The 114,833-nt window shown below is 63.6% G+C and carries 114 protein-coding genes (2 of these 114 cut by a window edge); 73 read left to right on the forward strand and 41 right to left on the reverse strand.

The window, feature by feature from the left end; genetic code table 11:
• Together V9L17_RS06200 and V9L17_RS06205 are read left to right on the forward strand one after the other, a co-directional pair.
• A protein-coding gene (locus V9L17_RS06200) for a hypothetical protein (RefSeq protein WP_337350850.1) crosses the window boundary here: on the forward strand, positions 1-668 show its end. Its footprint begins 3,574 nt before the window's first position; the window shows 668 of its 4,242 coding nt (coding positions 3,575-4,242); its start codon lies off the left edge, out of view; it ends in the stop codon at positions 666-668.
• Positions 669-698: 30 nt separating this feature from the next.
• The gene (locus V9L17_RS06205) at positions 699-824 is read left to right on the forward strand and encodes a hypothetical protein (RefSeq protein ID WP_337346870.1); all 126 of its coding nucleotides are present in this window, start codon (positions 699-701) and stop codon (positions 822-824) included.
• A 48-nt stretch (positions 825-872) separates the two neighbouring features.
• Here the strand turns inward: V9L17_RS06205 and V9L17_RS06210 are convergent, their stop codons facing one another.
• A complete protein-coding gene (locus V9L17_RS06210) occupies positions 873-2,309 on the reverse strand; it encodes a GH1 family beta-glucosidase (RefSeq protein WP_337346871.1) in 1,437 nt (478 codons plus the stop codon).
• A 396-nt stretch (positions 2,310-2,705) separates the two neighbouring features.
• Between V9L17_RS06210 and rpsJ the strand changes: the two genes are divergently transcribed.
• The 23 genes from rpsJ (at position 2,706) to map (ending at position 15,730) form a co-directional block, all read left to right on the forward strand.
• Positions 2,706-3,014, forward strand: coding sequence for a 30S ribosomal protein S10 (gene rpsJ, locus V9L17_RS06215; RefSeq protein ID WP_003803825.1), 309 nt, complete (start codon positions 2,706-2,708; stop codon positions 3,012-3,014).
• A gap of 17 nt (positions 3,015-3,031) precedes the next feature.
• Positions 3,032-3,682 carry a 50S ribosomal protein L3 gene (gene rplC / locus V9L17_RS06220; RefSeq protein WP_337346872.1) on the forward strand — a complete coding sequence of 217 codons (651 nt, stop codon included), beginning with the start codon at positions 3,032-3,034 and terminating at the stop codon, positions 3,680-3,682.
• 4 nt (positions 3,683-3,686) lie between these two features.
• Positions 3,687-4,307: a 50S ribosomal protein L4 gene (gene rplD, locus V9L17_RS06225; protein ID WP_066293296.1), complete on the forward strand. Its 621-nt coding sequence runs from the start codon at positions 3,687-3,689 to the stop codon at positions 4,305-4,307.
• Positions 4,304-4,609, forward strand: a complete 306-nt coding sequence (gene rplW, locus V9L17_RS06230) for a 50S ribosomal protein L23 (RefSeq protein WP_066293292.1) — start codon at positions 4,304-4,306, stop codon at positions 4,607-4,609. Before rplD ends, rplW begins: the two co-directional genes overlap by 4 nt.
• Before the next feature lie 29 nt (positions 4,610-4,638).
• A complete protein-coding gene (gene rplB / locus V9L17_RS06235; protein WP_066293289.1) occupies positions 4,639-5,478 on the forward strand; it encodes a 50S ribosomal protein L2 in 840 nt (279 codons plus the stop codon).
• A 12-nt stretch (positions 5,479-5,490) separates the two neighbouring features.
• Positions 5,491-5,772: a 30S ribosomal protein S19 gene (gene rpsS / locus V9L17_RS06240; RefSeq protein WP_011692805.1), complete on the forward strand. Its 282-nt coding sequence runs from the start codon at positions 5,491-5,493 to the stop codon at positions 5,770-5,772.
• Between the two features lie 38 nt (positions 5,773-5,810).
• Positions 5,811-6,176, forward strand: coding sequence for a 50S ribosomal protein L22 (gene rplV, locus V9L17_RS06245; protein ID WP_003803798.1), 366 nt, complete (start codon positions 5,811-5,813; stop codon positions 6,174-6,176).
• Positions 6,177-7,010, forward strand: coding sequence for a 30S ribosomal protein S3 (gene rpsC / locus V9L17_RS06250; RefSeq protein WP_131131302.1), 834 nt, complete (start codon positions 6,177-6,179; stop codon positions 7,008-7,010).
• On the forward strand, positions 7,011-7,427 hold the full coding sequence (rplP, locus tag V9L17_RS06255) for a 50S ribosomal protein L16 (RefSeq protein WP_013601829.1): 417 nt from the start codon (positions 7,011-7,013) through the stop codon (positions 7,425-7,427). It begins immediately after the preceding gene.
• Between the two features lie 2 nt (positions 7,428-7,429).
• Positions 7,430-7,759, forward strand: coding sequence for a 50S ribosomal protein L29 (gene rpmC / locus V9L17_RS06260; protein ID WP_131131303.1), 330 nt, complete (start codon positions 7,430-7,432; stop codon positions 7,757-7,759).
• Positions 7,756-8,061 (forward strand): 30S ribosomal protein S17, encoded by a 306-nt coding sequence (rpsQ, locus tag V9L17_RS06265; protein WP_066293283.1) that lies wholly within the window; start codon positions 7,756-7,758, stop codon positions 8,059-8,061. Before rpmC ends, rpsQ begins: the two co-directional genes overlap by 4 nt.
• A 504-nt stretch (positions 8,062-8,565) precedes the next feature.
• The gene (rplN, locus tag V9L17_RS06270; protein ID WP_024366126.1) at positions 8,566-8,934 is read left to right on the forward strand and encodes a 50S ribosomal protein L14; all 369 of its coding nucleotides are present in this window, start codon (positions 8,566-8,568) and stop codon (positions 8,932-8,934) included.
• Positions 8,935-8,937: 3 nt separating this feature from the next.
• Positions 8,938-9,297 (forward strand): 50S ribosomal protein L24, encoded by a 360-nt coding sequence (gene rplX / locus V9L17_RS06275; protein ID WP_337346873.1) that lies wholly within the window; start codon positions 8,938-8,940, stop codon positions 9,295-9,297.
• The gene (rplE, locus tag V9L17_RS06280) at positions 9,297-9,878 is read left to right on the forward strand and encodes a 50S ribosomal protein L5 (protein WP_066293276.1); all 582 of its coding nucleotides are present in this window, start codon (positions 9,297-9,299) and stop codon (positions 9,876-9,878) included. Before rplX ends, rplE begins: the two co-directional genes overlap by 1 nt.
• A 79-nt stretch (positions 9,879-9,957) precedes the next feature.
• The gene (gene rpsH / locus V9L17_RS06285) at positions 9,958-10,356 is read left to right on the forward strand and encodes a 30S ribosomal protein S8 (protein WP_018773673.1); all 399 of its coding nucleotides are present in this window, start codon (positions 9,958-9,960) and stop codon (positions 10,354-10,356) included.
• An 18-nt stretch (positions 10,357-10,374) separates the two neighbouring features.
• Positions 10,375-10,911: a 50S ribosomal protein L6 gene (gene rplF / locus V9L17_RS06290; protein ID WP_337346874.1), complete on the forward strand. Its 537-nt coding sequence runs from the start codon at positions 10,375-10,377 to the stop codon at positions 10,909-10,911.
• A gap of 2 nt (positions 10,912-10,913) precedes the next feature.
• Complete coding sequence (gene rplR / locus V9L17_RS06295) at positions 10,914-11,297, forward strand: 50S ribosomal protein L18 (protein ID WP_079596676.1); 384 nt, start codon at positions 10,914-10,916, stop codon at positions 11,295-11,297.
• Positions 11,294-12,022, forward strand: a complete 729-nt coding sequence (gene rpsE, locus V9L17_RS06300) for a 30S ribosomal protein S5 (RefSeq protein ID WP_066293261.1) — start codon at positions 11,294-11,296, stop codon at positions 12,020-12,022. The genes rplR and rpsE overlap by 4 nt, the downstream gene beginning before the upstream one ends.
• A 3-nt stretch (positions 12,023-12,025) precedes the next feature.
• Entirely contained in the window at positions 12,026-12,232 is a 207-nt protein-coding gene (gene rpmD / locus V9L17_RS06305) for a 50S ribosomal protein L30 (protein ID WP_066293259.1), read from the forward strand.
• Positions 12,233-12,727: a 50S ribosomal protein L15 gene (gene rplO, locus V9L17_RS06310; protein WP_190987315.1), complete on the forward strand. Its 495-nt coding sequence runs from the start codon at positions 12,233-12,235 to the stop codon at positions 12,725-12,727.
• Between the two features lie 220 nt (positions 12,728-12,947).
• Positions 12,948-14,258 (forward strand): preprotein translocase subunit SecY, encoded by a 1,311-nt coding sequence (gene secY / locus V9L17_RS06315; protein ID WP_337346875.1) that lies wholly within the window; start codon positions 12,948-12,950, stop codon positions 14,256-14,258.
• Positions 14,259-14,263: 5 nt separating this feature from the next.
• Positions 14,264-14,833 (forward strand): adenylate kinase, encoded by a 570-nt coding sequence (locus V9L17_RS06320; RefSeq protein ID WP_337346932.1) that lies wholly within the window; start codon positions 14,264-14,266, stop codon positions 14,831-14,833.
• A 69-nt stretch (positions 14,834-14,902) separates the two neighbouring features.
• On the forward strand, positions 14,903-15,730 hold the full coding sequence (map, locus tag V9L17_RS06325) for a type I methionyl aminopeptidase (protein WP_337346876.1): 828 nt from the start codon (positions 14,903-14,905) through the stop codon (positions 15,728-15,730).
• A 1-nt stretch (position 15,731) separates the two neighbouring features.
• Here the strand turns inward: map and V9L17_RS06330 are convergent, their stop codons facing one another.
• The 3 genes from V9L17_RS06330 to V9L17_RS06340 all read right to left on the reverse strand — a co-directional run bounded on the left by V9L17_RS06330 (position 15,732) and on the right by V9L17_RS06340 (position 19,018).
• The gene (locus V9L17_RS06330; RefSeq protein ID WP_337350851.1) at positions 15,732-17,078 is read right to left on the reverse strand and encodes an ABC transporter substrate-binding protein; all 1,347 of its coding nucleotides are present in this window, start codon (positions 17,076-17,078) and stop codon (positions 15,732-15,734) included.
• A 72-nt stretch (positions 17,079-17,150) separates the two neighbouring features.
• Complete coding sequence (locus V9L17_RS06335; RefSeq protein WP_443198011.1) at positions 17,151-18,056, reverse strand: carbohydrate ABC transporter permease; 906 nt, start codon at positions 18,054-18,056, stop codon at positions 17,151-17,153.
• On the reverse strand, positions 18,053-19,018 hold the full coding sequence (locus V9L17_RS06340) for a carbohydrate ABC transporter permease (protein WP_337350852.1): 966 nt from the start codon (positions 19,016-19,018) through the stop codon (positions 18,053-18,055). The genes V9L17_RS06335 and V9L17_RS06340 overlap by 4 nt, the downstream gene beginning before the upstream one ends.
• 284 nt (positions 19,019-19,302) lie before the next feature.
• Between V9L17_RS06340 and V9L17_RS06345 the strand changes: the two genes are divergently transcribed.
• From V9L17_RS06345 to V9L17_RS06380, 8 genes are all read left to right on the forward strand, one after another.
• The gene (locus V9L17_RS06345) at positions 19,303-20,253 is read left to right on the forward strand and encodes a P1 family peptidase (protein WP_337350853.1); all 951 of its coding nucleotides are present in this window, start codon (positions 19,303-19,305) and stop codon (positions 20,251-20,253) included.
• A 168-nt stretch (positions 20,254-20,421) separates the two neighbouring features.
• The gene (gene infA, locus V9L17_RS06350) at positions 20,422-20,643 is read left to right on the forward strand and encodes a translation initiation factor IF-1 (RefSeq protein ID WP_009358723.1); all 222 of its coding nucleotides are present in this window, start codon (positions 20,422-20,424) and stop codon (positions 20,641-20,643) included.
• A gap of 69 nt (positions 20,644-20,712) precedes the next feature.
• Positions 20,713-20,826 carry a 50S ribosomal protein L36 gene (gene rpmJ, locus V9L17_RS06355; RefSeq protein WP_009358722.1) on the forward strand — a complete coding sequence of 38 codons (114 nt, stop codon included), beginning with the start codon at positions 20,713-20,715 and terminating at the stop codon, positions 20,824-20,826.
• Between the two features lie 176 nt (positions 20,827-21,002).
• Positions 21,003-21,377, forward strand: a complete 375-nt coding sequence (gene rpsM, locus V9L17_RS06360; protein WP_028275004.1) for a 30S ribosomal protein S13 — start codon at positions 21,003-21,005, stop codon at positions 21,375-21,377.
• Positions 21,378-21,428: 51 nt separating this feature from the next.
• Complete coding sequence (gene rpsK, locus V9L17_RS06365; RefSeq protein ID WP_018769149.1) at positions 21,429-21,830, forward strand: 30S ribosomal protein S11; 402 nt, start codon at positions 21,429-21,431, stop codon at positions 21,828-21,830.
• 132 nt (positions 21,831-21,962) lie between these two features.
• Positions 21,963-22,973, forward strand: coding sequence for a DNA-directed RNA polymerase subunit alpha (locus V9L17_RS06370; protein ID WP_131131310.1), 1,011 nt, complete (start codon positions 21,963-21,965; stop codon positions 22,971-22,973).
• Positions 22,974-23,039: 66 nt separating this feature from the next.
• A complete protein-coding gene (gene rplQ, locus V9L17_RS06375) occupies positions 23,040-23,624 on the forward strand; it encodes a 50S ribosomal protein L17 (protein ID WP_337346880.1) in 585 nt (194 codons plus the stop codon).
• Between the two features lie 31 nt (positions 23,625-23,655).
• The gene (locus tag V9L17_RS06380) at positions 23,656-24,555 is read left to right on the forward strand and encodes a tRNA pseudouridine synthase A (RefSeq protein ID WP_337346881.1); all 900 of its coding nucleotides are present in this window, start codon (positions 23,656-23,658) and stop codon (positions 24,553-24,555) included.
• Positions 24,556-24,561: 6 nt separating this feature from the next.
• Here the strand turns inward: V9L17_RS06380 and V9L17_RS06385 are convergent, their stop codons facing one another.
• Positions 24,562-26,229 (reverse strand): sensor histidine kinase, encoded by a 1,668-nt coding sequence (locus tag V9L17_RS06385; protein ID WP_337350854.1) that lies wholly within the window; start codon positions 26,227-26,229, stop codon positions 24,562-24,564.
• A 259-nt stretch (positions 26,230-26,488) separates the two neighbouring features.
• On the opposite strand from V9L17_RS06385, the gene V9L17_RS06390 reads away from it, so the two are divergent.
• Positions 26,489-27,268, forward strand: a complete 780-nt coding sequence (locus tag V9L17_RS06390) for a response regulator transcription factor (protein WP_337350855.1) — start codon at positions 26,489-26,491, stop codon at positions 27,266-27,268.
• Positions 27,269-27,300: 32 nt separating this feature from the next.
• On the opposite strand, the gene V9L17_RS06395 is transcribed toward V9L17_RS06390, so the two are convergent.
• The 19 genes from V9L17_RS06395 to V9L17_RS06485 form a co-directional block, all read right to left on the reverse strand.
• Positions 27,301-27,765 (reverse strand): Hpt domain-containing protein, encoded by a 465-nt coding sequence (locus V9L17_RS06395; RefSeq protein WP_337350856.1) that lies wholly within the window; start codon positions 27,763-27,765, stop codon positions 27,301-27,303.
• A gap of 86 nt (positions 27,766-27,851) precedes the next feature.
• Positions 27,852-28,736, reverse strand: a complete 885-nt coding sequence (locus V9L17_RS06400; RefSeq protein ID WP_337350857.1) for a type II secretion system F family protein — start codon at positions 28,734-28,736, stop codon at positions 27,852-27,854.
• A gap of 7 nt (positions 28,737-28,743) precedes the next feature.
• A complete protein-coding gene (locus tag V9L17_RS06405) occupies positions 28,744-29,676 on the reverse strand; it encodes a type II secretion system F family protein (RefSeq protein ID WP_337350858.1) in 933 nt (310 codons plus the stop codon).
• Positions 29,677-29,682: 6 nt separating this feature from the next.
• Positions 29,683-31,236: an ATPase, T2SS/T4P/T4SS family gene (locus V9L17_RS06410; RefSeq protein WP_337350859.1), complete on the reverse strand. Its 1,554-nt coding sequence runs from the start codon at positions 31,234-31,236 to the stop codon at positions 29,683-29,685.
• Positions 31,237-32,433, reverse strand: a complete 1,197-nt coding sequence (locus V9L17_RS06415; RefSeq protein ID WP_337350860.1) for an AAA family ATPase — start codon at positions 32,431-32,433, stop codon at positions 31,237-31,239.
• Entirely contained in the window at positions 32,430-33,200 is a 771-nt protein-coding gene (gene cpaB / locus V9L17_RS06420) for a Flp pilus assembly protein CpaB (protein ID WP_337350861.1), read from the reverse strand. The genes V9L17_RS06415 and cpaB (V9L17_RS06420) overlap by 4 nt, the downstream gene beginning before the upstream one ends.
• Positions 33,201-33,242: 42 nt before the next feature.
• On the reverse strand, positions 33,243-34,274 hold the full coding sequence (locus tag V9L17_RS06425) for a pilus assembly protein TadG-related protein (RefSeq protein ID WP_337350862.1): 1,032 nt from the start codon (positions 34,272-34,274) through the stop codon (positions 33,243-33,245).
• Positions 34,262-34,654, reverse strand: coding sequence for a TadE family protein (locus tag V9L17_RS06430; protein WP_337350863.1), 393 nt, complete (start codon positions 34,652-34,654; stop codon positions 34,262-34,264). The genes V9L17_RS06425 and V9L17_RS06430 overlap by 13 nt, the downstream gene beginning before the upstream one ends.
• 106 nt (positions 34,655-34,760) lie before the next feature.
• Positions 34,761-35,009 (reverse strand): Flp family type IVb pilin, encoded by a 249-nt coding sequence (locus tag V9L17_RS06435; RefSeq protein WP_337350864.1) that lies wholly within the window; start codon positions 35,007-35,009, stop codon positions 34,761-34,763.
• Between the two features lie 298 nt (positions 35,010-35,307).
• Positions 35,308-35,475 carry a Flp family type IVb pilin gene (locus tag V9L17_RS06440; protein ID WP_337346893.1) on the reverse strand — a complete coding sequence of 56 codons (168 nt, stop codon included), beginning with the start codon at positions 35,473-35,475 and terminating at the stop codon, positions 35,308-35,310.
• A 44-nt stretch (positions 35,476-35,519) separates the two neighbouring features.
• Positions 35,520-36,404, reverse strand: coding sequence for a type II secretion system F family protein (locus V9L17_RS06445; RefSeq protein WP_337346894.1), 885 nt, complete (start codon positions 36,402-36,404; stop codon positions 35,520-35,522).
• A 17-nt stretch (positions 36,405-36,421) separates the two neighbouring features.
• On the reverse strand, positions 36,422-37,372 hold the full coding sequence (locus V9L17_RS06450; protein ID WP_337346895.1) for a type II secretion system F family protein: 951 nt from the start codon (positions 37,370-37,372) through the stop codon (positions 36,422-36,424).
• A 2-nt stretch (positions 37,373-37,374) separates the two neighbouring features.
• A complete protein-coding gene (locus V9L17_RS06455; protein ID WP_443197939.1) occupies positions 37,375-38,877 on the reverse strand; it encodes a CpaF family protein in 1,503 nt (500 codons plus the stop codon).
• Positions 38,874-40,079, reverse strand: coding sequence for an AAA family ATPase (locus tag V9L17_RS06460; RefSeq protein WP_337346896.1), 1,206 nt, complete (start codon positions 40,077-40,079; stop codon positions 38,874-38,876). Before V9L17_RS06460 ends, V9L17_RS06455 begins: the two co-directional genes overlap by 4 nt.
• A complete protein-coding gene (cpaB, locus tag V9L17_RS06465) occupies positions 40,076-40,864 on the reverse strand; it encodes a Flp pilus assembly protein CpaB (RefSeq protein ID WP_337346897.1) in 789 nt (262 codons plus the stop codon). Before cpaB (V9L17_RS06465) ends, V9L17_RS06460 begins: the two co-directional genes overlap by 4 nt.
• A 35-nt stretch (positions 40,865-40,899) precedes the next feature.
• Positions 40,900-41,832, reverse strand: a complete 933-nt coding sequence (locus V9L17_RS06470; RefSeq protein WP_443198012.1) for a Tad domain-containing protein — start codon at positions 41,830-41,832, stop codon at positions 40,900-40,902.
• A gap of 83 nt (positions 41,833-41,915) precedes the next feature.
• On the reverse strand, positions 41,916-42,305 hold the full coding sequence (locus V9L17_RS06475; protein WP_337346899.1) for a TadE/TadG family type IV pilus assembly protein: 390 nt from the start codon (positions 42,303-42,305) through the stop codon (positions 41,916-41,918).
• Between the two features lie 90 nt (positions 42,306-42,395).
• Positions 42,396-42,602: a Flp family type IVb pilin gene (locus V9L17_RS06480; protein WP_337346900.1), complete on the reverse strand. Its 207-nt coding sequence runs from the start codon at positions 42,600-42,602 to the stop codon at positions 42,396-42,398.
• A 277-nt stretch (positions 42,603-42,879) separates the two neighbouring features.
• On the reverse strand, positions 42,880-43,545 hold the full coding sequence (locus V9L17_RS06485) for a prepilin peptidase (RefSeq protein ID WP_337350865.1): 666 nt from the start codon (positions 43,543-43,545) through the stop codon (positions 42,880-42,882).
• 295 nt (positions 43,546-43,840) lie between these two features.
• On the opposite strand from V9L17_RS06485, the gene rplM reads away from it, so the two are divergent.
• Positions 43,841-44,284: a 50S ribosomal protein L13 gene (rplM, locus tag V9L17_RS06490; RefSeq protein WP_015937805.1), complete on the forward strand. Its 444-nt coding sequence runs from the start codon at positions 43,841-43,843 to the stop codon at positions 44,282-44,284.
• A gap of 38 nt (positions 44,285-44,322) precedes the next feature.
• On the forward strand, positions 44,323-44,829 hold the full coding sequence (gene rpsI, locus V9L17_RS06495) for a 30S ribosomal protein S9 (protein WP_050684362.1): 507 nt from the start codon (positions 44,323-44,325) through the stop codon (positions 44,827-44,829).
• A 114-nt stretch (positions 44,830-44,943) separates the two neighbouring features.
• Here rpsI and V9L17_RS06500 read toward each other — a convergent pair whose 3' ends face one another.
• The 3 genes from V9L17_RS06500 to V9L17_RS06510 are packed head-to-tail and all read right to left on the reverse strand — an operon-like array spanning position 44,944 to position 49,929.
• Positions 44,944-46,839: an ArnT family glycosyltransferase gene (locus V9L17_RS06500; RefSeq protein WP_337350866.1), complete on the reverse strand. Its 1,896-nt coding sequence runs from the start codon at positions 46,837-46,839 to the stop codon at positions 44,944-44,946.
• Positions 46,811-48,694: an ArnT family glycosyltransferase gene (locus V9L17_RS06505; RefSeq protein WP_337350867.1), complete on the reverse strand. Its 1,884-nt coding sequence runs from the start codon at positions 48,692-48,694 to the stop codon at positions 46,811-46,813. The genes V9L17_RS06500 and V9L17_RS06505 overlap by 29 nt, the downstream gene beginning before the upstream one ends.
• A complete protein-coding gene (locus V9L17_RS06510; protein WP_337350868.1) occupies positions 48,691-49,929 on the reverse strand; it encodes a bifunctional glycosyltransferase family 2/GtrA family protein in 1,239 nt (412 codons plus the stop codon). The genes V9L17_RS06505 and V9L17_RS06510 overlap by 4 nt, the downstream gene beginning before the upstream one ends.
• Before the next feature lie 158 nt (positions 49,930-50,087).
• Here V9L17_RS06510 and V9L17_RS06515 point away from each other — a divergent pair, with 158 nt between their 5' ends.
• Together V9L17_RS06515 and glmM are read left to right on the forward strand one after the other, a co-directional pair.
• Positions 50,088-51,224, forward strand: coding sequence for an acyltransferase family protein (locus V9L17_RS06515; protein ID WP_337350869.1), 1,137 nt, complete (start codon positions 50,088-50,090; stop codon positions 51,222-51,224).
• A 138-nt stretch (positions 51,225-51,362) separates the two neighbouring features.
• The gene (gene glmM, locus V9L17_RS06520) at positions 51,363-52,724 is read left to right on the forward strand and encodes a phosphoglucosamine mutase (protein WP_337346906.1); all 1,362 of its coding nucleotides are present in this window, start codon (positions 51,363-51,365) and stop codon (positions 52,722-52,724) included.
• A 59-nt stretch (positions 52,725-52,783) separates the two neighbouring features.
• Here the strand turns inward: glmM and mscL are convergent, their stop codons facing one another.
• The 3 genes from mscL to coaA form a co-directional block, all read right to left on the reverse strand.
• The gene (gene mscL / locus V9L17_RS06525) at positions 52,784-53,173 is read right to left on the reverse strand and encodes a large conductance mechanosensitive channel protein MscL (protein WP_337346907.1); all 390 of its coding nucleotides are present in this window, start codon (positions 53,171-53,173) and stop codon (positions 52,784-52,786) included.
• A gap of 85 nt (positions 53,174-53,258) precedes the next feature.
• Complete coding sequence (locus V9L17_RS06530) at positions 53,259-54,137, reverse strand: M15 family metallopeptidase (RefSeq protein ID WP_337346908.1); 879 nt, start codon at positions 54,135-54,137, stop codon at positions 53,259-53,261.
• Between the two features lie 5 nt (positions 54,138-54,142).
• Positions 54,143-55,108, reverse strand: coding sequence for a type I pantothenate kinase (gene coaA, locus V9L17_RS06535; protein ID WP_337346909.1), 966 nt, complete (start codon positions 55,106-55,108; stop codon positions 54,143-54,145).
• A 146-nt stretch (positions 55,109-55,254) separates the two neighbouring features.
• Between coaA and glmS the strand changes: the two genes are divergently transcribed.
• The 8 genes from glmS to V9L17_RS06575 all read left to right on the forward strand — a co-directional run bounded on the left by glmS (position 55,255) and on the right by V9L17_RS06575 (position 68,173).
• Entirely contained in the window at positions 55,255-57,147 is a 1,893-nt protein-coding gene (gene glmS, locus V9L17_RS06540) for a glutamine--fructose-6-phosphate transaminase (isomerizing) (RefSeq protein ID WP_337346910.1), read from the forward strand.
• Positions 57,148-57,412: 265 nt separating this feature from the next.
• Positions 57,413-57,760 (forward strand): holo-ACP synthase, encoded by a 348-nt coding sequence (locus tag V9L17_RS06545; protein WP_011692749.1) that lies wholly within the window; start codon positions 57,413-57,415, stop codon positions 57,758-57,760.
• Between the two features lie 37 nt (positions 57,761-57,797).
• Positions 57,798-59,333: an NAD(P)H-hydrate epimerase gene (locus V9L17_RS06550; RefSeq protein ID WP_337350870.1), complete on the forward strand. Its 1,536-nt coding sequence runs from the start codon at positions 57,798-57,800 to the stop codon at positions 59,331-59,333.
• 115 nt (positions 59,334-59,448) lie between these two features.
• Positions 59,449-61,704, forward strand: a complete 2,256-nt coding sequence (glgX, locus tag V9L17_RS06555) for a glycogen debranching protein GlgX (protein WP_337350871.1) — start codon at positions 59,449-59,451, stop codon at positions 61,702-61,704.
• Positions 61,701-64,013, forward strand: a complete 2,313-nt coding sequence (treY, locus tag V9L17_RS06560; RefSeq protein ID WP_337350872.1) for a malto-oligosyltrehalose synthase — start codon at positions 61,701-61,703, stop codon at positions 64,011-64,013. Before glgX ends, treY begins: the two co-directional genes overlap by 4 nt.
• A complete protein-coding gene (treZ, locus tag V9L17_RS06565) occupies positions 64,010-65,782 on the forward strand; it encodes a malto-oligosyltrehalose trehalohydrolase (protein ID WP_337350873.1) in 1,773 nt (590 codons plus the stop codon). The genes treY and treZ overlap by 4 nt, the downstream gene beginning before the upstream one ends.
• A gap of 94 nt (positions 65,783-65,876) precedes the next feature.
• Positions 65,877-66,914, forward strand: coding sequence for an L-glyceraldehyde 3-phosphate reductase (mgrA, locus tag V9L17_RS06570; protein ID WP_337350874.1), 1,038 nt, complete (start codon positions 65,877-65,879; stop codon positions 66,912-66,914).
• A 173-nt stretch (positions 66,915-67,087) separates the two neighbouring features.
• Positions 67,088-68,173: an inositol-3-phosphate synthase gene (locus tag V9L17_RS06575; protein ID WP_337346916.1), complete on the forward strand. Its 1,086-nt coding sequence runs from the start codon at positions 67,088-67,090 to the stop codon at positions 68,171-68,173.
• Between the two features lie 87 nt (positions 68,174-68,260).
• Here the strand turns inward: V9L17_RS06575 and V9L17_RS06580 are convergent, their stop codons facing one another.
• The 4 genes from V9L17_RS06580 to V9L17_RS06595 all read right to left on the reverse strand — a co-directional run bounded on the left by V9L17_RS06580 (position 68,261) and on the right by V9L17_RS06595 (position 73,837).
• A complete protein-coding gene (locus V9L17_RS06580; protein ID WP_337350875.1) occupies positions 68,261-69,178 on the reverse strand; it encodes a DUF559 domain-containing protein in 918 nt (305 codons plus the stop codon).
• A 135-nt stretch (positions 69,179-69,313) separates the two neighbouring features.
• A complete protein-coding gene (locus tag V9L17_RS06585) occupies positions 69,314-70,996 on the reverse strand; it encodes a formate--tetrahydrofolate ligase (RefSeq protein WP_337350876.1) in 1,683 nt (560 codons plus the stop codon).
• 45 nt (positions 70,997-71,041) lie between these two features.
• Entirely contained in the window at positions 71,042-72,307 is a 1,266-nt protein-coding gene (gene mshA / locus V9L17_RS06590) for a D-inositol-3-phosphate glycosyltransferase (protein ID WP_337346919.1), read from the reverse strand.
• 138 nt (positions 72,308-72,445) lie between these two features.
• Positions 72,446-73,837, reverse strand: coding sequence for a family 4 glycosyl hydrolase (locus V9L17_RS06595; protein WP_337350877.1), 1,392 nt, complete (start codon positions 73,835-73,837; stop codon positions 72,446-72,448).
• 70 nt (positions 73,838-73,907) lie between these two features.
• On the opposite strand from V9L17_RS06595, the gene V9L17_RS06600 reads away from it, so the two are divergent.
• From V9L17_RS06600 to tsaD, 6 genes are all read left to right on the forward strand, one after another.
• Positions 73,908-74,999 carry a PfkB family carbohydrate kinase gene (locus V9L17_RS06600; protein WP_337346921.1) on the forward strand — a complete coding sequence of 364 codons (1,092 nt, stop codon included), beginning with the start codon at positions 73,908-73,910 and terminating at the stop codon, positions 74,997-74,999.
• A 113-nt stretch (positions 75,000-75,112) separates the two neighbouring features.
• The gene (gene alr, locus V9L17_RS06605) at positions 75,113-76,330 is read left to right on the forward strand and encodes an alanine racemase (RefSeq protein WP_337350878.1); all 1,218 of its coding nucleotides are present in this window, start codon (positions 75,113-75,115) and stop codon (positions 76,328-76,330) included.
• The gene (tsaE, locus tag V9L17_RS06610) at positions 76,327-76,968 is read left to right on the forward strand and encodes a tRNA (adenosine(37)-N6)-threonylcarbamoyltransferase complex ATPase subunit type 1 TsaE (protein WP_337350879.1); all 642 of its coding nucleotides are present in this window, start codon (positions 76,327-76,329) and stop codon (positions 76,966-76,968) included. Before alr ends, tsaE begins: the two co-directional genes overlap by 4 nt.
• Positions 76,968-77,639 carry a tRNA (adenosine(37)-N6)-threonylcarbamoyltransferase complex dimerization subunit type 1 TsaB gene (tsaB, locus tag V9L17_RS06615; protein ID WP_337346924.1) on the forward strand — a complete coding sequence of 224 codons (672 nt, stop codon included), beginning with the start codon at positions 76,968-76,970 and terminating at the stop codon, positions 77,637-77,639. The genes tsaE and tsaB overlap by 1 nt, the downstream gene beginning before the upstream one ends.
• A gap of 44 nt (positions 77,640-77,683) precedes the next feature.
• Positions 77,684-78,145 carry a ribosomal protein S18-alanine N-acetyltransferase gene (rimI, locus tag V9L17_RS06620; protein ID WP_337346935.1) on the forward strand — a complete coding sequence of 154 codons (462 nt, stop codon included), beginning with the start codon at positions 77,684-77,686 and terminating at the stop codon, positions 78,143-78,145.
• Complete coding sequence (gene tsaD / locus V9L17_RS06625; protein ID WP_337350880.1) at positions 78,142-79,230, forward strand: tRNA (adenosine(37)-N6)-threonylcarbamoyltransferase complex transferase subunit TsaD; 1,089 nt, start codon at positions 78,142-78,144, stop codon at positions 79,228-79,230. The genes rimI and tsaD overlap by 4 nt, the downstream gene beginning before the upstream one ends.
• A 92-nt stretch (positions 79,231-79,322) precedes the next feature.
• Here tsaD and V9L17_RS06630 read toward each other — a convergent pair whose 3' ends face one another.
• Positions 79,323-80,474, reverse strand: coding sequence for a glutamate--cysteine ligase (locus tag V9L17_RS06630; protein ID WP_337350881.1), 1,152 nt, complete (start codon positions 80,472-80,474; stop codon positions 79,323-79,325).
• Between the two features lie 393 nt (positions 80,475-80,867).
• Between V9L17_RS06630 and V9L17_RS06635 the strand changes: the two genes are divergently transcribed.
• Both V9L17_RS06635 and V9L17_RS06640 read left to right on the forward strand, forming a co-directional pair.
• A complete protein-coding gene (locus V9L17_RS06635; protein ID WP_337351031.1) occupies positions 80,868-82,304 on the forward strand; it encodes a glycoside hydrolase family 3 protein in 1,437 nt (478 codons plus the stop codon).
• A gap of 88 nt (positions 82,305-82,392) precedes the next feature.
• Positions 82,393-83,223, forward strand: a complete 831-nt coding sequence (locus V9L17_RS06640) for a shikimate 5-dehydrogenase (RefSeq protein ID WP_337350882.1) — start codon at positions 82,393-82,395, stop codon at positions 83,221-83,223.
• A gap of 3 nt (positions 83,224-83,226) precedes the next feature.
• Here the strand turns inward: V9L17_RS06640 and V9L17_RS06645 are convergent, their stop codons facing one another.
• Complete coding sequence (locus V9L17_RS06645) at positions 83,227-84,462, reverse strand: class I SAM-dependent methyltransferase (RefSeq protein WP_337350883.1); 1,236 nt, start codon at positions 84,460-84,462, stop codon at positions 83,227-83,229.
• A gap of 54 nt (positions 84,463-84,516) precedes the next feature.
• On the opposite strand from V9L17_RS06645, the gene V9L17_RS06650 reads away from it, so the two are divergent.
• The 3 genes from V9L17_RS06650 (at position 84,517) to groL (ending at position 87,096) form a co-directional block, all read left to right on the forward strand.
• A complete protein-coding gene (locus V9L17_RS06650; protein WP_337350884.1) occupies positions 84,517-84,903 on the forward strand; it encodes a hypothetical protein in 387 nt (128 codons plus the stop codon).
• A gap of 208 nt (positions 84,904-85,111) precedes the next feature.
• Positions 85,112-85,408, forward strand: coding sequence for a co-chaperone GroES (gene groES, locus V9L17_RS06655; RefSeq protein WP_050054380.1), 297 nt, complete (start codon positions 85,112-85,114; stop codon positions 85,406-85,408).
• Between the two features lie 77 nt (positions 85,409-85,485).
• Positions 85,486-87,096 (forward strand): chaperonin GroEL, encoded by a 1,611-nt coding sequence (gene groL / locus V9L17_RS06660; protein ID WP_337350885.1) that lies wholly within the window; start codon positions 85,486-85,488, stop codon positions 87,094-87,096.
• Between the two features lie 172 nt (positions 87,097-87,268).
• Here the strand turns inward: groL and V9L17_RS06665 are convergent, their stop codons facing one another.
• Positions 87,269-87,868: a dihydrofolate reductase family protein gene (locus tag V9L17_RS06665; RefSeq protein ID WP_337350886.1), complete on the reverse strand. Its 600-nt coding sequence runs from the start codon at positions 87,866-87,868 to the stop codon at positions 87,269-87,271.
• Between the two features lie 89 nt (positions 87,869-87,957).
• Between V9L17_RS06665 and V9L17_RS06670 the strand changes: the two genes are divergently transcribed.
• The 4 genes from V9L17_RS06670 to V9L17_RS06685 all read left to right on the forward strand — a co-directional run bounded on the left by V9L17_RS06670 (position 87,958) and on the right by V9L17_RS06685 (position 92,766).
• Positions 87,958-89,481, forward strand: coding sequence for an ATP-dependent DNA ligase (locus V9L17_RS06670; RefSeq protein WP_337350887.1), 1,524 nt, complete (start codon positions 87,958-87,960; stop codon positions 89,479-89,481).
• A gap of 105 nt (positions 89,482-89,586) precedes the next feature.
• Positions 89,587-91,224 carry a LuxR C-terminal-related transcriptional regulator gene (locus V9L17_RS06675; protein ID WP_337350888.1) on the forward strand — a complete coding sequence of 546 codons (1,638 nt, stop codon included), beginning with the start codon at positions 89,587-89,589 and terminating at the stop codon, positions 91,222-91,224.
• 91 nt (positions 91,225-91,315) lie between these two features.
• Positions 91,316-91,660 (forward strand): hypothetical protein, encoded by a 345-nt coding sequence (locus V9L17_RS06680; protein WP_337345628.1) that lies wholly within the window; start codon positions 91,316-91,318, stop codon positions 91,658-91,660.
• Positions 91,660-92,766 carry a flavin-containing monooxygenase gene (locus tag V9L17_RS06685; protein ID WP_337350889.1) on the forward strand — a complete coding sequence of 369 codons (1,107 nt, stop codon included), beginning with the start codon at positions 91,660-91,662 and terminating at the stop codon, positions 92,764-92,766. The genes V9L17_RS06680 and V9L17_RS06685 overlap by 1 nt, the downstream gene beginning before the upstream one ends.
• Here V9L17_RS06685 and V9L17_RS06690 read toward each other — a convergent pair.
• Complete coding sequence (locus V9L17_RS06690) at positions 92,735-93,703, reverse strand: DUF389 domain-containing protein (protein ID WP_337350890.1); 969 nt, start codon at positions 93,701-93,703, stop codon at positions 92,735-92,737. The genes V9L17_RS06685 and V9L17_RS06690 overlap by 32 nt on opposite strands.
• A gap of 102 nt (positions 93,704-93,805) precedes the next feature.
• Here V9L17_RS06690 and V9L17_RS06695 point away from each other — a divergent pair, with 102 nt between their 5' ends.
• From V9L17_RS06695 to V9L17_RS06750, 12 genes are all read left to right on the forward strand, one after another.
• Positions 93,806-95,911: an acyltransferase family protein gene (locus tag V9L17_RS06695; protein ID WP_443198013.1), complete on the forward strand. Its 2,106-nt coding sequence runs from the start codon at positions 93,806-93,808 to the stop codon at positions 95,909-95,911.
• A 258-nt stretch (positions 95,912-96,169) separates the two neighbouring features.
• Positions 96,170-97,681 (forward strand): IMP dehydrogenase, encoded by a 1,512-nt coding sequence (guaB, locus tag V9L17_RS06700; protein WP_337345632.1) that lies wholly within the window; start codon positions 96,170-96,172, stop codon positions 97,679-97,681.
• 284 nt (positions 97,682-97,965) lie between these two features.
• Positions 97,966-99,327: a WXG100 family type VII secretion target gene (locus tag V9L17_RS06705; protein WP_337350892.1), complete on the forward strand. Its 1,362-nt coding sequence runs from the start codon at positions 97,966-97,968 to the stop codon at positions 99,325-99,327.
• Positions 99,324-99,836 (forward strand): hypothetical protein, encoded by a 513-nt coding sequence (locus V9L17_RS06710; RefSeq protein WP_337350893.1) that lies wholly within the window; start codon positions 99,324-99,326, stop codon positions 99,834-99,836. Before V9L17_RS06705 ends, V9L17_RS06710 begins: the two co-directional genes overlap by 4 nt.
• Positions 99,837-99,875: 39 nt before the next feature.
• Positions 99,876-101,735 carry an ABC transporter ATP-binding protein gene (locus V9L17_RS06715; RefSeq protein ID WP_337350894.1) on the forward strand — a complete coding sequence of 620 codons (1,860 nt, stop codon included), beginning with the start codon at positions 99,876-99,878 and terminating at the stop codon, positions 101,733-101,735.
• A 111-nt stretch (positions 101,736-101,846) separates the two neighbouring features.
• On the forward strand, positions 101,847-102,983 hold the full coding sequence (locus tag V9L17_RS06720) for a GuaB3 family IMP dehydrogenase-related protein (RefSeq protein ID WP_337345636.1): 1,137 nt from the start codon (positions 101,847-101,849) through the stop codon (positions 102,981-102,983).
• Between the two features lie 105 nt (positions 102,984-103,088).
• On the forward strand, positions 103,089-104,828 hold the full coding sequence (locus V9L17_RS06725) for a glycerol-3-phosphate dehydrogenase/oxidase (RefSeq protein WP_337345637.1): 1,740 nt from the start codon (positions 103,089-103,091) through the stop codon (positions 104,826-104,828).
• Positions 104,829-104,873: 45 nt separating this feature from the next.
• Positions 104,874-105,362, forward strand: a complete 489-nt coding sequence (locus V9L17_RS06730; protein WP_337345638.1) for a PTS sugar transporter subunit IIA — start codon at positions 104,874-104,876, stop codon at positions 105,360-105,362.
• 281 nt (positions 105,363-105,643) lie between these two features.
• Positions 105,644-106,507 (forward strand): SURF1 family protein, encoded by an 864-nt coding sequence (locus V9L17_RS06735; protein WP_337350895.1) that lies wholly within the window; start codon positions 105,644-105,646, stop codon positions 106,505-106,507.
• Positions 106,504-107,031, forward strand: a complete 528-nt coding sequence (locus tag V9L17_RS06740) for a DUF3817 domain-containing protein (RefSeq protein WP_337350896.1) — start codon at positions 106,504-106,506, stop codon at positions 107,029-107,031. Before V9L17_RS06735 ends, V9L17_RS06740 begins: the two co-directional genes overlap by 4 nt.
• A 99-nt stretch (positions 107,032-107,130) precedes the next feature.
• Positions 107,131-108,720 carry a glutamine-hydrolyzing GMP synthase gene (gene guaA / locus V9L17_RS06745; RefSeq protein ID WP_337350897.1) on the forward strand — a complete coding sequence of 530 codons (1,590 nt, stop codon included), beginning with the start codon at positions 107,131-107,133 and terminating at the stop codon, positions 108,718-108,720.
• Between the two features lie 130 nt (positions 108,721-108,850).
• Entirely contained in the window at positions 108,851-113,047 is a 4,197-nt protein-coding gene (locus V9L17_RS06750) for an AAA family ATPase (protein ID WP_337350898.1), read from the forward strand.
• A 110-nt stretch (positions 113,048-113,157) separates the two neighbouring features.
• Here the strand turns inward: V9L17_RS06750 and V9L17_RS06755 are convergent, their stop codons facing one another.
• From V9L17_RS06755 to V9L17_RS06765, 3 genes are all read right to left on the reverse strand, one after another.
• Positions 113,158-113,784 (reverse strand): RcpC/CpaB family pilus assembly protein, encoded by a 627-nt coding sequence (locus V9L17_RS06755; protein ID WP_337345643.1) that lies wholly within the window; start codon positions 113,782-113,784, stop codon positions 113,158-113,160.
• Positions 113,785-114,095: 311 nt separating this feature from the next.
• Entirely contained in the window at positions 114,096-114,356 is a 261-nt protein-coding gene (locus V9L17_RS06760; RefSeq protein ID WP_337350899.1) for an FmdB family zinc ribbon protein, read from the reverse strand.
• A 173-nt stretch (positions 114,357-114,529) separates the two neighbouring features.
• Positions 114,530-114,833 carry the 3' portion of a 5-formyltetrahydrofolate cyclo-ligase gene (locus tag V9L17_RS06765; RefSeq protein WP_337350900.1) on the reverse strand. 314 nt of this gene lie beyond the right edge of the window, so only the last 304 of its 618 coding nucleotides appear in the window; its start codon lies off the right edge, out of view; it ends in the stop codon at positions 114,530-114,532.

A 114,833-nucleotide genomic window follows, 5' to 3' on the forward strand; every position in this document is an offset into this window, starting at 1 on the left:
TCGCCTTGACCGGGGTGCGTCCCGACGCGACAGCATGGGCAGCAGCCTTTGCCTTGGCTGCGGCGGTGGGAGTAGCCTGCCTCGAAGCTCCGGGAACGGCACGCCGGATCGTTGCCGAGACTGGGTTTGTGGCGGTCGTGGCGGCGGTGCAGCGGGCCGCCATCTTCGACCTGGATGGGCAGTACGGGCAGAACTACAGCCTTTCGCTTGGCCTGCCTGACCCGTTCTGGGTAGCCCAGTGGTACGTGCTCGCCGGGGCCGGCCTGGGGATCCTGCGCTTCACTACAGGACAGCGGAATGCCGGCAGGCTCCTTCTGGGAGCCGCGGCCGGACTGCTCACGCTGAGCGCCCTGGGTGTTGTTTTTGGCGGTAGCGGCAGCCAGCAATTGTGGGTGCTGGTCCTCTTCGCAGGGCTTCTGCTCGCCGGCCTGGGGTTGGGTGAACGGTTGTTTGTCTGGTGGGGCGCCGCCGGAGTGGCCGCATGCATTCTCTGGGCAATGCGTCAGTACACGTTCGCGCTCCTGGCGCTGATCGCCGTCGGGCTTATTGTGTTCGCAGTCTGGCGGCTGAACCGCGGAACGGCCGGGGAGAAACCGGCGCTGCAGCCGTCCCCAGGACAGCCTTCACCTGACCAGCCGGATGGCGGGGAGCCGTTCAGCAAGCACTGATACTGTTGCTTGCATCGAGAGGAGCACATCATGGAATGGCTAATTTTCCTGGCTGTTGTGGTTGCAGTTATTGCCGGTGTTTTTTGGGCGAAGAAGTATTTCCGGAATGAGATCGACCGCGCCAAGCGCATCAACCGGGCAAAAAAGAACCAGTAGGGCAATAGCGCGCAGACGGCGCTTGCAAGCCTTGAGGTTGCCGCGTGCTCAGCCGGGCAGCCTCTTCCGCTCCCGGCTCAAGGCCTGGTACCAGTAGAAGGACGACTTCGGCGTCCGCTCCTGCGTTTCAAAATCCACGTGGATCAGCCCGAAGCGCTGGGAGTAGCCCGCGGCCCATTCAAAGTTATCCATGAGTGTCCAGACATAGTACCCACGGAGGTCGAGCCCCTCGGCGATTCCGCCTGGAGCCGTCGCGTCAACCGCCTGCCGCAAGTGATCGGCGATGTAGTTCACCCGGCGCGCATCCTGGAGGGGGCCGTCCACGCGATCCGGTTCCGGGAAGCTGGCGCCGCTTTCGGTGATGTAGACCGGCGGCAAGGCATCCCCATAGCGGTCCCGAAGTTCCGCGAGGAGAATGCCCAGATGCGCGGGGGCCACCGGCCACCCGAAGCCCGTGGTCTGGTACTCCGGGTACCCCACTTCGTGGAAAGGCAATTGCGCAACGGCCTTGTGAGTGTCGGCGGGAATGGGGGTAATGCCGCGTCCGAGGGCCACCTTCACCGGGAAGTAGTAATTGAGGCCATAGAAGTCCAGCGGTTGGTGGATGGTCTTCAGGTCAGCGTCCGAAAGCTTTCCGATGGAATGGAGCCAGGGCCGTGACACCACGGGGAGCTTGGGGTACCTGCCCAGCAGCACCGGGTCTGCATAGATTCTGTTCATCAGCAGGTCGTACAGCCTCGCCACGAGCCTGTCGCCGACCTTCCGACTGGCGGGTCGCACCGGTGAGTGCAGATTGGTTACTCCCACGCCGCCCTTGACGCCCGCGGCGCGCAGGGCCTGGACACCCAGGCCGTGGGCCAGGAGCTGGTGGTGGATCGACGGCAAGGCGTCGAACATGAGTGCCAGCCCGGGGGCATGGACACCCAGCGCATATCCGTTGAGGGTCACTGAGACGGGCTCATTCAGGGTCACCCACTGGTCGACACGGTCACCGAAGTGCTTCCCGGCTACCCCGCAGTACTCTGCAAACCGTTCGGCCGTGGCGCGGTTCATCCAGCCGCCGCCGTGCTCCAGCGGCAGCGGAGTATCCCAGTGATACAGGGTGGCCATGGGCGAGATACCCGCCTCAAGGAGCTGGTCGATCAGCCGGTCGTAAAAGTCCAGGCCCTGCCTGTTGATGGCACCGCGGCCGTCCGGCTGGATCCGGGGCCACGATAGGGAGAAGCGGTACGAATCGATGCCCAGCTCGCGCATGAGGGCGATGTCCTCGGGGAACCGGTTGTAGTGGTCGCAGGCCACGGCAGGGGAGTGGCCGTCCATGATGCTGCCGGGCTTCTGCACAAAGGCGTCCCAGCCGGAGGGACCACGCCCGTCCTCGGCCAGGGCCCCCTCAATCTGGAAGGCGGCTGCGGCTACGCCCAGCTTAAAGGAAGGCGGCAACCGGTCGGCGAGGTCGCGTACGGAAGCAGCATTTTCGACCGTCATGCCCCCATCATCTATTCGCAGGTTGCCGAAGGCAATGATCCAGGGGCACGAAAGCCAAGCAGATTCGCTTCTGCCGATAATATCCGGCATACTAGATGAGTTGTTCAAGCGCTTCTTCGTGTCCCGATCCGGATAATGCCGGGTGTCAGGGTCCAAGTTGAAGCCCAAACATAACCCACTCCCCATGGAACTGCGGATTTGTATGCGTGAAAATCGCGACACGCCCGACCGCGGGGGTCGGTTGCGCCGGCAAGGTGAGGAACCCGGATTTATCCGGATTCAGTTTGTGCGGCGGGTGGTAGTTACGACTTCAAATGCTTCGGCAGCCACACAACGAGTAAGTGAACAGGGCAGCCCCAACCAGGGGAAGCACAGACTGAAAGAGAGTCAGGCGACATGGCGGGACAAAAAATCCGCATCCGGCTGAAGTCATATGACCACGAGGTCATTGACGTTTCAGCCCGGAAGATCGTTGAGACGGTCACGCGCGCAGGCGCCACGGTAGTTGGCCCCGTGCCGCTTCCGACGGAGAAGAACGTTTACTGCGTAATCCGCTCTCCGCACAAGTACAAGGACAGCCGCGAGCACTTTGAAATGCGCACGCACAAGCGTCTTATCGACATCATCGATCCCACGCCGAAGGCCGTTGACTCGCTTATGCGTCTCGACCTGCCTGCCGACGTGAACATCGAAATCAAGCTGTAGGGAGGTGCTGAGAGACTATGACCGCAACCCGTAACGTAAAGGGCCTGCTGGGCACGAAGCTCGGCATGACCCAGGTCTGGGACGAGAACAACAAGCTCATCCCCGTCACTGTGGTCCAGGCAGATTCGAACGTCATCACGCAGCTGCGCAACGCAGAGACCGATGGCTACGTCGCCGTTCAGATCGGCTACGGCCAGATCGATCCCCGCAAGGTCACCAAGCCGCTGGCTGGTCACTTTGAAAAGGCAGGCGTCACGCCTCGCCGCCACGTCGTCGAACTGCGCACTGCAGATGCTGACACTTACGAGCTGGGCCAGGAGCTTTCTGTTGAGCTCTTCGAAGCCGGCCAGAAGATCGACGTCATTGGCACCACCAAGGGTAAGGGCTTCGCCGGTGTTATGAAGCGTCACGGCTTCCACGGCGTTGGAGCTTCCCACGGTGCCCACAAGAACCACCGTAAGCCCGGTTCAATCGGTGGCGCATCCACCCCGAGCCGCGTCTTCAAGGGCATGAAAATGGCCGGCCGCATGGGCGCCGTTCGTCACACCACGCTGAACCTCACCGTTCACGCTGTTGACGTCGAGAAGTCGCTGCTCCTGATCAAGGGTGCCGTTCCCGGCGCCCGCGGCCAGGTCGTACTCGTACGCACCGCCGTGAAGGGAGCCTAGTTCAATGGCTAACACTGTCAAGGTTGACCTGCCTGCAGAGATCTTCGACGTTCAGACCAACGTGCCGCTGCTGCACCAGGTCGTCGTTGCACAGCTCGCTGCTGCTCGCCAGGGTACCCACAAGACCAAGACCCGCGCCGAAGTTTCCGGTGCAGGCCGCAAGCCGTTCAAGCAGAAGGGCACCGGCCGCGCCCGTCAGGGTTCAATCCGTGCTCCTCACATGACCGGCGGTGGCGTTGTCCACGGTCCCACACCGCGTGACTACAGCCAGCGCACACCCAAGAAGATGATTGCTGCTGCACTGCGCGGCGCACTCTCTGACCGCGCCCGCAACGGACGCATCCACGTTGTCGCTGACCTGGTTGCCGGCTCCAAGCCGTCCTCCAAGGAAGCACTGGCAACGCTGCGCGGCGTCTCTGAGCGCAAGAACCTGCTCGTTGTCATTGAGCGCGCCAACGATGTTGCTGCACTGTCCGTGCGCAACCTCGAGGATGTTCACGTTCTGTACGCAGACCAGCTGAACACCTACGACGTTCTCGTTTCTGACGACGTAGTCTTCACCAAGGCTGCCTACGAAGCATTCGTTGCTGACAAGGCTGCAAAGAACGAGGAGGATGCCAAGTGAGTGCAGCCACCATCAAGGACCCGCGCGACGTCGTGCTTGCACCCGTCGTCTCGGAAAAGAGCTACGGCCTGATCGATGAGGGAAAGTACACCTTCCTGGTGGACCCCCGCTCGAACAAGACCGAGATCAAGCTGGCCGTGGAGAAGATTTTCTCCGTCAAGGTCGACTCGATCAACACCATCAACCGTGCCGGTAAGCGCAAGCGCACCAAATTCGGATGGGGTACCCGCAAGAACACCAAGCGTGCGATTGTCACCCTCAAAGAAGGCACTATCGACATCTTCGGCGGTCCGCTCGCGTAGCGGAGACCACTTTAACGAGGAAATAAATTATGGGAATCCGTAAATACAAGCCGACTACCCCGGGCCGTCGTGGCTCGAGCGTAGCGGACTTCACAGAAATCACGCGGTCGACGCCGGAAAAGTCGTTGGTACGTCCGCTGCCCAAAAAGGGCGGCCGTAACAACACCGGTAAGATCACAACCCGTCACAAGGGTGGTGGCCACAAGCGCCAGTACCGTCTGATCGACTTCCGTCGCCACGACAAGGACGGCGTTGACGCCCGCGTTGCCGAAATCGAGTACGATCCGAACCGTACGGCTCGCATCGCCCTCCTGCACTACGTTGATGGCACCAAGCGTTACATCATCGCCCCGAACAAGCTCTCCCAGGGTGACTTCGTAGAAGCAGGTGCCAACGCTGACATCAAGCCTGGCAACAACCTGCCCCTGCGCAACATCCCGGTGGGTACCGTTATCCACGCAGTTGAACTGCGTCCGGGTGGCGGCGCCAAGATGGGCCGCTCCGCCGGCGCATCGATCCAGCTTGTAGCCAAGGAAGGCCGCTTCGCCCAGCTGCGACTGCCTTCTGGCGAAATCCGCAACGTTGACGTGCGCTGCCGCGCAACCGTCGGCGAGGTCGGCAACGCAGAGCAGTCGAACATCAACTGGGGCAAGGCTGGCCGCATGCGCTGGAAGGGCGTCCGCCCGACAGTCCGTGGTGTAGCCATGAACCCGGTTGACCACCCGCACGGTGGTGGCGAGGGCAAGACGTCCGGTGGACGTAACCCCGTCAACCCGAACGGTAAGCGTGAAGGCCGCACCCGCCGCCCCAACAAAGAGAGCGACAAGCTTATTGTTCGTCGCCGTCGTACTGGCAAGAACAAGCGATAGGAGCCTGGACACATGCCACGCAGCCTGAAAAAAGGTCCCTTCGTTGACCAGCACCTCTTTGTGAAGGTGGATAGGGAAAACGAAAAGGGCACCAAGAACGTCATTAAGACCTGGTCCCGCCGTTCGATGATCATCCCCGACATGCTCGGGCACACGATCGCCGTACATGACGGACGCAAGCACATTCCGGTGTTTGTCACCGAGTCGATGGTCGGGCACAAGCTCGGCGAATTCGCTCCCACGCGGACATTCCGCGGCCATGTCAAGGACGACCGTAAGGGCAAGCGCCGCTAGGCGCCTGCACTTACGTCATAGACGAGAGAAGGAAAGCAATGGAAGCCAAGGCAATTGCGCGTCACATCCGCGTAACGCCTATGAAGGCCCGGCGCGTCGTCAACCTTGTTCGTGGTAAGCAAGCGAACGAGGCTCTGGCAATTCTGAAGTTTGCCCCCCAGGCAGCTTCTGAGCCGGTATTCAAGGTAGTTCAGTCGGCAATCTCCAACGCCCGGGTCCTCGCGGACCGCGACGGCGTGGCGTTTGACGAAGGTGACCTCATCATCAGCGAAGCGTTTGTTGATGAAGGCCCGACCATGAAGCGGTTCCAGCCGCGTGCCCAGGGTCGTGCATTTCAGATCAAGAAGCGCACCAGCCACATCACCGTGGTAGTCGCTACCCCGGAGAAAGAGGAGGCTCGCTAAGTGGGACAGAAAGTAAACCCGCACGGGTTCCGACTCGGCATCACCACCGATCACGTATCGCACTGGTTCGCTGACAGCACCAAGGCCGGACAGCGGTACAAGGACTTCGTTCGCGAAGACATCCGTATCCGCCAGCTCATGTCTGTTGGCATGGAGCGCGCCGGTATCGCCAAGGTCGAAATCGAGCGCACCCGTGACCGTGTCCGCGTGGACATCCACACGGCACGCCCGGGCATCGTCATCGGCCGCCGCGGCGCCGAAGCAGACCGCATCCGCGGCGAGCTCGAAAAGCTCACCGGCAAGCAGGTCCAGCTGAACATCCTCGAGGTCAAGAATCCCGAGATGGAAGCACAGCTTGTTGCCCAGGGCGTTGCTGAGCAGCTGACTTCCCGCGTGGCGTTCCGCCGTGCGATGAAGAAGGCCATGCAGTCCGCGCAGCGTGCAGGTGCCAAGGGCATCCGTATCGCCTGCTCGGGTCGACTGGGCGGCGCTGAAATGTCCCGCTCGGAGTTCTACCGCGAAGGCCGTGTGCCCCTGCACACCCTCCGCGCGAACATCGACTACGGCTTCTACGAGGCCAAGACCACCTTCGGCCGCATCGGCGTGAAGGTCTGGATCTACAAGGGTGACGTCACCGCCAAGGAACTGGCTCAGCAGGCAGCTGCTGCTCCGTCCCGTGGCCGCGGCGCCAGCGACCGTCCGGGCCGCCCGGGCGGTGCTGACCGTGGTGACCGCCGCCGTCGTACCGACCGTCCGGCCGCCGAAGCAGCTCCCGCTGCAGAGGCTCCGGCAGTTGAGGCTGCACCTGCTGCAGTAGAAGGAGGACAGGCTTAAATGCTTATCCCACGTCGAGTCAAGCACCGCAAGCAGCACCACCCGGGTCGTTCCGGCGCTGCTACGGGCGGCACCAAGGTCTCCTTCGGTGAGTACGGCATCCAGGCCCTGAGCCCGGCATACGTAACCAACCGTCAGATCGAGTCTGCACGTATCGCGATGACCCGCCACATCAAGCGTGGCGGTAAGGTCTGGATCAACATCTACCCGGACCGTCCCCTGACGAAGAAGCCTGCTGAAACCCGCATGGGTTCCGGTAAGGGTTCACCGGAATGGTGGGTCGCCAACGTCAAGCCGGGCCGGGTTCTCTTTGAGATCTCCGGTGTCGAAGAATCGGTGGCACGCGAGGCCCTGCGCCTGGCAATCCACAAGCTCCCGTTGAAGGCACGCATTCTGCGTCGCGAAGGTGGTGAATAGAAATGGCAGTAGGATCCAAGGAACTCGCTCCCGCACAGCTGGACGGTTTCGACAACGAGCGTCTCGTTGAAGAACTCCGCAAGGCTAAGGAAGAGCTGTTCAACCTGCGTTTCCAGTCCGCCACCGGCCAGCTGGAGAACCACGGTCGTCTGCGCGCGGTAAAGAAGGACATCGCACGCATCTACACCGTTCTCCGTGAACGCGAGCTGGGCATTCGTGCCGAGGTTGCCGCACCGGTTGTGGAAGCCAAGGAAGAAAAGAAGTCCAAGAAGGCAACAACCAAGAAGGCCGAAAAGGCTGAAACGGTTGAGACCGAGGAGGATGCCAAGTGAGTGAAAAGGACGAGAACGTGACGGAAACTGCTACGGCAGCTACGGCTGAGCAGCGCGGTTACCGTAAGACGCGTCGCGGCTACGTGGTTTCGGACAAGATGGAAAAGACCATCGTTGTCCAGGTTGAAGACCGCGTGAAGCACGCCCTCTACGGCAAGGTCATCCGCCGCACCTCGAAGGTCAAGGCTCACGACGAAGAGAACATCGCCGGCATCGGCGACCTCGTAGTCATCGCTGAGACCCGCCCGCTGTCCGCCACGAAGAACTGGCGGCTCGTGGAGATCCTCGAGAAGGCTAAGTAACACCTGCAGCTGTGCTGCTGGGCTATGCCCGGAAACCCCTGTTCCCTTTGGGAACGGGGGTTTCCTCATTTCCGGGACGGGCGGCTGAAGGCGTCACGCCCAGCACATTTTCACGGAACGTACGACGGCGGCGGCCCGGGTTCGCGGGGGAGCGGCACCGGCGGTGCGCCGAAAGAATGCCGTGCCTGACGCCGTCGTTCTTTGATGCAGCGGCCCGGCCTGTGATATGGGGACTGACCCGATCTGTGCTAGGATATTGAGTTTGTATGGCGCCTTTTGTGCGCCGTCATCAAACCTCGTAAACAATCGTGCCACGGCATAGTGCCCCCTTGCACTTGGACTGCGTCCAATTCGCTTGGGAAGCAAATGTTTTTGGCACGGGCGTTTAGGCCTGGTCTGGCAAAATCCAGGCAGGTCAAGAGACACCCCGATCAACCGTTCCGCAAGGCTCATTCCGTAGGAAGATTTTCGGTCTGAGAACCAGCGCGACGCAAGGAGTAAATAGTGATTCAGCAGGAGTCGCGACTCAAGGTCGCCGACAACACGGGTGCTAAGGAAATCCTTACCATTCGCGTTCTCGGTGGATCTGGCCGTCGCTACGCAGGCATTGGCGACGTCATCGTCGCTACCGTCAAGGACGCAATTCCGGGCGGCAACGTAAAGAAGGGCGATGTTGTCAAGGCAGTCATCGTCCGTACCAAGAAGGAACGCCGCCGTGCGGATGGTTCCTACATCAAGTTTGACGAGAACGCAGCTGTGATCCTGAAGGCTGACGGTGACCCCCGCGGTACCCGTATCTTCGGACCGGTTGGTCGTGAACTCCGTGACAAGAAGTTCATGAAGATCGTTTCTCTGGCTCCGGAGGTGCTCTAGTCCATGGCTAAGATCAAGAAGGGTGACCTCGTTCAGGTCATCACTGGCGCCAAGGCTGAGCGCGGCGGCGACAAAGGCAAGCAGGGCAAGGTTCTGCGCGTATTCCCGGAGAGCAACCGCGTGTTGGTCGAAGGCATTAACCGCGTAACCAAGCACACCAAGGTCGGTCAGTCGCAGCGCGGCACCAAGACCGGTGGCATCGAGGTTGTCGAAGCTTCGATCCACATCTCCAACGTGGCTCTGGTTGACCCGTCCACCAAGAAGCCCACCCGCGTTGGTTTCCGCACCGAGACCGTTGAGCGCAATGGCGTGAAGCGCGAAGTGCGTGTACGCGTGGCCAAGAGCTCCGGGAAGGACATCTAATGACTGAGACTCTCGAGACTCCGGCAACGAAGATCGTTCCTCGTCTGAAGACCAAGTACGCCGATTCCATCAAGAGCACGCTCATTGAGGAATTCAAGTACGAGAACGTCAACCAGGTTCCTCGCCTGGTGAAGGTCGTTGTGAACATGGGTGTTGGAGATGCCGCTAAGGACTCCAAGCTGATCGACGGCGCTGTCCGCGATCTGACCCTGATCACCGGCCAGAAGCCGCAGGTAACCAAGGCCCGCAAGTCGATCGCACAGTTCAAGCTGCGCGAAGGCATGCCCATCGGCGCCCACGCTACCCTGCGTGGAGACCGCATGTGGGAATTCCTGGATCGTCTGGTCACGCTGGCTCTGCCCCGTATCCGCGACTTCCGCGGCCTCAGCGGCAAGCAGTTCGATGGCAACGGCAACTACACCTTCGGTCTGACCGAGCAGGTTATGTTCCACGAAATCGACCAGGATTCCATCGACCGCGTTCGCGGTATGGACATCACGGTTGTTACCACTGCCAAGACCGATGACGAAGGCCGCGCGCTGCTGAAGGCGCTTGGTTTCCCGTTCAAGGCCGAAGACTAATCTAACTACGTAACAGGTCCTTCGCTGAGGCTTTAGGCAGCAGCGAGGAAACCGTTATGAGGAAGGGCAAGAGCCCAAAATGACAATGACAGATCCTGTCGCAGACATGCTTACGCGTCTGCGCAACGCAAACTCGGCATACCACGATTCCGTGACCATGCCGTACAGCAAGCTCAAGGCACGCGTTGCCGACATCCTGAAGGCCGAAGGTTACATCGCCTCCTGGAAAGAAGAAGACGCTGAGGTTGGCAAGAAGCTGACCCTCGAGCTCAAGTTCGGTCCGAACCGCGAGCGTTCAATCGCTGGCGTTCGTCGTATTTCCAAGCCGGGACTGCGTGTTTACGCAAAGTCCACCAACCTGCCGCACGTGCTCGGTGGCCTGGGTGTCGCAATCCTGTCCACCTCTTCCGGCCTCCTGACTGACAAGCAGGCCGGCAAGAAGGGCGTGGGCGGCGAAGTCCTCGCTTACGTCTGGTAACGGGAAAGGAAGAGAATAATGTCACGTATTGGACGTCTCCCCATCACCGTTCCTGCCGGCGTTGAGGTCAAGGTTGACGGCTCTGTCGTCAGCGTCAAGGGTTCCAAAGGCGAGCTGAACCACACTGTGGCCAGCCCGATCGAGGTTTCCCTGGAAGCAGACACCCTGACTGTCGCCCGCCCGAACGACGAGCGCGCCTCCCGTTCACTCCACGGCCTGACCCGCACCCTGATCTCCAACATGATCGAGGGCGTAACCAAGGGCTACGAGAAGAAGCTTGAAATCGTTGGTACTGGTTACCGCGTTCAGGCCAAGGGATCTGACCTTGAGTTCGCTCTCGGCTTCAGCCACCCGGTAAATGTCTCCGCACCGGAGGGCATCACCTTTGCAGTTGAGACCCCGACCAAGCTCTCTGTTTCAGGTATCAACAAGCAGCAGGTCGGCGAGGTTGCTGCCAACATTCGCAAGCTGCGGAAGCCGGACCCCTATAAGGGCAAGGGCATCCGTTACGCCGGCGAAGTCATCCGCCGCAAGGTCGGAAAGGCTGGTAAGTAACCATGGCCATCTCAATTAACAAGAAGCGTACGAACAAGAGCAAGTCTGCTTCGCGCAGCCGTCGCCAGCTTCGTATCCGCAAGCGCATCTCCGGTACGGCTGTACGTCCTCGTCTGGTCGTCAACCGTTCCGCACGCCACGTATTCGTCCAGGTTGTCGATGACACCAAGGGCCTGACCGTAGCGAGCGCGTCCACACTGGAAGCCGACCTTCGTGCATTCGACGGTGACAAGACTGCCAAGGCCAAGCGCGTTGGCGAGCTCGTCGCCGAGCGTGCCAAGGCTGCCGGTATCGAAGCTGTTGTCTTCGACCGCGGTGGTAACAAGTACCACGGCCGGATCGCCGCCGTCGCTGACGGTGCACGTGAAGGTGGGCTGTCACTGTGACGGAAGCAAACAAGGAAAAGGACACTGTGTCTGCAGATCAGAAGGCGACTGAAGCCGTAGCTGCTCCGGCCACTGAGACCACTGCTCCCGCTGCTGCCGATGACCGCCGTGGTGGCGCTCGTCGTGGCGAGCGTGGAGACCGTGGCCAGGGCCGCGGCGACCGTGGTGGCCGTGGCGGCCGCGACGGCGGCCGTGAAGCTGAGAAGAGCCAGTTCGTAGAGCGCGTTGTTACCATCAACCGCGTTTCCAAGGTCGTCAAGGGTGGTCGTCGCTTCAGCTTCACCGCTCTGGTCGTCGTTGGTGACGGCAACGGTATGGTCGGCGTTGGCTACGGCAAGGCTAAGGAAGTTCCTGCCGCAATCGCGAAGGGCGTTGAAGAGGCCAAGAAGTCCTTCTTCCGCGTTCCCCGCATTGGCAACACCATCCCGCACCGCGTTCAGGGTGAGGCTGCTGCCGGCGTCGTAATGCTGCGTCCGGCTTCCGCCGGTACCGGTGTTATCGCCGGTGGCCCGGTCCGTGCAGTACTGGAGTGCGTGGGCATCCACGACATCCTCTCCAAGTCGCTCGGTTCCTCGAACGCCATCAACATCGTTCACGCGACCGTTGATGCCCTGAAGCGCCTCGAAGAGCCGGCAGCAGTGGCAGCACGCCGCGGCCTGCCCCTGGACGAGGTTGCTCCGCCGGCAATGGTGAAGGCTCTCCTGAACCAGAAGGCGGGTGTCTAAGTTATGGCTAAGAACCTGATTCCCTCCGACGTCCAGTTGGAGATCACTCAGATCAAGTCCGTCATTGGCGGCAAGCAGAACCAGCGCGACACCCTTCGGTCCCTCGGCCTGAAGCGGATCGGACACACCGTTGTCCGCACCGCCGACGCCGTGACCGTTGGAATGCTCAACACGGTTCCGCACCTGGTAAAGGTAGAGGAGGCGAAGTAAATGGCAGAGAAAAACACTGCTGAGAAGGCACAGAGCGCGACTGCTGAGAAGCAGAACGCTCTGAAGGTCCACCACCTGCGTCCCGCCCCGGGTGCCAAGACCGCCAAGACCCGCGTTGGTCGTGGTGAAGGTTCCAAGGGTAAGACCGCTGGCCGCGGTACCAAGGGTACGAAGGCCCGCTACCAGATCAAGGCTGGCTTTGCCGGCGGCCAGTTGCCGCTGCACATGCGCCTGCCGAAGCTGCGCGGCTTCAAGAACCCGTTCCGGGTTGAGTTCCAGGTTGTAAACCTGGACAAGCTCAACGAGCTGTTCCCGGAAGGTGGCGCAGTCACCGTGGAGAACCTGGTCGAAAAGGGTGCCGTTCGCAAGAACCAGCCCGTCAAGGTGCTTGGCACCGGCGACATCACCGTCAAGGTTGACGTCACCGCCCACGCATTCTCGGCCAGCGCCGCAGAAAAGATTGCTGCAGCAGGCGGAAGCACCACCGCCCTCTAACGAGGCGGTGGGCGAACGCCCGTTGTGAACTCCCGGTATGCAGGGCCCCAGGCTCTGCGTACCGGGAGTTTTTTCACATCCCGCCGGCCGACTATTTCCGTCCGTTCGCCGCATGGGCGCCCTGACGGATTGTTCGCATAGCTCATACAACCGTTAGACTCGGTTGTTGGGATTTATTGACTCCCATCACCCCACTCTTATTTACACCACAGGAGGACGCTTGCTTAGCGCATTTGGCCGGGCCTTTCGCACGCCTGATCTGCGACGCAAGTTGTTGTTCACGCTGGGAATCATCACCATCTTCCGCTTGGGTGCCTTCATTCCCTCGCCTGGTGTGAACTACCAGAATGTCCAGCAATGCTTGCAGAACGGTCAGACCGCAGGCGGGCTCTACCAGCTCGTTAACCTGTTCAGCGGCGGTGCATTGCTTCAGGTGTCCATCTTCGCGCTGGGCATCATGCCGTACATCACGGCCAGCATCATCGTTCAACTGCTCCGGGTGGTCATTCCCCGGTTCCAGCAGCTGTACGAGGAGGGCGCCTCCGGGCAGTCCAAGCTGACCCAATACACGCGGTACCTCACCATCGCCCTGGGCCTGCTCAACGCCACGACACTGGTGTCGCTGGCGCGTTCAGGCCAGCTCCTGCCAGGCTGTGCGCTGGACATCATCCCGGACACCAGCGTGATCACCACCATCCTGATCATCATCACGCTGACGGCCGGCACCGGCCTGATCATGTGGATGGGCGAGCTCGTCACCGAAAAGGGTGTGGGCAACGGCATGTCGCTGCTTATCTTCACCTCCATCGCCGCAAGCTTCCCCACCTCCCTGGGCGCTATCTGGACCTCGCAGGGTCCGGGCACGTTCTTTATGGTCCTGGCCATTGGCCTGGTCACCGTTGCCCTGGTGGTCTTTGTGGAGCAGTCCCAGCGCCGCGTCCCGGTGCAGTACGCCAAGCGGATGATTGGACGCCGCACTGTGGGCGGCACCAGCACGTACATTCCCATCAAGGTCAACATGGCCGGCGTGGTCCCCGTGATCTTCGCGTCGTCCATGCTCTACCTGCCGGGCCTGATTGCGCAGTTCAACCAGCCCAAGCAGGGCGAGACAATGGCCCCGTGGGTGGAGTGGATCAACAACAACCTCACCCGCGGTGACCACCCGATTTACATGGCGCTCTACTTCGCCATGATTGTGTTTTTCACCTACTTCTATGTCGCGATCACCTTCAACCCTGAAGAGGTCTCGGACAACATGAAGAAGTACGGCGGCTTCATCCCGGGCATCCGGGCTGGCAAGCCGACGGCGGACTACCTGCAGTACGTCCTGTCCAGGATCACCCTGCCCGGCGCCCTGTACCTGGGCTTTGTGGCACTGATCCCGCTCGTCGCCCTGGTCCTGATCAACGCGAACCAGAACTTCCCGTTCGGCGGTACGTCGATCCTGATCATGGTGGGTGTGGGCCTGGAGACGGTCAAGCAGATTGACGCGCAGCTACAACAACGTCACTACGAAGGGCTTTTGCGATGACGAGAATGCTAATTATCGGACCTCCCGGTTCCGGCAAAGGAACGCAGGCAGAGCGGATCTCCGAACGCCTCGGCGTCGTTGCGATCTCCACCGGCGATATCTTCCGCGCCAACGTCAAGGGTGAGACGCCGCTGGGCGTCGAGGCCAAGAAGTACATGGATGCCGGCGACTTTGTGCCGGACAGCGTCACCAACAAGATGGTGCGTGACCGCCTCAGCGAGGCCGACGTCGAAACCGGCTTCCTGCTGGACGGTTACCCCCGTACCACCGCCCAGGTGGACTACCTCGACGAGATCCTCGCCAAGGGCGAGGAGAAGCTCGACGTCGTCCTGCAGCTCACTGCCGACGACGAGGAACTGGTGCACCGGCTGCTTGGCCGGGCGAAGGAAACGGGCCGGAGCGACGACAACGAAGCCGTCATCCGCCACCGCCTGGACCTGTACCACGAGCAGACCGAGGCCGTTGTGGCCAAGTATGCCGAACGCGGCATCCTGACACAGGTGGACGGCATCGGCGGCATCGACGAGGTCACCGACCGCGTCATGCAGGCCATCAAGGCAGCACAGGCCGCCTGATCCCGGCAACAGTTATTCGAGGCTCCTCCCGGATTCCGGGAGGAGCCTCAGCCATTGAAAGGACACACCATGGCTTTCGGCCAGCCCCGTATTGAATATAAGACCAACGCCCAGATGCGCACCATGCACGAGGCGGGCCTGGTCCTCAGCCGTGCGCTGGACGCAGCAGTTGAGGCCGCGGTGCCCGGGGTCACCACCAAACACCTGGACGACGTCTTCGCGGCCGTCCTGAACCAGGCCGGCGCCAAGTCCAATTTCTTCGGGTACCACGGTTTCCCGGCCACCATCTGCACGTCCGTCAACGAGGAAGTGGTGCACGGCATCCCCGGCGGACGGGTCCTCAACGACGGCGACATCATCTCGATCGACGGCGGAGCCATCGTCGACGGCTGGCACTCCGACTCGGCCCGGACGGTCATCGTGGGCACGGCAGACCCCGAGGACCAGCGTCTTTCCGACGTCACACAGGCGGCCATGTGGCGGGGCATCGCCGCCCTGGCGTCCGGCAGCCACGTGGGAGATATCGGTGCTGCCATCGACGACTACGTCTCCTCCGTCCCCGGCAAGCCCCTGGGCATCCTGGAAGACTACGTGGGCCACGGGATCGGGTCGGAGATGCACATGGCTCCGGACGTCCTGAACTACCGCACCAGCCACCGCGGCCCGAAGATCCGGCCCGGCCTGTGCCTTGCCATCGAACCCATGCTGGTCCGCGGCAGCATCGACACCGCCGTGCTCGACGACGACTGGACCGTGGTGACCACGGACGGGAAGCGCTCCTGCCAGTGGGAGCATTCCGTGGCCGTCCACGACAAGGGGATCTGGGTCCTTTCCGCGCCCGACGGCGGGGCAGAGCACCTGGTGCCGCTCGGCGTCGTTCCCGTCCCCATCCCGTAAGTCAGGCCTTGAGCCTGGGCTTGACGTCCTTGGTGTAGATTCCCTCGAGCGTCGACTTCAGCTCCGTCATGGTGGCCTTCACGTCGCCCTGTTGGGTGAGGATCTTGGCGGCAGCCTTGGCCATCTCCTGGTCTGCGCCGGGCAGGAACACGCGGGCGTTGTCCTGGACGCGGGTAACGGCCAGTTGGTCCATGGCGATCTTGATCTGCGGGGTCTTGGCCAGCACGGCGGTCATGTCAGCGGAGGTCCGCGTGGGCATGTAACCGGTCGCGGCTGAAAACGCCGCAGTGTTCTCCGGCTCGGTCATGAACTGAAGGAACATGGCGGCCGCAAGCTGCTCTTCCTTGGTGACACCGCTGGGGATGCCCAGGCCGGCTCCGCCAGTGGGGCACACTCCTGAGGTGGCCTTCGAACCGCCCGGCAGGAACCCAACGCCCACGTTGAACTTGGCGGACTTCAGGATGCCGATCAGCGAACCCGTCGAGGACAGAGTGGCCGAGGCGAGACCCGCTGCAAAGTCGTCGGCGGATTCCTTGGAGGAGACCCCGGCCCAGGCGTCCTTGTAGACGGAATCCTGGGCAGCCTGCAGTGCCCCGACGGACTCGGCTGAGTCGCAGGTGATGTCCCAGCCCTTGGACCAGCCGCCGCCTTCGCCCCAGAGGTTGTTCTGCAGGGTCCAGCCGGCGTACCCGGCGAGGGCGGGGTGCATAAAGGCATACTGGGCGCCGGAAGCTGCCTTGAGCTTGGGTGCCCAGCCGGCGAATTCCTGCCAGGTGGCGGGGGCGCGATCCGGCAGGCCTGCCGCAGCGAAGTGGTCCTTGTTGTAGTAGAACAAGGGAGTGGACCGGCCGTAGGGAAGAGCCCACTGTTTGCCGTCGTACTTGTAATCGTCCACCAGCGAGGTGCGGAAGTCGTCCAGCTTGACGTCCAGTTGCTTGACCAGCGAGTCGAGCGGGATGATGCTTTCGTTCAGGTAGTAGCGGAACCACCAAACGTCGGAGAGCACCACCAGGGACGGCAGGCCTGACTTGGCGGCCTGGGCGGTCTGGAACTTCTGGGCGATTTCCTCGTAGTTGGCGCCTGCTGTCACCAGGTTCACCTTGATGTCCGGGTACTTGGCGTGGAACTTCTCGATGATGCTTTTTTCCACATCCTGTGACTTGCCCGGGTGGTTGGACCAGAAGTCGATGGATGCGGCCGGCTTCACGCCGCTGAAGTCGATGTCGGCAACGGGTGTCACCGCGGCTCCAGGGGTTGTTGACGGGCCGCCGCAGGCGGACAGTGCTGCGGCTCCTGCCCCGGCCCCGGCCAGGGTGAGGAAGAACCGTCGATCAAGGGTTAGGGACATGGTGCTGCCTTTCGTTGTGTGCCTCGGTGGTGCTGGATGCGGTGGATGGATGTTTTGGATGCCCGACGGGGATTAGCCCGTCACGCTGCCCTGGGTCAGGCCCGCGACGATGTAGCGCTGGAGCATGGCGAAGATGACCAGGATGGGGACGATCACAAGGACGGCGCCGGCCATCATGATTCCCCAGCCGGCACCGTTGCCCTCTGAGTTCTGTAGCAGGGTCAGGCCCACAGGGAGGGTCATGCTTTCGGGCTTGTCCGTGATGATCAGCGGCCAGATGTACTCGTTCCATTCGCTCACCACGGTGACCAGGGCAACCGTGGCTATGGAAGGAACGGACACTGGCACCACGATCTGCCAGAGCCGCCGCCAGTGGCCGGCGCCGTCGATCTCTGCTGATTCCAGGATGGAACCGGGCAGGGTCAGGAAATGCTGGCGCAACAAAAAGGTGCCGAACGCGGTTCCCAGGCCCGGCAGGATGATGCCCCACAGGGTGTTCTTCCCGCCCATTCCGGCGATCAGGATGTAGTTCGGCAGGATTGACACCTGCGCGGGAACCATCAGGGCCACGAGGATGAGGACGAAGATCACGTTCTTGAACGGAAACCGCACAAACACCAGGGCGTAGGCGGTGAGCAGGGCCAGGATCACTTTGATGCCGCCGCCGACCACGGTGACAATGGTGCTGTTGAGGAAGAACTGACCGAACGGGACCGTGGTCATGGCCACCCGGTAGTTCTCCGGGTCCAGGGTTGCTGGGAGCGCCTGCAGGTCCAAAGTCACTATTTCGCCAGGTTGTTTGAACGAGCTCAGCACCATCCACAGCAGCGGCAGGAAGACCACCAGGACAGCGATCGCCAGCGGCGCATACCCGGCAGCGACTGTCCTGGCCAGGTTGGCACGGGAGAATGCGCGCTCGCGGGGCGGGACGGCGTCGGACGTTGAAGGTTCCGGGAGGAGGACGGCGGGGGCGCTCACGAGTAGTGCACCTTCTTTTCGATGAACCGCAGCTGCAGCACGGTGATCACCAGCAGTATTGCAAACAGGACCACGGAGATGGCGGCGGAATAGCCGGCGCGGTTATAGGCACCGAAGGCTTGGAGGTATGCCTCGTAGATGAGGGTGCTGGTGCCGCTGCCCAGGGGCGTCATGATTCGGATGAGGTCAAAGGCCTGCAGGGAGCTGAGCATGGTGGTGATCAGCAGGAAGAACGTAGTAGGGGAGAGCAGCGGCAGGGACATGCTGAGAAAGCGCCGGAAATAGCCGGCGCCGTCCAGTGCGGCGGCCTCCATCACATCCTGCGGCAGGGACTGGAGCCCGGCGAGGAACACCACCGCGCAGTAGCCCAGGTTCTTCCAGACATACACGATGATGACCATCACCAGTGAGAGTTCCGGATCGTTGATCCACTGCGGGCTCTGCTGTCCGAAGCCCCGAAGGATCCAGGCCAGCACACCGTAGCCGGGATCAAAGATGAACAGCCAGACCAGGCCAACACCCACCCCGGACAGCACATACGGCGCGAAGACTGCCGACCGGGCAAAGGTAGTGCCGCGGACTTTCGAGTTCAGTGCCAGCGCCACCAGCAAGCCCAGCACCATGGAGCCGCCTACTGTTGCGGCCATAAATACGGCAGTGGTGCCCAGCACCCGGCCGGCGTCCGCGCTGGTGAAGAACGTGATGTAGTTTTCCAGCCCGACGACGGTGGCGGACGCGGAGCCGAGCGTCCAGTTCAGCGTGGAGTAGTAGAGGTTGTTGAACAGTGGAACGTAGGTGAATACCGCGATGAGCAGCAGGTTAGGCAAGGCCAGCGCGAGGAAAACGAAGAAGTCCCGGCGTTTCCGCTGCGACCAGCGGTTGTGGCGGGGCCTGGCGGGCGTGCCGGCAGCTTGGCCGGACGGGGCCAGCGGCGGGTGCCTGTCGGCGAGTTGTGAAGTCATTGGTCTCTAACGGTGAACAGGCCTGGGAAGAGGCAGGGCAGGATCCGCCTTCACTCCACCACACCGCCCGGGGTGTCAACAGGCGGTTTCCGGCATACGCGGATATGTTGTTCAACCCTTCCCTGGCCGTTTACTGACTGTTGTCTATCGGATCGCCCAGCGTTTGCTTTGGAATCCGGCGTTGCCCCCGTCCCCTGCCCAACTAGGTAGCAGCAGATGTCGTTTTGAGCCCTCATAACGACATCTGCTGCTACTTAGTTGGGTGAGGGGGAACAATGGAGCCCATGGGAGCCATTACTGATGTGCCGGGAATCCGGGTGGGCCACCAGCAAAAGTCCGACGGCGGCTGGTTGAGTGGTGTGACGGTGATCCTGCCGCCGCCGGGTACGGTCGGTTCCGTGGACGTCGGCGGGGGAGGCCCCGCGACCCATGAGACCGACGCACTGGACCCCACCACGCTGGTGTCCGCCGTGGACGCGGTGGTCCTGACAGGCGGCAGCGCCTACGGGCTGGCCTCTGCCCACGGCGCCCAGCGCTGGTGCGAGGAACACGGCCGAGGATTTGCGGTTCCCGGCGGGGTGGTCCCCATCGTTCCCGCCGCAGCCATTTTCGACCTGGGCCGCGGCGGTGACTTCAGTGCCCGCCCGGACGCGGGGATGGGTTACGCCGCCACGGAGGCCGCCGCTGGCCAGGAGGAAGGGCACGACGTCGGACGCGGCAATGTGGGCGCCGGCACCGGCGCGGTCATCGCCAGGACCTACAAAGGGGGAGTGGGCACCGCGTCGGTAACTCTGGAGAGCGGTGCAGTTATCGGGGCACTTGCCGTAGTCAACGCGCTGGGTCTTCCGTATGTGGCGAATGCCGCTGGCGGGCGTGATACCCAGCCCGGGGCGCCGGAAGCCCCCGGACCCAACACCACCCTGGTTGTGGTTGCCACCAACGCCGTGCTTGATGTGGCAGAGTGCAAGCGGACTGCTTCTGCTGCCCAGGCCGGAATCGCCCGGGCACTGGACCCTTCCCACACGCTGGCTGATGGCGACACCGTCTTCTGCCTCGCAACAGGCGCCATTGCGCTAGACCGCAGCACCGAAACTGCCCGGCAGATCAGCCTCATCACGCTGCAGAGTGCGGCAGCCGACGTCGTACGTTTAGCCATCCTGGATGGAGTGGACAGGGCGGAGGCGGTCTCAACTCCGGCAGCTGAATATAGTGCGTACCGGCGCGCAGTGCGCTAACATGGCTGGATTTAACATTCGCCGCAAAGTGGCGTAGTGTTGCTTGTTGGTTGTCTGCCCTGCTGTGCCCTGTTTGGGGCCTGAGGTGATAACCGATCCAACAAAAACGTTCGTGGTCTTGTCCGGTGCAATCCGGCAGGGCTGCGGCAACAACAGTTAGCGGAGGGTATGGCCAAGAAGGACGGGGTCATTGAGATCGAGGGCGTTGTGACTGAGGCGCTGCCCAATGCGATGTTTCGCGTTGAGCTCACCAACAAGCACATCGTTCTGGCACACATCTCAGGCAAGATGCGCCAGCACTACATCAGGATTCTCCCTGAGGACCGGGTAGTGGTGGAACTGAGCCCTTATGACCTCACTCGGGGTCGTATCGTCTACCGCTACAAGTAAATTCTGGGCAGCCCCGGCAAAAGCCGTAGGCCGCTCCAGTTGACCAACTGCCACACGCAAAGGAATGCCATGAAGGTCAAGCCGAGCGTCAAGCAGATCTGCGAAAAGTGCAAAGTGATCCGCCGTAATGGCCGGGTCATGGTGATCTGCGAGAACCCGCGCCACAAGCAGCGCCAGGGCTAATTTCCTTCCCTGAAGGAAACCCTGGGTTGCTAACCCACGCAAGTAAATAAAGGCAGCACAAGCTGAATTGGGACGCATGAGCCCGGACAGCTAACCCCCGGTCGGAGGCTGGGGCCGCACAGAACGTGCGGGTGTACTGCCTACGACCTCCGGTTTATTCAAGGAGTACTGCCACTATGGCTCGTCTCGCTGGCGTAGACATTCCCCGCGAAAAGCGGTTGGAAATTGCGCTTACTTACATCTACGGCGTGGGCAAGACCCGTGCACACGAAACCCTGGCTGCCACTGGCATCAGCGCTGACGTCCGTGTTAAGGACCTCACCGATGCCCAGCTGGTTGAGCTGCGTGACTACATTGAAGGCAACTACAAGGTTGAGGGTGACCTTCGCCGCGAAGTAGCAGCTGATATCCGCCGCAAGGTAGAAATCGGCAGCTACGAAGGTATTCGCCATCGCAAGGGCCTGCCAGTGCGCGGACAGCGTACGAAGACGAACGCACGTACCCGCAAGGGTCCGAAGCGCACCGTTGCAGGCAAGAAGAAGGCTCGTTAAATCCCTCGGGATTGACTCGTCTTCCCCCAATAACTTTCTGTAGGAGAAATAATGCCCCCGAAGACTCGTGGCGCGGTTCGCAAGCCGCGTAAGAAGGACAAGAAGAATATCGCGCTTGGCCAGGCGCACATCAAGAGCACTTTTAACAACACCATCGTTTCCATCACGGATCCGAATGGCGCTGTTATCTCTTGGGCTTCCTCAGGTGAGGTTGGCTTCAAGGGCTCGCGTAAGTCCACCCCGTTCGCTGCCCAGATGGCTGCCGAAGCCGCTGCCAAGCGCGCACAGGAGCACGGCATGCGCAAGGTTGACGTTTTCGTCAAGGGACCGGGCTCCGGACGCGAAACCGCAATCCGCTCGCTGCAGGCCGCTGGCCTGGAGGTTGGCTCCATCCAGGACGTCACCCCCGCAGCGCACAACGGCTGCCGTCCGCCGAAGCGCCGCCGCGTCTAAGGCTTTTACAGCAGCAGGAGCTTGCCCGGACCGTAGATGGTCCGGGCAGGCCCAGCCGCGTTAAGTCTTCAGACCGAATTTCCACCACCTGTGTTGCGTCATATAGCGGATGCTCGCCGAAAGGAAACCTAAGTGCTCATTGCACAGCGCCCCACCCTCTCCGAAGAGGTAGTCTCCGAAAACCGTTCGCGTTTCATCATTGAACCGCTGGAACCGGGCTTCGGCTACACCCTCGGAAACTCCCTCCGCCGTACCCTGCTCTCCTCCATCCCCGGTGCTGCTGTAACCAGCATCCGGATCGATGGCGTGCTGCACGAGTTCACCACGGTTCCCGGTGTCAAGGAGGATGTCACTGAGATCATCCTGAACATCAAGAGCCTGTCGGTTTCCTCCGAGCACGATGAGCCGGTTGTTGCTTACCTGCGCAAGCAGGGCCCCGGAGTCGTCACGGCCGCGGACATCGCTCCGCCGGCCGGCGTCGAATTCCACAACCCGGATCTGCACATTGCCACGCTGAACTCGAAGGGCAAGTTCGAACTCGAACTGACCATCGAGCGCGGCCGCGGCTACGTTTCGGCAGCTCAGAACAAGTCCGGCGATTCAGAGATCGGCCGCATCCCGGTCGACTCGATCTACTCGCCGGTGCTGAAGGTTACTTTCCGCGTGGAAGCAACCCGTGTTGAGCAGCGCACTGACTTCGACAAGCTCATTGTCGACGTCGAGACCAAGCAGGCCATCGCCCCGCGCGATGCGGTTGCTTCCGCAGGTACCACCCTGGTGGAACTCTTCGGTCTGGCCCGCGAGCTGAACACCGCAGCTGAAGGTATCGAGATTGGCCCGTCGCCGACGGACGCTGCCCTGGCAGCCGACATGGCCCTGCCGATCGAGGATCTGGACCTCACCGTCCGTTCCTACAACTGCCTCAAGCGTGAGGGCATCCACACCGTGGGTGAACTCGTTGCCCGCTCCGAGGCCGACCTGATGGACATCCGTAACTTCGGTGCGAAGTCCATTGACGAGGTCAAGGCAAAGCTGGTTGAACTGGGCCTGTCCCTCAAGGACTCGCCTCCCGGTTTTGACCTCGCAGCACGCGCCGCAGCAATTGAAGAGGACGACGCCGCCTTCGGCGACGACGAACTCTAAAACAGATCTTGGCCGGCGGGCACCATGGTGTGCCCACCACCGGCTTCCATATGAGGAGAAACAATTATGCCTACCCCCACTAAGGGTCCGCGCCTCGGAGGCGGCCCGGCTCACGAGCGTCTTATGCTCGCGAACCTGGCAGCAGCACTGTTCGAGCACAAGCGGATCACCACCACGGTGACCAAGGCCAAGCGCCTGAAGCCGTACGCCGAGCGCCTGGTGACTTTCGCCAAGCGCGGCGACCTGGCTTCCCGCCGCCGTGTACTCGGCCTGATCAGCAACAAGGGCGTCGTCCACGAGCTGTTCACCGACATTGCACAGGCAGTGGAAAACCGCGACGGCGGCTACACCCGCATCACCAAGATTGGCAACCGCAAGGGCGACAACGCTCCCATGGCCGTCATCGAACTGGTCCTTGAGCCGGTTTCCGCTAAGCAGGCCGTTGTAGCCGAGGCTACCTCTGCCGCAAAGCGCGACGCCGACAAGAAGGAAGCAGCTGCTGCTGCCCCGGCCGCTGAAGAGGCTCCCGAGGCCGAGGTCGTTGAGACTGAAGCTGCCGAGGCTCCCGAGGCTGAGGCTGCAACCGAAGAGGCCCCGGCCGCTGAGGAAGCTCCCGCCGAGGACAAGGCTGAGGAAAAGGACGCGAAGTAATTCGCTGATTCCTTCGCATAGACTTGAGTCTATGAACGACCAAAAACCCGCGGCCCCCGTTTCAGGGGGCGGCGGGTTTTTGCGTATCCGGTTTGATATTTCCTACGACGGCGGTCCCTTTAATGGGTGGGCCCTTCAGCCGGGCCTCCGGACCGTCCAGGGCGTCCTGGAGGAGGCCGTTGCGCTGCTCGTGCGCCGGCCCGTCCGCGTGACCGTGGCTGGCCGCACGGATGCCGGCGTGCACGCCCGGGGACAGGTTGTCCATCTCGACCTGACCGAAGCTGAGTGGCTGGCTCTGCCCCGCGGGCACGAACTCGATCCCGCCGTCGCCATGCTGCGCCGGATCCGCGGCGCACTGAGCCGTGGCCTGGGCGACCTCAGCGGGGCTATCGAGGTCCACAGGGTGTCCCTGGCCCCTGAAGGCTTTGACGCGCGGTTCTCGGCCCTGTGGCGCCGTTACAGCTACCGGATCGCGGACGGCCCCGCCCTTTGGGACCCGTTGGAACGCTACTTCACGCTGTGGCACAAGAATCCGCTGGACGTTTCCTTGCTGAATGAGGGGGCCTCCAAACTACTGGGGCTGCAGAACTTCCTCTCCTACTGCAAGCCTCGGGAAGGGGCCACCACCATCCGCGAACTGCAGCGCTTTGAGTTTGCGCGCGGGGAGGACGGGGTGATCGTGGCCACGGTGCAGGCGGACGCTTTCTGCCACAACATGGTGCGCTCCCTGGTGGGCTCGGCCCTGTTCGTCGGGGAGGGCATTGAGGAGCCCGGGTGGCTCTATGACCGCCTCCTCGCCAGGAAGCGGGACGCCAAGTCGGTCCTGGCGGCGCCCCACCCGCTGGTCCTGGAGGAAGTTGCCTACCCGACCGACGGCGAGATGCTGGCGCGGGCCGAACTCACGAGGGCCGTCCGGGAGCACCCCAACTGACGTGCCCTAGTACGTCCTCGGCCCCTCGGCCGGCAGGGTGAGCGTAAACGTGCTGCCCTTGCCGGGGCTGCTGGTGCACGAAATGTCGCCGCCGTGACCGTCGACGATGGCCTTGGTAATGGACAGTCCGAGGCCTGCCCCCGAGATGGCGGCTTCGCGTGCTGACTCCGTCCGGAAGAACCGGCGGAAGACCTTGGCCGAGTCTTCCGGGGTCATGCCCATCCCGGAGTCTTGCACTTTCAGCCGGACCCACTCGTCCGTGCCTTGGGCACTAATGTTTACCACGCCGCCGCCGGGGGAGTACTTGATGGCATTGGACACCAGGTTGTCCAGGGCCTGCCCGATGCGCAGCGGGTCCGCGTAGGCCCACAAGGGCGAGGGGATATCGGCCACCAGGGAGATGCTGGACTGTTCGGCCTGGGGCTGCGCGGAGCCGATGCTGGTCTCGACGAGGCTTGCAAGGTCCGTGCGTTTAGGGTGCACTTTGAGGGCGGAGGAAGCCGACGCCATGAGGTCGGATACCAAAGCCAGGAGCCTCTCGGAGTTGCGTTGCACAACCTCCAATCGCCGGACGGAGGCCGGGGACGTGCCCTGGACGTCCTCAAGCACGAGATCGATATTGCCCAGGATGGAATTGAGCGGGTTCCTGAATTCATGCGAGACGTTCGAGACGAGTTCCTCGTTGGCCGCCAGTGCCTCCACCAGCCCTGTGACGTCCGTGTAGACGATGACAGCGCCACTGAAGCGTCCGCCGTCGTCCATTAACGGACGTGCCGCCGTCGATACGGCGCGCTGGCGTGGCCCCGTGCCGATCCAGACGAGATAGTCCGCGAAGGATTCGCCGTCGATGGCGCGCCGGACGGGGCGCTTGGCGGCGGGCAAGGGGGTAACCCTGTCCCGGGCAAAAATCAGCTGTTGCTCTTCGGCCGTGGTTGGGCTTTCCCGTGGGCCGGAGATCTGCTCGAAATCCCTTTGCCTGTTGTTGGTCAGGAGTATCCCACCGTCCGAGTCCACTGCCACAATTCCGACGTCGGTTGCGTCCAGGATTGTTTGCAGCAGCCGTTCCCTGTCTGTGCTGGCTGCAAGCAATTCACGGAGTTCCGCGTCTTTTTCCTTCAACTGCCGCTGTTGAATTCTCATATGCACGCTCGCGAAGCGAATGGCCAAGGACACTGCGAGCATCATCAGCGGGAAAAGCAGGGTGGATGTGATGTCAGATGCCGTGAGGTTGGGGAACCTGCCGGAGAGCGTGGGGAGCATGATGAGCATCGGCCCGATTACACTCAACACGATGCTGGTGCGCGCCATTAACCCGGAGGCCGAGAGCCAGATGACCGGGAAAATGGCGAGGATAGCCAATCCAGGCAGAAGCGGTGAGGCGCCATTTCGTAGGAGGCCGATCGCCAGCAGGTCCAGGATAGGCACCGCAAGGTAGGCTTGCGGGCCCAGCCGCTCCCACGGCGTCACGAAGCATGCCACGAAAAGGATGCCGTGAAGAACCAGGCCCGAGAGATACAACGGGCTGTGCATCAGGGACGGCCAGGCCAGCGGTGTGGCCACCGCCATCGCAGCCACAATCAGCGTCAGCGGCAGTTGGCATAAGGCTACTTGGCCGCGTTGCCCTAAATTCCGGAAATACCGCGCCGTACCACGCTGCAGCAGCCCGTCAGGCATTGGCTTTTTCCGTGTTTGATGACGGATCAAATGCCGCGTTCAGCGTATTTGGCAACGAATTGGTGACGCCCACAGTGCTCAGCCCTCTCTCGGCCCCCAAATGTACGTTTGATGTCATGATAATTGACTTTGCGCAGGTCAATACCGAAAAGACGTGTCATCAGGCCTACATCCTTGTAGCGTAGAGGCAGTTGGAGTGAATACGGCATTGGCGCTGGGCTGATGGGGGGCCGCTTTCACCTGGCATGGGGATATATCAATGGACGATCTTGGAGTAGCGGTAGTCATCGAAGATGATGCCGACGTGCGTAACCTCTTGGAGGGTGTGCTTAGCCAGGCCGGGTTTGAGGTCCATACCGCCTCGGACGGGCGGGACGGCGTTGAAGTGGTCCGTGCCAAGCACGCGAATGTGGTGACCCTGGACATCGGCCTGCCGGATATTGACGGCTTTGAAGTGCTGAGGCGGATCAGGAATTTTAGCGATGCCTACGTGGTGATGCTGACTGGCAGGACGGAAGAACCGGATCTACTGTCCGCGCTGAACGCAGGGGCGGATGACTACATCGCTAAGCCCTTCCGTCCCCGCGAACTGCGAGCCCGGGTTGCTGCGATGATGCGCCGGCCCCGGCATGAGATCCAGCAGCAGGTTCCCCAGGAATGGGCTTCGGGTACTTTGCCGCCTGCGCCGCTGGCAAACACCGGAGTGCTGCACCACAACGGGCTGGTCCTTGACCATCGGACGCGTTCGGTGGCAATCCACGGTGAACAGCTTGGGCTGACGCGCAGCGAGTTCGACCTCCTCCACGTGCTGCTGCGCGGTGGAGGGGCCGTCTGCACACGCTCGGACCTGGTCAAGGCCGTACGGGGCGATCTCTACGAGGAGGACGCCTACATCAGCGAAGCCGATGAACGGGCAGTGGAAGTCCACATCGGCAACCTGCGGCGCAAGCTGAAGGAAGATCCGGCAGCTCCGCGGTGGCTTCAGACGGTTCGGGGAGTCGGCTACAGGCTGGCGCCGAAACGGCCGGACCAGCGTTAGCTGGGTTGCCGTCGACCCGGTGCGGCCAAGGCCTAACCGTTCTTCAGGATGTAGTTCGCCTGGAGTTCGGAGATGGTCTGGTCGCCGTTTTCCGCGACGCTTTCCATCATGGCCTGGCCTTGTCCGAAGTCGCCCTCCCGAATGACGGATTCCAGCACCTCGGCCAGCCGGGCCAGCCGAACGCCCCCCACCATGGCGGACGTGATGCGCAGGCTGATGATGGCATCAAGGGCGGCGGCCCGGTCCTGGTTCTCGACGGCCAGGGCCAGCCGGCTGTACCGCTGGTCCCACATGGCGGCGTAATCACGGGCAAAGCGGAGTGCCAGCTCTGAGCCGTTCAGCTCTTCTTCCAAGTCTTCGAGGACGCCGGAATCGACCAGTGGAAGGAGGTCGTCCAGTTCCTGCAGGCTTCCATGCTCCGGGATTCCTCCAGCCACGGCGGGCAGGGGAACCGCGGTGGTTCCCTTATCGCCGGAGCCTGTGTCTGGAGTGTGCATGGTTCAAGGCTACTTCCTGATTGTCATTGGGGGTCTGAATTCGGCAGATCCTGTGTAAACCTTGAGAGACCTACCGATGGGTCAAGTTATTGACCGCTGAATGCAACAACGGCGTTGATGACAGCGGGGCCAAGAATTGCAATGAAGAGCACAGGAAAAATAAAGAACAACAGCGGGAAAAGGATCATCACGGGTAGTTTCATGGCCTTTTCCTCCGCGCGCTGGCGTCGCTTCACCCGCATCACCTTCGCCTGCACCCGGAGTACCCGGCTGATGGCGATGCCGTACTTATCTGCCTGGACAATGGCCTGCACGAAGCTTCGAAGTTCCGGGATGTTGGTGCGTTCGGCCAGGGCAAGGTACGACTCGCGGCGGCTTCTTCCCACCTGCATGTCCTGCAGCGTGCGGACCAGCTCCTCGGCCAGTGGCCCCTTACCGTTCTCGCCGGCGCGTGCCATAGCCCCTTCAAATCCCAGTCCTGCCTCCACCGAAATCAACATCTGGTCCAGGGTGTTGGCCAGCTCAAGCTGAATGGCCTTTTGGCGCTCCATTCCCTTGCTGTAAAGCATCAGATCCGGAATGAAGTAGCCGAGGACCAGGATGAACAAGCCCGTGAGCTTCATGATGGGTTGCGGGCTGCTGGTGCTGATCAAGATGAACAGCACTCCCCCGAAGAGGCCAAGGACGGGCTTTGCTGCAAGAATGCGGGCCAACGGCCATGCCGTGGGCCGGCCCGCAAGCGACAGAAGCTTGTCGAGCTTCCGCACATAGGCGGGCGGCGTTACCCGGTAGCCGATAGTAGCGAGGAAATTTCCAGACTTTGCTTCCGGTACTTCGGCAGTCCTTCTGCCGCGGGCCAGGATGGCCACTGTGGCGGTGCGGGCCTTGCGATCCACCGAGAGAATGGACCATGCCAGGTAGCCGGTCGGCACGGAGACCAGCAACAGGGAAAACATCACAAGCGGACTCATTGGCGCCTCAGAACTTCAGATCGATAATTTTGCGCATCCACAGGCTGCCGATCGTCATGAGGACGAAGGATGCTGCGACCATGCCCCATCCGAGCGGGTGCGTGAACATCGAGTTCATATAGCCAGGGTTCACTGTCATCAGCATCATCACGATACCGAAGGGCATGGCAATGAGGATGTAGGCGGAAAACTTGCCTTCCGCGGCCAAGGACTTGATGTGGCCCTTGATTTCAGAACGCTCCCGGATGGTTTCGTTCACCTGGTCCAGGACTTCGGCAAGGTTGCCTCCGACTTCGCGGTTGATCTGGATGGCCTGGGCGATCCAGACGAAGTCCTCGTTCCGCATGCGGTTGGACGTGTCAGTCAGTGAGGCGAGCAGGTCGCGGCCCAGGCTGGTTTCGGTAATGACGCGACGCATCTCCTCGGAAGTGGGGCTCAGCGACTCCGCCGCGGCGGCGTCGATGGCACGCAGGATGCTGTGGCCGGCCCGCAATCCGCCAGCGAGCAGTTGCAGAGTATCGCCGAGTTGTTCGTCGAACTTGGCGCGCCGTTTGCCGGCAAGGACTCCCAAAACGAGATAGCCCACGAACGGCGCCAGGACAACAAGCAGGACGGAGATTGCCGGTACCCCTATGACCAATCCAACCAGTGCGCCGACGATGGAGCCGGCGATGACCAACACCGTATATTCAGTCTGGCTCAACCTCAGCCCAGCATTCTCCAGCGCGTCACGGTTGTAGAGACGGATGTTCCTGGCTTCCAGGAATCGGCCAAGGCCACCCACTGTGGCGTCAGTGAGCCGGGTAAGTCGCGACGGCGGATCCGCCTCGTAGGGGCGGCGCCGGTCCAAAGCGACTTCGGGCGTGCGCGGCAGCACCAGTGCCACGCCCAGCAGGATCGGGGCGAGGAACAGCAATGCGGCTCCAACAGTGATCAGCATGGAGACCTAGGCCTTTCCGGTGCCGGAAGGGCTCGCAGCAGCCGGACCCGGACTGGCCGGGGTCGCGAAAACAGAGGGCGAGACATGGATGCCGAGGTCCTCGAACCGGTCGATGAAGCGCGGCCGGATGCCGGTCGCAACGGGCTTACCTAGAAAGCGGCCGTGTTGGTCAACGCCGGCGGAATAGTCGAAGACGAAGGCGTCCTGGAGGGTGACGATGTCCCCTTCCATGCCTTGGACCTCGGTAACGTGGGTGATCCGCCGGCTACCGTCACGTAAACGCGAGATCTGAACAATCAGGTTGACGGCGGACGCGATCTGCTCGCGGATGGCCCGCAGCGGCAGGTCCATGCCTGCCATCAGCACCAGTGTTTCCAGCCGGGCTACGGCGTCGCGCGGAGAATTGGAGTGGACTGTGGAGAGGGAACCGTCGTGGCCGGTGTTCATGGCCTGGAGCATGTCCAGCGATTCGCCGCCGCGGACCTCGCCCACCACAATGCGGTCCGGCCGCATACGCAGTGAGTTACGGAGCAGTTCGCGGATGGTCACTTCGCCTTTGCCCTCGGTGTTGGGAGGGCGGCTCTCCAGCCGGACCACGTGGTCTTGCTGAATCTGGAGTTCGACGGCGTCCTCGATGGTAACGATTCGCTCGTTGGCGGGCAGAAAGGATGAAAGGACGTTGAGCAGGGTGGTCTTGCCGGTGCCTGTTCCGCCGGAGACGATGATGTTCAGCTTGGCTTTGACACAGGCATTGAGCAGTTCCGCCATCTCTGGCGTCAGGGTGCCGAAGTCGATGAGGTTCCTGACCGTCAGCGGAACTTTGCTGAATTTGCGGATGGTCAGCGAGGACCCACCAACGGCCAGCGGCGGTATAACGGCGTTGACGCGTGATCCATCCTCCAACCGGGCGTCCACCAGGGGTGAGGACTCGTCAATGCGGCGGCCCACTTTCGAGACGATACGTTCGATGACCTTGCGGAGGTGCTCCTCGGAGCTGAAGCGTGAGTCTGCGAGGGTAAGGTGCCCTTTGCGCTCCACGTAGATCTGGTCCATGCGGTTGACCATGATTTCGGTGACCGCGGGATCATCCAGCAGCCGCTGAAGCGGACCGTAGCCCAGGACATCGTCGGCAACGTCCTGAACCAGACGGGTGCGTTCCTCGGGGGAGAGCGGCACCTGCTCGGCGTCGATTATCCGTGTCAGTTCATCCCGGGCTGAGGACTTCAGCTCCTGCTCCGTGATGGACGAGTCGTTGAATCGGGCGCCAAGACGCTCAAACAGCGCCGTCGCTGCCCTTTCCTTGAGGGCGGCGAAGACGTCCACGGGCTGCAAGGGTTTCGGCCGCGTCTCTTCCGGATGGGCGTGCGCGGTGACGACGGCGGCAGGCGGTGCCGTCGTCGTCGTCCGTTGTTCCGGAGTCTGTTCAAACCACTGCACGCGCTGGGCAGGAACTTCCGCACGCGGCACATCGAGAGTGGCGGCTGAAGCCTTCGCGGAAGCAGGCTGGGAACCTGGCTGCGTTTTTGCCTGGGCCGCGCTGATGCGCTCTGAGAGTTTCATCTAGACCACTACCCTTCGGTGGAGTTTGCGCTGGGATTTTGCCCGCCACTCAGGGTTGAAACGTTCCACGAGCTGGTTTAGCCCCTTGGTTGCCGGGTCCTTCATGGGCTCCTGGAGGACAGGGATTCCGCGGTTGGTGGACAGCGCCACAGCGCGGGACCGAGGGATACTTACGTCCACGGGCGCGCCGATGGTGGATTCGAGGTCTTGGATGGTGAGGCCGGTTTTGGCGTCGGCCATGTTCAGGACCACGTGCCGGGTGTCCGGAAGGACGTCCAGCTGACGGAGGACATCCAGACCTGATCGCAGGCCACGGACACTGGGAATATCCATGCCGCTGACCCACACCACGTCAGTGCACTTTTCCATGGCGGCAAGCCCAACTTCCGGCAGGCCTGGTGCTGTGTCCACTACGACGTATTGGAATTGTTCAGACAGCTGTTCCAGCAGCCGGCTGACCTGGTCCGGGGTGATCTCGTCCGCGTCCACGGGCGTTGGGGGAGCGCAAAGCGCGTAGATGCTGCCCGGGTGCACGGTGAGGAACGCTTTGAGGACCAGGGAGTCCTGGCTCGCGGCCGGCGACACCGCGTCCGTGACAGTGTGCTCGGGGTCAAGGTAAAGCCCAGAGGCGACGTCCCCGAACTGCAGGTCCAGGTCCACGATGACCACACTCATGGGCGCTACTTTGCCCAGCCCGATGGCGATGTTGGTGGCGATGGTCGTCTTGCCCACGCCGCCCTTAGGTGAGAAAACGCCGATGACCAGGCCCTTGTTGGATTCCGGTGCTTGCTGCGGCGCCGTTGCACGGTACCGGTGTGCAAAGGACTGGCTGGCGCGCTCCAGGAGCACCCGAAGCTGCGCTGGAGCCGAGTGGGGGGAGGCAATGTCCCGGATGCCTGCCCGCATGGCGTGCAGAAGGAAGTCAGGGTCAGGCTCGGCGGCCACAATGACGCTCAGTTCCGGGAAACTGACGTTCAGGACCGTCGCGAACCGGAGTGCGTCGTCCAGAGGGACTTCTGGTCCCAGGACCAATACTTCAGGATGTTCCTGGTCCAAGCTGGCGAAGAGTTCGTGCGGGTCCGCCGGTAACAGGGTGGTAAAGAAGGTCTGCACGCCCCCATGCAGGCCTCCGGCAACAGCTTCACGGAGGCGGGAGTCAAAGCTGACGTCGGGAGTGATAAGGACAAAGCGGCTCATTTGTAGAGGTCCGACCTGGTCATGACGCGCGGTCCGCTGTCCTGCGCATCGAGCGGTTCCTTGCTGAGCCAGAGGGCAGCGAATTCGGAGGCGAAGACGATCTTGTCTGCATTGATGTCGTTCACGGCAACGGTGACCATAAGCAGACCGGTGGGGAGGTTGACGTCGCGGGGATCCGGTGAGGGTTCCGCACTTGCCGTTGGGGCCGGGTTTGCTACGGCCCCTTCAGGTGCTCGCTGGACGGCGGTCACCAGTGCTTTGTGGATGGACAGTTGTACGGTTTCCTGATCGGCCTTGGCTTCGATCCCGCCACTGGGCATGGTGATGAAGATGCCCACTGTGTCGCCCGCCGCCAGGCGTCCGCCCACGACGCGCTGCGGTTCCAGCTGGAAGGTAACTTCCTGCAGGCCTGCGGGGACAGGGACCGAACCCAGGGTCTTCAGTTCCTCCGGCGAGATGAGCCGCTCTGCGAGCAGTTGCTCGCCGGGGACGAGGTCTGCGGACGTGACCTTCCCGACCGCTCCGTCCAGCGTGTTCAGGGCAGTCTTAGCGACGGCGGTGCCGGGAAGTTCCCGAAGGGCAACCGATGCTTTCAAGGTCTCAGCGGAGGAGCCTGCGGGGACGGCTTTGGTCACGACCAGGACGCCGATCGGGTCCAGTCCGCTGACCGCCCGCTGATCGGCGCCCTGGGCATAGGACACCACGATGACCGCTCCGACGATCGCCAGCAGCACTGCCACCACTCCGGCCAACAAACGTGACTTCACTGACTGCTCCTGTGCATTTCAAAAATCATGGTGTTCTCTGAACTAATAGGTGAGTTCGACGACTGTTGCGCCGTCCGCGTTTATGGGCCCCAAGGTGTAGCCGTCGGCCAAGGAGACGTATTTGACGAAAGTTCCGATGATGCCCCGGCATGGTTCTCTGCATTCCAGGGCTGAAGGGACGTCCGGTGACCTGTTGCGGAAGGTATTGGGAAGGCCTGTGTTGCCAACCTTCCACCCTGCAACCTTGAATGCGGCGAAGGTTGTAAGCCGGAAGACTGCATTTGTGCCGGTGCCGGTCACTGAATCGAAGATGGGCAGCAAGAGGATGACGTCCTTGCCCGCATTCATATCCGCCGCCCAGCCGTTCAATGTCGCCTCACAGTTCGGCGGCGCATTGTTACCGGTGTCGCCGCCGGCAGTGCTGGCGGCGATGTCGATGATCGCGCCGCACTGGCCGGGGTTCTGCGTAAGTTCACCGAATCCGCCCTCGACTGCGGCCCCGGACGGCCCGTAATCACAGTCGGGGTTGGCGTTCTTCCCATGCAGCTGGAGAAGCTGCATCACGTCAGTTTTGTTTCGAACCTGGCAAATGGAGACGGTGATAGGAAATGGTGTGGGCCCCTTTTCCGGGCTGCCCCAGCGGACGGTTGCGGGGGCGTTGACCTCGGCCGTATTCATTCCAAAGGCCCGGGCGAAAAAGAGGGAAACTTCATTGGGGGAGTGGCCGGCCTCCTTCGCGGACGCAGTGACTGTCACTGTCCGGGCGGTCTTGTCCAGAACGGTGGACTTGATGTGGCTGAGGCCATCGTTGGCGTTGCCGCTGGTTAGGGATGCGGCAAGGGAAGAAGTTGCAGAGCAGCCCGGATCACTGGCGCTCTTGGCGCACTTTTGGGCGATCGCCAAGGCAGCGGCGTCGGCTCCGTTTCGGAGCTGGGTCCGTTCGGCGTAGAGCATGCCCACATCCACGGCGATGGCGCCGAAGCCTAAAAGCGCCACCAGCATCATGGCGACGATGACGCTCACGGCGCCGCGTTCGCCGTCGTTATAACCGTTGGTTCCTTTCAGCCACCGCATAGCATTGCTCCTTTGCCTGTCATGGCGAACGGGCCGGCTATGCCTGTCATGGTGGACAGGCTGTACGTGATGGTGACGGAAATGCGGTGACCGGGTGCACATGTTGTCGAAGTGGGCGTATCGAGGTTCTTGAATGTGATGTTTGCGTCCGCCAAGCCGGGCCGTAGGGAAGGTGCTGTGCCCTTCGCTGCGTTGCGGGCTGCTGGCGCGTTATTGGAGATTGCCATGACCCGGACTCCTTCACGGGCGGCAGCCGAGAGCGACGCCTGCGCGTTGTACACACGGCTGAATTCCATGATCCCTAAGAGCAGCATGACCAGGAGGGGTGCGACGATCGCGAACTCTACCGCAACGGCGCCGCGCTCGGATGCCCTGGACATGGAGAAGCCTTTCGATACGTCAGTTTGTGCTCTGCAAAGCCGAGTGGCGGCGGCCTGATTGCCGCCGCCACTCTTGTGCCTCGTGCTGCTGGTGGGGCGTCCCGGACTAGGGAGTCGGGTAGGCGCAGGATCCGCCAGCGGACGTGGTGGCAGTTGCCGCAGTCGCCGTCCATGTGCCGCCGCCGACTTGGCACTGTACTTGTTCGAACATTGCGTTCAACGAGCCACCAAGGAGGGTGACGGCAACAATGATGACGACCGCGATGAGGCCAACCATGATGCCGTATTCGACGGCCGTGGCGCCCTTTTCGTCGCGGTGAAGACGGACGGCGAGGTTGGTGTAAAGAGAAAGCATTTGAGACTCCTGAGCGAGTGGGGGAAAGCTGGTCCAGCACCAGCTCTGACAAGAACATAGCAACGCTTGATGGCCCGTTGACGGGAATTTGCAGCATCCTGTGCTAAGCCTTCCCAACATGCTCTCTTCCTGCGCGTTTCCTTCGCTGGCACTGCGTTGAAGCTTGGAATTGGGGCCCTCCAGGCACACAAGCGGACCCCCTCGGTTCTGGGTGCCGAGGGGGTCCGGTTCTTGGGGCGCCGGGTGAGGGCGCGGGTGGGGGTGCTACGTCAGTGTTGGGAAAAGTGTTCTGGCGGGATTACGGAATGCCGAGGACTAATTTCAGGTGGGCAGTCAAGTCGTCGAACCAGCCGAGCAGCTCGAGGCCGAAGAAGCTAATGCCGATGGCTGTGAGCATCACGATGAACGACATGAGGATGCCGTATTCGGTTGCTGTGGCCCCTTCTTCATCGGTAAGGAGCCGCATCCAGACTGAGGTCCTTGGGCCATGGCTGACTGATCGGCGAATCATTAGATCCCCCCAGCGAAGAGTTCCATGATGGTCAGCACTGTGGGTCCAAGGACGACGACGAACAGTGTGGGCAGGATGAAGAAGATCAGAGGGAAAAGCATCTTGACGGGCATTTTCATAGCGTGCTCCTCAGCCCGCTGCTTCCGCTTGATGCGCATGTCCGACGCCTGGGCCTTGAGGACCCCCGCGATGGCTACACCATACGCGTCTGCCTGCACCACGGCCCGAATGAAACTTCGGACGTCCGGCACATCGACTCTTTCCGCCATCGCCAGATAGGCGTCCTTGCGGGAGCGCCCTACCTGAATGTCCTGCAGCGTCCGGATCAGCTCATCAGCCAGGGGCCCAGTGCCGTTGTTGCCGGCGCGGCCCATGGACATTTCAAAGCCCAGTCCGGCCTGGACTGCGATCAGCATCTGGTCCAAAGCGTTGGGCAGCTCAAGGCGGATCGCCTCCCGGCGCTTCTGTGCCCTGTTCCTCATCAGGATATCCGGTACGAAGTAAGCCAACGTTGTGGCGGCCATCATGATCAGGAAGTTAGGAGGGGTGGGGGACGACAGGAAGAACAGATAGCCCAGCACAGCGCCTGTAAGGGCCAACATGGGTTTGACCATGATAATCCTCGCAAGGGGCCACTGCTTGGGGCGTCCGGCTCCGGCCAACTGCTTGTCCAGCCATCCGGAATAGCCTTTTGGTGTCAGCCGCTGGCCCAGCTCGGTAAGGGTTTCATTGATGCTCAGCCCTTGGCGCTTTGCTTTTGCGGCCCGGCCAAGATTGGCTTGGATATTGCGTATTCCCGCACGGTCGCCGGTGAATACGAGGAAGGTCATGATTGTTACCGGTGCCACTATGGCGAGTATGCCGGCGTATGCGATCACTTGCATCGTTAATCAGCCGCTTTCTAGAACTTGGGCTTGACGATGGTCTTGAGCCATAGGCCGCCGACGGTCAAGAGGACAAGGGCCGCGACGACCATCGCGTAGCCGGGAATAGTGGTAAAAAAAGTTCTGGAATACAGTTCGTTAGTCAAAGTCAAACCCAGAAACATGACCACAGGAAGCGCCATCAGGACAAGGGCGGACACCCGGCCCTCTGCGCTCAGGGCACGGATCTGGCCGCGAACTTGATTACGGTCCCGGACCGTGTCTCCGAGATGATCAAGAACCTCTGCCAAGTCGCCGCCCACCTCTCGGTGAATTTCGATCGCCTGGGCGATGGCCGCAAAGTCTTCGCTCTGGGTTCGCCGGGCCACTTCTGCCAGGGACTCTCCAAGATCGCGCCCAATTCGCGTTTCGTTCAGGATCCGGCTGAGCTCTTCAGACATGGGCGGCTGACTTTCCTGCGCCGCGGCATCCACTGCACGAAGCAAGCTGTGTCCGGCGCGCAGTCCGCCGGCCAACATCTGGAGCGTGTCGGGAACCTGGTCATCGAACTGGCGCCGACGCCGCGCAGCCAACATATTCAAAACAAGGTGGAGAAGTACCGGCGTCAGGAGCGCAAAGAGGATCGCGGGCGCCAGCCCACCAAGAAGGAATCCAATGACTCCTGCCAGGAGGGTGGCCGCTCCTCCCATCAGCAGGTAGTCGCCCGGATCCTTCTTGAGGCCGCACGCGTCCAGACGGTCGCGGCTGAGGAACCGGTTACCCCTCTCTTTGACACTCTTGTTGAGGGCACCGACTGCGTGTTCGGTCAGCCGGGACAGTCCTGAGGAATGGGCCACCACGTCCGGCCGACGCCGGGCCAGCGGTATGTGGGCGCTGTTCTTGAAGGCCACCCAGCCCAGCAGCACTATGGCGACGTAAACCATGAACAGCCCAACGACCAGGACCGAGGGTGAGAGCTCCTGCGCCATGGCTAGCGCCCCCTTTTTTGAGAGGTGCCAGCTATCGGAGCGCCGAACACCGATGGAGAAATCGGTATGCCCAATTCGACAAATCGATCCGTGAAACGGGGTCGCACCCCTGTCGGAACTGGTTTGCCCAGAAACCGGCCATTGGCGTCAACCCCGGCGGAATAATCGAAAACGAAAGCGTCCTGGAGGGTGACTACGTCCCCTTCCATTCCCTGGACTTCGGTGATGTGCGTAACCCGTCGCGTGCCGTCACGGAGCCGCGAGATGTGAACGATCAGGTTGATAGCTGATGCAACCTGCTCACGAACGGCACGGAGTGGAATGTCCATGCCCGCCATAAGCACCAAGGTTTCCAGCCTCGCGATCGCGTCGCGGGGTGTGTTGGCGTGCACCGTCGAGATGGACCCATCGTGGCCGGTGTTCATGGCTTGAAGCATGTCCAAACATTCGCCACCGCGGACTTCGCCCACTACGATCCGATCTGGCCGCATACGAAGTGAGTTCCTCACCAGGTCCCGGATGGACACCGCACCCTTGCCTTCGATGTTCTGTGGACGGCTCTCCAGCCGGACCACATGGTCTTGCTGAAGTTGGAGTTCTACCGCGTCCTCAATAGTGACGATTCTGTCGTCTGCCGGAATAAATGAAGACAACACATTGAGCAACGTCGTCTTGCCGGTGCCGGTGCCGCCGGACACGATGATATTCATTCGTGCGAGGACACATGCCTGGAGCAGTTCAGCCATCTCGGGGGAGAGGCTGCCCAGAGCGATCAGATTGTTGACCGTCAGCGGATCCCTGCCAAACTTCCGGATGGTCAGTGCAGGGCCATTGACTGCAAGTGGCGGGATGATGGCGTTGACGCGTGAGCCGTCCGCGAGCCGGGCATCAACCAACGGTGATGACTCGTCGATGCGGCGCCCGACCTTGGATACGATCCGCTCGATGACCCTGCGCAGGGCCTCGTCCGAGCTGAACTTGGTGTCAGTCATGAAAAGGCGGCCCTGGCGTTCCACATAGACCTGGTCGAACCGGTTGACCATCACTTCCGTGATGGACGGGTCATCCAGGAATCGCTGAATAGGTCCATGCCCGAGAACATCGTCGATGATCTCCCGGATCAGCCTTTGCCGTTCAGCGCCCGAGAGAGGAACCTGTTCCTCGTCCACAACAATTTTCAGCTCATCCCGCACAAACTGGTGGAGCTCGGCTTCTTCCAGGGAAGAATCGGTGATCCGAGAACCAAGTCTCTCGTAAAGCGCCTGACTGGCTCGCTCCTTGAGCGCGCTGAGCGCCTCACTGGCAACCGCTGCTGTTTGCGGCATATCCAGGGCAACTACTGCACTCGCGGCAGCTTCGGCTGTCTTGGCCTCCTGGATCTTGCCCAGGGTGGTCGGCGCTGATGGTGCCTGAAAGGCGTCTGCATAGGGGTTGGAGTGTTCGGGCTGTTTGGCGAGGGGCTTGGCCTCGCCGCGAAGCTGCTGGAACCGGTCAGTGAGGCTCACTGTACTACCGCCCTTCTGTGCAGTTGCTTGTGCGTTCGAGCATCCCAATCGGGTTTGAATCGGTCCACCAGCTTGCGGAGTCCCTTTGCCGCCGGATCACGGCTGCCGTCCTGAAGAACAGGAATTCCCTTGTTCGTGGAGTAAGGCAGCGATTTGGATCGTGGCAGGACCACATCCACGGGGGCTCCAATAGTCGCCTCCACATCCTGGAGCGTCAGTCCGCCGCGACGATCAGCCATGTTCAGTACAACGTGGCGCTGGGCCGGCATGAGGTTCAGTTCGTTGAGGATCTGAAACCCCGTACGGAGTCCCCGGATGCTTGGAATATCCATTCCGCATATCCACACCGCGTCGGTGGCGTGTTCAAGCGTTGCCAGTACGTGCTCGCCGAGGCCCGGTGCAGTGTCCACGATGACGTAGTGGAACTCCTCCCGGAGTTGAGTGAGCAGGCGCGAGACGTGTTCCGCGGTGATCTTGTCCATCTCCACTGGATTGCGTGGAGCACACAACGCGTAGACGCCAGCCGGATGAACGGTGAGATAAGTCTTCAGGACCATCGAGTCCTGGCTGGCAGCTCCCACCACAGCATCCGTGATGGTGTGTTCGGGCTCAAGCATCAGTCCGCTGGCAACATCGCCAAACTGGAGATCGAGGTCGACGACGACAACACTCATCGGCGCTGCCTTAGCAAGGCCGATCGCAAGGTTGGTAGCGACTGTAGTCTTGCCAACCCCGCCCTTGGGGGACATCACGGCGATAATGCGGCCACCTTTTCCGTGGTCTGCGTGCTCAGATGTGCCAGGGGCGAGGCCACGACGTCGGCCTGCTGCAGCAAGGCTAGCCCGTTCCAGCATGACGCGGATGGCATCCGGATCGGCCCCTGGATCGAGTAGGTCGCGGACCCCGGAGCGCATGGCCTTGATCACCACTTCGGACGTTTCGGGTACAACCAACACCACGCTGATTTCCGGGAACTGGAGGTCCATGACCGAAGCAAGTTTCAAAGAGTCGTCGACGGGAAGCCCGGGACCGAGTATCAGTACCTCGGGCGGTTCCCCAGTGAGTTGCCGGAGGAAGTCTTGCGGCCCTTCCGGAAGGTAGTCGGCCTGGAAGGCCTGGAGCGAGCCGTGCATACCAACAGTGGCCAGGCGCGTGCGGCTTTCGAAGTCGCCATTAGGGGTGATGAGGACAAAGCGGCTCATCGGAACAGCCTTGTCTTATCTACGATGCCAACAGTGCCCTCTTCGGCGTTGCCTGGTTCCTTGGAGAGATAGATGCTGCCGAACTCGGTGGCGAAGATGATCCGTTCGGCGTCCGCAGAGCTGCGGGCCAAAGTAACCAGATACGTCCCGTCGCTGGCCGCTTCCTTCTTCGCCGGCACGGCTCCGTCTGTTGCAGTGGCAGTCGCCGATTCCGACTTAGCGGCGGTGCCGTTGCTGTTCTGTGTCGCTGTGACCAGGACCTTGTGGAACGTGAGCTGCGTACCGCTGGACTTGCTGAGGACTTCCCCGGTGGCGGCGTTCGTTGTTGCGTCGTCGAGGGAAATGAAGACGCCTACGGTGTCGCCCGCCTTCAGTACACCACCCACAACTCGTTCGATGGGGAGTTTGAGGGTGATCTCCTGCATGCCCTCAGGAACCTGAACCCTGGAGGGGCCGAGCAGGGAGTTGGCGTCCACCATGCGGGAGGTCAGCAGCTGCTCTCCTGGCACCAGAGGGACGGCCGTGACCTTTTCGCCGAGATCGTCCAGGCTGGTCACGGTGTCTGACGCCAGGGCCAGTTTCGGGACTTCCTTCTTTACCAAGGATGCGGCCAGCTTATCCGTGCCGGTGCCGGCGGCTATGGGCTTCGCCACGACGTAGACGCTTTCCGTCTCCGTGTCAGCCATGGCCCGTTTATCGGCGTTTTGAACATACATGACCAGCATGACCGTTCCAATCAATGCCACAAGCAGCGCGGCGATGCCTCCCAGTAGGCGTGTTTTCATTTTGTGTTCCCCTTAGAAAATGGTTAGTGCCTTTACTAGTTGATGAGCCGGATTTTGGAGGTTCCCAGGTCTACCCCGACTCCGGGAAGGCCGCCGCCGGAATCAATGGATACATATGTGACGAACTGTCCGATGATGCCGCGGCACGGATCGGTGCAGGCGTCCGCGGGGTCTGCCACATGCGGTGCTTTGTTGTGGAAGGTTCTCGGCTCGGTGTTGCCGCCACCGAATTTCCACCCTTGGATATTGAAGGTCGCGTAACCGCGAATGTGGAACCAACCTCCTGCACCACTGCCGCCCGCGTTGTCGTAGACCGGGAAGGTCCCCATGACCGTCCCCCCGCCGTTGATCGTGTCCTTCCAGGATTGAATGATCGCGTCGCAGGCGGCAGTACTTGGGTAGTCTGCGCCAGTGTCAGAGTCTGCGTTGTCGCCGCTGTCCGTTTCCGCGTGGCACGCGCTGTCCGTTTGATCGAGCCAACCAAACCCACCCGGTATCGTGTGGCCGGACGTGGACGTGCAGTCGCTCATGCCGGGCTTGTACTTAATCAGCTGGATTTCGCCAGTGGCCGCAGTAGAGGACAGGTCGTACTGACAATCAGAAATTGCCAAGGGAAATGCTGAGCCCCCCGAAGGGAACTCAAGACCTGCAGTAGCGTGGGCGCCCACGGTGGCCGGCGGGGCATCAAGTGCGGAAGAGAACATCTGCCGCAGGAAACCCGCGCCGCTCGTTCCGTCCCGGGTGGTTGTCCTGACCGTCACCTCGTCGGGGACGGACATGTCCACCTCAAATACCGTCGATGATCCATCGTTGGAATTGCCGTCCGCGAGAGCTGCAGCGATATCTTCGGCCTCATCCTGAGTACAACCTGTCTCGTGACAGGCTTGCATGACGGCCATGGCACCGGCGTCGGCACCGTTCTGGAGTTGGGCCCGTTCTGCGTAGATTTGTCCGACATCAACTGCCATGGCTCCGGCGCCAACGAGCACGAGCATGAGAACCGCTACCAGGACGCCCGCAGCACCGCGCTCTTTGTCGACCTTCGGTTTCCCTAACCACCGCATCGCATTGCTCCTACTCCAACCAAAGTGACATCGCTGCCGAAGATGCCGGTCAGGGTGTCAGCGGTATATGAAATTTCCACGTTGATCGTCCCGTCGGCCACGCAGGCGGTAGGGGTGAACGTAAAGACAAAAGCTGTGGTGTCGAGGCCTGGTGCGCCGTTTTCGGCTGCGGTCTCGGCTTCGACCTGATCGTTGGTGATGGCCATCGTCCGGGCCGCTTCCCGCGCCGCCTGGGTGACCGAAATCTGAAGATTGAAAGCATGTGAGAATTCGACGATGCCGGCAACCAGAGCCAGGAGAATCGGTGCGACAAGAGCAAATTCGACGGCGACTGCGCCGCGAGACCGCTCACCTGTGGATTGTTTGCGCTTCCTCAACGTTCCCCCTGAAATTTGGTACTGCCGACTAAATAGTGTGGGCCGCTTCGCCACTGGCGTAAGCGGCCCACACTGGTTGATCGCGGAGGACTAGACTGTCCAAGCGCCCACCGTGGAGCCAAGGTTGGAGAACCAGGCGTTGAGTGCGTTGCCGAACAATGTAACGCCGGCAATGATGAGGAAAGCGATGAATGCAATGAGCAGCGAGTACTCAGTTGCAGTCGCGCCCTTTTCGGAGGAGAACCGATCCTTGACGCCGGCGACAAAGGCGAGCATCGAGACCATGAGAGAAGTCATTTTATTGTCCTTAATTCGATGAAATTGGAAATGGATACTTTCAACGAATTTCCAGCTGCCCCCATAAATCCTTAGCGGCTGGACTTCGCTAAGAAGAGATTGTCATTTGGGGTCCGGAGCAACAATGCGTAGTAGTACTCGACTTTTTTCGGGGTCTTCGGAGCGCGTACTCGGAAGCCAAGCAGATGTACTCAATTTAAGAGCAGCGTCTACGGACTACTACTCGGGTCTGGTCACACAGGCAGTTGTTGTTGCACTTTGTGTGGACCGGCCAAAACTAACTGGACAGGAGAGAAATGCAGAGCACGGAAGCAAGCATTGAGGGCCCGTGGGCCACTTCACTGGGCTTCAATGGACGGTTTTTCAACACAACGAAAAGAGTAAAGATGCCGTTCAGGACAAAGCCGAGAAGGGCGCCGTAAAGCACTTGGCTCCAACCTAAGTACCCCAAGTAGAGCCCAAGCGGTCCGGCCAGCTTGACGTCGCCCATTCCGATGGCTCCCGGCGAGATAATCGCAAGAATCAAGTAGAAGACGGCGAGAATTGTGCCACCAGCCACCGCGCGGAGGACGTCCGGCCAAGGTCCCCCGGTCAGAATGGAAACTATAAACAAGCCTGCGCCGGCCAATAAAAGCAGGAGAACCAAGGGATTCGGCAACAGATGCAGCGAAATATCGATTCTCGCCAGCTGCACTCCCAGTACGCCCATGAGAATAAATGCCGGCAGCGCAGAATCACTCCCGAAGCGAAGCGCGAAGGCGGCGCAGGCAGTGCCCGTGACTATCGCCGTCGTAATCCGAGTGCGGCGAGCTGGCAGCCCGCCCAGTCGGGGAAGGAGCCTGAAAATGAGCCACTCCGCCACGGGGGAGAGAATGAGTCCCAGGAGAGCAGCGCCGGCCACCAACAGCGGACCGGCCGAACCGGCTTCGCCCCAAGAAATCACAGTGCCCCCTGCGTGCGTCAGGCCGGTTGGCTGCGAATAGCGCCCGGCTACCCCATTTTGACCCTGGAGCCTGCTTCAAGCTAATATTGGTAGTCGTTGTGCGTGTCCTATCTCGATGATGCGTGCCCGCTTGAGAATCCGGTTGCAGGATAACTACTCAACGAGCACATTCGGGACTTCAGGATGACTGGTTACATGGAGCCCTCACCTCTGTTCCGGTAGCGCATAGATAGTAGGTGCACACGCTTGAGTGACACCTAAACAAGAACGCCAGAACAAGAACGAGGCAAAAACCGTGCGTACGTACACCCCGAAGCCCGGCGATATCAACCGCCAGTGGCACGTCATTGACGCCACAGACGTTGTCCTTGGTCGTCTTGCCAGCCAGACCGCAATCCTGCTGCGCGGCAAGCACAAGGCCACCTTTGCATCCCACATGGACATGGGCGACTTCGTCATCATCATCAACGCTGAGAAGGTAGCCCTGACCGGTGCCAAGCTGGAGCAGAAGCGCGCATACCGCCACTCCGGCTACCCGGGCGGCCTGACCTCCGTCAACTACGCGGAACTCCTGGAATCAAACCCGGTCCGCGCCGTTGAGAAGGCCATCAAGGGCATGCTCCCGAAGAACTCCCTCGCTGCACAGCAGCTGGGCAAGCTCAAGGTGTACCGCGGTGCGGAACACCCCCACGCCGCCCAGCAGCCCAAGACTTTCGAAATCACCCAGGTCGCCCAGTAGTCCTGGCCACCAAACAACTTATCTATACAAGGAGAACCGTGGCTCAGAACGAAGAGACCACCGAAGCCGTTGAGGCTGAGGAAACCCTGACCAGCTACACCTCTGAAAGCTCAGCTGCGGATGCCGCTGCGCCGAAGAAGGAACGTCCGGCCCTGACCGTCGCCGGCGCAGCAGTTGGCCGCCGCAAGGAAGCCGTTGCCCGTGTCCGCGTTGTACCGGGTTCCGGCAAATGGACCATTAATGGCCGCGCGCTGGACAACTACTTCCCGAACAAGTTGCACCAGCAGGACGTCAACGAGCCCTTCAAGATCCTGGATCTCGAAGGCGCCTACGACGTCATTGCACGCATCCACGGCGGCGGCATTTCCGGCCAGGCCGGCGCACTGCGTCTCGGCATCGCCCGTTCATTGAACGAGATCGACGTCGAGAACAACCGCGCCACGCTGAAGAAGGCCGGTTACCTCTCGCGTGACGCCCGCGTCATCGAGCGCAAGAAGGCCGGTCTCAAGAAGGCCCGCAAGGCTCAGCAGTACTCCAAGCGCTAATCCGCTTGCACTAAAGCCCGTCCCGCCATTGGCGGGGCGGGCTTTTGTTATGGGCCTTGGAAAACGGCCCTCAAGCCGGCCCAGCAGTGCTGCTGCAGGTCCATAGTGTCCTTTCTAGCCGTCGAGGTCGTAGATCGTCACACCATCAATTTGTTCGGCCTTGAAGTTCTCTGTGACCCACTTATGGATCGCCAAGAGCTCGGCGTTGGTCCCGGGCACCGTGAGTTGCTCGGGTTGCACAACCAAATAGCAAACGCGTCCGGCTTGGGCCAGCTCCTTGAACTGCCCAACGGTTGGGCTGGGGTCCATCGCCGCAAATCCGCTGAGTGGCATCACCGGCCGCCCCAAGTCCAGCTGGAAGCGGGCAGCAGTCTGTCCTGGATATGTAGCCGCGACCCACGTGCAGCCTGGCGGAGCGTTCCTGAGATATTCGGACACGGTCGCGCTTGGGGTGATGCCGATGGCCAGCCCGGTAACCGCCGCGGGATTGTGTTTCTTCACCCCGTCCAGGAAGCGACTGAGGCTGGTTGGGCTTCGCGTGAGCCCCCCGGAAAGCGGGTTGGAGCCCTGCTGCGGATTGGACAGAGTAAGGACCGAACACGCGACGGGTCCAACAAGCAGGCTAGCGATGCCCAGCCACGCCGCAGCGGGCTTCACCCACGTGAAAGGGGCTGGTACGGAGAGCACTGCACCCGCGGCCAGTCCGGTCATCAACAATGCCCTTCCTGCGGCTTCCGGATAGGAAGCACTCAGTTGCCACATCGCGTTTGAGAAAATGGCGCTCAAAACTACTATCGCGGCGCTTCCGATACGCCACCGTATTGATTTGGGTGATGAAATAAGCAGGTGGCTGCCTATTCCGACGCAAAGCGCTAGAGGCGCCGCAATCGAAGCCGTGTAATACGAATGGATGCTATTACCCATGAAACTGAGCACGAAGTATGTCGTGAGCATCCAGACCGCTGCACCCAAGGCGAAGGCCGGGGTGACGGCGCTGCGCCGCCGGAGCGCTTGGGCAACGATGACGACGCAGACCATGAAGGCAGGGAGCAACAGCCAACCGGACTCTTGGCCATAGTTTGAGTTGAATAAGCGAAAAAGGCCCGCATCCGAAGCGTCGCCCTGGAATTCTTGAGGTGTCAGCGCCGCAGAGCGCCCGTCATCCTTTTGCATGATGCGATCGATACCGTTGTAACCAAGTGTCAGCTCAAGCATGCTGTTGGTCGTTGAACCGCCCACATAGGGGCGCGAGCCAGGGGGCGTCAGATCAACGGCGGCCGGCAAAGCCAAGGAGCCTGCAGCCAGAAAGAGACCAGCCATGGCAAGTGCGGCGGTCCGCTGCTTCCAGGAATGCCGGACGTAGAGGCAGTAGACCAACACGATAGCTGGCAACACCATGAATGCCTGAAGCTGTTTCGTAAGGAATCCGAGGGCAAGGAATCCCGCCACCACGAACAGCCACCGGACTCGTCCTGATTCAGTGGCTCGGATCCCTGCGTAAAGGGCCGCGAGCATCAGCAACACCATCAGTGGATCCGGGTTGTTGTATCGTGCCAGCAGAACGGTGATGGGTGTGGTGGCGAAAACGGCGGCAGAAAGGAGTGCCGCGTACGCGGGCAAGTGCCTCCGGGCCAAACGGTAGATCAAAAAGGTGCTGCCCATCGTCATTGCGGCTTGGGGGAGCAGCAGGGCCCAAGTGTTCAGCCCAAAGATGCGGACGGACAGTCCCACGATCCACAGACTCAGAGGCGGCTTATCGACCGATACGGAGTTTCCCCAGTCCGCGGATCCGAAGAAGTAGGATACGGGGTCATGAAGCCCAGCCTGGACGGCAGCCGAGTAGTATGCATTCGCCCAGCCGTTCCCAGCCAATCCCCAGACATAAAGGACGGAGGCTGCCAGCAGAATGATGATCAGGGTGACGGTCTCCCAAGCAGGTCGGCCAGGGCCCCGTCGATCTTGGCCTATGCTGGCCAGGCCCTTATTTTCTAAGATCGTAGATTCGGACACCGTCAACATCCTTCGCCTTGAAATTGGCCTGAACCCAATCAGTTATGGCGGTGGCATCCCGTCCAAGCGGTACTCCGTCCACGATCGGTTGCTGCCAGATAAAGTAACCGATCTCCCTTTTCTCAACAAGCATCTTGAACCGCTCGAATGTAGGTGCTGGGTCATGACCAAGCCACCCGCCCAGCGCAATTACTGGTCTTTGCGATGCGAGCTGATACTGGGCCGCATTTTGCGCCGTGTAAGTCGCGGCCGCCCATTCCGAATTGCCTGCTTCCTTAAGTAGCGTCGTTACATCCGTTGAAGGCTGAACGCCAAATCCCAGATGGCGTGCCAAGGGTGGATTCCCGAGGCGGGCAGCTTCAAGATGAGCAGAAAGCGCATTAGGGTTATTGCTCGTTGGTCCTGATAGGGGATTTGTCCCGGACTGGGGTTTCGACAACGTAATCATGTCGGTTGAAACCGGCGACATTACTATTGCTACCGTTACGAGCCCTAAAGTCACTGGCCGAGGGATCTTTTTTTCGGGGGCCAGCCACGCCGCAGACGCAAGGCATGTAGTGCCAGCTACAACGAGCGGCCAGAACCCCCACTCGTTGCTGTACTGGAAAATCCGGATTCCTATGTATCCGGTCCCGGCAACAAGAATGGCGCCGATCATGCGGGGGACGAACCTCTGCCGTTGATTCCATAGCAGGTTGAGTCCCAGAGGAACGACGATCGCCACCGGAGCCGCGACGGAGAATATGTAGTAAGAGTGGGTCATCGTGCCCATGTAGCTCACCACAACGTAGACGGAGACCAGCCACACAACGCCCACGGTCATCAGGCGTGTAGCTGGACGGCCGGTGCCGGACTGCCGCCAGAGCAGTATCAGGGCCAATGCAGAAATTAGCGCAGTGAAAAGCAGCCACGCACCTTCGGGTGCAAAATTTGCATTGAATAGACGTCCGGGGCCGCCGTCGTAGATAGCATCCGACCCGGCTAGCGGGACTGATTTTCCTGACTGATGGTCTGCGCCAAACCGGAGAAAGCGTGCCAATCCGTTGTAATCGAGAGTCAATTCCAGCATGCTGTTCGTTGCAGAGCCGCCAACATAAGGCCGGTTACCGGCCGGAGTCAGGTCTACCACGGCCATCCACCAACCGCCGGCGATAATCAAGGTTGTGAGCGCAGCCAACAGCCGGACAAATCGGGAGCCCAAGGTGCCCGCTCCGAACAGAAGCACCGCAAGTACTAGTGCGGGAATAACGAGGAATGCCTGGATCTGCTTTGACATGAACCCGAGGCCCAAGGCGGCCCCTGCCAGTAAGTACCAGCCCCAGCGGTTGTTATCCATGGCCCTGAGGGTGAAATAGACGGCGGCAGTTGTTAAGAGTCCCATCAATGGCTCAGGGTTGTTGAACCGTGACATTAGAAGCACCACGGGCGTGCTGGCGTAGATCAGGCCGCCTAGCAACGCGGGAGCGGCGGGGTGGCTGCGGCGAATGATTTTATAGATCAACCAGGTTGTCGCGATACCCATGAGGGCTTGCGGGACCAGAAGGGCCCAGGAATTGAGTCCGAAGAGCCGGACGGAGAGCGACATGATCCAGATGCTGAGCGGCGGTTTGTCGATAGTGATGAGGTTACCGGCATCGAGGGACCCGAAAAAAAAGGCTTTCCAGTCCTGGGAACCTGCTTGGGCCGCCGCGGAGTAGTACGGGTTCGCCCAGCCATTGCGGTCCAACCCCCACAGGAACGTCACGGACGTCGTCACGAGGAGAACAGCAAGTCCAAACTGCTCCCACCGCAATGGCCTGCGGGCAACGCTCACGGCAAGCGCGGCCGTAGTGCGGCTCGCCTCAGCGACGCTCAACGGACGGACTGTCCTGCTGGGCGGAGCGCAAGCACCGCGGACCGGCCTTCACTGAGTCGTACTCGGAAGACCCAGATCCGGAGCAGAACGAACCGCATCAGGGTTGCGAAGATGTTGGCGGCCGTCAGAGTTAGCAACTCCGAGCTGGGCGAGGCGTCGCCGTTGACTGCGTGGAGTATAAGTAGCGAGGATGAAGTAATTCCCCAAGCCAGCAAAAATACGATCAAACCCTGGAATTGCTGGGTAAACAATTTGGCCGGTCCGCTGATGCCAAATGTGAATCGTCGGTTGGCAGCTGTGTTGCCGACAGCCGTCATGAGCAGGGCTAGGAAGTTGGCCTGTTGGGCGCCGAAAGGACCTTGTAACACCAAATAAAGCAGTGCAAAGGCGAATGTCGAGACAACACCGACAAGGCCAAACCGGATCACCTGCCCGAAGAAGCTGGGACGGCCGGGCGGCACGATAGGCCGCCGGCCGAGCTCGGCGTAAATCGCCTGAACAGGGATTGACCCTCTTACCAGCGAGCTGGCCACCCGGACCATACCGCGGAGGTCGTCGTAAGCCGTCTGCTTGATATTTACCCGGCTGTCCGGATCGTCGATCCAGTCCACGGGAATTTCGTGGATACGGAGTCCAGAACGTTCCGCGATGATGAGCAGCTCAGTGTCAAAGAACCAGCCGTTGTCCTCAACATGTGGAAGCAAGCGTTTGGCGACATCCGCGCGAATTGCCTTGAAGCCACATTGCGCATCCGAAAAGCGCACCTGCATTGTCCGGCGCAGCAGGAAATTGTACGAACGCGAAATGAATTCCCGCTTCGGACCTCGGCTGACCCGTGAACTCTGTCCCAATCGGGTGCCTATCGAAATATCGGAGTGCCCGGACAGGAGGGGAGCAACCAAAGGCGGAAGAGCAGCAAGGTCAGTCGATAGGTCTACATCCAGGTAGGCAAGAACTTTTGCCTCAGAAGCTCCCCAAGCATCCCGGAGAGCGTACCCCCGTCCTTTTACTTCCAGACGGCGGTACTCGACGTTGGGCAATTGCTCGCTGAGTCGAGCAGCAATCTCCGGGGTTCGGTCGGTGCTTGCATTGTCCGCAATAGTAATTTTCCACGTCGACGGCATTTCGAGCGTCAGGTATTCGGCGAGCCTTGAGATGCTGTTTTTGAGTACGGCTTCCTCATTGAAAACCGGTACTACAATTTCGAGCGCCAAGCCCCCATAGCTAGGTGTCATGCATCGAATGGTAGGGGTGGTTCACGACCGGTGGCGAGGCTTTTCCCGAAAGACAAGTACCCCCTCAAGAAACCAAGTAGTCCACGTTTACAGCGGTGCTGGGATATGCGTAGTCACTACTGAGGTGCGCCGATTCCCCCGACCCCTAGTGTTGGGGCATGGGGGACTCCGAAAACATCCGCGTACACTCGCGCTACACGGCACTCGATGGGTTGAGGGGCCTTGCTGCGCTGGTAGTGCTAATACACCACTGCCTCCTCGTATCGCCGCAGCTCGTTGGAGCCATCGAAAGCGGTGGAGTGGCACCGATGGACTCGTGGGTCTGGTGGGCAACTTTCACACCGCTTCACCTGGTCTGGGCCGGCAAGGAAGCAGTTTACGTTTTCTTTATCCTGTCAGGATTCGTTCTGACTATTCCCTTTACTGGCGCCTCTCGACCACGTTGGGGGGCCTACTTTCCAAAGCGTATGATCAGGATCTATTTACCCGTCTGGGCTTCCCTGATTTTCGCGCTGCTGATGGCTTGGACAGTTCCACGGGTGGCCAGCCCAGAATTCAGCTCGTGGGTGAACCTGCACGACGAGGCGCCTAATGTACTCGTTGATGCCTTCTTACTACGAGGTGCCGGTTCTCTCAACTCGCCGCTCTGGTCGCTCCAGTGGGAGATGCTTTTTTCTCTACTTTTGCCCTTTTACGTCGTGGTCGCCATTCGCATGCGGCGTACGTGGCTTCTCGGCATTGTGGGCCTTTTTCTTATTATCGCGGTCGGGAACGTGCAGTATGCGGCGCTTCCGGTATTCCTTCCGATGTTCGGAGTCGGTGTCCTCATGGCCACCAGGCGCGATGTCTTGGAGCGGTGGGGACGGAAGCTTGGACCTTTCGGATGGGCCGGCCTGCTTGTAGCCTCCTTAATTCTGCTGTGTTCGCACTGGCTTTTCCCCCAACTGCCGGTTTTTATCGCCACGGCTTCCATTGGCGGCGCACTCCTGATCTTTGCATTCATCGCATGGTCACCAACCATCGCAATAGGCAATAATTCCGTGGTTCACTGGTTAGGAATACGGTCATTCAGCCTCTACTTAGTCCATGAACCGATCGTTGTGTCCGTAGCCTTCCTTCTTCACGCAACAAACCCCTTGTACGTCGCGCTCATCGCTTTCCCCTTGTCGCTGCTGGCAGCCGAGGTCTTCTTTCGCCTGGTGGAAAGACCGAGCCAGCGGCTGGCGGGCGGCGCTGGCCAAGTCGTCACGGATCGCATGCGCTCTGCGAAGGCCGCCGCTGCGGCACGACGCTAGCCATGCGAAATGAGTCGTTGCCGGAGATCCTCCAGCCGTGACAGATGACTCGTCCTCATGTTGGCCGGAGTTCTTGGGCTCCTTTTGATCCTGGCCACGGGTAGGAGGCCCGGAGCCCCCATCCTCTAGACTTGACCGGTGTCTAGATTATTTGGAACAGATGGTGTCCGGGGCCTGGCTAACGGTCTGCTCACTGCGGAGCTGGCGATGCAGCTGGCCCAGGCGGCCGCCGTCGTACTGGGCCATGACCGCAATACGAACGGCAGCCGGCCCCGTGCCGTCGTAGCCCGGGACCCGCGTGCAAGCGGCGAGTTCATCGCCGCAGCCGTCGAGGCGGGGCTCTCCAGCTCCGGCATTGATGTCTACGATGCCGGCGTGCTCCCAACGCCGGCTGCGGCCTACCTTGTGGCTGACCTGGACGCCGACTTCGGCGTGATGATTTCAGCGTCCCACAACCCGGCGCCCGACAATGGCATCAAGTTCTTTGCCCGAGGCGGCCAGAAGCTCCCGGACGACGTCGAGGATGCCATCGAGGCGCAGATGAACAGCGAGCCGGTTCGCCCCGTCGGCGCCGAGGTGGGCCGGATTCAACGGTTCTCCGATGCGGAGGACCGTTACATCGTGCACCTGCTGCGCACGCTGCCGCACCGCCTGGAAGGTATCAAGGTGGTCTTGGACTGCGCGCACGGCGCCGCCAGCGGCTGCTCGCCCCAGGTCTTTAAGGACGCCGGCGCTGACGTTGTGGTCATCGGCGCGGATCCCGACGGCCACAACATCAACGACGGCGTTGGCTCCACGCACCTTGGCCCGCTCAAGGAAGCCGTGGTGAAGCATGGTGCGCACCTGGGTATCGCGCACGACGGCGACGCCGACCGCTGCCTTGCCGTGGACCATGAAGGCAACGAAGTAGACGGCGACCAGATCATGGCCATCCTCGCCGTGGCACTGAAGGCGGCTGGGAAGCTCAAGGACGATGTCTTGGTGGCCACGGTCATGAGCAACCTCGGCCTGAAGATTGCCCTCCGCGAAGCAGGCATCAGCATCCGCGAGACAGCAGTCGGGGACCGGTACGTCCTCGAAAGCATGCGCGAAGGCGGTTACAACCTCGGTGGCGAACAGTCCGGGCACGTGATCTTCGCCGACCACGCCACCACCGGTGACGGCGTGCTTACCGGTTTGCAGCTAGCCGCCCAAATCGCCATGACTGGCCGTCCACTCAAGCAGCTTGCCACGGTCATGACCAAACTCCCGCAGGTCCTTATCAACGTCCGCGGCGTGGACCGGACCCGTGTCCACAGCTCTGAAACCCTTGCGGCGTCAGTGGCCGTCGCAGAAGCTGAACTCGGCGATACCGGACGCGTCCTGCTTCGCCCCTCAGGCACTGAGCCCGTGGTCCGCGTCATGGTGGAGGCAGGTGACGAGGCGACGGCACAGTCCATCGCCGAGCGCCTCGCCCAGGTGGTCCGCACGGAGCTCGCACTGGAACTCGTCACAGACTGATCCCAGAGACAACAAAGCGGCCCTTCCGTCCGGAAGGGCCGCTTTGTTGTAGGAAAAACCTAGTTGGACCGGCTCTGCAGCGAATCCCGGATCTCTGTCAGCAGGGCGATCTGCGGGTCTTCGGCCGCTTCTTCCTTAACGTCCTTGTCGATTCCCAGCCGGCGGTTGCGGCGTTCAATCATGTGGTTCATCGGAAGGACCACCACAAAGTAGATGGCGGAGGCGATCAGGAGGAAGGAAATGATGGAGGAGATGACGGATCCATACATGAATCCCTCCCACTGCATTTCCTCAATGCCCTTGGCACTGAACAGACGTCCGATCAGTGGCGTGAGCAGGCCTTCGACAATCGAGGTGACGACGGCGCCGAAGGCGGCGCCCATCACTACTGCGACGGCAAGGTCAACGACATTGCCCTTCATAATGAAATTCTTGAATCCGGTGAGCATAGGATCCAAGCTAGCGCAGGTGGGTTAGCCCCCGGTGACAGGAGTGTTAATTTGTGCCTGCGTGTCGGGAACCAAACGACCTGGTTCAGGGATACCCCGGCGCAGCCTCCACACCGAAGTACTCCTCCAGCGTGCTGATGCCACGGTTGGCCATGTCCGTGGCGGCCTCGACGCCGATGTACCGCAGGTGCCACGGCTCGTAGTAGTACCCGGTGATCGGGTGGAACATCCACGGATACCTGACGATGAAGCCGAACCGGTGGCCGTTGGCCCTGACCCAGACCGCGGCCGGTTGGTCCGCGAAGCAGGGCTGGAAGCCGCACGCCCCGCCGCCGTCGCCGATGTCGAAGGACCAGCCCGTTTGGTGCTCTGAATACCCAGGCCTCGCGCTGGCGGTGTCCGCGTCGGCCTGCCCCCGTGCCGCCACGTACCCGTTGTACGTGGCCACCTGCGTGCTGTAGGAACGGTAGCCGCTCGCCAGGGTGATGCTGACCCCGTCCTGCGCAGCCGCAGCGAACATTGCTTCCGCGGCTGCCGCCGTCGTGCTGTTCAGGAGGGCGGCTTCCCCGGACACAATGACCCGGACGTTGGGCTGCACCAGGTCCGCGGGAATGTACTCGGCCGGAACCAAAGGCCGGTGTTTGTTGACCACCAGCCAGGGACTGGCGGGATCGGTCAGCGAGAACTGCCGCGGGAGCGTGGCAGCCGGAGAGGGCGCAACCGGCGCCTCCGACACTGGCTCAACTGCCGCCGTCGGACTTTCAGAAGTGGCAACCGCGACCGGAGAAGGGGAAGCTGCAGGAGGGAGGGTGGTGGACGACGACGGCGGCACCTGGGCGGGTGCGACGGGTGTGCAGGCTGCCAGTACGGTCAGCCCTGCACCGGCTGCGAGGAAGCGGGCAAAGCTGCGCCGGCTCGTGCCAGCCGCAGGCGTGCCGTCGAGAGCCGAACAGTCGTGGCACATGCGTGCTAGACCTTGCGCAGGAGCATACGGCGGATGGAATGGTCAGCGTCCTTGGACAGCACCAGCTGCGCGCGGCCGCGCGTGGGGAGGACATTTTCCTCCAGGTTGGGCTCGTTGATGCGCTTCCAGATATCCCGGGCTGTACGCTCGGCCTCGGCTTCGGAGAGCGTCGCATACCGGTGGAAGTAGGATTCCGGCTGCGCGAACGCCGTGCTCTGGAGCTTCCGGAACCGCTCCACATACCACTCCTCGATGTAGGACGTCGGGGCGTCCACATAGATCGAAAAGTCGAAGAAGTCGCTCAGGGCAAGCCCTTGGCGGCCGTCGTGGCGGGGGCGGGCCGGGGCGAGGACGTTCAGGCCCTCCACGATGAGCACGTCCGGGCGGCGGACCACCACTTCCTTGTCCGGAACGATGTCGTACGTGACGTGGGAGTACCAAGGAGCCCGGACTTCCTCCGCGCCGCCCTTGATCTCGCTGACGAACCGCAACAGCGCCCGCCGGTCATACGACTCCGGGAAGCCCTTTCGCTCCAGCAGCTGGCGCCGCTTGAGCTCGGCCAGGGGGTAGAGGAACCCGTCAGTGGTAATCAGTTCCACATTGGGCGTCCCCGGCCAGCGCCGGAGCATCTCGCGGAGTACACGGGCGATGGTCGACTTGCCCACCGCGACTGAGCCGGCGACGCCGATGACAAAAGGAGTGCGCTGGGTCTGTTCGCCCAGGAAGGTGGTGGTGGCGGCGTGAAGCTGGCCAGCCGCTTCGACATACAGGTGGAGGAGGCGGGACAACGGCAGATAGACCTCGCGGACCTCCTTCATATCCAGGGGATCGCCGAGGCCACGCAGACGGACAATATCCTCCTCATTCAGAGGCTGTTCCATCTGGGCTGCGAGCCGGGACCAGGTTTGCCGGTCCAGCTCAACGAACGGGGAGACGCCTTCGCCGTTCGCTTCATTGCGTTGCACTGTCACTTTAGAGATTCTGCCCTTCACGCGGCTGAGAGCGAAATGCAAGACATGGCCGTCCGCTTCCACGGCCATGCAGTCGGCGCCCGTCGCTGGCTTGCCGGGCCCTATCAGTTACGGATCTCCTTGCGGCTGCCGATAAGCTGGAGCTTATGTGTGGAATCGTAGGATATGTAGGCCGTTCGACTGGCCAGGGAATTGCCGGTCACAGTGCGCTGGATGTAGTCCTCGAAGGATTGCGCCGCCTTGAGTACCGGGGTTACGACTCCGCGGGAGTGGCTGTTGTAGCAGACGGCGTCATCTCGTCCCGCAAGAAGTCCGGAAAGCTGAGCAACCTCCTTGATGAGCTTCAGGCCCATCCGCTGCCGGAAACGCTGACCGGCATCGGCCACACGCGCTGGGCCACTCACGGCGGCCCGACGGACCAGAATGCCCACCCGCACCTGTCGGACGGCGGCAAGCTGGCCCTGATCCACAACGGCATCATCGAAAACTTCGCCGAGCTCAAGCTGGAGCTGCTGGCTAAGGGCGTCACCTTCGCTTCCGAGACGGACACCGAAGTGGCCGCCGCACTCCTTGGTGACATCTTCCGCACCAAACTTCACGGCGACACCAGCAACGGCGGCCTGACCAAGGCCATGCAGCTCGCCTGCCAGCGCCTCGAGGGTGCCTTCACGCTCCTTGCCGTCCACGCCGACCAGCCGGACGTTGTGGTTGCCGCCCGCCGCAACTCGCCGCTGGTGGTTGGACTGGGCGACGGCGAGAACTTCCTTGGTTCCGACGTCTCCGGCTTCATCGATTACACCCGCCGCGCGGTGGAACTGGGCCAGGACCAGATCGTCACCATCACCGCCGATACCGTGGAGATCACCGATTTCTTCGGCAACTTCGCCGCCGGCAAGGAATACCACGTTGACTGGGACCCCGCCTCGGCTGAAAAGGGCGGTTACAGCTCCTTCATGGAGAAGGAGATCAACGACCAGCCCGACGCCGTGGCGCAGACCCTGCTGGGCCGCTCGGACATCAACGGCAAGTTGACCCTGGACGAAATCCGCATCGACGTCGAGCTGCTGAAACAGGTCAACAAGATTATCGTCCTGGCCTGCGGCACCGCTGCCTACGCCGGCACGGTGGCCAAGTACGCCATCGAGAACTGGTGCCGGATCCCCACGGAAGTGGAGCTTGCCCACGAGTTCCGCTACCGCGATCCGATCCTGGACGCCAACACGCTGGTGGTTTCGATCAGCCAGTCCGGGGAAACCATGGACACCCTGATGGCCGTCCGCTACGCCCGGGAGCAGGGCGCCAAGACCATCTCGATCTGCAACACCAACGGGTCCACTATCCCGCGCGAATCAGATGCTGTGCTGTACACCCACGCGGGTCCGGAAATTGCAGTGGCCTCCACGAAGGCTTTCCTGGCCCAGATCACCGCCGCTTACCTCCTCGGCCTGTACCTCGCGCAGCTGCGTGGCAACATCTTCTCCGGGCAGATCAAGGACGTCCTGGCAGACTTGTCCAAGATCCCCGCGAAGATCCAGACCATCCTGGACAACTCAGGACCGCTCCGCGAACTGGCCCGCAGCATGAAGGACGAGAAATCCGTCCTGTTCCTGGGACGCCACGTGGGTTACCCGGTTGCCCTGGAAGGCGCGCTCAAGCTCAAGGAAATCGCGTACATCCACGCCGAGGGCTTTGCCGCCGGCGAGCTGAAGCACGGCCCCATCGCCCTCATCGACAAAGGCCAGCCGGTCTTCGTAGTGGTCCCCTCGCCGCGCGGCCGTGATTCCCTGCACGCCAAGGTTGTCAGCAACATCCAGGAAGTCCGCGCCCGGGGCGCCCGCACCCTGGTTGTGGCTGAAGAAGGCGACGAGGCCGTGAAGGCTTACGCCGAGCACGTCTTCTACGTTCCGGAGACGCCCACGCTGTTGATGCCCCTCCTCACCACGGTTCCGCTGCAGATCTTCGCCCTGGAACTCGCCTCGGCCAAGGGGTACGACGTAGACCAGCCACGCAACCTGGCCAAGAGCGTCACCGTAGAGTAACCGCAGGCTGAACGTCAGCAAGTCGGTTGATTCCCACAGAACGCCCCGGGCCAGTTGCCCGGGGCGTTCTGCGTTCGTGCCTGTTCCTAACGGGTTTGCGTAACTATTACCGGTACTCAAACAGGGGCCGCCCGGAATCACGGGGTACCCTCTGCGCCGGAGGTCCAAAAGTGACGCATTTGCGCAGGTCCCGATGCCGCATGGGACCCGGCGTGCCGGGCACGGCGCACCGGGAGGCCAAGAGCGTCACCGTAGAATAAGCCGCATGATTGTTGGCATAGGCGTAGACGTTGTAGACATCGAGCGGTTCGGCCGTCAGCTTGAACGCACCCCCGGGCTGCGGGACCGGTTGTTTGTCCCCGCGGAGCGGGAGCTGAACACCCGGTCCCTGGCAGCGAGGTTCGCAGCCAAGGAGGCTGTGGCCAAGGTCCTCGGCGCCCCGGCCGGCATGAACTGGCAGGACTGCTGGATCGGCCTGGACCAGAACGGGCCCACCATCCAGGTCAAGGGCACTGTGCTTGCGGTGGCTGAGTCCAAGGGTGTCAAGCGCTGGCACCTCTCGATGAGCCACGACGGCGGGATAGCCACGGCCACTGTCCTGGCTGAAGGCTGAGAGCCTCAAGGCTCAACCGGCCTGCGGACCTGACGCCATGATCAGCGCCTACACCGGAACCCAGATCAGGGAAGCCGAACAGCCACTGCTGGCCTCAGGCCTGGGGGCTGCCCTCATGCAGCGCGCCTCGCACGGCCTCGCCAACGCGGTGGTCCGCGAGCTGCAGGCCCGGGGCCAGCGGCTCTACGGAGCCAGCGTGGCTGTCCTGGCGGGCAAGGGAAACAATGGCGGCGACGGTCTCTTCGCCGCTTCCTTCCTCGCCGCCCGGGGAATGCGTACGACGGCGGTACTCACCGCTGATTCGGCGCACCCGGAGGCGCTGGCTGCTTTTGAGCGTGCCGGCGGCCGCGTCACATGGCTCACCGACTCGACGCTTAGCCAGCTGACCGCCGAAACGGGGCGCGCCGACGTCGTGATCGATGCTGTCCTGGGCACGGGCGCCCAAGGAGGGCTCCGCGGAACGCCGGCGGCACTGGTGGCCGCGCTGTCCGGCCAACACGCCCCCCTTGTGGTGGCCTGCGACGTGCCCAGTGGGGTTGACGCCGACACCGGCGAGGTCCACGGCCCGGTACTGTCCGCCGGCCTGACCGTCACCTTCGGGGCCGCGAAAGCAGGGCTGCTGGCCGATCCCGGGGCGGACCACGCCGGCCGCCTTGAGGTGATCCCGATCGGAATCGAAGAGCACCTCCCATGGCCGGCCCTGCATCGGCTCGAAACCGCCGACCTGGCGCGGCTCCTCCCGCAGCCCGCCCGGCGATCCCACAAATATTCGCGCGGCGTCCTGGGCGTGGTGGCCGGATCCGCCACCTATCCCGGAGCGGCCGTACTGGCCTGCCGGGGTGCCCTGGCCGCGGGCGTGGGCATGGTGCGGTACCTCGGCCCGCCCGAGGTGGCCCACCTGGTCCGGCAGTCCTGTCCCGAGGTGGTGTGCGGCACCGGATCGGTGGCCGGCACCCATGTCCAGGCCTGGCTGGTGGGCTCCGGTATGGGCCCGGATGACCACGAACAGCTCCAGCGCGCGCGTGACGCCGTGGACTCGGGGCTGCCCACTATCGCCGATGCCGGTGCCCTCCCCGGCCTGCCGCTGATCCTTGCCCCTCAGGTGGTCCTCACGCCCCATGCCGGCGAACTGGCGTCCCTGCTGCAGCGGCTGGACGCTGACCATCCATACTCGGGGCGCGCCGCGGTGGAGGCGAACACTCTTGGGGCCGTCCGGCTGGCCGCGGGGCTTACGGAGGCCACTGTCCTCCTCAAAGGCGCCACCACCCTGGTGGCGTCCCCCTTCCAGGACTTCTACAGCCAGGCGGACGGCACGCCCTGGCTTGCCTCCGCCGGCAGCGGCGATGTCCTGGCCGGAATCATTGGTGCGTTGCTCGCACAGTTGGGGCCCGACGTCGGCCATTTCCGTGATGCGGGCATCGATCCGGACGAACGCTGGGCTGCCATTGCCGCCCTGGCTGCGAGCCTGCACGGCCGCGCCGGAGCCGCTGCGTCCGGGGGCGGGCCACTGACGGCCGGCCGGATCGCGGATGCCTTACCTGCAGCTTGGGGTAAAGTCAGCATGCTTAGTTAATAGGTGGCCGGAAACGTAACAGTCACAGCCACCCGTTACGGTAGGCATAGGTTTTGCACGGCGGCGTGGACCGGGAAGTCCGGACTGCGCGGTCGAACAACGATGAGGAGCATGCATGGAAATCTGGCCCGGATCGGCTTATCCGCTGGGAGCCACTTTTGATGGAACCGGCACGAACTTCGCGCTGTTCAGCGAACGTGCTGAAAAGGTAGAGCTGTGCCTCTTCGACGACGACGGCGTGGAGACGCGCTTCGGTCTGGACGAAGTGGACGGCTACGTGTGGCACGGCTACATCCCCCAGGTGCAGCCAGGGCAGAAGTACGGCTACCGTGTCCACGGTCCGTACGACCCCGCTTCCGGAAACCGGTTCAACCCGAACAAGCTCCTCCTGGACCCGTACGCGAAGGCAGTGCACGGGCAGGTGGACTGGGACCCGTCGCTCTTCTCCTACAACCTCGGCGAGCCGGATTCCATCAACAACGAGGACTCCGCGCCGCACATGATGATGGGTGTGGTCATCAACCCGTTCTTCGACTGGGACGGCGACCACAACCTCCGGGTTCCGTACCACAAGTCGGTGATCTACGAGGCCCATGTCAAGGGCCTGACCCAGCTGCACCCCGAGATCCCCGAGGAGCAGCGCGGCACCTACGCCGGGGTGGCGCACCCTTCCGTCATCTCGCACCTGCAGAAGCTCGGCGTCACCGCCATCGAACTGATGCCGGTGCACCAGTTCGTCAATGACGGCACACTCCAGGACCAGGGCCTGAACAACTACTGGGGCTACAACACCATCGGCTTCTTCGCCCCGCAGAACACCTACAGTTCCACCGGCGACACCGGCCAGCAGGTCCAGGACTTCAAGGCCATGGTGCGCTCCCTGCACCGGGCCGGCATCGAAGTGATCCTGGACGTGGTTTACAACCACACCGCCGAAGGCAACCACCTTGGCCCCACGCTGTCCTTCAAGGGCATCGACAACGCCTCCTACTACCGGCTGATGGAGGGCGACGAAAAGCACTACATGGACTACACCGGTACCGGCAACTCGCTGAACGTCCGCCAGCCGCACTCCCTGCAACTGCTGATGGACTCACTGCGGTACTGGGTCACGGAAATGCACGTGGATGGCTTCCGCTTCGACCTCGCCTCCACCCTTGCCCGGGAGTTCTACGACGTCGACAAACTCTCCACCTTCTTCGAACTCATCCAGCAGGACCCGGTAGTGTCCCAGGTCAAGCTCATCGCTGAGCCGTGGGATGTTGGGCCCGGCGGTTACCAGGTGGGCAACTTCCCGCCACAGTGGACGGAATGGAACGGAAAATACCGCGACACCGTCCGCGATTTCTGGCGCGGCGAGCCGGCCACCCTGGGCGAATTCGCCTCACGCATCACCGGCTCCGCAGACCTCTACGAGCACTCGGGCCGCCGCCCCGTGGCTTCGATCAACTTTGTGACGGCCCACGATGGCTTTACCCTCTCCGATCTGGTGTCTTACAACGAGAAGCACAACGAGGCGAACGGCGAAGGCAATAACGACGGCGAATCCCACAACCGTTCCTGGAACTGCGGGGCCGAGGGTCCCACCGACGATCCGGCTGTCCTGGGCTTGCGCGCCCGCCAGCAGCGGAACTTCATAGCATCCCTGCTGCTGTCCCAGGGTGTCCCCATGCTGTTGCACGGCGACGAGCTTGGACGCACCCAGCAGGGCAACAACAACGGGTATTGCCAGGACTCCGAACTGACGTGGATCAACTGGGAGAACATCGACCAGCCCCTCGTGGAGTTCACGTCCGCCGTCAACGCATTGCGCGCCAAGCACCCCACGTTCCGTCGGAGCCGGTTCTTCGATGGACGCCCCGTGCTGAGGGGGGAAGGCGAACGGCTGCCGGACATCGTATGGCTGGACGTCGACGGCGACACCATGAAACCTGAGGACTGGGACAGCGGTTTCGGCCGTTCGGTAGGCATGTTCCTCAACGGTGACGGGATCCAAGGCAAGGACGTCCGAGGACGCCGGATTACCGATGTGAACTTCCTGTTGTACTTCAACGCACATGACGACATGGTGAAGTTCGTTCTTCCCAATGACGAATACGCACCTGCATGGGACATCATCATCGACACCGCCGGCCACAACGCGGACACGGCACCTGTGAAGGCCGGCCAGTCCATTCCTGTTGATGCCAAGTCCTTGGTAGTCCTGAGGGCCCACATGGTGGAGGAGGCGGAACCGGACCACTCCGTGGCTGCGTCCCTGGCTGCCCTGACCCAGACAAGCACCAGCGAGACCGAAGCGCTGAGCACGCCGACCGTACCGGAGCCAAAGAAAACGAAGAAGGTCAGCAAGCCGAAAGGCCCTGCAGAATGAGGATTCCGGCGTCGACATACCGGCTGCAGATCCGCCGCAGCTTCACGCTCTTTGACGCAGCGGCCAAGGTTCCATACCTGAAGTCCCTCGGTGTTGACTGGGTCTACCTCTCACCCATCCTGACGGCTGAGCAGGGGTCGGACCACGGCTATGACGTCACCGACCCCTCCGCGGTTGATCCTGAGCGCGGCGGCCCGGACGGGCTGCTTGCCCTGTCCAGGGCTGCCCGCGAACACGGCATGGGCGTCCTGGTGGACATCGTCCCCAACCACGTGGGCGTGGCGTCACCACCGCAGAACCCCTGGTGGTGGTCGCTGCTGGCAGAGGGGCGGGACTCGCGTTACGCGGACGCGTTCGACGTCGACTGGGACTTTGGCCGCGGCCGGATCCGGATACCCGTGCTGGGCTCCGATGACGATGTGGACCAGCTCAAGGTCACGGATGGCGAACTCCGCTACTATGACCACCGTTTCCCCTTGGCGGCGGGCTCCTATACCGAAGGTGATTCGCCGAGGGCTGTCCACGACCGCCAGCACTATGAGCTGGTCTCCTGGCGGCGGGCGGACAGCGAACTGAACTATCGCAGGTTCTTCGCGGTCAGTACCCTGGCCGGCATCCGCGTCGAAGACCCCAGGGTCTTCGAGGAAGCCCACGCCGAAGTGGCCCGCTGGTTCCGGGAGGGCCTGGTGGACGGCCTGCGCGTGGATCACCCGGACGGACTGGCAGATCCAGCCGGCTACCTGCGCTGGCTCAAGGACCTCACTGGTGGGGCGTACGTGCTGGTGGAAAAGATCCTGGAACCCGGCGAGGTCCTCCCGGGGGAGTTCGCCTGCGAAGGGACCACCGGTTACGACGCCCTGGCTGAGGTTGACCGGATCCTGGTGGACCCGGCCGGCGAGGCTGCCCTGGATGCGTTGGATGTGCAGCTGCGTGGGACCGGTGAACCGGCGGATTATGCCGCCATGATCCGCGGCACGAAGCGGATGATTGCTGACGGCATCCTGCGGTCCGAAGTCCTGCGGCTTGCCCGGCTCGTTCCAGACTCCCACGGGCTGGCGGAGGACCAGGCAGCGGATGCCATCGCCGAAATCATCGCCTCCTTCCCGGTCTACCGGTCCTACCTGCCGGTGGGGGCGGAAGTGCTCAAGGAGGCCTGCGAGCAGGCAGCAGCGCACCGGCCGGACCTCGAAGTGGCCATCGGGACGCTCCTGCCGCTCCTCCTGGATCCCACCACCGCAATCGCGGTCCGCTTCCAACAGACTTCGGGAATGGTGATGGCCAAGGGTGTGGAGGACACTGCGTTCTACCGCTACACCCGGCTGGGCACGCTCACCGAAGTGGGGGCTGAGCCCACGGAATTTTCGCTGACCCCCGAGGAGTTCCACCACCGGATGCGGCGGAGGCACGAGGAACTCCCGGAGTCCATGACCACGCTCTCGACTCACGACACCAAACGCAGTGAGGATGCCCGCGCAAGGATTTCGGTCATCGCTGAGCTTCCCGGCGACTGGACGGCCACGCTCGCCACGCTCCAGGAGTTGGCGCCGGTGCCCGACGGCCCCTTCGCCAACCTGTTGTGGCAGGCTGTCTTCGGCGCGTGGCCGGCCTCCCGCGAGCGGCTGCAGGGCTATGCGCAAAAGGCCGCCAGGGAGGCAGGAAACTCCACCACGTGGACCGAGCCCAATGAGGAATTCGAAGCGACAGTCAGGGCCGCCGTGGACGCAGCCTTCGACGACGCCCGTGTCACTGCAGTGATCGAGGACTTCGTAGCGAGGACCGATGCATTCGCTGCTTCCAACTCGTTGGCGGCCAAGCTGATCCAGCTGACCATGCCCGGAGTTCCGGATGTGTACCAGGGCAGCGAGTTCTGGGAGCGGTCACTGACCGACCCCGACAACCGGCGCCCGGTGGATTTCGCTCAACGGGAAGAGGAACTGGCCCGCCTGGACGACGGACTCCTGCCTGCTGCGGGAACGGAGGCCAGCAAACTGCTGGTCACCTCCCGTGCCCTCCGCCTGCGCCGCGACAACCCCGGGCTCTTCGACAGCTACGTCGCTGTCGAAGCCTTCGGGGCGGCTGCGGGCTACCTTCTTGCCTTTGACCGGGGTGGGGCATTGACCCTGGCCACCCGGCTTCCCGCCGGGCTGGAAGCCGACGGCGGATGGCGGGACACCGCCGTCGACCTTTCCAGCGCCATGCGGGACGAACTCACCGGCAAGAGCCATGGGCCCGGCACCGTTTCAGTCGCGGACGTCCTGGGTACCTACCCGGTGGCCTTGCTGGTCACTACGGACGGAGACGACTCATGAGCCTGACCCACACCGGATCCGGCCGCTTTGACGTCTGGGCGCCAAACGTTTCAGCAGTGACCCTGCTGGCAAACGGGCAGCACTACCCCATGGCGAAGCTGGACACCGCGCCCGGCGCCGACGGTTGGTGGTCCGCGCCGGACGCCCCCACGGAAGGCGAAGTGGACTACGGCTATCTGCTGGACGGGGACTCCCATCCGTTGCCGGATCCCCGGTCCCGGCGCCTGCCGGACGGGGTCCACGCCCTGTCCCGGACGTTCAGCCCCGGCGACCATGACTGGCAGGATGCCGGCTGGCAGGGCAAGGATCTCCGCGGCTCGGTCATCTACGAACTCCACGTGGGGACCTTCACCCCGGAAGGGACCCTCGAGGCAGCGGCCGGCAGGCTTGGCTACCTTGCCGACCTGGGCATCGACTTCGTGGAGTTGCTGCCGGTCAACGGCTTCAACGGGACCCATAACTGGGGCTACGACGGCGTCCAGTGGTACGCCGTCCACGAGGGCTACGGTGGGCCCGCGGCCTACCAGCGCTTTGTGGACGCGGCCCATGCAGCCGGCCTCGGGGTCATCCAGGACGTCGTCTACAACCACCTGGGACCCAGCGGCAACTACCTGTCGCGGTTCGGGCCATACCTCAAGCAGGGCGACGCCAACACCTGGGGCGATTCAGTCAACCTGGACGGCCACGGCTCGGACGTGGTCCGCGAGTACATCCTGGACAACGCCGCGCTGTGGCTGAGGGACTACCACGTGGACGGCTTGCGACTCGACGCCGTTCACGCGCTCCGCGACGAGCGGGCCGTGCACATCCTGGAAGACCTCGGCGCGCTTGGCGATGCTGTCTCGGCTGAAACGGGCTTGCCCAAGACCCTGATCGCCGAATCGGACCTCAACAACCCGCGGCTGATCTACCCCCGCGACGCCAACGGCTATGGCCTTGCCGGACAGTGGAGCGACGACTTCCACCACGCCGTCCACGTCAACGTCAGCGGGGAGACCACCGGCTACTACGAGGACTTCCAGTCACTCGCGGTTCTCGCAAAGGTGCTCAAGGACGGTTTCCTGCACGACGGCAGCTACTCAAGCTTCCGCGGCCGGCACCACGGAAGGCCCATCAATGCCACGCTCGTGCAGCCTGCGGCCCTGGTGGTCTGCAACCAGAACCACGACCAGATCGGCAATCGCGCCACGGGGGACAGGCTCTCCCAATCCCTGTCCTACGGGCAGTTGGCCGTCGCTGCGGTCCTGACCATGACGTCGCCGTTCACGCCCATGCTGTTCATGGGAGAGGAATTCGGTGCCTCCACACCTTGGCAGTTCTTCACCTCGCACCCCGAGCCTGAGCTGGGCAAGGCGACCGCGGAAGGCAGGATCCGCGAGTTCGAACGGATGGGGTGGGATCCCGCCGTCGTACCTGACCCGCAGGACCCGGAAACCTTCCGCCGTTCCAAACTCAACTGGGCCGAGGCCTCCGTTGGGGATCATGCCCGGCTGCTGGAGCTATACCGTTCGCTCGCGGCACTGCGCCGCGAGCATCAGGAATTGGCCGGCCTCGGGTTTGCCGAAACCACGGTGGAGTTCGACGACGACGCCGGCTGGCTGCGTTTCCGCCGCGGCTCCGTTGAGGTGCTGCTGAACCTCTCGGAGCAAAAGGTTTCGCTTGACCGCGTGGACGGAACGGTGCTGCTGTCCACCGAGGAGGTGCCTGCCGCTGATAACGGTGCGTTGGCCCTCGGGCCGTGGAGTGCCGCCGTCGTGAAGGCTCAATAGTTCCGGCTGCGCCGCGGGCTGATTTGTGTCAGCCCGCGGCGTAACAAGGCCGTTCCTGACTGTAGCGTGCGTCACAGCTGGCAGGATGGAACGTATGACTTATTCAGCCGCGGAAAACCGCTATGAATCCATGCCCTACCGCCGCGTCGGCCGCAGCGGACTGAAGCTCCCCGCAATCTCGCTGGGCCTTTGGCACAACTTCGGCGACGACAAGCGCTTCGATGAACAGCGGGCCATCCTTCGCCGCGCGTTCGACCTCGGCGTGAACCACTTCGACCTCGCCAATAACTACGGTCCGCCGGACGGCTCCGCCGAAACCAACTTCGGCCGCCACCTCGCGGACGACTTCAAGCCCTACCGCGACGAACTGGTCATCTCCACGAAGGCCGGCTACTACATGTGGCCGGGCCCGTACGGCGAGTGGGGCTCCCGCAAATACCTCATCTCAAGCCTTGACCAGTCGCTGCAGCGGATGGGGCTGGACTACGTGGACATTTTCTACAGCCACCGGCCGGACCCCGAGACGCCGATGGAAGAGACCATGGGCGCCCTGGATTACGCCGTCCGCTCGGGTAAGGCGCTTTACGCCGGCATCTCGTCCTACACTCCCGAGCAGACCATCGAGGCCGCACGCATCCTCAAAGAGCTCGGCACCCCGCTGCTCATCCACCAGCCCAGCTATTCCATGCTGAACCGGTGGACCGAGAACGGCACGCCGAACCTGTACGAGGCGCTCGAAGAGGTGGGCGCCGGTTCCATAGCGTTCTCCCCGCTGGCCCAGGGCATGCTCACGGACCGGTACCTCAACGGGATTCCCGCGGATTCCCGTGCAGCCAAGGCACGCTTCCTGTCCGAGGACGCCATCACTGACGAGAAGCTGGACCGGATCCGCGGGCTGCACGGCATTGCTGAAGGCCGTAGCCAGTCCCTGGCGCAGATGGCCATCGCCTGGATCCTGCGCGACCAGCCGAAGGGCACCCCGGTCACCTCTGCCCTGGTTGGCGCCTCCAGCGTCAGGCAGCTGGAGGACACCCTGTCCGCGATCAACAACCTGAAGTTCACCACTGACGAACTCGCCGCCATCGACGAGTTCGCGGTGGAATCTGACATCAACCTCTGGCAGACGACGTAACACTTACTCTCTGCACACGATGGAAACCACAGGCGGGGGTCGGGGAACAAACCCGGCCCCCGCCCGGTTGGGTACTATGAAAAGGCGCCGAATGGCGCTGCCTGCTGTCCGCCGTCGTACGTGGTCCGGCAATGACCGTCCGGCGGCTGAAGTTTTGTCCTCAAAGGAGTTCCGTGTCTTCAAATCCGATTCGTGTTGCAATCGTCGGTGTGGGTAACTGCGCCGCATCGCTCGTCCAGGGTGTGCACTACTACCGTGACGCCGATCCCGAGGCCACGATCCCCGGCCTGATGCACGTGGAGTTCGGCAAGTACCACGTCAACGACGTCCAGTTCGTGGCCGCTTTCGATGTGGATGGCAAGAAGGTCGGCGTTGACCTCGCGGATGCAATCCTCGCCAGCGAAAACAACACCATCAAGATCGCCGACGTCCCGCCCACCGGCGTGACCGTGCAGCGCGGCCACACCCTGGACGGCCTCGGCAAGTACTACCTTGAGACCATTGAACAGTCCCCGGCAGAGCCCGTTGACGTTGTCCAGGCACTCAAGGATGCCCAGGCCGACGTCATGGTCTGCTACCTGCCCGTTGGGTCGCAGGAAGCTGCTGAGTTCTACGCCCAGGCAGCGATCGATGCCGGGGTTGCTTTCGTCAACGCGCTTCCCGTGTTCATCGCCGGCACCAAGGCCTGGGCTGACAAGTTCACTGCCGCTGGTGTGCCGATCGTGGGCGATGACATCAAGAGCCAGATCGGTGCCACCATCACGCACCGCGTCATGGCCAAGCTCTTCGAAGATCGCGGCGTGACGCTGGACCGCACCTACCAGCTCAACGTGGGCGGCAACATGGACTTCAAGAACATGCTGGAGCGCGACCGCCTCGAGTCCAAGAAGATCTCCAAGACCCAGGCTGTTACCTCGAACGTCGAAGCCGAGCTGGCTGCCAAGGACGTCCACATCGGCCCGTCCGACTACGTCCAGTGGCTCGATGACCGCAAGTGGGCCTTCGTCCGCCTCGAGGGCCGCAACTTCGGCGACGCCCCGGTGTCCCTTGAGTACAAGCTGGAGGTCTGGGACTCACCTAACTCAGCCGGCGTGATCATCGACGCCATCCGCGCCGCCAAGATCGGGCTGGACCGCGGCATCGGCGGCCCTCTGCTGTCGGCGTCGAGCTACTTCATGAAGTCCCCGCCCGAGCAGTTCAACGACGACCTCGCCCGTGAAAAGGTCGAGGCCTTCATCCGCGGCGACCTGGACCGCTAACCCACCCCGGACGCTCTCGCGTTGCCCTATCACTTGTGGTCCCCAAACCAGGGGTTTAACAACCACAACTGATAGGGCAACGGGCGTTTAACGCGTGTGCAGAGCCGCTCGAACCTTGCGTACCGCCGCCCGGAAGTCGTTGGCCAAATCGTCGGCGTTGAACTTGAAGTACCGCCAGCCTGCGGCATTGAATGATTCGTCCCGGCGATTGTCTCTGGACTGCTGTTCGCGCGTAAGGTGATGGCCGCCGTCGTACTGGATGGCAATACGCTGCGCGCGGTACCCCATGTCTGCGGCCGGCGACCAGCGGTTCTCACGCTCAACACGCAGTTGCAGTTCCGGCTCCGGCAGGCCGGCCGCCGTCAAGGCCAGCCGAAGGAAGGTTTCGGGCGCAGAGTCCGAGCCGGAACGGATGAGTTCTGCAGCTTCCCTCGCCTTAACGATTCCCTTCAGTTTTGGGTGCCGCTTCAACATTTCCTGCAGTTGCGTAAGCGTCGCCCACGGATCGCGACGGTCTTCAAGGCCAAGCAACGGCTGCCGAACCAGCTGGTCGCCCACGGCCACCAGGTCCTCCAACGGCAGGATGCCAGCAAGGTCAAGCCAGGTCCGGGCCGGTGTGGAGATTCGAATCCCGTCCAGCTCCATGACCTCTTCATCAAACGCCAGGACGGTGTGGCCAACCACGCCCTTTCGCCGTACTGGCGGCAGCTGTCTTGGTTTGCTCAAATGGAGTTCCCGGTAGTCGCGGAACCAGGTGGGCAGCCACAGTCCCAGGATGCAGGCCGCTGTCACATGCGAGATCCAGGCCCCCGGCGTAGCTGCGGACAAGGCCCTCGCGAGCCCTCTGATTTCAAAGTCCCACCCAGCCGGCAGATAGAGCAGTCGCCCGGCGGAGGCAAGGTCGGAGGAACGAAGCCTTCCCCGGCTCAGGCTTGCGGCCCGTGCCTCATGCACGGTAAACGGAACCGAGGAAAGGGAAGCTGGCAGCGGTGAGGACGGGCGCATGAGCACAATTGTTGCCCGAATACACGAACGCCCGCAGAAGATATCCACAGCCCGCCTTGCTCTATCAGTTCTGGCACGCAAAGGGGTCAAATAAGGGCTCAGAGTGATAGAGCAAACTGGTATGGAAGCTGATGGTCAGGACAGGCCTACCGGATTGCCGGCGTCGTCCACGTCCATGCGCATAGCGGCCGGCGCGGCGGGCAGGCCGGGCATCGTCATCACCGCACCGGTGAGGGCCACGATAAACCCGGCACCGGTCTTGGGAATCAGGTCGCGCACGTGGATGGTGAAGCCCTTCGGCGCTCCCAGCCGGGAGGCCTCGTCGGTGAACGAGTACTGCGTCTTGGCCATACAGACAGGCAGCCCGGACCAGCCGTTCTTCTCGATATCTGCCAGCCGTTTCAGGGCAGGAACGGAGAAGTCCACGCCGTCCGCTCCGTAGATTTCCTGGACGATGGTCCTGATTTTCTCCTCCACCGGCAGGTCCAGGGGATACAAGTGGTGGAAGCTGTTCGGCGCAGCAACTGCGGCCGCCACTTTGGCCGCCAGTTCGTCGCCCCCGTCCCCACCGCCGCCGCGTCCCCAGACGTCCGCCACCGCGGCCTGGACTCCTTCCGCCGCGCACCACTCCAGGAGCCAGTCGAGTTCCTCGGCCGTGTCGGAAGAGAACTTGTTGATGGCCACCACCGGCGTCACTCCGAATTTCTCCACATTGCGCACGTGCCTGCGGAGGTTGGCGACGCCGGCCTGCAGCGCTTCGATGCCGGGTTCCGTCAGCCGGTCCTTGGCTACGCCGCCGTGCATCTTAAGTGCCCGGACGGTGGCAACAACAACGACGGCGGACGGCGCTACCCCCGCGTTCCGGGCCTTAATGTCCATAAACTTCTCCGCACCCAAGTCGGCGCCGAAGCCCGCCTCGGTGACCACGATGTCCGCCAGCCGCCTGGCCGTCTGGGTTGCGATCAGCGAGTTGCAGCCGTGTGCGATGTTCGCGAACGGGCCGCCGTGGACCAGAGCCGGCGTACCGGCGATGGTCTGAACCAGGTTGGGTTTGATCGCTTCCTTGAGGAGCAGGGTGAGCGCGCCCTGCACGCCGAGGTCCGCCACGGTAACGGGTTCGCGTCCGTAGGTGTAACCGAAGGTGATTTGGCCCAGGCGCCGGCGCAGGTCAGCCAGGTCCGTAGCGAGGCAGAAAACCGCCATGATCTCCGATGCCACGGTGATGTCGAAGCCGTCTTGCCTGGGGACACCCTGGGTGGGCCCGCCGAGCCCGATCACCACTTCCCGCAGCGACCGGTCGTTCATGTCCAGGACCCGCTTGAACGTCATGCGCCGGGGATCGATGCCCAGCTCGTTCCCCTGGTAAATGTGGTTGTCCACGAGTGCCATGAGGGCGTTGTTGGCTGAAGTGACGGCGTGGAAGTCGCCGGTGAAGTGCAGGTTGATCTCGTCCATCGGCAGGACCTGGGAATAGCCTCCGCCGGTCGCGCCGCCTTTCATGCCCAGGATAGGTCCGAGCGAGGGTTCCCGGAGGGCGATCATAACCTTGTGCCCGGCCCGGGCCAGTGAATCGGCTAGGCCCACCGTGGTAGTCGATTTCCCTTCGCCCGCAGGCGTGGGAGACATCGCGGAGACAAGCACCACTTTGCCGGCCGGGGCAGGAGCGTCCAGCCGGGCGGGGTCGATCTTGGCCTTGTACCGTCCGTACAGTTCCAGCGCGTCCGCGTTGATTCCTGCCGCCGCCGCCACCTCGCCGATGGGCCTGATCTTCGCCTGGCGCGCGATTTCAAGGTCGCTGAGGGGAATCCGTTCAGACATCTTTGTCCTTCGTTAGGCGGTTCGGGCGGCGCGGTGGCGTCTGCCTCAGGGTGCTGGGGCTGCCGGGATCAGGCGGCCTACCAGATGGTTATCGACGGCGGCATGGTAGCTTTCCAGCGTGATGGCGGCGGTGCGCTGCCATCCCGAGTTCTGGGCCCGGATGGCGGCCGCCCGCCCCATGTCCTCGCGAGTCACTGGATCGTCGTACAGGGCCTCCAGCGCATCGGCCCAGTCTTCGGCGTGGTGGCCATCGACGAGCAGTCCTGTCCGCCCATTAAAGATCGCGCGGGACAACCCACCCACCCGGGTGGCCACCACCGGCGTCCCGCAGGCCTGGGCTTCAAGCGCCACGAGCCCAAATGATTCGCTGAACGAGGGCATCACCACGACGTCGGCGGCCCGGAACCAGGCCGCCAACTCCGGTGCACCCACCGGGGGAAGGTGCGTGACGACGTCGTCCATTCCGGCATCCGAGACCAAGTGGCGCAGATTGAAGTCCTTGTTGCCGCTGAGCGCACCGAGGATGGTGAGCCGCAGCTTGATGTCGGGGCGCCGTGAGCGAAGCTTCGCGGCCGCCTTGACCAGGATCTGCGGACCTTTGAGCCGCTGGATGCGCCCGGCGAACAGCAGGTGGAAGGTGTCAGCCGGGATGCCCCGCTCAGAGCGCGACCGTGCACGGAAGGCCGGAGTGAACGTGCCCAGGTCAACGCCCGGCGGGGCGATATCGATGTTGTCGTAGTCGGCACCGTAGTGGGAAACCAGTTCCTCGGCCTCCGCGCTGGTGTTGGCAATCAGGCGTGCGGCGCCGTCGACAATCCGGTGTTCGCCCACCTCGCGCCGCCGCGGCTCCGGCTGCTCCCCGGATTCCAGGAGCAGGTTCTTGACCTTGGCCATGGTATGCATCGTGTGGACCAGCGGCACTCCCCAAAGCTGGGACAGCTCCAGGCCGGCGATGCCGGAGACCCAGTAGTGGGAGTGGAGGACGTCATAGCGGCCGTGCGGCTGGCGCTGGCGGATCTGCTCGATCTCGGCCACCATGCTGTGCAGGAGGCCTGGAAGCTCCTCCTTGGGCACCTTATGAGGAGGGCCGGCCAGGACGTTGTGGACGCAGACCCCGGGACCGGGATGTTCGACGGCGGGCTGGTTGGCCGAGGTGGAACGGGTGAAGATTTCCACCTCCACGCCGGTTTCGGCTAGGGCGGAGGCAAGTTCGCGGATGTAGACGTTCATCCCGCCCGCATCGCCGGAGCCAGGCTGCTCCATCGGCGAGGTGTGGAGGGAGAGCAAGGCGACCCTGCGAATCAGCGCCACGGCAACTCCTTCCAGCACCGGCGCGGCATGCGCGCCCTCAGTTATGCATCCGATAAAACACTACTCCTGACGTTAACGCCCGGCCTCCCGCCAGGAGCCCGGCGTCCACGTGGCGTGTGTGAATGCAACCACAGGTGCTCAGCGCCAGAGTTCCTGCAGCGACGGGAACGCCCGCTCATAGCCGGCGAGCAATTCACCCGCCAAGTGGGTTGAGTCCACCAATGGGTGCCGGGCGAAGGCGTCGAGGGCGGCGGCCCGGTCGCCGTGCGTGGCAGCCCCAACGGTGAGCTGTTCCACCGCCTTGACCCGGCGCAACAGGCCCAGTTGCTCCCGGCGGGGCGCCGACTGCGGGAGCGGCACCGCGCCGTCGGCCGTCACGGTGCAGGGGACCTCGACGACGGCGTCCGCCGGCAGTCCCGGAATGGCCGGTTGGGCAGGGGCTGCCCCCGTGGGCGGAACAGTGTTGCGGGTGTTGAGGATCAGTTGGGCGTCGCCGGTGCCGCCCGCCAAAGCGCGCATCACCGCCAGGGCCACGCGTTCATAGCCGCCGCCGGCGAGATCTTCTTCCGCACGCTGCTCACCCTGCATCCGGGCCTCGGCCAGGTAACCCTCCTCCCGCGACAAGCGGGCGGCGTCCCAGAGCCGGTAGGCGCGGGCGCCGGCCGCGGCGAGCTGTGGATAGAGCTCAGCCTGCTGCGTGTGGATGGACTCGCCGCGGGTCTGCGGCATGGCCCCCATGGCAGCCACGGCGCTGTCACGCCGGTAGTAGTAGTAGAGGTACTCGTTGGGAAGCGCACCGAGTCCCTCAAGGAACGGCTGCGGGAACAGCCGGCCCTCTTCGAAGGTGCTAAGGGCCGCCGGGTCTGACAACAGGCCGGGGAGCAGGTCCCGCCCGCCGGACTCCAGCCGGTAAAGCCAGCCGAGGTGGTTGAGCCCGTAGTAGCCCACGCCGTCGAGCCTTCCGTCCTGCAGCGGAATTCCGACGGCGCGCGCGGCACGGTGCACCAGCGCGCCGGCCGAGTCGCAGATGCCGATCGCCTTCGGCCCGAGGACGGGCAACAGGGCTTCGGTGACCATCCCGGCTGGATTGGTGAAGTTGATCAGCCACGCGTCCGGGCAGTGTTCGCGCATCTGGCGGGCGAGTTCCAGCATCCGGGGAATGGTGCGCAGGGCGTAGGAGATCCCCCCGGCCCCGGTGGTTTCCTGGCCCAGCAGGCCCAGGTCCTTCGCTACACGCTCATCTGCGATGCGTCCAGCCGTCCCGCCGGGCCGGATTGCGGCGAACACCATGTCCGTGCCGCGAAGCGCGTCTGGCAGCGACGTGGTGGTGCGGACCGTAAGCGGCTGGTCCTCAACGCCTGGGGGCGGGGCGGGCATGGAATCGAGCACTGCCTTGATGGCGCTGAGGCGGGAGGGGTCGACGTCGTACAGCACCAGTTCGCCGGCCATTCCCGCGAAGGCGCCAGAGCGCAGCGCCCGGTACACGAGGGGAACCCGGAATCCGCCGCCGCCGGCGATCATGAGCCGCATAACCAGCAGTCTAGGCCCGACGGCGGGCCGCCCCTATCGCTGGCGGGCGGCAGGGCGTATCGTGCCGGACATGGACGCGATCCCCGCCCGCCGCTTCGACCCGCTCTCCGCCGTCCGCTCGCCGTCGGACGGTGAGTTCGACCTGATCCTCGCAGGCACGGTATTCCAGGACATCATTTTTACCGGACTGCCCCACGCGCCGGAACCGGGAACGGAGATCTGGAGCGAGGGCATGGGCAGTTGTCCCGGCGGCGTGGCGAACCAGGCCATCGCAGCGGCGAGGCTGGGCCTGAAAACGGGCCTGGCGGCAGCGTTCGGCGACGACGGCTATGGCGACTACAACTGGAAAATCCTGGCCGGGCAGGAACATGTGGACCTCAGCCTGTCCCGGCGCATCCCGGGGTGGCACTCGCCGGTCACGGTGTCACTGAGTGTCCAAAAGGACCGCTCGCTCGTGACTCACGGACACCCGGCTCCCGTGACGTCGTCCGAGCTGATTGGGCCGCCGCCCCCGGCGCTCGCAGGGATCGCCGAACTTGACCTCGAAATCGAGCCCTGGGCCGTTGCGGCCCACGAGTCCGGAGTGAAGCTTTTCGGCGACGTCGGATGGGACCCCAGTGGCAAGTGGTCGCCGGTCCGGCTGGAGAACCTGCAATACTTCCACGCGTTCCTGCCCAACCAGCGCGAAGCCATGGCGTTCACCGGCAAGGACGATCCCTGGGCAGCGCTCTATGCCCTCGCGGACCGCGTGCCCGTGGCAGTGGTGACGCTGGGTGCGCAGGGGGCCATGGCGGTGGACTCGGAGACGGGCGAGGAGGAATGGGTTCCGTCTTTGCCGGTCTCGGCCTTCGATCCCACTGGCGCCGGTGACTGCTTTGACGCCGCGTTCATCGTGGGCAGCCTCGCGGGCTGGCCGCTGGGCAACAGGCTGCGCTTCGCCAACCTGTGCGCGTCACTGGCCGTGCAGGAGGTCGGCGGCTCCCTGGCTGCTCCGGGCTGGGGGGACATTGCCGACTGGTGGCAGCGGGCCAACGCGCGGCGGGAACGCCAGAGTAGCCAGTGGCTCCGCCGCTACGGCTTCCTCGAAGAGATTGTCCGGGACGTTCCACTGGCCGCCCAGCGCCGGGCCACCGCCACGATCGCCCACCTTTCCGACGCCTGAGGCGCCTGAGGCACCGAGACGCTGGGTCCCTGGGCACTGAGCAACCGGTTCCCGGGACAAGCGTTTAGCCGGCCGTGAAATTCGGCTGGGCCGCCCGCACTAGAATCACTAAGGTGACTTACCCCGTAGCAACCGGTGACTTCAGCGCAGCACCAGGAGCGGATCCGCTCTACGAACGCTCCGCCATCATCGACCTGGACGCCATCCGCCACAATGTCCGCAGGCTGGCCGACGCGGCGTCGCCCGCGAAGGTCATGGCGGTGGTGAAGGCCGACGCGTACGGGCACGGCGCGGTTCCCGTGGCCCGTGCCGCCCTTGAAGCAGGGGCCTCATGGCTGGGCGTCGCCCACATCTCCGAAGCCCTCGCACTCCGGACCGCGGGCATCGATGCGCCGATGCTGGCCTGGCTCCACACCACCGAAAGCAACTTCGGCGCGGCAGTGGCGGCCGGGATCGACATCGGATGCTCCGGCTGGGAGCTGGACAGGATTGTTGCCGCCGCGCGCGAACAGGAACGCCCAGCCCGGATCCACCTCAAGGTGGACACGGGCTTGGGCCGGAACGGCGTCACGCTGGACGGCTGGGACCACCTGGTGGGCGAGGCCCTCGAATACCAGGACCAAGGACTTCTTCGGGTAGTGGGCATTTTCTCGCACCTCTCCGTCGCCGATGAGCCTGAACGGCCCGAGACGGACCACCAGCTCGCTGCCTTCCGTGAGGTGCTGGCCGTGGCCGAGGATGCGGGCGTGGACCCGGAAGTCCGCCACCTTGCGAACACCCCGGCCACGCTGTCCCGGCCGGACACCCACTTCGACCTCGTCCGCGTGGGCCTGGGCATCTACGGCCTCTCCCCGTTCGAAGGCCAGACGTCCGACGAACTGGGCCTCCGCCCGGCCATGACACTGCGGACCCTCGTGTCGCAGTGCAAGCACGTGCCGGAGGGACAGGGGGTTTCCTACGGACTGCGCTACCACACCACCAGCCCCAGCACCCTGGCCCTGATCCCCGTCGGCTACGCGGACGGCATACCTCGCGTAGCCACGGGCGGTCCAGTCCGGGTGGCCGGGCATACCTATCCGGTGGTGGGACGGATCGCCATGGACCAGATGGTGCTCGACCTCGGCGACGCGGGACCGGCCGGTGCCGGGCTGTTGGGTGCCGAGGCAGAAATCTTCGGCAGCGGCTCCGACGGCGGGCCAACCGCAGATGACTGGGCGCGCGCCGCCGGAACCAACAACTATGAGATCGTGACCCGGATCAGCCCGCGGGTTCCGCGCCAGTTCATCAACGAGTCCGCCGTGCCTGTCTCGGCGAAGCAGCCCACGCTATGAGCCTTCCAGCCGCCGGCGCCAGCCCGGATCCCGCCGCCAGCCCGGATCCCGGCGCCAACTGGGAGTGGACCGTCAGCGTGTCGACGGCGGACCAGACGCATGAGCTGGGCGCGGCTTTGGCGTCGGTGCTGGACGCCGGGGACCTGCTGGTGCTGACCGGCGAACTGGGAGCCGGGAAGACCACCTTCACCCAAGGCCTGGGGGAGGGGCTGGGCGTGCGGTCCGGCGTCATCTCGCCCACATTTGTACTCGTGCGGATCCACCCCAACCTGCCCGACGGTCCCCGTCCCGGCGGCCCGGACCTGGTGCACGTGGACGCATACCGGTTGGGCTCGGCGTCGGAGATTGACGACATTGACCTGGAAAACACTTTGGATTCGGCCGTGACGGTGGTGGAATGGGGCCGCGGCCGGGTGGAACACCTGAGCGAGAGCCGCCTCGAAATTGACCTGCACCGCGCTATCGGTGTGCCGCCAACGCAACCGCATGCTGTGGCTGGAGCCCATGAGGGTGAACCCGACGTCCTGGACTTTGACACCGACGACGATGACGAGCCCCGCACTATCGTGATGCGCGGCTTCGGTCCGCGCTGGGCGTCAAGGCCTGTCCTCGGCGAAATCATCGAAGGGACATCCTGATGCTTATTCTTGCCATCGACACATCCGCCGTTGCCAGCGCCGCACTGGTGTCCGATGACGCCCTGGAGGGCGTCGTGGCCAGCTTCGCCACCGAGGACACCAGGAGCCACGCCGAGGTGCTCGCGCCGGGCATCAATGAACTCCTCGCCTCGGCAGGGGTCTCAGGCAGCGACGTCGATGCCATCGTCACCGGCGTGGGTCCTGGTCCGTTCACCGGCCTGCGGTCCGGCATCGCCACCGCGCGGACATTGGCGTTTGTCTGGAACAAGCCCCTACACGGCATGATGAGCCTGGACGCTGTCGCCTTGGAAGTCGCCGAATCCACTGACGCGGTGCGCGAATTCCTGGTGGTAACGGACGCACGCCGGAAAGAGGTCTACTGGGCGCGCTACAGCCTGCAGGACGGCCAGCTGCCTCAGCTGGAGGACGGCCCGCACGTGGGCTTCGCCGCGGACCTCCCCGATTTGCCCGCCTACGGCGCCGGGGCAGGGCTGTACTCCGACGTACTGAAGGCCAACGCTGCCTTCAGCGCCGAACAGCCCGATGCCCTGTACCTTGGCCAGTTCGCGCTGGCGCGGCTCGCCGCCGGCGGTGAGCTGCCTGACTCAACGCCCCTGTACCTCCGCGAATCCGATGCGCAGGTGCCCGGGCCGCGGAAGCGGGCGCTGTGAGCACCCCGGCCGTGCCCGGAGTTGACGGGGTGGTCCTGCGCGACATGACGCTGGAGGACGTGCCCACGGTCAACGCCCTGGAACAGCGGCTGTTCCCCGCAGATGCGTGGCCCCTCCACATGTTCTTCGATGAGCTGTCACAGACGGACACGCGCCGGTATCTGGTGGCCGAAGCGGCTTCTGGGATCGTGGGCTACGCCGGCCTGATGTGCATCGAGCCCATCGCGGACGTCCAGACCATCGCCGTCGTCCCTGAATTCGAGGGGCGGGGGATCGGCTCGGCCCTGCTGACCCGGCTGATCGAGGAAGCAGCAGGGCGCGGCGCCCAGGACGTCCTGCTTGAGGTCCGCGCGGACAACCCCCGGGCCCAGCAGCTGTACCTGCGCTTCGGGTTTGAGCAGATCCATGTGCGCCGCGGGTACTACCGCGACGGCGTGGACGCCCTGATCATGCGGCTCCAGCTGACACCGGACGAACCCACCACAACGGAAGCAGACCAGCCATGAACCGCTCGCAGCCCCTGGTGCTGGGCATCGAATCCTCCTGCGACGAGACCGGAGTGGGAATTGTCCGCGGGACGACGCTGCTGACGAATACGGTTTCCTCCTCAATGGACGAACACGTCCGCTTCGGCGGAGTGATCCCCGAGATTGCCTCCCGGGCACACCTGGATGCCTTCGTGCCCACGCTGCGGCAGGCCCTTGGCGACGCCGGTGTGGAACTGGAGGACGTGGATGCCATCGCGGTCACGTCGGGACCCGGACTGGCAGGCGCCCTCATGGTGGGCGTCTGCGCGGCCAAGGCCCTGGCCGTGGCCACCGGTAAGCCGCTGTACGCGATCAACCATTTGGTGGCCCACGTGGGCGTGGGCCTGCTCGACGGCCAGTCAGGCAGCGCCCCACGGCTGCCGGAGAACCTCGGCGCCCTCCTGGTGTCCGGCGGCCACACCGAGATCCTCAAAATCAACAGCATCACCGACGACGTTCAGCTACTGGGCTCCACGATCGACGACGCCGCCGGCGAAGCCTACGACAAAGTGGCCCGCATCCTGGGCCTCGGCTATCCGGGCGGTCCCGCCATCGACAAGCTGGCCAGGACCGGCAACGCCAAGGCCATCCGCTTCCCGCGCGGCCTCACCCAGCCCAAGTACATGGGCTCTGCCGACGAACCGGGTCCGCACCGCTATGACTGGTCCTTCAGCGGCCTCAAAACCGCGGTGGCCCGGTGCGTGGAGCAGTTCGAAGCTCGCGGCGAAGACGTTCCGGTGGCAGACATCGCGGCTGCCTTCCAGGAAGCCGTGGTGGACGTGATCACTTCAAAGGCCGTGCTGGCCTGCCGGGAGAACGGAATCAAGGACGTCCTGCTCGGCGGCGGCGTCGCCGCCAATTCCAGGCTGCGCGAGCTGACCGGCCAGCGCTGCGCGTCCGCCGGGATCAAGCTGCACGTCCCGCCGTTGGACCTCTGCACGGACAACGGTGCCATGGTCGCAGCCCTGGGTGCACAGCTGGTCATGGCCGGAGTGGCGCCCAGCGGGATCCGCTTCGCGCCGGACTCCTCGATGCCGGTCACCGCGGTTTCGCTTCCCGCCTGAATTTCCCCGGTTGCTCTATCACTTGTGGTCCCTAAACCGAGGGTTTAGGGACCACAAGTGATAGAGCAACGCTAAGAGAGCGGGCGCAGCGGTCAGGCCGTGGGGCCGTTACGCATCTGTTTGACCAGGTCCAGCACCACGGCCTGCAGGTTCCCGCCGTTCTCGGCGGCCACACGGCGCTGGCGCTGGTAACCGGCGCCGCGGCTGATGATTTTCTCGACGTCGGCGAGCTCGTCCGGGCAGCCGAGCTTGGCTGCCACGGGCTCCAGCCGGTTCAGGGTCTCCAGCAGATGGTCCGTGACCAACTGCTCCCTGCCCTTGGCGTCGAGGATGATGATGGCCTCCATGCCGTAGCGGGCGGCACGCCATTTGTTTTCCTGGACGTGCCACGGCGGCATAGTGGGGATGGTTCCGCCGTTGTCCAAGGTGGTGGAGAACTCGTCCACCAGGCACTGTGTGAGGGCGGCAATCGCGCCCACTTCCTCCAGCGTGGCCAGGCCGTCGCAGATGCGCATTTCGATGGTGCCCAGATTGGGAACCGGACGGATGTCCCAGCGGATTTCGGACAGGGTGTCGATCACGCCCGTGGTGAACATGTCCTGGACGTAGGACTCGTATTCATCCCAGGTGGCGAACTGGAACGGCAGCCCCGCGGTGGGCAGCTGCTGGAACATCAGCGCCCGCTGTGAGGCATAGCCGGTGTCCTCGCCGCCCCAGAACGGGCTCGACGCCGACAGTGCCTGGAAGTGCGGGAAATAGTTGACCAGGCCGTCCAGCACCGGAAGGGCCTTCTCGCGCCGGTCAAGGCCCACATGGACGTGCACACCATAAATGACCATCTGCCGGCCCCACCATTGGGTACGGTCGATCAGCTTGGCGTACCGGGCTTTGTCGGTCACGGGCTGCAGCTGGGGCGGGCTGAAGGGGTGGCTCCCGGCACAGAAGACTTCCACGCCCATCGGGTCGGTGATTTCGCGGACCGCGGCCAGGGACCTGCTGAGGTCTTCCTTGGCTTCGCCGGCCGTCTCGCAGATGCCGGTGACAAGCTCCACTGTGTTCAGCAGCAGTTCCTGCTTGATGTGGGGGTGTTCGTCGTCCTCGTTCAGTTCCGGGTGTTTGGCGGCGACGCCACGGAGGACTTCGTTGGCCACGGAGGCGAGCTCCCCGGTCTGGCCGTCCACGAGCGCCAGCTCCCATTCCACACCAAGAGTTGATTGCCTCGATGAAGCGAAATCAATCTTCATGCGTTCCCCTAACTGTTCGGTTGTCCCTGGCGCACGCCGCCCCGGCGGACTGCCCTGGCAGGCGGCGGCCGGACGGGCGAACGGGTGGTTCAAGTCTAGTGCAGGGGTAGCATCGTATTGATGGCCTTGTTCCCGCGGACCCGTGACAGTTTTCACAAAACCACCCTCATTTTGGCAGCAGTGGCCACCCTGGCCGCCTGTACGGGCGTCCCCACTCCGGCGCCCACCCCTTCCTCCCAGTCCTCCACTCCCAGCCCGCCGCCGTCTGCAGCCAAACCAACGACGACGCCGGCACCGCCGTCGCCCTCTGCCTCACCTGATCCCGGGGCCAGGCCTCTCGGCTGGGGTCCGCTGCAGCGCGACAAGGATGCGGCCGCGGCGGCGGTGGCCGCCATGACGGTGGAACAGAAAGCCGGCCAGGTCCTGATGCCCTTCTTCACCGGCGCGGACGCTGCAGCCCACGCCGCCACCATCGAGCGCCTGCACCTGGCGGGCTCGATCATCATGGGGGACAACGTTCCCGTGGATGCGCAGAAGCAGGTAGATCCGGCTGCCATGGCAGCCACCACCGCACGCCTGGCTGCCGCAGCCCGCGCGGACGGCCGGACGTGGCCCGGCCTCATTGGCGTGGACCAGGAGGGCGGCGTGGTGTCCCGGCTCGGTGCGCCCCTGACTGAATGGCCGGCGCCCATGAGCTATGGTGCGGGCGGGGACGCGGCGCTCACGAAGGACGCCGGCCGTGCGGTGGCGTCCGAACTCGCGCCGCTGGGCTTCAACGTGGACTTCGCACCGGACACGGACGTCACGATCGGCCCCGCGGATCCCACCATCGGTGCGCGGTCCATGTCAGGGAACCCAGATACGGCCGGGGCACTGGGCGTGGCTTTCTCCCAGGGGATGCAGGAGGCAGGTGTCCTCCCAACAGTGAAGCATTTCCCCGGTCACGGCTCGGTGACCGTGGACTCGCACCAGGACCTGCCGGTGCAGCCAGCCACTGTTGCCGACCTCGAAGCCCGCGACTGGAAGCCCTTCCGGGCCGCAGTCGCCGCCGGTGTGCCCATGGTCATGACGGGGCACATCGCCGTACCTGCGCTGGAACCCGGCGTGCCGGCGTCGTTGTCCGCGCACACCTACGCCGCGCTCCGGGGCATGGGCTTCAAGGGCGTAGCCGTAACGGACGCCCTCAATATGGGTGCTGTCCAGAAGCAGTATCCGGACGGCTCCGCTGCCGTGGCTGCGCTCGCCGCCGGGGCCGACCTGCTGCTGATGCCCACGGACGTTGGACAGGCCCACGCGTCCATCGTGGGCGCCGTGGCCGGCGGGCGTCTGTCGCCGGCACGCTTGGACGAAGCCGCGCAACGGGTCGTGACCATGATGGTCTGGCGTGGCAGGACCCCTGCATCCTTCCCTGGGACGCCCCCCGGAAGCGGACAGGATCTCTCGGCCAGGGTTTCCGCTGCCGCTGTGACAGTGGTGGCCGGACCCTGCAGCGGGCCGCTGGTGCCCGGCGCTGTCCAGGTGTCCGGTGGCTCGCCACAGGACAGGGCCCGGTTCGAGGCCGCTGCTGCGAGGGCCGGGCTGGCTATTGGCGGGGGGCCTGTAGTCAGCCTCATCGGCTATGGCGGTGCTCCTGCCGGTGGTGACATCGCAGTGGCGCTCGACGCGCCCTGGCCGCTGCAGGACTCCGCGGCTCCGGTCAAGGTTGCCTTGTACGGACGGAGCGCTGGTGCCTTCGACGCACTGGCGGCCGTGCTGGCAGGCAAGGCGACGGCCCGCGGGAAGCTGCCCGCCGCCGTCGGAAGCTTCCCGGCCGGCACCGGCTGCCCCTAACCCAACTGGGTAGCAGCAGATGTCGTTTTGGACCCTCATAACGACATCTGCTGCTACTTAGTTGGGTTGAATCACGTTTAATGGACCGGTGCCCATTCTTAATAAAGACATGACCCTCTGCATCTCGCTGTCGGCGCGGCCCAGCAACAACGGGACCCGCTTCCACAACTACCTCTACGACCAGCTGGGCCTGAACTGGATCTACAAGGCCTTCGCTCCGACGGACCTCGCCCAGGCCATTGCGGGCGTCCGGGGACTGGGGATCCGCGGCTGTGCGGTTTCCATGCCGTACAAGGAGGACGTGATCGCGCTCGTGGACGAGATGGACCCTTCGGCCAAGGCCATCGATTCGGTGAACACCATCGTGAACACGGACGGGCACCTCAAGGCCTACAACACGGACTACACGGCCATTGAACAGTTGCTTAGGTCGCACGCGGTTCCAGTGGGCTACTCAGTCCTGGTCCAGGGTGCCGGCGGCATGGCGAAGGCCACCGTGGCGGCCCTCCGCGACGCCGGCTTCACCGACGTCACCGTGATTGCGCGCAACGAGGACGCCGGGCGGCCCCTCGCCGACCTCTACGGGTTCCGTTGGCGCGCAGCGCTCGACGGCGGCACGGCGGACCTGATCATCAATGTCACGCCTATTGGTATGGCGGGAGGTATGCAAGGCGGTCCGGATGCGGACTCCCTGTCCTTCCCCGAAGGCACGATCGCGGCAGCCAAAGTAGTGTTCGACGTCGTGGCACTCCCCGCTGAGACGCCGCTGATCAAGGCGGCGCGCGCCGCAGGAAAGCCAGTGATCACCGGGGCCGAAGTGGCCACCATCCAGGCACTGGAGCAGTTTGTGCTTTACACCGGCGTCCGGCCCGCCGACGAGCAGGTCAGGGCCGCGGAGGAATTCACGCGCGCCCAGTAGCTCTCAGGCCGGTTCCACCACGATGGCCACCCGGTCCTCCCCTATGCGGGTCAGGACCAGGGTGGCTGTTTTGTTTCCGGCCTTCTTGCTGTTCTTGCCGCCCTTACCTGCGGCAAGTAGCTGCTTCCGCAGTTCCTCCGGGGTGACTGACGTGCCGCGCTTTTTGATGTCGAGCACGCCGATGCCGTTGTCCTTGACCCAGGCCTTGAGTGCCTTGACGTTGTAGGGCATGACCTCCATAACCTTGTAGGCCCGCGCGAACGGCGTGTCCACCAGGTCAGGAGCGCAAATGTAGGCGATGTGCTCGTCCACCAGGTGCCCGCCCAGTTCAAGGGCGACATCGGCCACCAGCCCTGCGCGGATCACCGCGCCGTCGGGCTCGTACAGGTAGCCCTCCACCGGGCCCACCGGTGCCGCGGGACCAGCGCCGAAATCTTCGGCGCTGGTGATTTCGGCGGCACCCTGGGGACCCAGGAGCAGTGCGGCCCGGCGGATGCCTGGCCTGCGCACCGCGTTGAACCACAGCGTCACCTCAGTGACGTCGCCGCCCACCGAGACCCACTGGGCCTCGCAGTCCGCCGGCACGGATTCGTGCGGCATCCCGGGGCCCATTTTGACCCCGACCGCACGGCCTGACGCGGCAAGCGACTCCACAAAGGACAGCGGCGGCGAGAAAGCTTCCGGATCCCAAATCCGCGTGGTTCCGGACGTGGAGGTGACGCGGCGGGCCGGATCCAGCCAGACGCCGTCGATCCCGTCCAGCGGCACGGACGTCGCATCGGAGTGCACCACGGTGGCGTTGGGGAACGGGATGAGGTTCACCGTGGCGCAGGCGGCCGTGGTCTCGTCCATTTCGACGGCGGTGACGGTGATGTCCATCGAGGCCAGCGCCAAGGAGTCGGCTGCGAGCCCGCAGCCGAGGTCAGCCACATGGCTGATGCCGGCGTGGGCGAAACGCTCGGCGTGCCGGGCAGCGACGTTCAGCCGGGTGGCCTGCTCCAGCCCCGCCTGAGTGAAGAGCATGCTCCGGGCGAACTCGCCGAACTTCAGTTCCGCCTTCGTGCGCAGCCGGGACTGCGTGAGGACCGCGGATACCAGGGCGGGCGAGTGGCCAGCCTTGCGAAGCGTTGAATTCAGCTCGAATGAGGTGTCTTCGCGGTAGGGGCCAAGGGACGCCAGCAGGTCCCAGCCTTCGCTCGTGAGCAGTGGTGCGATCTGGTCCTGCGGTGCTTGAGCCATGCGTTCAAGAGTAGTGGAGGAGCGCCACGGTGAGATGCCGATAGGGTTGAAGGCATGGAAGACAGCGCAGGCCTACAGCCGTCCGAACAGCCACATCCGAACACTCCAGACCTGGTGAAGTTCGCCCGTCCCGCATTGATTGCCGGGGTTGCCGTGGCGGTTGTCTGCACCGCCCTGCTGGTGATCATCTTCTTCCTGGACACCTTCAACGCCACCGTGTACTCCGTTGGCGGCAAGGATATCCAGGACGCCACGGACGAGGCACGCGAGATCAGGGACCTGTACTCCGCGGCCCGGCTCGGCGGCGTTATCCTCCTGGTGATATCCCTGCTGGCCGCAGTAGCCGGCGCCGTCGTCCTGTATCTTCGGCGGGGCAACGGCCGTGATGAGGGCAACGAAGGCGATGAGGATGTTGATTTCGACGACCTCGCAGGCCGCTGATCTTGTTCACCCGAGGCAAAATTCTGGCACTCGCCTTGACCGAGTGCTAACCCCTTACATAGAGTCGTCATTAGCACTCTCCCTAGGAGGGTGCTAACACATGAAGAGCTGCCAGCCAGGCTGCTGCCGGCACCGCGACGACGGTTTGCCAGCCACGGCGCCCCAGCTCTCCAGTCCATGAATTTGCTGACGAAAAGGAGAGGTCCGAGTGTCGGTCTCTATTAAGCCTCTTGAGGATCGTATTGTTGTCCGCCCGCTCGAAGCCGAGCAGACCACGGCTTCCGGCCTGGTCATCCCGGACTCCGCACAGGAGAAGCCGCAGGAAGGCGAAGTTGTTGCAGTAGGCCCCGGCCGCTTTGACGACAACGGCAACCGCGTTCCCCTGGACGTTGCTGAAGGCGACGTCGTTATCTACTCGAAGTACGGCGGAACCGAAGTCAAGCACAGCGGCACCGAGTACCTCGTGCTGTCCGCCCGCGACGTCCTGGCGATCGTCGTAAAGTAACTCTTTGGATCCCCGTGCCGCTGACCATGCATTCCGCTGGTCAGCTGCGCGGGGTTCTGTCTTGAAAGGACACAACCATGGCAAAGCAGCTTGCGTTTAACGACGCTGCGCGCCGGTCTCTTGAAGCCGGCATCGACAAGCTCGCCAACACTGTCAAGGTGACGCTCGGCCCCCGTGGCCGCAACGTTGTCCTCGACAAAAAGTGGGGAGCACCCACCATCACCAACGACGGCGTCACCATTGCCCGCGAAGTTGAGCTGGATGACCCGTACGAGAACCTTGGCGCCCAGCTGGCCAAGGAAGTAGCCACCAAGACCAACGATGTTGCCGGCGACGGCACCACCACCGCAACGGTGCTGGCCCAGGCCCTGGTCAAGGAGGGCCTGCGCAACGTTGCTGCCGGCGCTGCTCCTGGCCAGATCAAGCGCGGTATCGAGGTTTCCGTCGAAGCCGTTGCAGCCCGCTTGCTCGAGAACGCCCGCCCGGTTGAAGGCACCCAGGTTGCCAACGTTGCAGCCATCTCGGCCCAGAGCGACGAAATCGGCGAGCTCCTCGCCGAAGCCTTCGGCAAGGTTGGCAAGGATGGTGTCATCACCATCGAAGAGTCCTCCACCACGCAGACCGAACTGGTCCTCACCGAGGGCATGCAGTTCGACAAGGGCTACCTGTCCCCGTACTTCGTCACCGACGCAGAACGTCAGGAAGCCGTCCTCGAAGACGCCCTCATCCTGATCAACCAGGGAAAGATCTCCTCGGTCCAGGACTTCCTGCCGCTGCTGGAGAAGGCACTGCAGAGCTCCAAGCCGCTGTTCATCATTGCCGAAGACGTTGAAGGCGAAGCACTCTCCACGCTGATCGTCAACCGTATCCGCGGCACCCTGAACGTGGTTGCCGTCAAGGCTCCGGGCTTCGGCGACCGCCGCAAGGCCATGCTGCAGGACATCGCCACCCTCACCGGTGCGCAGGTTGTCTCCCCGGAACTGGGCCTCAGCCTGGATACCGTTGGCCTCGAGGTGCTGGGTACCGCCCGCCGCATCACGGTGACCAAGGACAACACCACCATCGTTGACGGTGCCGGTTCCGCAGAAGACGTCGCAGCCCGGGTTTCCCAGCTGCGCGCCGAACTGACCCGCACCGACTCCGACTGGGACAAGGAAAAGCTCCAGGAGCGCCTGGCCAAGCTGGCCGGCGGCATCGGCGTGATCAAGGTTGGCGCAGCCACCGAGGTTGAGCTGAAGGAAAAGAAGCACCGCATCGAAGATGCAGTGTCCTCCACGCGCGCTGCCCTCGAAGAAGGCATCGTCGCCGGCGGCGGTTCTGCGCTGATCCACGCGCTCAAGGCACTCGACGAGGACCCTGCAGTCAAGGCCCTTGAGGGCGACGCCGCTGCTGCTGTGGGCATCGTCCGCCGCGCCCTGGTCCAGCCGCTGCGCTGGATCGCCCAGAACGCCGGGTTCGACGGCTACGTTGTCACGGCCAAGGTTGCAGAGCATGAGACCAACAACGGTTTCAACGCTAAGTCCGGCGTGTACGAGGACCTGATCGGCGCCGGTGTCATCGACCCCGTCAAGGTCACCCGTGCAGCACTGCGCAACGCGGCGTCCATCGCCGCGCTGGTCCTCACCACCGAAACCCTCGTGGTGGAGAAGCCCGCTGAAGAAGACGAGCACGCAGGCCACAGCCACTAGTCCCCACCGGCTCCCAAGTCTCGCTTCGCTCGACTTGGGTCCCTCGCCGGTGTGGGCCCACGGACGACGTGGGCCCAGGGCCACCGCAGTACGTCATTGCACAAGAAACCGGTCCAGCATCTGCTGGGCCGGTTTTTTGTGCCATTTGTGCATGGTTGGGCCGGTTACGGCACTATGCGCCCATCTCCTGGGTCTCGACGTCGCCCGCGCGCTCGTACACCAGCGACACCGCCCCCTTCGGGAAGCTGCGCGCCGGCTCGGCGAGGCGGAAGGTCGCGGGAATGGTTCCGGCGTCAAAGAGGCGCTTGCCTTGCCCCAAAGTGACCGGATACAGCCACAGGTGGAGGCGGTCCAGGACGTCCGCGGCGAGGAGTGAACGGATGAGGACACCGCTGCCGAACATATGGACTTGGTCGTACTCCTCGCGGAGGCGGCCCGCAGTGGTGGCATTCGGCAGCACCGTGGTGCCAGACCAGGCCGGATCAGTCAGGCTGTTGGAAACGACGAACTTGGGCACCCTGTTGAGGGTGCCACCAATGTCGTCGGACTGGTGGGGCCAGTAGGCGGCGAAGATATCGTAGGTCTTCCGGCCCAGGAGCAGGGCGTCGATGCGTTCGATCTCGGCGCCGATGGCCGCACCTGCCTCGTCGTCGGACACTGGTGCCTGCCAGCCGCCAAAGGCGAAGTCGCCCTCGGTGTCCTCCTCCCGGCCGCCGGGGCCCTGGTAGACGCCGTCGAGGGTGATGAACAGGTTCGCGACGATGATTCCCATGCGTCCAGTCTGGAACTGCGGTCCCGGCCCTGTCCAGCATCGACAGTTACTCGTGTGCCCGTTATCGGACGGCGTGGCAGACTGGTGCCATGCTGCTCGACGAGCTCGTGAGGACCTCGGATGCCGTCGCGTCTACCCGCTCCCGGCTCGCAAAAATCGACGCACTGGCTGGCCTGCTGCGCCGCCTTGGGCCCGTGGACATCGCGCCGGCCGTTGGGTTGCTGATCGCCAAGCCACGGCAGGGCCGCGTGGGGATCGGCTGGCGCGGCATGTCGGCGGCCATGGGGGAGCCGGCCGCCGAGCCGAGCCTGACCGTTGCCGACGTCGATACGGCACTGGACCGGTTGCTCCTCATCGCAGGCGCCGGATCCGCGGCGGAACGCGCCGCGATCCTCCGGACACTTACGGCGGCAGCCACCGAGCGTGAGCAGTCCTTCATTGCGGGCGTGCTGCTCGGTGAGTTGCGTACTGGGGCGCTTGAGGGCGTGCTGACGGACGCCGTTGCCCGCGCCGCGGACCGGCCCGTGGAGGCCGTACGCCGCGCGGCGATGCTCTCCGGCGATCTCGGCCAGACCGCCCTGCTGGCCATGACGGGCACGGCAGCCCAGCTTGACGCCGTCGGCCTCGTCGTCGGGCGTCCGGTGCAGCCCATGCTCGCCTCCACTGCGGCCAGCGCCAGCGAAGCCCTGGAGGCAACAGGGGAGGCGTCCGTGGAATACAAGCTCGACGGCGCCCGCATCCAGGTGCATCGGCTCGGCGACGATGTGCGCATCTACACACGCACCCTGGCTGAAGTGACCCACCGGCTGCCCGAAGTAGTGGAGGTAGTGCGCGCACTGCCGGTCCGTGAGGTGATCCTCGACGGCGAGACCCTCACCCTCGACGAGGACGGCGGCCCGCGGCCGTTCCAGGAGACCATGGCGAGGTTCGGGGCGGATGCGGCACGCGCCGCGGTATTGCACCCGTGGTTCTTCGACGTGCTGCATATCGACGGGCGCGACCTCCTCGATGAGCCGCTCGCCACGCGGATCGGCGTCCTTGAGCGCATCGCCCCGGCGCACCGGATCCCGGGGGTGATCACGGCGGATGCGGACGTTGCTGAGCGGGTGTCCCGCGATGCGCTCGCCGCGGGCCATGAGGGCGTGGTGGTAAAAGCGGTCGGGTCGGCCTACGCTGCCGGCCGGCGCGGTTCCAACTGGATCAAGGTAAAACCGGTGCTCACCTACGATCTTGTGGTGCTCGCCTGCGAGTGGGGGTCGGGACGGCGCTCCGGGCTGCTGTCGAACTTGCACCTCGGCGCCCTCGATCCGACCGGTGAGTTCGGCGAACCCGGTGGCTACGTCATGGTGGGCAAGACCTTCAAGGGCCTTACCGACGCGCTGCTGCGCTGGCAGACCGAAAGGTTCCAGGAGATCGAGGTGCGGCGCACGGCGAACACTGTCTGGCTGGAACCCGTCATAGTTGTTGAGATCGCGATCGACGGCGTCCAGCAGTCTTCGCGTTATCCCGGCGGAATCGCCCTTCGGTTCGCACGCGTCAAGCGCTACCGGGACGACAAGACGGCAGCGGACGCCGACACGATCCAGACGCTGCGCGCGCTGCTGCGCTCGTAGGTTGTGCCCGCTCGCCAGCGGGCGTACCGTGGCGCTTAACTACCGTCGCGTCCAACACGTGGAGGGGCTGAACCGCTGGGTGGACGGTATCCGAAAGGCAGCCAGATGACAGCTGAGGCGGGCATTGACCAGGGCCGGGCGGCGTTCCGCGAGAACCGCTGGACCGATGCCTTCGAGAGCTTCCGTGATGCCGACCAGCAGGGCGGACTGCCTGCACCGGACCTTGACCGGCTTGCCGTCGCGGAAATCCTGACCGGCAACACAACAGCCGGTCTGGACACCCTCACCCGGGCACATGAAGAGTACCTGGTCGTCGGCGACGTTATCGGCGCCGCCCGGTGTGCCGGCTGGATGGGGATGCAGCTGATGAACCTAGGAGAGGCAGCCCGGGCCGGGGGCTGGTTTGCCCGCGGCCAGAGGTTGGTGGACGAACTGGCTGAGCCCGATGCCGTCCAGGGCCTCCTGCTCCTCCCGATGGGCCTCGGCAAGCTCTACGGCGGTGATCCGGCGGGCGCTCTTCAGGTTTTCTCCCAGGTGGCGGACTTCGGCCAGAAATTCCAGGACAAAGACCTGTCAGCCTTGGCACTCCTCGGGACCGGCCAGGCGACCCTCATGCTCGGGCACCCCGACGAAGGCCTCCGGATGTTCGACGAAGTCATGGTGGCAGTGACGGCCGGGGAACTGTCTCCAATTCCTTCTGGAATCATTTACTGCGCCGTTATTGGCAACTGCCACCTGGCCTTTGACCTGGAGCGGGCATTGCAATGGACAACGGCACTGGACCGCTGGTGCAACGCCCGCCCTGACATGGTGGCCTTCAGCGGGCAGTGCCAGTCGCACCGCGCGGAAATCTTCCGGCTGCACGGGGCCTGGGCCGAGGCGATGGAGGCGGCGGCAGCAGCCCAGGGACGTTCCACCCGGGGTGACCCCCAGGCGCTTTATGGCGGCTACTATCAGCAGGGCGAAGTGCAGCGGCTCACTGGCAAGCTGGAGGACGCCGACGCTTCCTACCGGCAGGCCGCCAGGAGCGGCTTTGAGCCGCAGCCCGGCATGGCGCTCCTGTGGTTGGCCCGCGGAGACGCGAAGCAGGCGCAGTCGATGATCCGCCGGGCGGTCAGCGTGGCCGACGTCGCAACCCGCCGGAACCTGTTGCCCGCCCTGGTGGAGATCGAGTTGGCCGCACCCGACCTGGAAGCGGCGAGGCGGGGCGCCGACGAGCTGGAAGTCTTTGCCCGCGAATGCCCGATGCCCATGGTCCGGGCGGTTGCCGACCAGGCCGACGGCGCGGTCCGGCTCGCTAACGGCGATCCGGCGGGTGCGTCACCAGCACTGCGGAATGCCTGGAAGCTGTGGCTGGATCTCGGCGTGCCCTACGAGGCCGCGCGCTGCCGCGTACTCATTGGGCGTGCGTGCCGGGCGCTTGGTGACGAGCCCTCGGCGCTGATGGACTTCGAGGCCGCGCATGCTGAGCTCCTGGAGTTGGGCGCTGCACCTGCCGCCGCCTGGGCCGCCTCGCTCATGCGGGATGGCGCCGACGCCGGACCAAAGGGTCCGCTGTCCCCGAGGGAGAGGGAAGTCCTTCGGCTCGTTGCTTCCGGCGAGGGCAACCGGGCGATAGCCGCTGAACTTTATCTGAGCGAAAAGACGGTGGCCCGGCATATCAGCAACATCTTCCTGAAGCTTGGCCTTTCCTCCCGGGCGGCGGCCACAAGGTATGCGTTTGAGCATGGGCTGGCGGGCTAAGGGGCTGCACAAAAATACCCACAATGCCCCCGGGCAGAGTTACATGATTAGGCCGACGCGGGCGGGCTGGCCCCGATCGTAGCCTCAAAGCATGAACCTTCCAGTCCTTGCCGGCACACTTTCGACAGTGCTGTTTGCTTTGGGAATGCTGCCGATGCTGGTCAAAGCGGCCCGCACACGGGACCTCGCCTCCTACAGTCTGGGGAACCTGGTACTGAGCAATGTGGCCAATGCTGTTCATTCCATCTACGTCTTCAACCTGCCCGCCGGCCCGATCTGGGCACTCCACCTTGCCTATGTCCTCGCGTCCGCGCTGATGCTGGCGTGGTGGTGGCGCTACAGGGAGACAGGACATGGAGCGGCAGGGAGCCCGGCCGCTGGAACACGGGAAGGTTCAGCCGCAGGAATCAACTTCAGTGAAAAAGGAGCGCAGTGATGAACAACGAAGACGTGACCGGAATGCTGGACACGATGATCATCGGAGGCGGCCAGGCCGGTCTTGCCATGGGCTATTACTTGAAAGAACAACAACGGAAGTTCCTGATCCTCGACGCTAACCCCAGGGGCGGAGACGCCTGGCGCCAGCGGTGGGATTCGCTCAGGGTCTTTACTCCGGCCAAGTACGACGGGCTCCCGGGCGCGCCGTTCCCGGCTGACCCGCTGACCTTTCCCACCAAAGATGAAGTGGCCGAGTACCTTGAGGGCTACGCCGCGCAGTATGACCTCCCAGTTATCAACGGAGTCCGCATCGAACGCCTGTGGCGGGAAGGGGACCGCTACATTGCCGTCGCCAACGGCCGCCGCTGGGAAGCGCACAATGCCGTCGTGGCGACGGGATGCAGCCAGGCCCCCAAGGTGCCTGGCTTCGCCGCGGAGCTGTCGCCGTCCATCGTCCAGATCCACTCAAGCGAATACCGTAACCCCCGGCAACTGCAGGACGGCCCGGTATTGGTAGTAGGTCTGGGGAACTCCGGGGCGGAGATCGGCATCGAAGTGTCCAGGACACATCAGACGATCGTGGCGGGCAAGCCCGGCGGGGAGATCCCGGTAAAGCACGGCCCGACGGCGGCAAGGTACTTCCTGCCCGTCGTGCGCTTCCTGGGTCTGCACATCCTCACCCTCAACACACCGATCGGACGCAAGGCGGCCCCGTCCTTCAAAGCACACGCCGCTCCGCTGATCCGCACCAAGTCCAAGGACCTCGCCAACGCAGGCGTCAGCCTCGTGCCACGGGCGGCAGGGGTGGACAACGGAATGCCCGTCCTGGCGGACGGTACACGGCTGGAAGTATCGAACGTCATCTGGTGCACCGGGTTCAAAGATGATTTCAGCTGGATCGATCCCGCCCTCCTGGACGACGGCGGGCTGCCCCGGCAGGAACGCGGTGTGGCCCTTGATTCACCTGGCCTGTTCTTCCTGGGACAGGAATTCTTGTTCGCGGCGGTATCGGCCACGCTTCCCGGAGTCAGCCGCGACGCCCGCTACCTGGCCAGGAGGATCCCGGTATCCGTCACCCGCGAGTCCGCCGCATCTTCCATTTGAGCTGGCGCGCCGTGTCCGCAGGCAGCCGACTGGAGACCAGCCGATAGAAAACCAGCACTGCCACGGCCGCGGCCACGATCCCCACCAAGTTGACCAAAAGCTGCAGCGCAGAACCTGCAGCTTTCTGGTATTCGCCGAGGACCAGTGCCACCGCGACGAATCCGGCCGCCGGCACTGTGGTCACCGAAATGAAAACACCGATGAGGGCAGCCGAACGCCGGCTGATGACCGACAACATCCCGGCCGCCCCCGCCAGCACGGCCACGATCAGCGAGTACGGCCCCGGATGGTAAATAAACTCCACCGCGGAACCGGATTTGAGGACATCGGCCGGAAAGAGCCCAAGCGGGACGGACAGCCAGGCGCTCAGGGCCGCCAGAAGCATGGCCACCGGGAAACCGACGCCAAGCGCGACGGCGGCACGTCGCCCCAGCCGCCAGCGGCCCCGGGCCACCGCGACGGCCAAGGCGGCCAGGGGGCCGAATTCCGGCCCCACCGCCATGGCACCCACAATGGCGATCGTTGAATCGGTCACAATGCCGATGGCGGCAAGCTGCGTTGCCAGTACGAGGAAGGCGAGGTAGCTCCACGTCAGCCGGGAGTCCTCACCGGTCTGCCGCGTCACCTCGTCCCAGATCATGGCGTCAGCCCCGTCACCGGGCGCCGCTTTCTCGGCCGCGTCCGCGCGGCGGGACAGGACCAGTTCCGGCATGGAGACGGATATGGACCCCGCTTCGTGCACTTTGAGGACGTGCAGTTTCTCCAGTAACTCCTCCACAGCTTCACGGGCGACCTGGACCTCGAGGACATCCCCGGGAGGAAGGATGGACGCCCCCACAAGACGCGCGACTTCGGCGGTTCCGGTCTGCCCGGCACAGCATTCCTGCACGACGCCGGAGAGCTCTCCGGGAACACAAATGCGCATCTGGACTATCACGTCAGATCCCTTTCCTGGCTTGGTGACAGCATAGTTTCCCGGCCAAGTTGACTACGTAGACTGGCCGGCCCTGATTGGTCATCGAAATTACGGATCGGTAACATGGAAGCTTTGGTTGCCCGCTGCGAGAGGTCTTTTGTGTCGATTGCGAGAACCACGCCCGCTCCCGGTCGTGCGAATGAAGCGACCCCCAAGGGACGCAAAGCGACCTTCCGGCCGGAAGTCCAGGGCCTCAGGGCGCTCGCAGTCCTGATGGTGGTGACTTACCACGTGTGGCTGGGACGGGTCTCCGGGGGCGTGGACATCTTCCTGCTCATCTCAGCATTCCTGCTAACGCTATCCTTCGTCCGGAAGGTCGAGGCCGGCAAACCCCTGAACCTCATCCGGCACTGGCTGCACCTCTTCAAGCGGCTGCTGCCTGCCGCCGTCGTGGTTTTGCTTGGCATCCTGGCAGGCACGTGGCTGATTCTGCCGCAAAGCCGCTGGCCCGGCCTCCTTGACCAGGCCTGGGCCTCGCTGCTCTACCGGCAGAACTGGCTGCTGGCCGATACCGCCGTCGACTACTACGCCCAGGACCACTCCGGAGCCAGCCCGCTGCAGCACTTCTGGTCGCTGTCCATCCAAGGCCAGGTCTTCATCCTCTGGCCGCTCGTATTCGCCGGCTCGGCGCTCGTATGGCGGTGGCTACGGCGCCGGAACAACGCCAGTTACCGGCTGGTCCTGGTGGCGGCCTTCTCCGCGATTTTCCTGGCGTCGTTGGCCTATTCTGTCGGACAGACAGCCACCAACCAGGCCTACGCCTACTTCGACACCCGGACGAGGCTGTGGGAATTTGCCCTGGGCTCGCTGCTTGCACTGGTACTGCCCTACGCGAAACCCGGTAAAGCGCTTCGCGTAGTGCTCGGTTGGACCGGCCTGGCAGCCATGGTGTCCTGTGGCCTGGTGCTGACCGTGGACCGTTCCTTCCCGGGCTTCATTGCCCTGTGGCCAACCCTGGCGGCGGCCGCGATCATCGTTGCAGGCCAGAGCGGAAGCCGGTTCGGCGTGGACAGGCTGCTGAGCTGGAAGCCGCTCGTCGCCCTGGGCGACAATTCCTACGCCCTGTACCTGTGGCACTGGCCGGTGCTTGTCCTTGCGCTGGCCGCTACCGGGATCGAGAAGCCAGGGCCGGGCCAGGGCCTGGCCGTTGTGGCCGCGTCCATCGTCCTCGCGGTGCTCACTACCCGCTTTGTAGAAAAGCCGCTCCGTGAATGGCACTGGCCGCAGAAGCGGTCCTGGCGTACCGCCGTCGTGGTTGCCGCCTGCTGCGGGATGCTCGCCGGTCCGGTTGCCGTGTGGCAAACCACGCTCACGGCGGAGGAGGCTGCCGCGGCGGCGCAGCCCCGTGAGTTGACCCCGGGGGCCGCCTCCCTGGCGCCCGAGAATGCCGGCAAACCCACGCCGGAAGCCCGAATCATTCCTGCCCCGGCGGCCATGAAGGACGAATGGGCGGATATCGACGGGCTCTGTACCGATGCCAACGTTCCCTCGGACCCGCTGTTGTCCGGATGCCTGCAAAACACCAAGCCGGAAACCGTCACGAAAAAGATCGTCGTGCTGGGTGACTCCCATGCCCAGCAGTACATGGCCGCACTGGGCCCGATCGCCAAGGAGCGCGGCTGGGAAGTGGTGACGCTGCTCAAGGGGAACTGCCGCTTCGGCGCCGAATCGCCCGAACGGGATGAGGAGTGCAACGCCTTCAACAGGGCCAGCGCAGCCTACGTCATGGAACACCGGCCGGACGCGGTGTTTACGGTTGCCTCGCTGACGCACGCGGAGGCACCGTTCGAAACCGAAGTTCCCGGCTACCTTGACGGCATCCGGCCCTTCACGCAGGCCGGGATGGACGTGGTGGGAGTCCGGGACAACCCCCGATTCCACATCAACATGCCCGAGTGCGTCCAGAAACACGGACCGGACGCGCCGGAATGCAATGCGCCACTGAATGAGTCCTTGGCCGAGTCGTCGCCGCTGGACAGGTATCGCGGCCAGGTGGACGGGCTGCACCTGATGGACCTGAGCGACTTCATCTGCGCCGGCGGCACCTGCCCGGCCGTGGTGGGAAACGTTTACGTGTACAAGGACGATAACCACCTCACCAAGACCTACGTGCAGAGCATGATCCCCATGTTTGAGGAACGGCTCCTGGCCGCTACCGGCTGGACTTAGGGATTCCTTTCCGCGGAGCCGGTGTAGACGTGCGGGCCACGGAGCCGGTGGGGACGGTGCCGTTGCTCACATTGCCCTCCCGGAATAGGGGGATCGGCGCGGAGGTTCTAATATTTACTCAATACTTTCTGCACTGAACCCCGTGTCCGAAGTACCCCCGCACCGCAACCCATGCACGGACCAGTCCCGTAATGACGGGCTGGTCATCAGCTGCAACCCCTACCCGTGACCCCCGCAACCAAGGTAAGAGGCGCACTCATGACCCAGCCCGCACACGATCCTTTCGGCTTTGTCGGCCTGACGTACGACGACGTCCTGCTGCTCCCCGGCCACACCGACGTCATCCCCTCCGATGCCGACACTTCTTCCCGGATCTCCAAGCGGATCACGGTGCAAACCCCGCTGCTGTCCGCGGCAATGGACACGGTGACCGAATCCCGGATGGCCATCGCGATGGCACGCCAGGGTGGTCTTGGGGTAGTGCACCGCAACCTGTCCATCCAGGACCAGGCCGACCAGGTGGACAGGGTCAAGCGCAGCGAGTCGGGAATGATCACCAACCCGCTGACCATCGGCCCTGAGGCCACACTGGCGGAGCTTGACGAGATCTGCTCCCAGTACCGCGTTTCCGGCCTGCCTGTAGTGGATGAGGGCATGCGGCTCCTGGGCATCGTCACCAACCGCGACACCCGCTTTGTGCCAGAGGCAGACTTCCCGCTGCGGCTGGTCAGCGACGTCATGACCAAAATGCCGCTGGTCACCGGCCACGTGGGCATCAGCCGCGAAGAAGCCTCCCACAAGCTGGCCACCAACAAGATCGAAAAGCTCCCCCTCGTCGACGAGCAGGGCCGCCTCAAGGGACTGATCACCACCAAGGACTTCACCAAGGCCGAGCAGTACCCGCTCGCCACCAAGGACGAGGAAGGCCGCCTCCGGGTCGGTGCGGCCATCGGCTTCTTCGGCGACGGCTGGGAACGGGCCATGGCACTCGTTGACGCCGGCGTCGATGCCCTCTTCGTGGACACCGCCAACGGCCACTCGCAGGGCGTGCTGGACATGATCCGCCGCCTGAAGTCCGATCCTGTAGCGGCGCACGTGGACATCATCGGCGGCCAGGCCGCCACTCGTGAAGGCGCACAGGCGCTGATCGACGCCGGTGCCGACGGCATCAAGGTGGGCGTGGGCCCCGGCTCCATTTGCACCACCCGTGTGGTGGCCGGGGTAGGCGTCCCGCAGATCACAGCTATCTACGAATCCTCGAAAGCAGCCATCCCGGCAGGGGTTCCGCTGATTGCCGACGGCGGCCTGCAGTACTCGGGCGACATCGGCAAGGCGCTGGTTGCCGGCGCTGACACCGTGATGCTCGGCTCCCTGCTTGCCGGTTGCGACGAGTCCCCGGGCGAGCTCATCTTCGTCAACGGCAAACAGTTTAAGAGCTACCGCGGTATGGGCTCCCTGGGTGCCATGCAATCACGCGGCAAGAACACCTCCTACTCGAAGGACCGCTACTTCCAGGCTGACGTCTCCGGCGACGACAAGCTGATCCCCGAGGGCATCGAGGGCCGCGTAGCCTACCGCGGGCCGCTGGCATCCGTGGCGTACCAGCTTGTGGGCGGCCTGCGCCAGACCATGTTCTACGTCGGCTCACCCACGATCGCGGAGCTGAAGGCACGCGGTAAGTTTGTGCGCATCACTCCGGCCGGGCTCAAGGAATCGCACCCGCACGACATCCAGATGACGGTTGAGGCACCGAACTACGGTTCGCGCTAGTCCCCGGCGCCTCCCTGGCCTTGCTTCACTGCGGCCAGGGAACCCGGGCGCCGTGGGCCCACCCGTCGCCTGACTGGCCTCGCAAGCTCGGCCAGGGAACCCGGCCGCCGTGGGCCCACCCGTCGCCTCCCTAGCCTCGCAAGCTCGGCCAGGGAACCCGGGGCGCTGTGGGTGGCCAGGCTTAGTTCGACTGCAAAGGAGGTGGGGAGTTCTCCCCACCTCCTTTGGCGTCCCACCCTTGTATATTCGATGGAGTAAAGCTCGATCGATCTGGGGGGAACAGGTTGTCCAATGGCTTCACTGGCGCTGACGTCGCCCAACTTCGGCAACTGGCGGCAGCCATGCATGGCGCGGGCAACAGGCTGCAGCTACAACTGGGCACTTTCAACACCCGCGTTAATGGCACCCTCTGGCCCGGCCCCGATGCAGAGCAGTTTCGCCATGACTGGAAAACCAGCCACACCTTGGTCCTTCGGGAGGCCGTCCTTTTCCTCCACCAGTCGGCTGATGAACTAACACGTAACGCCGACGAGCAGGAGGCAGCCAGCCTGCCGGGCGGATCCGGGCCCTCGACAGGCCCCGCCGGCTCCTCTAACGGCACCAGCGAGTACACTTCCGGTCCGGTCCGGCCGGATGACCTCATGGGAAAGTCTGCGGCGCAGATCAAGGACTGGTGGTCAGGCCTGACCGCGGGGCAGAAGCAGGCGTTCATCCGTAACTACCCCGTGGAGGCAGGCAATACGAACGGCATCCCGTTCGATGCCCGCGTAGAGGCGAACCGCATCAATGCACAAAACAGGATTGATTGGCTCAACGAGAACGATCCCGAGCCGAGGTTCAACCCGTTCCTTATGGATGCCGGCTATCCGCAACGGTTCACCGATGAACACAAAGCATGGGAAAAGCGCCAGTCCTACCTGCAAAGAGTGGTGGACGGAAAAATCAGGCTGGCCGCCTACGATCCCGCCGCTCAGTCGATCGTGGAGCTGAAAGGCACCTATGACGAGAACACGACGACCGTTATCACCTACGTCCCCGGCACCACTACCAATGAGGCATCGTTCCATGACGGTGGACCCCAACGGTTGCCAGCCCGCCTGGTCGAGGACGACCAATCCGGGGGAACTGCGGCGTTCGTCTACAAGGGGTCGGAATTTCCCGACGGCGACCCGGTAGAGGCCTTCCTGGTGGAGGCCAAGAGCGATGAGTTCGTAGCCCGCTCTGCGCCGGTCCTGCGGGCCTTCCAGGGCGCCGTGGATCTCGAGCTGCCACCCGGTGCCCAATCCGTGGGTGTAGGCCATAGTTGGGGAGTCCGGAACCTCACCGGGGCGGAAAATGAAGGAGCGCACTACGACAAGCTGCTCGCCCTGTCCGGTGCCGCTATGCCGCCTGGCTGGGTGCCCGATCCAGGCACCGAGTACTCCAGTTTCACCTACCCCGATATCCTGCTGACCGCTGAAGCGAATGGGGTTGCGGGGGAGAACTACCCAATGAAGGAGCCGGCCTTTGAAAAGCACGTGTATGAGCCACCAGGGGGCAACGGATGGACAGAGTTCTACAGCATCGACAACCACAGCCTCATCGCGACCACCTACGAGGAAAATGACCAGGCTTTGAGGGATATGCGCAAGGAGATTCGCCAGTGATCGACCCATCCAAGGCAGTCCGGGGAGCGTGGGCGGCCGCTGCCATCGGCTTGGCTCTCAGCCTGGCATCGTGCGGAGTAGAGGAAGCGAATAAAGGGATGTCCAATATGACTTTGGAAGAGGCAAAAACGAAACTGTTGGCCCTCCAGCATCAAATAATTGACATGGTTCCCGAGGAACTGGTGGTATCCGTCTTCGAGAACGACTCCTCAAGCCTGTTGAGCTGCCAGGGAGACAAGAAGAAATGGACAGGCACCGGTCAGGTGGAACTTCAGCCTGGCCTGGACAGGGACAAGTTCCTAGACCAGGTGCGTGACAGAACCAAGGGCATGCAGGGTTGGACGGTGAAGGACGACTCCGACAGCGATGGCGCCCGTACTGTGGACATCCTGCACGATGACGGCACGCACCTGATTGTTGGCATCTGGGACGGACCCGAGAGCGTCCAAATTGATGGCTTCAGCGCCTGTTTTGATCTTCCCGATTACGAGTACGGCGAAAAGTATTAGCCGCACCACTGTTTCAGGGCGCCGAACTAGGCTGTATTCATGCCCGAACCACACCATCCCGCTGAGCTGAGTCCCAAACGGGATCCCCAGCGGAAGCTCTCCGTCCGGCCGTACGCCCGGGCCGTGGCGCAGGTCCTGCGGGTCAGTTTCCGGGCTTCGCCTGCCGCCGTCGTGATGAAGATTGTCGGTTCGCTGATCTCGGCGCTGCTTCCCCTGGTCACCACCTACTTCGCTGCGTTGACTACCACTGCCTTGGCAGCGGCGTATTCCGGCGACGCAGCCGCGGGCCAGCAGGCAATTATCTACGTCATCATCACCGCGGCGCTGGGACTGTTCTGGGGTGCCTTCAGCAGCGTGGACCGGTACATCCAGCAGCTCATGAGCTTCAAGGTGGGCGCCATCGTGGGCGACCTCATGTACGAGCGGTTCCTGGCCCTCGAATTCTGGCGCTACGACGACAAAGAGACCGTTGACCTCTATGACCGCGCCAAGCGGTTCTCTGACTCCTACGCCCGGGTCCTGGACCGCATCGCGGCGATCTTCACCCAGCTCGTGTCGGTGATCCTCGCCGTCGGCGCCCTGCTGCTGGTGAGCTGGTGGATCGCCGTCATCGTGCTGGTCGCGATCGTCCCAAGCGTCTACCTGCAGTTCAAACTTTCGCGGGAGCAGATCGCCCACTGGAACACCCAGGTGGACTCGCGCCGCCAGCGCCGCATGATCGAGACCAATCTCCTGCGCCCGCAGCACATCGCCGAGATGCGGCTGTACGGGATCGTGGGCTACCTGATGGACTTCCGGTCCCGGTTGCGGGACGCGGACGAGCGCCGTCGGCTGGATTTCCAGAAGCGGTACATCCCGAAGCAGTTGGCCGCCGACGCCCTGCAGTACGGCGCGGAGGTGGTGTCGCTGATCTGGGTGGTGGGTCAGATCATTGCCCGTGCCCAGCCCGTGGGTCAGTTCCTGTACGTCCAGCAGATCGTCAGCCGGGCACTGTCCACAGCCAACAACCTGGTGTCGTCGCTGAGCTCCATCGACGAGGACCTCGCGAACCTCAAGGACTACGAACTGTTCATGGCGCTGCCTGTCCACTCACGGCACGCGCCGCCGCTGTTGCAGGCCCCTCGGACGGTGGAACTCAGGGACATCCACTTCACCTACACCGGCAGCGACATCGAGGTGATCCGCGGTATCAGCATGACCATCCGGCAAGGCCAGCACATCGCCATCGTGGGAGAGAACGGGGCCGGAAAATCCACCCTGATCAGGATCCTGGCGGGGCTTTATGCTCCGGATTCAGGGCAGGTAATGCTCGACGGCGTGGACCTCGCCGCCGTCGATGTCACCTCCTGGCACCGCCACCTGGCAGTGCTGAGCCAGGAGTTCCTGAAGTACGAATTCGCCACCGCGGCGGAAAACATCTACTTCGGCGACGTCGATTCCGCGAAGGACGACGGCCGGATCCGACGGTCGGCGGAAGACGCCGAAGCTCTGGAATTCATCAACAAACTGCCCAACGGCCTGGATAACCACGTCAGCAACTGGATGGAAGATCCGCGCGGACGCAAGGGCAGTGGACTCTCCGGCGGCCAATGGCAGCGGCTCGCGATGGCCAGGAACTTCTACCGCGACGCGTCTTTTATGGTGATGGACGAGCCAACCTCGGCCATCGATGCGCTGGCCGAACACCGCATCTTCACAAGGCTGTTCGCGGACCGCAGCAGCACGATCATCGCCATCAGCCATCGCCTGGCCACGATCGAAAAGGCCGATATTGTCTACATGCTCGAAGACGGCCGGATCGTGGAACAGGGGACCCACAAGGAGTTGGTGGCCTTGCGGGGCCGCTACTTCAGGATGTTCGAATCCCAGCTCAGTTTCGACGCTCAGAGCGAGCCATAGGCCACGTTGCCGTAACGAACCGGCCCCGCGGCCGTCAAAGATCCTCCCTTCGCCCACCGGGCCACGCTCCACCGGCCGTGGCAGGGGGGCCGGCTGGGATAACCTAGAGCAGTGACTTACGAGATCGAGATCGGCCGTGGCAAGCGTGGGCGTCGTGCCTACTCCCTGGATGACATTGCGATTGTCCCTAACCGTCGTACACGCGACCCCAAGGACGTCTCCGTGTCGTGGCAGATCGACGCCTATAAGTTCGATATGCCGGTCATTGCTGCACCCATGGACTCGGCCATGTCCCCTCAGACAGCCATCGAGTTGGGCCGCCTCGGCGGGCTTGGTGTCCTGGACCTCGAAGGCCTGTGGACCCGGTACGAGGACCCGCAGGCGGTCCTGGACGAAATCGGTGCCCTTGAGGATGAGATCAACAGCCCCGCCGTCACCGGACGCATGCAGGAGCTCTACCGCGCCCCCATCCAGCCCGAGCTGATCACGACACGCCTCGCGGAGATCCGTGCCGCCGGCGTCACCGTGGCCGGGTCACTGACACCGCAGCGCACCCAGGAACACTACAAAACCGTGGTGGCCGCCGGCGTCGACATCTTTGTCATCCGCGGCACCACCGTGTCTGCCGAACACGTCTCCAAGGACCACGAGCCGCTGAACCTTAAGCAGTTCATCTACGAACTGGACGTGCCCGTGATTGTCGGCGGCGCTGCCGGCTACACCCCGGCGCTGCACCTGATGCGCACCGGCGCTGCCGGGGTCCTGGTGGGCTTTGGTGGCGGCGCCACCACCACCACGCGCCGTGCCCTGGGAATCCACTCGCCCATGGCCTCCGCCATCTCCGACGTCGCGGCTGCCCGCCGTGACTACATGGATGAGTCGGGCGGGCGCTACGTGCACGTGATTGCCGACGGCGGGATGGGCTCCTCGGGCGACATCGTCAAGGCGATAGCCATGGGTGCGGACGCCGTGATGCTGGGCAGCGCACTCGCCCGCGCCGAAGAGGCGCCAGGCAAGGGCTGGCACTGGGGCCAGGAGGCCCACCACCTCGAATTGCCGCGTGGCGACCGCGTCAACGTTGGCACCGTAGGATCCCTGCAGGAGGTCCTCTTCGGGCCCGGCCACCACACCAACGGCACGTCCAACCTGGTCGGCGCGCTTCGCCGTTCGATGGCCACCACAGGCTACTCGGACCTCAAGGAATTCCAGCGGGTCGACGTCGTCGTCTCGCCTTACGCCGGAAACTGACCTGCGGCGGGGGCGGGTGGGAGGCCCTCCGGGCCCCGCCTGCCCAAGCATGCAGCTAGCAAGTAGTGTGGTTTACTACCTGCACCAGCGGCAACGGAGGCTTCCATGACGAGTGTTCCCAACACCAGCGGCACCCTGGGTCCGGCAGCCCGCGAAGAATCAATCGCGCGGCTGCGGGCCACGACCGAGCCCGGCAAGGAACTGGACATCCTCATTGTCGGCGGCGGCATCGTGGGTACGGGAGCGGCCCTGGACGCCGTGACGCGTGGCCTCAGCGTGGGGATCGTGGAGGCCAGTGACTGGGCGGCGGGAACATCTTCCCGGTCCTCCAAACTTATCCACGGCGGCCTGCGCTATCTCGAAATGCTCGATTTCGGCCTGGTCAAGGAAGCCCTGCACGAGCGCGGCCTGATCCTTTCCGTGCTCGCGCCGCACCTCGCCCGCCCCGTGCCTTTCCTCTACCCACTGACCAAGCCGTTCCTGGAGCGGCCGTACGTGGGCGCAGGGATTGCCCTTTACGATGCCATGTCCATCACCGGCGGGCATAGCCGCGGGGTGCCGTTCCACAAGCACCTGACCCGCCGCGGGACCCTCCGCGCCGCGCCCAGCCTGAAGGATGACGCCTTCGTTGGTTCCATCCGCTATTACGACGGCCAGGTCGATGACGCCAAATATGCCGCCAACCTGATCCGGACAGCCGCCTACTACGGCGCCCACGCAGTCAACCAGATGGCGGTAGTGGACTTCCTGCGCGAGGGCGAACGCGTGGTGGGGGCCAAGGTGGTCAACCATGAGGACGGCACGGAATTCAAAGTCCGGGCCAAGCAGGTCATCAACGCCACCGGTGTGTGGACGGACGAGACCCAGGCCATGGTGACAGAGCGAGGCCAGCTGAAGGTCCGCGCCTCAAAGGGCATCCACCTCGTAGTGCCGAGGGACAGGTTCCAATCCACCGTGGGCCTGATCCTGCGCACCGAGAAGTCAGTGCTGTTTGTCATTCCGTGGGGGCGGCACTGGATCATCGGAACCACCGACACTGACTGGAACCTCGACAAGGCCCATCCGGCGGCGTCCAGCAAAGACATCGACTATATCCTCGAACACGTCAACACAGTCCTGAAACGGCCGCTCACGCGTGAGGACGTGGAGGGGGTCTACGCCGGTTTGCGCCCCCTTCTGGCCGGTGAAAACGACTCCACCGCCAAACTGTCGCGCGAACATGTTGTAGCGCACCCCGTGCCCGGCCTCGTGGTGGTGGCGGGCGGCAAGTGGACCACCTACCGGATCATGGCCAAGGACGCCGTTGACGAGGCCACCCGCACCATGGACGAACGCGTGCCGCCCAGCTGCACGGAGACCATTCCGCTGCTCGGCGCCAGCGGCTTCAAAGCTGCCTGGAACCGGAGGAACCGGACGGCGGAGGAATCAGGGGTCCATGTGGCGCGGGTGGAACACCTGCTGAACCGCTATGGATCGCTGATACCGGAAGTGCTGGCCCTCATCGCCGAGAGGCCTGAGCTGGCCGAGCCCCTGCCCGGCGCCGACGACTACCTCCAGGCCGAGGCCGTATATGCCGCGACCCACGAAGGCGCCCGGCACGTCCACGATGTCCTGACTCGCCGGACCCGGATTTCGATCGAGGCGTGGGATCGTGGTGTCTCCGCGGTTCCGGTAGTCGCTAAACTTATGGGTGAAGTCCTTGGCTGGAGCGATGTGCAGCGTGAAAGCGAAATCAAGCACTACATTGCACGCGTAGAAGCCGAGCGGCTGAGCCAGCAGCAACCTGATGATGAGTCCGCCGATGCCGCACGAATGGGCGTCGACGACATCGTTCCCTTGCGCTGAGGGGCTCCACGCACCAGCATTCTCGCCTCACTGAAGGGACACGCCTTGGCGGAACCACTTGACCGGTACGATGCCGAACTCACCACTCCCGAAATGGTGATCCTGGAGCTTGAGGCATCGGACAAGGTGGACGCGGCCTCACAGCTCGCGGAGCGTCTTTACGCCGCCGGCAGGGTCACCGACCTGCCGGGCTTCCTCGAGCACGTCCATGCCCGCGAGCACCAGCTCGCCACTGGCCTGCCGGGCGGCATTGGCCTGCCGCACGCCCGCAGCGAATTCGTTTCCCGAACCTCCATCGCCGTTGGTATCACCAAGTACGGCCATGCGCTGGACTTTGGCGCCACCGACGGGCCGGCCACGGTCGTCCTGCTGATCGCCACCCCGGCGAGTTCCTTTTCGGACCACCTGGAAGTCCTCGCAACCCTGGCGCGCTCCCTGTCCAAGGAATCGTTCCGGGAGTCACTTCGCCGTGCCTACGACCCCGAAGTGATAGCAGAACTCATCAACTCAAGCCTGGTTTTCTTCGACCACTAAGGATTGGGTCAGGCCCTTTCGTGTCGACTCCGTCGCCACGCAGGGACCCGGCTGCCCCACTCTGGGGGCAGGCCCTTTCGTGTCGACTCCGTCGCCACGCAGGGACCCTGCTGCCCCACTCTGGGGGCAGGCCCTTTCGTGTCGACTCCGTCGCCACGCGGGGACCCTGCTGCCCCACTCTGGGGGCAGGCCCTTTCGTGTCGACTCCGTCGCCACGCAGGGACCCGGCTGCCCCACTCTCCGTTTAGTTGTTCTACGGCGGAACGAAGTACGGTTAAGGGGTGTGGAAAACAGCCCTCAAACCCCGATGGATCGCAGGCCTGGTGTTTGCGATTGCAGTATCCGGGGTCTTCGTCCTGCTCAGCCAATGGCAGTTCGGCAGGTCCACGCAAGCCGAGATTCCGGTGAACCCGGCCACCGAGACCGCACAGGCGCTGACCAGCACGCTGCAGCCCGGAGACTTCTTCCACGGCTCCGTGGCTGACCAGATGGTCACCGCCGAGGGGACGTACGACCCCGCGAAACAGGTTCTGATACCTGGCCGGCTGCATAACGGCGAGTCGGGCTACTGGGTCTTGACCGCGTTTGCCGTCAAGGGAGCGCCCGTCCTCAGCGGCGCCGGAGCCTCACCCGAAACCTGGATCCCGGTGGCCCGCGGCTGGGTGGCCGACCCCGCCGATGCCGCCGAACCGCCGTCGGGCCTTCTTGAACTGACGGGACGGCTCCTGCCGTCTGAGGCGCCCGTGCCCGAAACGGCGCCCGGACCCGGACGCGCCACGGCGGTCTCCGTGGCCGAACTCATCAACTACTGGGACGTCAGCAGCTACCCCGGTTTCATCGCAGCCACGGCCGAAGTGTCCGCCGGCAAGGACGTCAGCGCTGCCTCCATGGACGGTGACCTCAAGCCGCTGCGCATCGGACCCCAGCCACCTGCCCAGCAGATCAACTGGCTCAACCTCTTCTACTCCCTGGAGTGGGTGGTCTTCGCCGGCTTTGCCCTGTTTATCTGGTGGCGCCTCGTCAAGGACGATTACCGCCGGGACCTTGAAGACCAGTTCGACGGCGGCGAGGGCGCCGACGGCGACCACCATCACGTTCCAGCCAAGACACCTCCTGCACAGACCCAACAAAAGGTACAGCCATGATCGAACCCAAACCCGCCATGCAGGCACAGCCCACCGGTGACAGCAGCCAGGGTGGCGGAACCGCCGGCAAGGGCAAGAAGCGCCGCTTCGGCGGCACCGAGCAGCAGATCCGCTCGGCCCTGAAGTTCTACAAGGTACTGGCGTATCTCACCGGCGCCATGCTGCTGCTGCTTTGCGCCGAACTCATCGCCCGTTATGCGTTCGGCCAGTACTTGTTCGCCGGCGGCACCAACGCTGTCACCGGAGCGCCGTTCGGCCTGGGGTTCGCCGACGCCGAGCCCAAGGGCGTGGTGGGCGGCGTCAACATCTCTGTCACCGTGCTGATCGTCCACGGCTGGATGTACGTCGTGTACCTGATGTCCAACTTCCGCCTCTGGTCGCTGATGCGCTGGCCGTTCGCCAAACTGATCGTGCTGGCCCTGGGCGGCGTTGTCCCGTTCCTGTCGTTCATTGTGGAGAAGCGATTCCACGCGGAGGTCGAGGCGGAGCTGGCTGCCAACCCGCAGGCACCCCAGCGCTACTAGGGCGGCGGCACTGCGGCCGTACCGCCGTCGGACGTTTTGTCCGTCACACCGGCGGCCCTGGATGTGCGGCCGGGCAACCGCGCAAAGTAGGCTAGTACGGTGACTACTCCCACTGCATCCCAGACTTCCCAGAAGCCGGTGCTGGTTGTTGACTACGGTGCCCAGTACGCGCAGCTGATTGCCCGCCGCGTCCGGGAAGCGAATGTGTATTCGGAAGTGGTTCCGCATACCTACAGCACCGAGCAGCTCCTGGCCAAAAACCCGGCCGCCATCATCCTCTCGGGTGGCCCGTCCAGTGTCTACGCGGACGGCGCACCGTCCGTCGGCGCTGACCTCTTTGAAGCCGGGATTCCCGTCTTCGGCATCTGCTATGGCTTCCAGGCCATGGCCAATGCCCTGGGCGGAAAAGTCGACAAGACCGGCCTGCGCGAGTACGGCTCCACCCAAACCACCATCCTCGGCGAGGGCCGCTCCGTGCTGGAAGGAATGCCGCAGCACCAGAACACCTGGATGAGCCACGGCGACTCTGTTCACGAGGCGCCAGAAGGCTTCGAAGTGCTGGCCACGACCGCCGGCGCCGAAGTCGCAGCGTTCGCCAATGAAGAGAAGTGCCTGTACGGCGTGCAGTGGCACCCGGAAGTGAAGCACTCGGCCTACGGCCAGCAGGTGCTGGAAAACTTCCTGTTCAAGGGCGCCAAACTGGAACCCAACTGGACCACCGGCAACATCCTGGACGAGCAGGTGGAGCGCATCCGCAAGCAGATCGGCGATGCCCGCGTCATCTGCGGCCTCTCCGGCGGCGTCGACTCTGCGGTCGCGGCAGCACTTGTCCAGCGAGCCGTCGGCGACCAGCTGACCTGTGTGTTCGTGGACCACGGCCTGCTCCGCGAAGGCGAAGCCGAACAGGTGGAACGGGACTTTGTGGCGGCTACCGGCGTCAAGCTCTACGTCGCCAACGAGCAGGAGCGCTTCCAGGCCGCACTGGCCGGCGTCAGCGATCCCGAAACGAAGCGCAAAATCATCGGGCGTGAGTTCATCCGCGCCTTTGAAGAGGCTGAACTGGCCATCATCGCCGAGGCTGCGGCGCACGGCGAAAAGATCAAGTTCCTGGTCCAGGGAACGCTGTACCCCGATGTCGTCGAATCCGGCGGCGGTGAAGGTGCGGCCAATATCAAGAGTCACCACAACGTGGGCGGCCTGCCCGAGGACCTGCAGTTTGAGCTCGTCGAGCCGCTGCGGGCCCTCTTCAAGGACGAAGTCCGTGCCGTCGGCGCCCAGCTGGGGCTGCCGCAGGAAATCGTTGGCCGCCAGCCTTTCCCGGGGCCTGGCCTCGGCATCCGCATCGTCGGCGAAGTCACCAAGGAGCGCCTGGACCTGCTGCGCAAGGCGGACGCCATCGCCCGGGCAGAGCTCACAGCCGCAGGGTTGGACAACGACGTTTGGCAGATGCCGGTTGTCCTGCTGGCAGACGTCCGCAGCGTTGGCGTCATGGGTGACGGCCGAACCTACGGCCACCCGATCGTCCTTCGCCCGGTTTCCTCAGAAGACGCCATGACCGCGGACTGGTCACGGCTTCCGTATGACCTCCTGGCCCGGATATCCAACCGGATCACCAATGAGGTGGAAGGCGTTAACCGCGTGGTGCTGGATGTGACCAGCAAGCCGCCGGGAACCATCGAATGGGAATAGCGTCCTGACAGTGGCCGGTCTCCGAAGCGGAGGCCGGCCACTGGTCGCTATGCGGGGAATTACTCCGCAATTTGGCATGATCAGTGTTGCGGTCTCTCACTACGGCATCTTTGCGGCTACGCTCGAAAGTATGCCGGTATGGTCCAGGGCGTCACGTGAAAACGCAGAAAAGAAGGCAGTAGTGTCAGTTGGTCAAGGCCACCCGGAGGGCTCCGAGGAGTTCAGGAAATGGCTGTCCGGTCTCAAGCCCGTCACCGGGGCAGACACCATGCTGCGTTTCACCAAGACACCTGAGGGTTCCATCGACCTCACCCACGCCCACCCATCCGGTCTTGCCCAGCTGATGGCGGGCCGCCGCACGCGGCTCTCAACCCTGATCCGGGATCACCAGCAGTACGTGGTCGCGGCTCGGGCATCCCGGAACATCCGCTCCAAAATCTTCGAACTCGGCAATGACCGCGGTATCGACGCCGGCTACCTGTCCGCCGGTACGGTGGTGTGGACCTCCGCCGTCGGGGGTAAACCGCAGCGCATTTCCGCGCCGGTGATGCTCACAGCGATCTCCCTGACGGTGCGCCCCGGGGAAGATGACTACGAACTGCAGCTCACCGAACAGGCTCACATCAATCCGGCGCTGGTCCGTCACCTGAAGAACATCCACGGGATTGTGTTCGACGTCAACGCCGTCACCCGCCTGGCGTACAGCACTGCCCGCTTCGATCCACAACCGGTGCTGGACCGGCTGGCGACGCTCATCAGGCCGATTCATGGTGCGGAGGCGCAGCACAACCTGCTGGTCTCGACTTTCGCCGATCTGTCCGGAAATCTCGACGACCCATGGATCAACGAAGGGAACCCACTGGTTGCCGCCCTGGCTACGGCTGCCAGCGGTGCCGTAGTGGACGTGGACGAGCCGGACGTCTCCCGTTTCCCCGGCGTCGACCAGCGCCACCCAGCCGATGAACTGCTTCTGCTGGATGCTGACGCGCAGCAGCAGTACGTGCTGGACGCCGCCCGTGCGGGCGACTCCCTGGTGGTCAGCAGCCCGCCCGGAACGGGCCAGACGCAGACCGCCATCAACACCATCGGCACTCTGGTGGATGCTGGCAAGACCGTGCTGGTGGTCGGGGACCGCCGTGCCAGCCTCAACGAAGTGTCCGCCCAGCTGGAGACCCTCGGGCTTGAGTCCATCATGTTCCAGCTTTCCGGTACCGCTACTCCGCAGCAGCTCAAGGCGCAGCTCGTCCGGGCCATTGTCCGGAATGAGAAGTCCCTCGAGCCCCAGCTTGGCAACCTGCATAAAACCCTCACCGAACACCGCCACGCCCTGACGGACCATGTGGCGTCCCTGCACAACGTGCGGCAGCGCTGGGGGTGCTCGCCCTACCAGGCCATGCAGTCACTGGCTGAGTTAACCTCCATCCAGCCGGCCCCGGCCACCACGGTCCGGCTCAAGCGGAGCGTCCTGGACAACATCCGGGACCGTGACGAACTCGCCGGCCGGCTCCGCCGTGCCGCTGAGCTGGGCAGTTTCAGCCGCGCGTCCACCACCAGCCCCTGGCACGGGGCAAGGCTGCTCACCCGCAAGGAAACCGAAGAGGCCCAGCAGTTGGCCCGCTCCGTGGAGGAAAACCTGCCGGTCCTGCGCGAGAGGATGAACGCCGTTGCAGAGCACGCCGAAATCCGCCTTGGCCTTTCATTTGCCGAATGGGGTGAGCAGCTTGAGCTCCTCATGGCGGTGCGCGAAAGCCTGGACAAGTTCACGCCGGACATTTTCGACCGCCCTGTCCATGACCTGATTTCGGCGACCGCGTCCTCGGCGTGGCGGCGTGAGCGGAACATCGACATGGCGTCCATGCAGCGTTCCCGCTTGCGCCGCGTGGCGAAGGAGTACGTCCGTCCCGGCGTGCACATCGCGGACCTTCACAGCTCCCTGATCCTCGTGCAGGAACAGCGGGCACTGTGGTCCGGCTATGCCACAACCCAGCGCCACCCCGCCGTGCCGTCCGGCCTTGCCGAAATGAACATGATGTACCGGTCGCTGGACCGTGAGCTCACTGAGCTGGGGGAGGCCCTGCGCCATACGGAGGCGGGCGGCTCCCTGGCAACCACGCCATATCCGGAACTCATGGAACGCCTTGAGCGGCTGGTCGCCGACACCGAGACGCTGAAAACCCTGCCCGAGCGCACGCTGCTGGTAGAGAACATGCGCGAACACGGCTTGGGGGAACTCCTTAACGACCTCGCCGAGCGGGAGGTCCCGGCCGGGTCCGTGGCAGCGGAGCTTGAACTCGCTTGGTGGCAGTCCGCCCTGGAAGCCATGATCAGCGGCGACGACTACCTCGCCATGTCCGACGGCGACGCCCTCCGGCAGTTGGAGGCCGAATACAGGCTCGCCGACAACGCGCATGTCGCCAGCGGTGCCGCCCGCCTTCGCTGGGACCTGTCCGAGCGGTGGCGTGCCGCCATCGCCGAACATCCGCGCCAGGCTGCCCTGCTTCGGAGCCTGCTGAAGGACGGCCGGGTCACACTGTCCGCGCTGACCGCCCAAGCGCCCGCGCTGGTGCCCATGCTGGTGCCTGTCTGGTCCGTGAGCCCGTACCTGATGACCGGGCTTCTACCGGCCGAGCAACGCTTTGACGCCGTGGTTGTCCTGGACGCTGAAGCCACATCCCTCCAGGCAGTTCTGCCTTCCATCGCACGGGCCAAGCAGGTCATTGCCTTCGGTGATTCCCGGATTGCCAGCCCGCGTACATTCACTGTGGGAGTGGAAAGACTCGCAGCCGGCGAAACGGCACACCAACGGGTGGAGAGCGCCTTCTCCGCGCTGTCGGCCGTCCTGCCCGTCTGGCGGCTGAACTTTGTGTACCGGGCCGTCGACGAAGACCTGGTCCTCCAGCTCAGCAAGAACTTCTACGACGGCGGCCTCCGCCGACTCCCCGAAGGCCAGTCCGCCACGGGTCTGGACAGGGCGCTGCTGGTCGAGTACCTGCCGGACGGCACCGGGCTGCCCAGCGCCGACCACGAGGGTGTTGAATCCGTCGTGGCAGAGGTCAACCGCGTTGTACACCTGGTGTTTGAACACGCACGGCTCCGCCCGCGCACGTCACTGGCCGTTGTGACGGCCAGCCTCCGACATGCGGCCAGGATTGGCGAGTCCATCAGGCTGCAGCTGCCCAACCATCCCGGCCTCGCCGGGTTCTTCGGAGCAGGCCCCGAGTCCTTCCGTGTTGTTGATCTTGAGCGCGCGCAGGGCCTGGTCCGGGACCATGTGATCTTTTCGCCTGGCTTCGGACGCACGCCGCACGGCCGGGCCCTGCACAACTTCGGTCCTTTGTCCGCAGAGGGCGGCCGCGAAAAGTTCGCCCTCGCCATGACGCGCGCCCGCAGGTCCCTGCACGTACTGACCTGCTTCCGGCCCGAGGACCTGGACCACACCAGGCTGACCCACGGCGCGGTCGACCTCTACGAGCTGCTGGACCGCGAGATCGCCGGCAACACCAACCTTGGCACGCCTGCGTCCCGGGCAGCGGCCAGCGAGCAGGCGCTCGGCGCTGATCCGCTGGTAGCGGACCTCGGAGACCGCCTGCGTGCCCGCGGCGCCCGTGTCTGGCACCAGTACGACGGCGTCATTGACGTCGTAGCCGCGGCGGACCCGCTCAGTACTATGGGCCAGGACGACCCCGAGACCCCTTGGCCGGTGGCCATCGAATCCGACGGCACCGAGCAGTACCGGACCATGAGCGTCCGCGAGCGGAGCAGGCTCCGGCCCCAGCTGCTTGAGCGCCTCGGGTGGCGGTACATGCCGCTGTGGACCATTGAGGTCTTCACAGACCCGTCGGCCTGTGCTGACCGCATTGCCGGATATTTGGGCCTGGAGAAAGTGGTCCTGCCTGGCCGGGTCACTGCCTCAGCTAATTTCTTCGATGACGACGTCGACCCGCTTTCACTTGAGGCCTATGGGAATGTTGGCCTCGAGCCTGCCCGTCGCGTCCGGGCCGACCACCGGCAGCAGGTGCAGCCTGGCGCGCCGGAGAACCATCAGCACCGGGCCGCACGCCCGGATAAGGAGGAGGCGGTCATTATGACCCCAACACACGGCACCGCCGGTCCGGCCGGCGAGGGCACCGCGCAGGAAAACGCAGGCCAGGACAACACGGCGCACGAGGGCAAAGCATCCACTCCGGCCTCGGCGCAGGTTGCCACAGGCACCGAGGGCATCCTTCCCAACAAGGCCGCTGAAGACGATCCCCGCCGCTGGGGCGACGGTTCGGAGGACGACCACGACGCCTGGCTGAAGGAGCAGAAGCCGCCGCACTGGGGCTGACGGCCACGCGTCCATTAGGTCACCGCGAGACCTTTGCCTGAGGGGCGCCGCCCGACCGAGACAGCTTGGCAGCCGAGGGACATAGGCCCCCGGACAACAGGCGGGCCGGCTCAACCTGGTGGCTGCGTCACCAGGACGAAAAACAGCTTGCCCTGCGTGGAGGCACCCGCCAGGCGGGCTGCCTGCTCAGGGCGGGCCGCCACCACGATCAGGCCGTCTGTCTCGGCGGTACCGAGCCATTCCCCGGTCTTGCCGCCCTGGCCCGAGGTCCAGAGCACCGGGACTGCCGTCGCCAGAACCTCCGGGGGAGCCTGCTGGTCGTAACCGTTGGTGCCCGTGAGCACCACGTTGACCAGCTGGCCCGGTGACACGAGCTGGATGGATGACGGGTCCGCCATCCGCAGCGGAACGGCAGCGGACCCTGGGGGAGTTCCCGTGAGCAGGCCGGGTCCCAGCAGTTGGGCGTCAGTGAGGAGCTGCCCTTTGCGGAGCGGGGCAGCCAACTGCTTTCCCTCTGCCTCGGCACTGCCCCGGATGAATCCCGCAGCCAACATCCCCGGCGGCACTTTTACCTCGGCCACGTCCGAGGGCGCCAGCGAGGAACCGGCCGGAAGATCCCTGGCTGCTGCGAGTGCTGTCGTCGAATCGGCAGGGGCCGGAGTCAGCTGATGGACGGCAACGGCGGCCGCAACGCACAGCAGGAACGCTATGGCCAGGCGACGGTTCCTGGCCAGCAAAGGGCCAAGCCGTCGGCCGGGCGGACGGCCGGCCGGCTGGGGACGGGTCCTGCGGGGTTGGCGTCCGGGCGCATTGGATTCCCTGCTGCGGCGGGTTCTTTGATAGGGGTGTAACAGTGGGACAGGCATAGGCCCACGCTAGTTCCGGGCGACTGGTCCAGGGCAGGCCGGTTGAAGGCTATGTGGACAACCTGAAGCCGGGATTGCTGAGGGGCCCAGGAAAGGCGTCGGAAACAGGGGAGGCCAAATTAGCCTGGAAACCCGCCCAGCACGGAACCATTACTGCAGGGGCCAATGAGCGGGGTTGGTCGTTAGCTTGCAGCAGCAGCGGTGGCCGGGGCAGGTGCCGGAGCAGCTGGCGCAGCAGGGGCGGGCGATACAGCGCTTCCCTTGCTGTCCCGTGAGTCCGTGCGGTAGAAACCGGAGCCTTTGAAGACCACGCCTACGCTGTTGAACTTCTTGCGCAAGGTCCCCTGGCATTCGGGGCAGGACGTCAGTGTGCTGTCCGTGAACGACTGGACAATGTCGAAGGCATGGCTGCAATCCTTGCAGGCGTACGCATACGTTGGCACTGGTGCTCCTCCTCTTGGGCAAACGAGAGGTCCCGTGCTGCCAGGACGATCTTTGCCGTCCATTAGCAGTCGCAGGGCCTGAGTGCCAATTCTATCATCCCTGCCGCGAAGGCCAACCGCGAAGGCCAACCGCGAATGCCAACTGCGAAAGCCAACCGCCGAGCCGGTGTTGCTCAAGCCGCGCGGAGCGGAACGACACCGGAGGGAGTGAGGGCCGCCGGGACCTTCCTGTCAAAGTCCTCCGCGGGGATGCTGCCCTGTGGCAGTACTTCCTGGTCATAGACGATTGCCGCTGAAGGCAGGCCAGGCCGCAGGCCGTCCAGGGAGTTGAGGAAAACGTCGTAGTAGCCGCCGCCTTGTCCGATCCGGTTGCCGTCGCGGTCCACGGCGGTGGCGGGCATAAACAGCGCCGACACCCCTGCCATCACCTCGATTCCGTGGCGTGTCCCTGCCGGCTCGAGTATGGGGGCATACCTG

Source organism: Pseudarthrobacter sp. CCNWLW207, assembly GCF_037203945.1.
In the GTDB taxonomy this organism is placed as follows: Bacteria; Actinomycetota; Actinomycetes; order Actinomycetales; family Micrococcaceae; genus Arthrobacter.

Coding starts and splice junctions, on each gene's coding strand:
- V9L17_RS06205 (WP_337346870.1), top strand. CDS start 699: ATGGAATGGCTAATTTTCCTGGCTGTTGTGGTTGCAGTTATTGCCGGT.
- V9L17_RS06210 (WP_337346871.1), bottom strand. CDS start 2,309: ATGACGGTCGAAAATGCTGCTTCCGTACGCGACCTCGCCGACCGGTTG.
- rpsJ (WP_003803825.1), top strand. CDS start 2,706: ATGGCGGGACAAAAAATCCGCATCCGGCTGAAGTCATATGACCACGAG.
- rplC (WP_337346872.1), top strand. CDS start 3,032: ATGACCGCAACCCGTAACGTAAAGGGCCTGCTGGGCACGAAGCTCGGC.
- rplD (WP_066293296.1), top strand. CDS start 3,687: ATGGCTAACACTGTCAAGGTTGACCTGCCTGCAGAGATCTTCGACGTT.
- rplB (WP_066293289.1), top strand. CDS start 4,639: ATGGGAATCCGTAAATACAAGCCGACTACCCCGGGCCGTCGTGGCTCG.
- rpsS (WP_011692805.1), top strand. CDS start 5,491: ATGCCACGCAGCCTGAAAAAAGGTCCCTTCGTTGACCAGCACCTCTTT.
- rplV (WP_003803798.1), top strand. CDS start 5,811: ATGGAAGCCAAGGCAATTGCGCGTCACATCCGCGTAACGCCTATGAAG.
- rplP (WP_013601829.1), top strand. CDS start 7,011: ATGCTTATCCCACGTCGAGTCAAGCACCGCAAGCAGCACCACCCGGGT.
- rpmC (WP_131131303.1), top strand. CDS start 7,430: ATGGCAGTAGGATCCAAGGAACTCGCTCCCGCACAGCTGGACGGTTTC.
- rplX (WP_337346873.1), top strand. CDS start 8,938: ATGGCTAAGATCAAGAAGGGTGACCTCGTTCAGGTCATCACTGGCGCC.
- rplE (WP_066293276.1), top strand. CDS start 9,297: ATGACTGAGACTCTCGAGACTCCGGCAACGAAGATCGTTCCTCGTCTG.
- rpsH (WP_018773673.1), top strand. CDS start 9,958: ATGACAATGACAGATCCTGTCGCAGACATGCTTACGCGTCTGCGCAAC.
- rplF (WP_337346874.1), top strand. CDS start 10,375: ATGTCACGTATTGGACGTCTCCCCATCACCGTTCCTGCCGGCGTTGAG.
- rplR (WP_079596676.1), top strand. CDS start 10,914: ATGGCCATCTCAATTAACAAGAAGCGTACGAACAAGAGCAAGTCTGCT.
- rpmD (WP_066293259.1), top strand. CDS start 12,026: ATGGCTAAGAACCTGATTCCCTCCGACGTCCAGTTGGAGATCACTCAG.
- rplO (WP_190987315.1), top strand. CDS start 12,233: ATGGCAGAGAAAAACACTGCTGAGAAGGCACAGAGCGCGACTGCTGAG.
- V9L17_RS06320 (WP_337346932.1), top strand. CDS start 14,264: ATGCTAATTATCGGACCTCCCGGTTCCGGCAAAGGAACGCAGGCAGAG.
- map (WP_337346876.1), top strand. CDS start 14,903: ATGGCTTTCGGCCAGCCCCGTATTGAATATAAGACCAACGCCCAGATG.
- V9L17_RS06330 (WP_337350851.1), bottom strand. CDS start 17,078: ATGTCCCTAACCCTTGATCGACGGTTCTTCCTCACCCTGGCCGGGGCC.
- V9L17_RS06340 (WP_337350852.1), bottom strand. CDS start 19,018: ATGACTTCACAACTCGCCGACAGGCACCCGCCGCTGGCCCCGTCCGGC.
- V9L17_RS06345 (WP_337350853.1), top strand. CDS start 19,303: ATGGGAGCCATTACTGATGTGCCGGGAATCCGGGTGGGCCACCAGCAA.
- infA (WP_009358723.1), top strand. CDS start 20,422: ATGGCCAAGAAGGACGGGGTCATTGAGATCGAGGGCGTTGTGACTGAG.
- rpmJ (WP_009358722.1), top strand. CDS start 20,713: ATGAAGGTCAAGCCGAGCGTCAAGCAGATCTGCGAAAAGTGCAAAGTG.
- rpsM (WP_028275004.1), top strand. CDS start 21,003: ATGGCTCGTCTCGCTGGCGTAGACATTCCCCGCGAAAAGCGGTTGGAA.
- rpsK (WP_018769149.1), top strand. CDS start 21,429: ATGCCCCCGAAGACTCGTGGCGCGGTTCGCAAGCCGCGTAAGAAGGAC.
- rplQ (WP_337346880.1), top strand. CDS start 23,040: ATGCCTACCCCCACTAAGGGTCCGCGCCTCGGAGGCGGCCCGGCTCAC.
- V9L17_RS06380 (WP_337346881.1), top strand. CDS start 23,656: ATGAACGACCAAAAACCCGCGGCCCCCGTTTCAGGGGGCGGCGGGTTT.
- V9L17_RS06385 (WP_337350854.1), bottom strand. CDS start 26,229: ATGCCTGACGGGCTGCTGCAGCGTGGTACGGCGCGGTATTTCCGGAAT.
- V9L17_RS06390 (WP_337350855.1), top strand. CDS start 26,489: ATGGACGATCTTGGAGTAGCGGTAGTCATCGAAGATGATGCCGACGTG.
- V9L17_RS06395 (WP_337350856.1), bottom strand. CDS start 27,765: ATGCACACTCCAGACACAGGCTCCGGCGATAAGGGAACCACCGCGGTT.
- V9L17_RS06400 (WP_337350857.1), bottom strand. CDS start 28,736: ATGAGTCCGCTTGTGATGTTTTCCCTGTTGCTGGTCTCCGTGCCGACC.
- V9L17_RS06405 (WP_337350858.1), bottom strand. CDS start 29,676: ATGCTGATCACTGTTGGAGCCGCATTGCTGTTCCTCGCCCCGATCCTG.
- V9L17_RS06410 (WP_337350859.1), bottom strand. CDS start 31,236: ATGAAACTCTCAGAGCGCATCAGCGCGGCCCAGGCAAAAACGCAGCCA.
- V9L17_RS06415 (WP_337350860.1), bottom strand. CDS start 32,433: ATGAGCCGCTTTGTCCTTATCACTCCCGACGTCAGCTTTGACTCCCGC.
- V9L17_RS06425 (WP_337350862.1), bottom strand. CDS start 34,274: ATGCGGTGGCTGAAAGGAACCAACGGTTATAACGACGGCGAACGCGGC.
- V9L17_RS06430 (WP_337350863.1), bottom strand. CDS start 34,654: ATGTCCAGGGCATCCGAGCGCGGCGCCGTTGCGGTAGAGTTCGCGATC.
- V9L17_RS06435 (WP_337350864.1), bottom strand. CDS start 35,009: ATGCTTTCTCTTTACACCAACCTCGCCGTCCGTCTTCACCGCGACGAA.
- V9L17_RS06440 (WP_337346893.1), bottom strand. CDS start 35,475: ATGCGGCTCCTTACCGATGAAGAAGGGGCCACAGCAACCGAATACGGC.
- V9L17_RS06445 (WP_337346894.1), bottom strand. CDS start 36,404: ATGCAAGTGATCGCATACGCCGGCATACTCGCCATAGTGGCACCGGTA.
- V9L17_RS06450 (WP_337346895.1), bottom strand. CDS start 37,372: ATGGCGCAGGAGCTCTCACCCTCGGTCCTGGTCGTTGGGCTGTTCATG.
- V9L17_RS06460 (WP_337346896.1), bottom strand. CDS start 40,079: ATGAGCCGCTTTGTCCTCATCACCCCTAATGGCGACTTCGAAAGCCGC.
- cpaB (WP_337346897.1), bottom strand. CDS start 40,864: ATGAAAACACGCCTACTGGGAGGCATCGCCGCGCTGCTTGTGGCATTG.
- V9L17_RS06470 (WP_443198012.1), bottom strand. CDS start 41,832: ATGGCAGTTGATGTCGGACAAATCTACGCAGAACGGGCCCAACTCCAG.
- V9L17_RS06480 (WP_337346900.1), bottom strand. CDS start 42,602: ATGACTTCTCTCATGGTCTCGATGCTCGCCTTTGTCGCCGGCGTCAAG.
- V9L17_RS06510 (WP_337350868.1), bottom strand. CDS start 49,929: ATGACACCTAGCTATGGGGGCTTGGCGCTCGAAATTGTAGTACCGGTT.
- V9L17_RS06515 (WP_337350869.1), top strand. CDS start 50,088: ATGGGGGACTCCGAAAACATCCGCGTACACTCGCGCTACACGGCACTC.
- mscL (WP_337346907.1), bottom strand. CDS start 53,173: ATGCTCACCGGATTCAAGAATTTCATTATGAAGGGCAATGTCGTTGAC.
- V9L17_RS06530 (WP_337346908.1), bottom strand. CDS start 54,137: ATGTGCCACGACTGTTCGGCTCTCGACGGCACGCCTGCGGCTGGCACG.
- glmS (WP_337346910.1), top strand. CDS start 55,255: ATGTGTGGAATCGTAGGATATGTAGGCCGTTCGACTGGCCAGGGAATT.
- V9L17_RS06545 (WP_011692749.1), top strand. CDS start 57,413: ATGATTGTTGGCATAGGCGTAGACGTTGTAGACATCGAGCGGTTCGGC.
- V9L17_RS06550 (WP_337350870.1), top strand. CDS start 57,798: ATGATCAGCGCCTACACCGGAACCCAGATCAGGGAAGCCGAACAGCCA.
- glgX (WP_337350871.1), top strand. CDS start 59,449: ATGGAAATCTGGCCCGGATCGGCTTATCCGCTGGGAGCCACTTTTGAT.
- treY (WP_337350872.1), top strand. CDS start 61,701: ATGAGGATTCCGGCGTCGACATACCGGCTGCAGATCCGCCGCAGCTTC.
- treZ (WP_337350873.1), top strand. CDS start 64,010: ATGAGCCTGACCCACACCGGATCCGGCCGCTTTGACGTCTGGGCGCCA.
- mgrA (WP_337350874.1), top strand. CDS start 65,877: ATGACTTATTCAGCCGCGGAAAACCGCTATGAATCCATGCCCTACCGC.
- V9L17_RS06580 (WP_337350875.1), bottom strand. CDS start 69,178: ATGCGCCCGTCCTCACCGCTGCCAGCTTCCCTTTCCTCGGTTCCGTTT.
- V9L17_RS06585 (WP_337350876.1), bottom strand. CDS start 70,996: ATGTCTGAACGGATTCCCCTCAGCGACCTTGAAATCGCGCGCCAGGCG.
- V9L17_RS06595 (WP_337350877.1), bottom strand. CDS start 73,837: ATGCGGCTCATGATCGCCGGCGGCGGCGGATTCCGGGTTCCCCTCGTG.
- V9L17_RS06600 (WP_337346921.1), top strand. CDS start 73,908: ATGGACGCGATCCCCGCCCGCCGCTTCGACCCGCTCTCCGCCGTCCGC.
- tsaE (WP_337350879.1), top strand. CDS start 76,327: ATGAGCCTTCCAGCCGCCGGCGCCAGCCCGGATCCCGCCGCCAGCCCG.
- tsaB (WP_337346924.1), top strand. CDS start 76,968: ATGCTTATTCTTGCCATCGACACATCCGCCGTTGCCAGCGCCGCACTG.
- rimI (WP_337346935.1), top strand. CDS start 77,684: ATGACGCTGGAGGACGTGCCCACGGTCAACGCCCTGGAACAGCGGCTG.
- tsaD (WP_337350880.1), top strand. CDS start 78,142: ATGAACCGCTCGCAGCCCCTGGTGCTGGGCATCGAATCCTCCTGCGAC.
- V9L17_RS06630 (WP_337350881.1), bottom strand. CDS start 80,474: ATGAAGATTGATTTCGCTTCATCGAGGCAATCAACTCTTGGTGTGGAA.
- V9L17_RS06635 (WP_337351031.1), top strand. CDS start 80,868: ATGACGGTGGAACAGAAAGCCGGCCAGGTCCTGATGCCCTTCTTCACC.
- V9L17_RS06645 (WP_337350883.1), bottom strand. CDS start 84,462: ATGGCTCAAGCACCGCAGGACCAGATCGCACCACTGCTCACGAGCGAA.
- V9L17_RS06650 (WP_337350884.1), top strand. CDS start 84,517: ATGGAAGACAGCGCAGGCCTACAGCCGTCCGAACAGCCACATCCGAAC.
- groL (WP_337350885.1), top strand. CDS start 85,486: ATGGCAAAGCAGCTTGCGTTTAACGACGCTGCGCGCCGGTCTCTTGAA.
- V9L17_RS06665 (WP_337350886.1), bottom strand. CDS start 87,868: ATGGGAATCATCGTCGCGAACCTGTTCATCACCCTCGACGGCGTCTAC.
- V9L17_RS06670 (WP_337350887.1), top strand. CDS start 87,958: ATGCTGCTCGACGAGCTCGTGAGGACCTCGGATGCCGTCGCGTCTACC.
- V9L17_RS06675 (WP_337350888.1), top strand. CDS start 89,587: ATGACAGCTGAGGCGGGCATTGACCAGGGCCGGGCGGCGTTCCGCGAG.
- V9L17_RS06680 (WP_337345628.1), top strand. CDS start 91,316: ATGAACCTTCCAGTCCTTGCCGGCACACTTTCGACAGTGCTGTTTGCT.
- V9L17_RS06685 (WP_337350889.1), top strand. CDS start 91,660: ATGAACAACGAAGACGTGACCGGAATGCTGGACACGATGATCATCGGA.
- V9L17_RS06695 (WP_443198013.1), top strand. CDS start 93,806: ATGGAAGCTTTGGTTGCCCGCTGCGAGAGGTCTTTTGTGTCGATTGCG.
- guaB (WP_337345632.1), top strand. CDS start 96,170: ATGACCCAGCCCGCACACGATCCTTTCGGCTTTGTCGGCCTGACGTAC.
- V9L17_RS06715 (WP_337350894.1), top strand. CDS start 99,876: ATGCCCGAACCACACCATCCCGCTGAGCTGAGTCCCAAACGGGATCCC.
- V9L17_RS06725 (WP_337345637.1), top strand. CDS start 103,089: ATGACGAGTGTTCCCAACACCAGCGGCACCCTGGGTCCGGCAGCCCGC.
- V9L17_RS06740 (WP_337350896.1), top strand. CDS start 106,504: ATGATCGAACCCAAACCCGCCATGCAGGCACAGCCCACCGGTGACAGC.
- V9L17_RS06750 (WP_337350898.1), top strand. CDS start 108,851: ATGCCGGTATGGTCCAGGGCGTCACGTGAAAACGCAGAAAAGAAGGCA.